The 111,286-nt window shown below is 65.1% G+C and carries 106 protein-coding genes, 1 pseudogene and 1 riboswitch (2 of these 108 only partly in view); of the genes and pseudogenes, 42 read left to right on the forward strand and 65 right to left on the reverse strand.

Translation table 11 applies throughout. The features are described from left to right. The 5 genes in view from ASD87_RS25145 to ASD87_RS25165 are tightly spaced (at most 12 nt apart) and all read left to right on the forward strand, a layout consistent with a single transcriptional unit that may run on beyond the window. Positions 1-811 carry the 3' portion of an FAD-binding oxidoreductase gene (locus ASD87_RS25145; protein WP_056327674.1) on the forward strand. The gene continues 347 nt to the left of window position 1, outside the view, so 811 of the gene's 1,158 nt are visible here — the last part of the coding sequence; its start codon lies beyond the left edge, outside the window; it ends in the stop codon at positions 809-811. Continuing rightward, positions 795-1,103, forward strand: a complete 309-nt coding sequence (locus ASD87_RS25150; protein WP_056327675.1) for a (2Fe-2S)-binding protein — start codon at positions 795-797, stop codon at positions 1,101-1,103. The genes ASD87_RS25145 and ASD87_RS25150 overlap by 17 nt, the downstream gene beginning before the upstream one ends. Further along, positions 1,100-2,542, forward strand: a complete 1,443-nt coding sequence (locus ASD87_RS25155) for an NAD(P)/FAD-dependent oxidoreductase (protein ID WP_056327676.1) — start codon at positions 1,100-1,102, stop codon at positions 2,540-2,542. Before ASD87_RS25150 ends, ASD87_RS25155 begins: the two co-directional genes overlap by 4 nt. Before the next feature lie 12 nt (positions 2,543-2,554). Next, positions 2,555-3,718 carry an FAD-binding oxidoreductase gene (locus ASD87_RS25160; protein ID WP_056327781.1) on the forward strand — a complete coding sequence of 388 codons (1,164 nt, stop codon included), beginning with the start codon at positions 2,555-2,557 and terminating at the stop codon, positions 3,716-3,718. Continuing rightward, positions 3,715-4,101 (forward strand): RidA family protein, encoded by a 387-nt coding sequence (locus ASD87_RS25165; RefSeq protein WP_056327677.1) that lies wholly within the window; start codon positions 3,715-3,717, stop codon positions 4,099-4,101. The genes ASD87_RS25160 and ASD87_RS25165 overlap by 4 nt, the downstream gene beginning before the upstream one ends. On the opposite strand, the gene ASD87_RS25170 is transcribed toward ASD87_RS25165, so the two are convergent. The 5 genes from ASD87_RS25170 to ASD87_RS25190 are packed head-to-tail and all read right to left on the reverse strand — an operon-like array spanning position 4,076 to position 10,037. Then, positions 4,076-5,356, reverse strand: a complete 1,281-nt coding sequence (locus ASD87_RS25170) for an amidohydrolase family protein (protein ID WP_056327678.1) — start codon at positions 5,354-5,356, stop codon at positions 4,076-4,078. The genes ASD87_RS25165 and ASD87_RS25170 overlap by 26 nt on opposite strands. Positions 5,357-5,399: 43 nt before the next feature. Continuing rightward, on the reverse strand, positions 5,400-6,350 hold the full coding sequence (locus tag ASD87_RS25175) for an ABC transporter permease (protein ID WP_056327679.1): 951 nt from the start codon (positions 6,348-6,350) through the stop codon (positions 5,400-5,402). 10 nt (positions 6,351-6,360) lie between these two features. Continuing rightward, complete coding sequence (locus ASD87_RS25180) at positions 6,361-7,434, reverse strand: ABC transporter permease (RefSeq protein WP_056327680.1); 1,074 nt, start codon at positions 7,432-7,434, stop codon at positions 6,361-6,363. Between the two features lie 45 nt (positions 7,435-7,479). After that, positions 7,480-9,009, reverse strand: coding sequence for an ABC transporter ATP-binding protein (locus tag ASD87_RS25185; RefSeq protein WP_056327681.1), 1,530 nt, complete (start codon positions 9,007-9,009; stop codon positions 7,480-7,482). Beyond that, positions 9,006-10,037: a BMP family protein gene (locus ASD87_RS25190; RefSeq protein WP_056327682.1), complete on the reverse strand. Its 1,032-nt coding sequence runs from the start codon at positions 10,035-10,037 to the stop codon at positions 9,006-9,008. Before ASD87_RS25190 ends, ASD87_RS25185 begins: the two co-directional genes overlap by 4 nt. 451 nt (positions 10,038-10,488) lie before the next feature. Here ASD87_RS25190 and ASD87_RS25195 point away from each other — a divergent pair, with 451 nt between their 5' ends. From ASD87_RS25195 to ASD87_RS25220, 6 genes are all read left to right on the forward strand, one after another. Further along, positions 10,489-11,403, forward strand: a complete 915-nt coding sequence (locus tag ASD87_RS25195; protein ID WP_056327683.1) for a DedA family protein/thiosulfate sulfurtransferase GlpE — start codon at positions 10,489-10,491, stop codon at positions 11,401-11,403. A gap of 113 nt (positions 11,404-11,516) precedes the next feature. Next, on the forward strand, positions 11,517-12,443 hold the full coding sequence (panE, locus tag ASD87_RS25200; RefSeq protein ID WP_056327684.1) for a 2-dehydropantoate 2-reductase: 927 nt from the start codon (positions 11,517-11,519) through the stop codon (positions 12,441-12,443). Between the two features lie 259 nt (positions 12,444-12,702). Next, positions 12,703-13,314 carry an NAD(P)-dependent oxidoreductase gene (locus ASD87_RS25205; RefSeq protein WP_056327685.1) on the forward strand — a complete coding sequence of 204 codons (612 nt, stop codon included), beginning with the start codon at positions 12,703-12,705 and terminating at the stop codon, positions 13,312-13,314. 63 nt (positions 13,315-13,377) lie between these two features. Continuing rightward, complete coding sequence (locus ASD87_RS25210) at positions 13,378-13,836, forward strand: nuclear transport factor 2 family protein (RefSeq protein ID WP_056327686.1); 459 nt, start codon at positions 13,378-13,380, stop codon at positions 13,834-13,836. Between the two features lie 7 nt (positions 13,837-13,843). Then, positions 13,844-14,407 carry a flavin reductase family protein gene (locus ASD87_RS25215; protein WP_056327687.1) on the forward strand — a complete coding sequence of 188 codons (564 nt, stop codon included), beginning with the start codon at positions 13,844-13,846 and terminating at the stop codon, positions 14,405-14,407. Positions 14,408-14,412: 5 nt separating this feature from the next. Beyond that, complete coding sequence (locus tag ASD87_RS25220; RefSeq protein WP_056327688.1) at positions 14,413-14,919, forward strand: nucleoside 2-deoxyribosyltransferase; 507 nt, start codon at positions 14,413-14,415, stop codon at positions 14,917-14,919. 23 nt (positions 14,920-14,942) lie between these two features. Here ASD87_RS25220 and ASD87_RS25225 read toward each other — a convergent pair whose 3' ends face one another. The 3 genes from ASD87_RS25225 to ASD87_RS25235 all read right to left on the reverse strand — a co-directional run bounded on the left by ASD87_RS25225 (position 14,943) and on the right by ASD87_RS25235 (position 17,405). Further along, positions 14,943-15,608 carry a TetR/AcrR family transcriptional regulator gene (locus ASD87_RS25225; RefSeq protein WP_056327689.1) on the reverse strand — a complete coding sequence of 222 codons (666 nt, stop codon included), beginning with the start codon at positions 15,606-15,608 and terminating at the stop codon, positions 14,943-14,945. Between the two features lie 84 nt (positions 15,609-15,692). Beyond that, complete coding sequence (gene ribB, locus ASD87_RS25230) at positions 15,693-16,412, reverse strand: 3,4-dihydroxy-2-butanone-4-phosphate synthase (protein ID WP_056327690.1); 720 nt, start codon at positions 16,410-16,412, stop codon at positions 15,693-15,695. A 112-nt stretch (positions 16,413-16,524) separates the two neighbouring features. Next, a riboswitch (FMN riboswitch) is annotated at positions 16,525-16,676 on the reverse strand. Between the two features lie 111 nt (positions 16,677-16,787). Beyond that, the gene (locus ASD87_RS25235; protein WP_056327691.1) at positions 16,788-17,405 is read right to left on the reverse strand and encodes an SET domain-containing protein; all 618 of its coding nucleotides are present in this window, start codon (positions 17,403-17,405) and stop codon (positions 16,788-16,790) included. A gap of 106 nt (positions 17,406-17,511) precedes the next feature. Here ASD87_RS25235 and ASD87_RS25240 point away from each other — a divergent pair, with 106 nt between their 5' ends. Next, on the forward strand, positions 17,512-18,432 hold the full coding sequence (locus tag ASD87_RS25240; protein WP_056327692.1) for a bestrophin family protein: 921 nt from the start codon (positions 17,512-17,514) through the stop codon (positions 18,430-18,432). A gap of 20 nt (positions 18,433-18,452) precedes the next feature. Here the strand turns inward: ASD87_RS25240 and ASD87_RS25245 are convergent, their stop codons facing one another. Next, positions 18,453-18,923 (reverse strand): Lrp/AsnC family transcriptional regulator, encoded by a 471-nt coding sequence (locus ASD87_RS25245; RefSeq protein ID WP_056327693.1) that lies wholly within the window; start codon positions 18,921-18,923, stop codon positions 18,453-18,455. 93 nt (positions 18,924-19,016) lie between these two features. Between ASD87_RS25245 and ilvB the strand changes: the two genes are divergently transcribed. Continuing rightward, positions 19,017-20,852 (forward strand): biosynthetic-type acetolactate synthase large subunit, encoded by a 1,836-nt coding sequence (gene ilvB, locus ASD87_RS25250; RefSeq protein ID WP_156403508.1) that lies wholly within the window; start codon positions 19,017-19,019, stop codon positions 20,850-20,852. Between the two features lie 12 nt (positions 20,853-20,864). Here the strand turns inward: ilvB and ASD87_RS25255 are convergent, their stop codons facing one another. The 5 genes from ASD87_RS25255 to ASD87_RS25275 form a co-directional block, all read right to left on the reverse strand. Beyond that, complete coding sequence (locus ASD87_RS25255) at positions 20,865-21,644, reverse strand: SDR family oxidoreductase (RefSeq protein ID WP_056327783.1); 780 nt, start codon at positions 21,642-21,644, stop codon at positions 20,865-20,867. Positions 21,645-21,658: 14 nt separating this feature from the next. Next, on the reverse strand, positions 21,659-22,504 hold the full coding sequence (locus tag ASD87_RS25260; protein WP_108006355.1) for an ABC transporter permease: 846 nt from the start codon (positions 22,502-22,504) through the stop codon (positions 21,659-21,661). A 19-nt stretch (positions 22,505-22,523) separates the two neighbouring features. Continuing rightward, the gene (locus ASD87_RS25265; protein ID WP_056327695.1) at positions 22,524-23,294 is read right to left on the reverse strand and encodes an ABC transporter ATP-binding protein; all 771 of its coding nucleotides are present in this window, start codon (positions 23,292-23,294) and stop codon (positions 22,524-22,526) included. Beyond that, positions 23,294-24,355, reverse strand: coding sequence for an ABC transporter substrate-binding protein (locus ASD87_RS25270; RefSeq protein WP_056327696.1), 1,062 nt, complete (start codon positions 24,353-24,355; stop codon positions 23,294-23,296). Before ASD87_RS25270 ends, ASD87_RS25265 begins: the two co-directional genes overlap by 1 nt. A gap of 119 nt (positions 24,356-24,474) precedes the next feature. Next, the gene (locus ASD87_RS25275) at positions 24,475-27,114 is read right to left on the reverse strand and encodes a DNA topoisomerase III (RefSeq protein WP_056327697.1); all 2,640 of its coding nucleotides are present in this window, start codon (positions 27,112-27,114) and stop codon (positions 24,475-24,477) included. A 62-nt stretch (positions 27,115-27,176) separates the two neighbouring features. On the opposite strand from ASD87_RS25275, the gene ASD87_RS25280 reads away from it, so the two are divergent. After that, complete coding sequence (locus ASD87_RS25280; RefSeq protein ID WP_056327698.1) at positions 27,177-29,801, forward strand: GDYXXLXY domain-containing protein; 2,625 nt, start codon at positions 27,177-27,179, stop codon at positions 29,799-29,801. Between the two features lie 61 nt (positions 29,802-29,862). Here ASD87_RS25280 and gluQRS read toward each other — a convergent pair whose 3' ends face one another. From gluQRS to ASD87_RS25300, 4 genes are all read right to left on the reverse strand, one after another. Beyond that, positions 29,863-30,741 (reverse strand): tRNA glutamyl-Q(34) synthetase GluQRS, encoded by an 879-nt coding sequence (gene gluQRS / locus ASD87_RS25285; RefSeq protein WP_056327699.1) that lies wholly within the window; start codon positions 30,739-30,741, stop codon positions 29,863-29,865. Positions 30,742-30,827: 86 nt separating this feature from the next. After that, positions 30,828-31,286: a DUF494 family protein gene (locus ASD87_RS25290; RefSeq protein WP_056327700.1), complete on the reverse strand. Its 459-nt coding sequence runs from the start codon at positions 31,284-31,286 to the stop codon at positions 30,828-30,830. A 236-nt stretch (positions 31,287-31,522) separates the two neighbouring features. Next, on the reverse strand, positions 31,523-33,547 hold the full coding sequence (locus ASD87_RS25295) for a TRAP transporter permease (RefSeq protein WP_056327701.1): 2,025 nt from the start codon (positions 33,545-33,547) through the stop codon (positions 31,523-31,525). Positions 33,548-33,783: 236 nt separating this feature from the next. Then, positions 33,784-34,743, reverse strand: coding sequence for a TAXI family TRAP transporter solute-binding subunit (locus ASD87_RS25300; protein WP_056327702.1), 960 nt, complete (start codon positions 34,741-34,743; stop codon positions 33,784-33,786). A 265-nt stretch (positions 34,744-35,008) separates the two neighbouring features. On the opposite strand from ASD87_RS25300, the gene ASD87_RS25305 reads away from it, so the two are divergent. Continuing rightward, entirely contained in the window at positions 35,009-36,148 is a 1,140-nt protein-coding gene (locus ASD87_RS25305; RefSeq protein ID WP_056327703.1) for a DSD1 family PLP-dependent enzyme, read from the forward strand. Positions 36,149-36,298: 150 nt separating this feature from the next. Here ASD87_RS25305 and ASD87_RS25310 read toward each other — a convergent pair whose 3' ends face one another. The 10 genes from ASD87_RS25310 to ASD87_RS25355 form a co-directional block, all read right to left on the reverse strand. After that, positions 36,299-36,427: an entericidin A/B family lipoprotein gene (locus ASD87_RS25310; protein WP_056327784.1), complete on the reverse strand. Its 129-nt coding sequence runs from the start codon at positions 36,425-36,427 to the stop codon at positions 36,299-36,301. 57 nt (positions 36,428-36,484) lie between these two features. Then, positions 36,485-36,667 carry a CsbD family protein gene (locus tag ASD87_RS25315; protein ID WP_056327704.1) on the reverse strand — a complete coding sequence of 61 codons (183 nt, stop codon included), beginning with the start codon at positions 36,665-36,667 and terminating at the stop codon, positions 36,485-36,487. A gap of 241 nt (positions 36,668-36,908) precedes the next feature. Beyond that, complete coding sequence (locus tag ASD87_RS25320) at positions 36,909-37,646, reverse strand: amino acid ABC transporter ATP-binding protein (RefSeq protein WP_056327705.1); 738 nt, start codon at positions 37,644-37,646, stop codon at positions 36,909-36,911. Continuing rightward, positions 37,627-38,283, reverse strand: a complete 657-nt coding sequence (locus ASD87_RS25325; RefSeq protein ID WP_056327706.1) for an amino acid ABC transporter permease — start codon at positions 38,281-38,283, stop codon at positions 37,627-37,629. Before ASD87_RS25325 ends, ASD87_RS25320 begins: the two co-directional genes overlap by 20 nt. Continuing rightward, positions 38,280-38,948, reverse strand: a complete 669-nt coding sequence (locus ASD87_RS25330; protein WP_056327707.1) for an amino acid ABC transporter permease — start codon at positions 38,946-38,948, stop codon at positions 38,280-38,282. Before ASD87_RS25330 ends, ASD87_RS25325 begins: the two co-directional genes overlap by 4 nt. Positions 38,949-38,964: 16 nt before the next feature. After that, positions 38,965-39,747 carry a transporter substrate-binding domain-containing protein gene (locus ASD87_RS25335; RefSeq protein WP_056327708.1) on the reverse strand — a complete coding sequence of 261 codons (783 nt, stop codon included), beginning with the start codon at positions 39,745-39,747 and terminating at the stop codon, positions 38,965-38,967. Positions 39,748-39,947: 200 nt separating this feature from the next. Continuing rightward, positions 39,948-40,853, reverse strand: coding sequence for a LysR family transcriptional regulator (locus ASD87_RS25340; protein WP_056327709.1), 906 nt, complete (start codon positions 40,851-40,853; stop codon positions 39,948-39,950). A gap of 118 nt (positions 40,854-40,971) precedes the next feature. Then, positions 40,972-41,235 carry a hypothetical protein gene (locus ASD87_RS25345; protein WP_056327710.1) on the reverse strand — a complete coding sequence of 88 codons (264 nt, stop codon included), beginning with the start codon at positions 41,233-41,235 and terminating at the stop codon, positions 40,972-40,974. 22 nt (positions 41,236-41,257) lie between these two features. Beyond that, positions 41,258-42,031, reverse strand: a complete 774-nt coding sequence (locus ASD87_RS25350) for an SDR family oxidoreductase (RefSeq protein WP_056327711.1) — start codon at positions 42,029-42,031, stop codon at positions 41,258-41,260. Between the two features lie 207 nt (positions 42,032-42,238). Then, positions 42,239-43,204: a tripartite tricarboxylate transporter substrate binding protein gene (locus ASD87_RS25355; protein WP_056327712.1), complete on the reverse strand. Its 966-nt coding sequence runs from the start codon at positions 43,202-43,204 to the stop codon at positions 42,239-42,241. A gap of 228 nt (positions 43,205-43,432) precedes the next feature. On the opposite strand from ASD87_RS25355, the gene ASD87_RS25360 reads away from it, so the two are divergent. From ASD87_RS25360 to ASD87_RS26785, 4 genes and pseudogenes are all read left to right on the forward strand, one after another. After that, entirely contained in the window at positions 43,433-44,626 is a 1,194-nt protein-coding gene (locus tag ASD87_RS25360) for an acetylornithine transaminase (RefSeq protein WP_056327713.1), read from the forward strand. Positions 44,627-44,748: 122 nt separating this feature from the next. Continuing rightward, complete coding sequence (locus ASD87_RS25365; RefSeq protein WP_056327714.1) at positions 44,749-45,075, forward strand: hypothetical protein; 327 nt, start codon at positions 44,749-44,751, stop codon at positions 45,073-45,075. Positions 45,076-45,126: 51 nt separating this feature from the next. Next, on the forward strand, positions 45,127-45,777 hold the full coding sequence (locus ASD87_RS25370) for a class I SAM-dependent methyltransferase (protein ID WP_056327715.1): 651 nt from the start codon (positions 45,127-45,129) through the stop codon (positions 45,775-45,777). 66 nt (positions 45,778-45,843) lie between these two features. Beyond that, positions 45,844-46,406: pseudogene (locus tag ASD87_RS26785) on the forward strand (transposase); the annotation flags it as partial. 289 nt (positions 46,407-46,695) lie between these two features. Here the strand turns inward: ASD87_RS26785 and ASD87_RS27045 are convergent. After that, a complete protein-coding gene (locus ASD87_RS27045) occupies positions 46,696-47,763 on the reverse strand; it encodes a hypothetical protein (RefSeq protein WP_156403510.1) in 1,068 nt (355 codons plus the stop codon). A gap of 275 nt (positions 47,764-48,038) precedes the next feature. Further along, positions 48,039-48,932 carry a hypothetical protein gene (locus ASD87_RS27050; protein WP_156403511.1) on the reverse strand — a complete coding sequence of 298 codons (894 nt, stop codon included), beginning with the start codon at positions 48,930-48,932 and terminating at the stop codon, positions 48,039-48,041. A 195-nt stretch (positions 48,933-49,127) separates the two neighbouring features. On the opposite strand from ASD87_RS27050, the gene ASD87_RS26790 reads away from it, so the two are divergent. From ASD87_RS26790 to ASD87_RS25385, 3 genes are all read left to right on the forward strand, one after another. Further along, complete coding sequence (locus ASD87_RS26790) at positions 49,128-50,255, forward strand: DUF262 domain-containing protein (protein ID WP_082586427.1); 1,128 nt, start codon at positions 49,128-49,130, stop codon at positions 50,253-50,255. 4 nt (positions 50,256-50,259) lie between these two features. Then, on the forward strand, positions 50,260-50,946 hold the full coding sequence (locus ASD87_RS27055) for an MAE_28990/MAE_18760 family HEPN-like nuclease (RefSeq protein WP_156403512.1): 687 nt from the start codon (positions 50,260-50,262) through the stop codon (positions 50,944-50,946). 744 nt (positions 50,947-51,690) lie between these two features. Beyond that, complete coding sequence (locus ASD87_RS25385; RefSeq protein WP_056327717.1) at positions 51,691-52,023, forward strand: hypothetical protein; 333 nt, start codon at positions 51,691-51,693, stop codon at positions 52,021-52,023. 101 nt (positions 52,024-52,124) lie between these two features. On the opposite strand, the gene ASD87_RS25390 is transcribed toward ASD87_RS25385, so the two are convergent. Next, complete coding sequence (locus ASD87_RS25390; RefSeq protein WP_056327718.1) at positions 52,125-52,862, reverse strand: anti-sigma factor; 738 nt, start codon at positions 52,860-52,862, stop codon at positions 52,125-52,127. Further along, positions 52,859-53,374 (reverse strand): sigma-70 family RNA polymerase sigma factor, encoded by a 516-nt coding sequence (locus ASD87_RS25395; RefSeq protein ID WP_056327785.1) that lies wholly within the window; start codon positions 53,372-53,374, stop codon positions 52,859-52,861. The genes ASD87_RS25390 and ASD87_RS25395 overlap by 4 nt, the downstream gene beginning before the upstream one ends. Positions 53,375-53,645: 271 nt before the next feature. Here ASD87_RS25395 and ASD87_RS25400 point away from each other — a divergent pair, with 271 nt between their 5' ends. Then, positions 53,646-54,797: a catalase family peroxidase gene (locus tag ASD87_RS25400; protein WP_369818601.1), complete on the forward strand. Its 1,152-nt coding sequence runs from the start codon at positions 53,646-53,648 to the stop codon at positions 54,795-54,797. Between the two features lie 2 nt (positions 54,798-54,799). Continuing rightward, positions 54,800-55,363 carry a cytochrome b gene (locus ASD87_RS25405; RefSeq protein ID WP_142055884.1) on the forward strand — a complete coding sequence of 188 codons (564 nt, stop codon included), beginning with the start codon at positions 54,800-54,802 and terminating at the stop codon, positions 55,361-55,363. 68 nt (positions 55,364-55,431) lie between these two features. Here the strand turns inward: ASD87_RS25405 and ASD87_RS25410 are convergent, their stop codons facing one another. Further along, positions 55,432-55,854, reverse strand: a complete 423-nt coding sequence (locus ASD87_RS25410) for a hypothetical protein (RefSeq protein WP_056327787.1) — start codon at positions 55,852-55,854, stop codon at positions 55,432-55,434. A gap of 17 nt (positions 55,855-55,871) precedes the next feature. Continuing rightward, a complete protein-coding gene (locus tag ASD87_RS25415) occupies positions 55,872-56,246 on the reverse strand; it encodes a glutaredoxin (RefSeq protein ID WP_056327720.1) in 375 nt (124 codons plus the stop codon). 276 nt (positions 56,247-56,522) lie between these two features. Here ASD87_RS25415 and ASD87_RS25420 point away from each other — a divergent pair, with 276 nt between their 5' ends. The 4 genes from ASD87_RS25420 (at position 56,523) to ASD87_RS25435 (ending at position 59,327) form a co-directional block, all read left to right on the forward strand. After that, positions 56,523-57,587: a hypothetical protein gene (locus ASD87_RS25420; protein ID WP_056327721.1), complete on the forward strand. Its 1,065-nt coding sequence runs from the start codon at positions 56,523-56,525 to the stop codon at positions 57,585-57,587. A 113-nt stretch (positions 57,588-57,700) separates the two neighbouring features. Then, complete coding sequence (locus ASD87_RS25425; protein ID WP_056327722.1) at positions 57,701-58,165, forward strand: GNAT family N-acetyltransferase; 465 nt, start codon at positions 57,701-57,703, stop codon at positions 58,163-58,165. Positions 58,166-58,266: 101 nt separating this feature from the next. Next, the gene (locus ASD87_RS25430; protein ID WP_082586430.1) at positions 58,267-58,695 is read left to right on the forward strand and encodes a VOC family protein; all 429 of its coding nucleotides are present in this window, start codon (positions 58,267-58,269) and stop codon (positions 58,693-58,695) included. Positions 58,696-58,784: 89 nt separating this feature from the next. Beyond that, the gene (locus tag ASD87_RS25435; protein WP_056327724.1) at positions 58,785-59,327 is read left to right on the forward strand and encodes a GNAT family N-acetyltransferase; all 543 of its coding nucleotides are present in this window, start codon (positions 58,785-58,787) and stop codon (positions 59,325-59,327) included. A gap of 112 nt (positions 59,328-59,439) precedes the next feature. Here the strand turns inward: ASD87_RS25435 and ASD87_RS25440 are convergent, their stop codons facing one another. The 6 genes from ASD87_RS25440 to ASD87_RS25465 form a co-directional block, all read right to left on the reverse strand. After that, positions 59,440-60,672, reverse strand: coding sequence for an MFS transporter (locus ASD87_RS25440; protein WP_056327725.1), 1,233 nt, complete (start codon positions 60,670-60,672; stop codon positions 59,440-59,442). Positions 60,673-60,804: 132 nt separating this feature from the next. Continuing rightward, positions 60,805-62,829 carry an acetyl/propionyl/methylcrotonyl-CoA carboxylase subunit alpha gene (locus ASD87_RS25445; protein WP_056327726.1) on the reverse strand — a complete coding sequence of 675 codons (2,025 nt, stop codon included), beginning with the start codon at positions 62,827-62,829 and terminating at the stop codon, positions 60,805-60,807. Positions 62,830-62,902: 73 nt separating this feature from the next. Then, a complete protein-coding gene (locus ASD87_RS25450; protein WP_056327727.1) occupies positions 62,903-64,510 on the reverse strand; it encodes a carboxyl transferase domain-containing protein in 1,608 nt (535 codons plus the stop codon). A 229-nt stretch (positions 64,511-64,739) separates the two neighbouring features. Further along, a complete protein-coding gene (locus ASD87_RS25455) occupies positions 64,740-65,921 on the reverse strand; it encodes an acetyl-CoA C-acetyltransferase (RefSeq protein WP_056327728.1) in 1,182 nt (393 codons plus the stop codon). A 35-nt stretch (positions 65,922-65,956) separates the two neighbouring features. After that, positions 65,957-67,837 carry a bifunctional isocitrate dehydrogenase kinase/phosphatase gene (gene aceK, locus ASD87_RS25460; RefSeq protein ID WP_056327729.1) on the reverse strand — a complete coding sequence of 627 codons (1,881 nt, stop codon included), beginning with the start codon at positions 67,835-67,837 and terminating at the stop codon, positions 65,957-65,959. A 22-nt stretch (positions 67,838-67,859) separates the two neighbouring features. Continuing rightward, positions 67,860-69,038, reverse strand: a complete 1,179-nt coding sequence (locus ASD87_RS25465; protein WP_056327730.1) for an isovaleryl-CoA dehydrogenase — start codon at positions 69,036-69,038, stop codon at positions 67,860-67,862. A 247-nt stretch (positions 69,039-69,285) separates the two neighbouring features. Between ASD87_RS25465 and ASD87_RS25470 the strand changes: the two genes are divergently transcribed. Both ASD87_RS25470 and ASD87_RS25475 read left to right on the forward strand, forming a co-directional pair. Further along, complete coding sequence (locus ASD87_RS25470; RefSeq protein WP_056327731.1) at positions 69,286-70,461, forward strand: M20 aminoacylase family protein; 1,176 nt, start codon at positions 69,286-69,288, stop codon at positions 70,459-70,461. A gap of 58 nt (positions 70,462-70,519) precedes the next feature. Further along, entirely contained in the window at positions 70,520-71,491 is a 972-nt protein-coding gene (locus ASD87_RS25475; protein ID WP_056327732.1) for a tripartite tricarboxylate transporter substrate binding protein, read from the forward strand. A gap of 154 nt (positions 71,492-71,645) precedes the next feature. Here the strand turns inward: ASD87_RS25475 and ASD87_RS25480 are convergent, their stop codons facing one another. Next, complete coding sequence (locus ASD87_RS25480) at positions 71,646-71,978, reverse strand: YnfA family protein (protein ID WP_056327733.1); 333 nt, start codon at positions 71,976-71,978, stop codon at positions 71,646-71,648. Positions 71,979-71,983: 5 nt separating this feature from the next. Further along, on the reverse strand, positions 71,984-72,364 hold the full coding sequence (locus ASD87_RS25485; protein WP_056327734.1) for a MerR family DNA-binding transcriptional regulator: 381 nt from the start codon (positions 72,362-72,364) through the stop codon (positions 71,984-71,986). 73 nt (positions 72,365-72,437) lie between these two features. Here ASD87_RS25485 and ASD87_RS25490 point away from each other — a divergent pair, with 73 nt between their 5' ends. Next, complete coding sequence (locus tag ASD87_RS25490; RefSeq protein ID WP_056327735.1) at positions 72,438-73,505, forward strand: MBL fold metallo-hydrolase; 1,068 nt, start codon at positions 72,438-72,440, stop codon at positions 73,503-73,505. Positions 73,506-73,620: 115 nt separating this feature from the next. On the opposite strand, the gene ASD87_RS25495 is transcribed toward ASD87_RS25490, so the two are convergent. Beyond that, a complete protein-coding gene (locus ASD87_RS25495; RefSeq protein ID WP_056327736.1) occupies positions 73,621-74,247 on the reverse strand; it encodes a LysE family translocator in 627 nt (208 codons plus the stop codon). 183 nt (positions 74,248-74,430) lie between these two features. Between ASD87_RS25495 and ASD87_RS25500 the strand changes: the two genes are divergently transcribed. Then, positions 74,431-75,150, forward strand: coding sequence for a nitroreductase (locus tag ASD87_RS25500; RefSeq protein WP_082586431.1), 720 nt, complete (start codon positions 74,431-74,433; stop codon positions 75,148-75,150). A gap of 58 nt (positions 75,151-75,208) precedes the next feature. Next, the gene (gene metC / locus ASD87_RS25505) at positions 75,209-76,402 is read left to right on the forward strand and encodes a cystathionine beta-lyase (protein ID WP_056327789.1); all 1,194 of its coding nucleotides are present in this window, start codon (positions 75,209-75,211) and stop codon (positions 76,400-76,402) included. A gap of 82 nt (positions 76,403-76,484) precedes the next feature. Here the strand turns inward: metC and ASD87_RS25510 are convergent, their stop codons facing one another. From ASD87_RS25510 to argS, 3 genes are all read right to left on the reverse strand, one after another. Continuing rightward, positions 76,485-77,117, reverse strand: coding sequence for a thiol:disulfide interchange protein DsbA/DsbL (locus ASD87_RS25510; RefSeq protein WP_056327737.1), 633 nt, complete (start codon positions 77,115-77,117; stop codon positions 76,485-76,487). Between the two features lie 79 nt (positions 77,118-77,196). After that, on the reverse strand, positions 77,197-77,913 hold the full coding sequence (locus ASD87_RS25515) for an SPOR domain-containing protein (protein WP_056327738.1): 717 nt from the start codon (positions 77,911-77,913) through the stop codon (positions 77,197-77,199). A 9-nt stretch (positions 77,914-77,922) separates the two neighbouring features. Beyond that, a complete protein-coding gene (gene argS, locus ASD87_RS25520) occupies positions 77,923-79,608 on the reverse strand; it encodes an arginine--tRNA ligase (protein WP_056327739.1) in 1,686 nt (561 codons plus the stop codon). A gap of 269 nt (positions 79,609-79,877) precedes the next feature. Between argS and ASD87_RS25525 the strand changes: the two genes are divergently transcribed. Both ASD87_RS25525 and ASD87_RS25530 read left to right on the forward strand, forming a co-directional pair. Beyond that, a complete protein-coding gene (locus ASD87_RS25525; RefSeq protein WP_056327740.1) occupies positions 79,878-80,225 on the forward strand; it encodes a DUF1840 domain-containing protein in 348 nt (115 codons plus the stop codon). 81 nt (positions 80,226-80,306) lie between these two features. Then, on the forward strand, positions 80,307-80,624 hold the full coding sequence (locus tag ASD87_RS25530; protein WP_056327741.1) for a hypothetical protein: 318 nt from the start codon (positions 80,307-80,309) through the stop codon (positions 80,622-80,624). A 70-nt stretch (positions 80,625-80,694) separates the two neighbouring features. Here the strand turns inward: ASD87_RS25530 and ASD87_RS25535 are convergent, their stop codons facing one another. The 6 genes from ASD87_RS25535 to ASD87_RS25560 all read right to left on the reverse strand — a co-directional run bounded on the left by ASD87_RS25535 (position 80,695) and on the right by ASD87_RS25560 (position 86,740). Next, positions 80,695-81,495: a carbohydrate ABC transporter permease gene (locus tag ASD87_RS25535; protein WP_056327742.1), complete on the reverse strand. Its 801-nt coding sequence runs from the start codon at positions 81,493-81,495 to the stop codon at positions 80,695-80,697. Then, complete coding sequence (locus ASD87_RS25540) at positions 81,492-82,367, reverse strand: carbohydrate ABC transporter permease (RefSeq protein WP_056327743.1); 876 nt, start codon at positions 82,365-82,367, stop codon at positions 81,492-81,494. The genes ASD87_RS25535 and ASD87_RS25540 overlap by 4 nt, the downstream gene beginning before the upstream one ends. A gap of 15 nt (positions 82,368-82,382) precedes the next feature. After that, complete coding sequence (locus tag ASD87_RS25545; protein WP_056327744.1) at positions 82,383-83,678, reverse strand: ABC transporter substrate-binding protein; 1,296 nt, start codon at positions 83,676-83,678, stop codon at positions 82,383-82,385. A gap of 33 nt (positions 83,679-83,711) precedes the next feature. Beyond that, on the reverse strand, positions 83,712-84,767 hold the full coding sequence (locus tag ASD87_RS25550) for an ABC transporter ATP-binding protein (protein ID WP_056327745.1): 1,056 nt from the start codon (positions 84,765-84,767) through the stop codon (positions 83,712-83,714). Between the two features lie 115 nt (positions 84,768-84,882). After that, the gene (locus ASD87_RS25555; RefSeq protein WP_056327746.1) at positions 84,883-85,680 is read right to left on the reverse strand and encodes a phosphodiesterase; all 798 of its coding nucleotides are present in this window, start codon (positions 85,678-85,680) and stop codon (positions 84,883-84,885) included. Between the two features lie 46 nt (positions 85,681-85,726). Then, complete coding sequence (locus ASD87_RS25560) at positions 85,727-86,740, reverse strand: LacI family DNA-binding transcriptional regulator (RefSeq protein WP_056327747.1); 1,014 nt, start codon at positions 86,738-86,740, stop codon at positions 85,727-85,729. 320 nt (positions 86,741-87,060) lie between these two features. Here ASD87_RS25560 and ASD87_RS25565 point away from each other — a divergent pair, with 320 nt between their 5' ends. Continuing rightward, positions 87,061-88,389 (forward strand): amidase, encoded by a 1,329-nt coding sequence (locus tag ASD87_RS25565; RefSeq protein WP_056327748.1) that lies wholly within the window; start codon positions 87,061-87,063, stop codon positions 88,387-88,389. 236 nt (positions 88,390-88,625) lie between these two features. Here ASD87_RS25565 and leuA read toward each other — a convergent pair whose 3' ends face one another. Together leuA and ASD87_RS25575 are read right to left on the reverse strand one after the other, a co-directional pair. Then, complete coding sequence (gene leuA, locus ASD87_RS25570) at positions 88,626-90,335, reverse strand: 2-isopropylmalate synthase (protein WP_056327749.1); 1,710 nt, start codon at positions 90,333-90,335, stop codon at positions 88,626-88,628. Positions 90,336-90,853: 518 nt separating this feature from the next. Continuing rightward, positions 90,854-91,516 carry a hypothetical protein gene (locus tag ASD87_RS25575; RefSeq protein ID WP_056327750.1) on the reverse strand — a complete coding sequence of 221 codons (663 nt, stop codon included), beginning with the start codon at positions 91,514-91,516 and terminating at the stop codon, positions 90,854-90,856. Between ASD87_RS25575 and rpoN the strand changes: the two genes are divergently transcribed. Together rpoN and ASD87_RS25585 are read left to right on the forward strand one after the other, a co-directional pair. After that, a complete protein-coding gene (gene rpoN, locus ASD87_RS25580; RefSeq protein ID WP_056327751.1) occupies positions 91,515-92,960 on the forward strand; it encodes an RNA polymerase factor sigma-54 in 1,446 nt (481 codons plus the stop codon). The two genes, ASD87_RS25575 and rpoN, sit on opposite strands and share 2 nt — an antisense overlap. Before the next feature lie 121 nt (positions 92,961-93,081). Beyond that, positions 93,082-93,360 (forward strand): bacterioferritin-associated ferredoxin, encoded by a 279-nt coding sequence (locus tag ASD87_RS25585; protein ID WP_056327752.1) that lies wholly within the window; start codon positions 93,082-93,084, stop codon positions 93,358-93,360. A 29-nt stretch (positions 93,361-93,389) separates the two neighbouring features. Here the strand turns inward: ASD87_RS25585 and ASD87_RS25590 are convergent, their stop codons facing one another. Then, positions 93,390-94,253 (reverse strand): LysR substrate-binding domain-containing protein, encoded by an 864-nt coding sequence (locus tag ASD87_RS25590; protein WP_056327753.1) that lies wholly within the window; start codon positions 94,251-94,253, stop codon positions 93,390-93,392. A gap of 132 nt (positions 94,254-94,385) precedes the next feature. Here ASD87_RS25590 and ASD87_RS25595 point away from each other — a divergent pair, with 132 nt between their 5' ends. Together ASD87_RS25595 and bfr are read left to right on the forward strand one after the other, a co-directional pair. Beyond that, positions 94,386-95,297, forward strand: a complete 912-nt coding sequence (locus ASD87_RS25595; protein WP_056327754.1) for a DMT family transporter — start codon at positions 94,386-94,388, stop codon at positions 95,295-95,297. A 392-nt stretch (positions 95,298-95,689) separates the two neighbouring features. Continuing rightward, on the forward strand, positions 95,690-96,166 hold the full coding sequence (gene bfr / locus ASD87_RS25600) for a bacterioferritin (protein ID WP_056327755.1): 477 nt from the start codon (positions 95,690-95,692) through the stop codon (positions 96,164-96,166). A gap of 93 nt (positions 96,167-96,259) precedes the next feature. Here the strand turns inward: bfr and ASD87_RS25605 are convergent, their stop codons facing one another. The 4 genes from ASD87_RS25605 to ASD87_RS25620 form a co-directional block, all read right to left on the reverse strand. Next, positions 96,260-96,934: a hypothetical protein gene (locus ASD87_RS25605; protein WP_056327756.1), complete on the reverse strand. Its 675-nt coding sequence runs from the start codon at positions 96,932-96,934 to the stop codon at positions 96,260-96,262. 37 nt (positions 96,935-96,971) lie between these two features. Then, positions 96,972-98,579 (reverse strand): peptide chain release factor 3, encoded by a 1,608-nt coding sequence (locus ASD87_RS25610; protein ID WP_056327757.1) that lies wholly within the window; start codon positions 98,577-98,579, stop codon positions 96,972-96,974. Positions 98,580-98,688: 109 nt separating this feature from the next. Continuing rightward, positions 98,689-99,318, reverse strand: coding sequence for a LysE family translocator (locus tag ASD87_RS25615; RefSeq protein ID WP_056327758.1), 630 nt, complete (start codon positions 99,316-99,318; stop codon positions 98,689-98,691). A 45-nt stretch (positions 99,319-99,363) separates the two neighbouring features. Then, positions 99,364-100,899: a DEAD/DEAH box helicase gene (locus tag ASD87_RS25620; protein WP_056327759.1), complete on the reverse strand. Its 1,536-nt coding sequence runs from the start codon at positions 100,897-100,899 to the stop codon at positions 99,364-99,366. A 305-nt stretch (positions 100,900-101,204) separates the two neighbouring features. Between ASD87_RS25620 and ASD87_RS25625 the strand changes: the two genes are divergently transcribed. Then, complete coding sequence (locus ASD87_RS25625; RefSeq protein ID WP_056327760.1) at positions 101,205-102,677, forward strand: YdgA family protein; 1,473 nt, start codon at positions 101,205-101,207, stop codon at positions 102,675-102,677. A gap of 131 nt (positions 102,678-102,808) precedes the next feature. Beyond that, on the forward strand, positions 102,809-104,260 hold the full coding sequence (locus ASD87_RS25630) for a YdgA family protein (protein ID WP_056327761.1): 1,452 nt from the start codon (positions 102,809-102,811) through the stop codon (positions 104,258-104,260). Positions 104,261-104,263: 3 nt separating this feature from the next. On the opposite strand, the gene ASD87_RS25635 is transcribed toward ASD87_RS25630, so the two are convergent. The 6 genes from ASD87_RS25635 to ASD87_RS25660 all read right to left on the reverse strand — a co-directional run. Then, the gene (locus ASD87_RS25635; protein WP_056327762.1) at positions 104,264-105,472 is read right to left on the reverse strand and encodes an amidohydrolase family protein; all 1,209 of its coding nucleotides are present in this window, start codon (positions 105,470-105,472) and stop codon (positions 104,264-104,266) included. 27 nt (positions 105,473-105,499) lie between these two features. Beyond that, positions 105,500-107,227 (reverse strand): ABC transporter ATP-binding protein, encoded by a 1,728-nt coding sequence (locus ASD87_RS25640; RefSeq protein ID WP_056327763.1) that lies wholly within the window; start codon positions 107,225-107,227, stop codon positions 105,500-105,502. A gap of 7 nt (positions 107,228-107,234) precedes the next feature. Then, positions 107,235-108,161 carry an ABC transporter permease gene (locus tag ASD87_RS25645; protein ID WP_056327764.1) on the reverse strand — a complete coding sequence of 309 codons (927 nt, stop codon included), beginning with the start codon at positions 108,159-108,161 and terminating at the stop codon, positions 107,235-107,237. 23 nt (positions 108,162-108,184) lie between these two features. Continuing rightward, on the reverse strand, positions 108,185-109,156 hold the full coding sequence (locus ASD87_RS25650; protein WP_056327765.1) for an ABC transporter permease: 972 nt from the start codon (positions 109,154-109,156) through the stop codon (positions 108,185-108,187). A 119-nt stretch (positions 109,157-109,275) separates the two neighbouring features. Beyond that, positions 109,276-110,883 carry an ABC transporter substrate-binding protein gene (locus ASD87_RS25655; protein ID WP_056327766.1) on the reverse strand — a complete coding sequence of 536 codons (1,608 nt, stop codon included), beginning with the start codon at positions 110,881-110,883 and terminating at the stop codon, positions 109,276-109,278. A 262-nt stretch (positions 110,884-111,145) separates the two neighbouring features. Continuing rightward, positions 111,146-111,286, reverse strand: the 3' end of a protein-coding gene (locus ASD87_RS25660; protein ID WP_056327767.1) for a GTPase/DUF3482 domain-containing protein. It continues 1,245 nt past the right edge of the window; 141 of the gene's 1,386 nt are visible here — the last part of the coding sequence; the start codon falls outside the window, past its right edge; the stop codon is at positions 111,146-111,148.

Raw genomic sequence — 111,286 nt, forward strand, 5'->3', positions numbered from 1 at the left:
AGAGGTCGAGGCGCGCACGCGCTTCATGAACACGCTGCTCGCGCAGCCGGGCATGGCGCAGTACGAGTGGAAGATGCTGGATCGCGCCGAGGTCGCGGACCTGGTGCCGGGCATCGGACCCGAGGTGCGCGGCGCGACGTGGACGCCGGTGGACGGCATTGCCAACCCGCTCAAGCTGCTGCGCGCGCTGCACATGAGTTTTGCACAGCGGGTTGTGGATTACCTGCCGCAGCGGCCGGCGCAGAGCATCCGCCTGCGTGACGGCGTGTTTGAAATCGCCACGCCCGGCGGCACGGTGCGCGCACACAAGGTGGTGCTGGCCTCGGGGCTGTCCAACAAGCAGCTTGGCGAGCAAGTCGGTCTTGACGTGCCGGTGCGGCCGCAGCGCGGCCAGATCGTCGTGCTGGAGCGCACGCGCCGCATGCTGGAGACGCCGTTGTCCACGCTGCGCCAGACCGACGAAGGCACGTGGCTCATCGGCGACTCGCAGGAAGAGGCCGGCTATGTGGACAACCTGGTTGGCCTGCCGATCCTGGGCACGCTTGCCGACCGCGCCGTGCGCACCCTGCCCGCGTTGCGGGACGTGCGCGTGGTCCGCAGCTGGGCGGCGCTGCGCGTCATGTCCAAGGACGGCTTTCCGATCTATCAGCAATCCGAAACGTGCCCGGGGGCGTTCGTCGCCACCTGTCACAGCGGCGTGACGCTCGCCGCCGCGCACGCGCTCAACTTGGCGCCCATGATCGCCGCCGGCAAGCTGGCCGACGACATGGCGCCTTTCTCGACCCGGAGGTTTCATGTTCAAGCGGCTTGACGAGGCGCAGCGGCAGGCGCAGGGCGCGCCGGTGCGGGTAACGGTCAATGGCGCCGAAATGCTGTGCCGCCAGGGCGATAGCGTGGCGGCGGCGCTCTTTGCGGGCGGCGTGCAGGCCTGCCGCGACACGGCCGTCAACGAGGTCCCGCGCGGCCCCTACTGCATGATGGGCGTCTGCTACGACTGCCTGGTCACCATCGACGGACAAGCGAACCAGCAGGGCTGCATGACGCCCGTGCGGGAAGGAATGAAGATCGAGCGCCAGTTGGGCGCGCGCAAGGTGCAGGCATGATCGACACGATGCAATGCGATTTGCTGGTGGTGGGCGCCGGCCCGGCCGGCCTGGCGGCCGCGACGCTGGCCGCGAACCTGGGCGTGGATACCATGCTGCTCGATGAGCAGCCCGCGCCCGGCGGCCAGATCTACCGCGCCATCACCACCACCCCGGTCACCAACCGCGGCATCCTGGGTGAAGACTACTGGCACGGCGCGACGCTGGTGCCGCCGTTCCAGCAGTCCGGTGCGCGCTACGTGCCGGGGGCGACCGTCTGGGCCGTGGCGCAGCGCACCGCGCCCGAGCCGGCCGACGGTTTCGAGGTGGCGTACTCGGTGGCGGGCGAGGCCCGCATCGTGCACGCGCGCCGCCTGCTGCTGGCCACCGGCGCACAGGAGCGGCCCTTCCCGATTCCGGGCTGGACGCTGCCGGGCGTCATCACTGCGGGCGCGGCGCAGATCCTCTTGAAATCATCCGGCGTCGTGCCGTCCGACCGCACCGTGCTGGCCGGTTGCGGGCCGCTGCTGTACCTGGTGGCCTGGCAGTACCTGAATGCGGGCGTGAAGGTCGACGCGCTGCTGGAAACCACGCCGCCGGGACGCATGGGGCAGGCGCTGCCCAAGGTTTGGGGCTTTCTGCGCTCGCCGTATCTGGGCAAGGGACTGAAACTGCTGCGCGCGGTCAAGGCAGCCGTGCCCATCGTCAAGGGCGTGACGGCGCTGGAAGCGCTGGGCGACGGCAAGCTGCAAAGCGTGCGTTACACGGCGGGCGGCGTCACCAAGACGTTGCCTGCGGATCAGCTGATGCTGCACCAGGGCGTGGTGCCCAACGTGAACCTGTCGCGCGCGGTGGGCGTGGCGCACCGCTGGAACGACGCACTGGACTGTTGGGAGCCAGACGTCGACGAATGGGGCACGACGGGGGTGGACGGCGTCGGCATGGCGGGTGACGGCGCGGGCATCGCCGGGGCGCTGGCGGCCGAGCATCGCGGCCGGCTGGCCGCTCTGCAGGCCGCGCATCTGCTGGGCCGCATCGATGCGGACAAGCGCGACAGCGAAGCCGCTGCGCCGCGCGCGGCGCTGGCGCAGGCCGTGCGCGGCCGCGAATTCTTCGACACGCTCTACAAGGCGCCGGAGGCGTTCCGGCGGCCCACGGGCGACACCATCGTGTGCCGCTGCGAGGAAGTGACCGCCGCGCAGGTGCGCGAGACCGTCAAGCTGGGCTGCAGCGGGCCGAACCAGATGAAGGCTTTCCTGCGCTGCGGCATGGGTCCGTGCCAGGGCCGCTTCTGCGGCCTGACGGTGTCGGAAATCATTGCCGAGGAACGCGGCGTGCCGACCGAGGAAGTGGGCTATTACCGGCTGCGCTTTCCGACCAAGCCGCTCACGCTGGGCGAACTGGCCTCGCTGCCCCAGACCGACGATTCGCGCCAGGCCGTCGTCCGCCTGAAGAAATGACGGGTGGACACCATGACCGTTCACCCGCGGGCGGCTGAAGTCATCATCATCGGCGGCGGGCTGCATGGCAGCTCGGCCGCGCTGCATCTGGCGCGCGCCGGCGTGCGCGCGCTGGTCATCGAAAAGAACTACGTGGGGCGTCACGCCTCCGGCGTCAATGCGGGCGGCGTGCGCACGCTGTCGCGCCATCTGGCCGAAGTGCCGCTGGCGCTGGCCTCGCGCGAGATCTGGTATCGCATCGGCGAACTGGTGGATGACGATTGCGGCTTTGAGCAGCACGGGCAGGTGCGCGTCGCCGAGAACGCGGCGGATGCCGAAACGCTGCGCGCACGGCTCAAGACCATGACGGACCACGGTTACACGCACGAGCAGTGGATAACGCGTGAAGACCTGCTGGATCTGATTCCCGCGATCGCGCCCACCGTGCAGGGCGGCCTGATCGCGCGCGAGGACGCGGCGGCCGATCCCTACCGCACCACCCTCGCCTTTCGCATGAAGGCCGCCAGCCTTGGCGCGCGCTTTCTGGAAGGCGTACGCGTGCAAAGCGTGATGCGGCAGGACGGGCAATGGCGCGTGGAGACGGATGACGGCGTGTACACCGCGCCGCAGGTGCTGAACTGCGCGGGCGCGTGGGCGGATCGCATCGCCGCGCAATGGGGCGAGCCGGTGCCGCTGCTACCCATCAGTCCGATGATGCTCGTCACGCTGCGCATGGATCACTTTCTGGATCCCGTGGTGCTGGGCACGGGCCGTGCGCTGTCGTTCAAGCAGCGCACCAACGGCACCGTGCTGATCGGCGGGGGCCGGCGTGCCTGGGTGGACCGGGATGCCGAATGGACCGAACTGGATTTCCGCTCGCTGGCCGAGGGCGCGCGCACGGTGGTGGACCTTTTCCCGCACATGCGCGACGCCATCGTGAACCGCGGCTGGGCGGGCATCGAGGCGGCCATGCCCGATGAGATCCCGGTGATCGGGCGCAGCAGCCGGCATGAGACCGCCTTTCACGCCTTCGGGTTTTCGGCGCACGGCTTCGAGCTCGGGCCCATCGTGGGCCGCATCATGGCCGACCTGATCACGACCGGCGCGACGGACCTGCCGATCGCGCCATTCCGGATTGAACGTTTTTCGGATGCCGGCATGGCATCCGCCCCATCGACCAAGGAGCAAGACGAATGAACGATATCGTGCGCAGGGAAACCAACGAGCGCCTCTCCCGCATCGTGATTCACGGCGACACCGTCTATATCGCGGGGGTGACGTCGACCGCGGAGGGCGGCATCGAGGCCCAGACGCGCGACGTGCTTGCCAAGATCGACGGCTATCTGAAGCAGGCGAACACCGACAAGTCGCGGCTGCTGTCCGTGCAGATCTGGCTCAAGGACATCGCGCGTGACTTTGCCGGCATGAACGCCGTGTGGGCCGAGTGGGCGCTGCCGCGCGCGATGCCCACCCGCGCCACCTGCGAGGCCAAGCTGGCCTCGCCCGACATGCTGGTGGAGATCATCGTGACGGCCGCGGCGCAGCCGGCTTACGTCAGCGGGCCGACGTCTGAAAGCTGACTTCGCCGGGGCGGCCCGGCAGATGCAGCGTGGCGGTGGCCGGCGGCGTGGTCGCCACCACCTTGCCCGCGCGCAGCACCATCAGGCGCGTGGCGCGCAGGCGCAATGCCTCCACCGCGTCGCGCGCCTGCAGCAGCACCAGGTCGGCGCGCTTGCCGATCGCCAAGCCCGTCTCGTCCAGGCCTAGGATCTTGGCGGGCGTGGTCGTCACCGCTTCAAAACAGGCGCGCATCGCGTCCTGTCCCGTCATCTGGCCCACGTGCAGGCCCATGTGCGCGACTTCCAGCATGTCGCCTGAACCCAGGCTGTACCACGGGTCCATCACGCAGTCGTGGCCGAAGGCGACTGGCACGCCGGCCGCCATCAGCTCGGGCACGCGCGTCATGCCGCGGCGCTTCGGATACGTGTCGTGGCGGCCCTGCAGCGTGATGTTGATGAGCGGATTGGCAATCGCGGACACGCCCGCTTCGCGGATCAACGGGATCAGCTTGGACACGTAGTAGTTGTCCATGGAATGCATGGACGTCAGGTGCGAGCCCGTCACCCGGCCGGAGAGGCCGAGCCGCTGCGTGTGATAGGCCAACGTTTCAATGTGGCGCGACAGCGGATCGTCGCTTTCGTCGCAGTGCATGTCCACGCGCAGGCCGCGTTCGGCCGCCAGTTCGCACAGGATGCGCACGGATTCGGCGCCGTCCTGCATGGTGCGTTCAAAGTGCGGAATGCCGCCCACCACGTCCACGCCCATGTCCAGCGCGCGCTTCAGGTTGTCCAGCGCCCCGGGCGCGCGCAGCACGCCGTCCTGCGGGAAGGCGACCAGTTGCAGGTCCAGGTAGGGTTTGACCTTCTCGCGCACGTGCAGCAGCGCTTCCGTTGCCAAGAGGCGCGGGTCGCAGACATCCACGTGCGAGCGGATGGCCAGCAGCCCGCGCGCCACGGCCCAGTCGCAATAGGCCAGCGCGCGTTCGACCAGCGCTTCCTGCGTGAGCAGCGGCTTGAGCTCGCCCCACAGCGCAATGCCTTCGAGCAGCGTGCCCGACTGGTTCACGCGCGGCAGGCCAAAGGACAGCGTGGAGTCCATGTGGAAATGCGCGTCGACGAAGGGCGAGGTGACCAGTTGACCGGCGGCGTCCACCGTCTGCGCGGCCTCGGCCTTCAGGGCCGGTTCCAGCGCGGCGATGCGGCCATCGGCCACGCCGATGTCGATGTTGGTGCGGCCGTCGGGCAGCGTGCAGTGCTTAAGAATCAGGTCAAGCATGCGTGTTCCTTGCGAAGAATGTCAGTGGCGTCATGTCGTCCCGTCACCGTTCGCCTTTGCGGTAAGGCTTCATCAAGGCCTGCGGGTAGGCGGCGCGGCGCGCCATGAACACCAGGGCCAGGATGGACAGGATGTAGGGCAGCATCAGATACACCTGATACGGCAGTTCGGGCATGCCCGGCAGCGCCGCGCCGCCCTGTTGCAGGCGCAGTTGCAGCGCGTCGAAGAACGCGAAGATCAGCGCGCCCAGCAGCGCCTTGCCGGGCCGCCACGACGCAAACACCACGAGCGCCACGCAGACCCAGCCGCGGCCGTTGACCATGTTGAAGAAGAACGCGTTGAACGCCGCCAGCGTCAGGAAACTGCCCGCCACGCCCATCAGCGCCGATCCCGCCACGATAGCGCCGATGCGCAGGCGCGTCACGGACAGGCCCTGGCCTTCGGCGGCGGCGGGGTTCTCGCCCACCATGCGCACGGCCAGCCCCACCGGCGTGCGGTTCAGCACCCAGGCCAGGATCGGCACGGCGGCCAGCGCGATCAGCGTCATGGGCGTCTGTCCGGCCAGGACGGGGCCGATCAGCGGAATTTCCGCCAGAAACTTCATCTCGGCAAAGGGGGTGATCGTCGGCGGCGCGGACACGCTGGGGAACGTGACGCGGTAGGCAAAGTAACTGAGGCTGGTGGCCAGCAGGGTCACGCCCAATCCCGAGACGTGCTGCGACAGGCCCAGCGGCACCGTCAGCACGGCGTGCAGCAGGCCGAACACGGCGCCGGCCAGCGCGGCGGCCAGCACGCCTACGTACAGCGGGGCGCCCAGGTAGACGACCAGCCAGCCGGTGAAGGCGCCGGCCACCATGATGCCCTCGATGCCCAGGTTCAAGACGCCGGCACGCTCGCACAGCAGCACGCCCAGCGTGCCCAGAATCAGCGGCGTGGCCAGGCGCAGCACGGCCACCCAGAACGCCGAGGAACTCATCAGATCCATCCATTCCATGGCGTGCTCCTCAAGCCTTGTTGCGGCGCAGGCGGTACTGCGCGAATAACGTCGCGACCAGCATGGCGAGCAGCGAAGTGGCGACGATGACGTCGGCGATGTAGTTCGGCACGGCGATGGCGCGGCTCATGCTGTCGGCGCCGACCAGCATGCCGGCCACGAAGATGCTGGCCAGGATCACGCCCAGCGGATGCAGGCCGGCCAGCATGGCGACGACCACGCCCGTGTAGCCGTACCCCGGCGACATATCCAGCGTGACGTAGCTGGTGCGCCCCGCGACCTCGATGGCGCCGGCCAAGCCGGCCAGCGCGCCGGACAGCATGGCGGTGCCCAGCATCACGCGGTTCACCGGCAGGCCCAGAAAGCGTGACGCATGGGCGTTGGCGCCCACCGCGCGCATCTGAAAACCGAAGACGGTGTAGCGGTTCAAGAGCCACAGGCCCAGCGCCAGGCCGGCGGCCCACAACAGGCCTGTGTGGGCGCGCGTGCGTTCGATGAGTTTGCCCAGTTCCAGGTCGCCGTTCAGCGCCACCGATTGCGGCCAGCCCATCGCCATCGGATCCTTCATCGGGCCGTCCAGCATCATCGACACGAACAGCAGCACGATGAAGTTGCCCAGCAGCGTGGTCACCACCTCGTCGACGCCCAGGCGGGTTTTCAGAAGGGCCGGAATCAGCAGCAGCAACGCGCCGGCCAGCGCCGCGGCCAGCATCATGCCGCCAAACAGCACCGGCACCGGCAGGTCAAAGCCCGTGCCGTCGTGCAGGCCGCCCACGGCCACCGCCGCCAGCGCGCCCAGATAGAGCTGCCCTTCCGCGCCGATGTTGTAGAAGCGCGCGCGAAAGGCCACGGCACAGGCAAGGCCCGTCAGCATCAGCGGCGTGGCGCGCGTCAGGGTTTCGGACAGCGCGAAGCGCGTGCCGAACGCGCCTTCGAACAGCAGCGCATAGGTGCGGCCGACGGGGGCGCCGGCCCAGGCCACCAGCAGCGTGCAGACCGCCAGCGTGAAGAGGATGGCCGCGATGGGCGCCAATGCCAGCGCAAGGCGGCTGGGCTCGGGGCGGCGTTCCAGGATCAGTTTCATGGGATGCTCAAAAGTGAAGAAAGCCAGGCGGCACGGTTTGCACCGTCACGCCCGGGTTCCCGTCATGGCCAGGCCGACGGTGGCCGGCGTCCATTCGGCCACCGGCTTGACCGCGACCAGCTTGCCGCCGCACAGCACGGCGATGCGGTCGGCCAGCGCAAAGATCTCTTCCAGGTCCTCGGACACCAGCAGCACGCCGGCGCCGCGGGCGCGGGCGGCCAGAAGCTGCTCGCGCACGTAGGCGACCGCGCCGATGTCCAGGCCCCAGGTGGGCTGATCGGCCACGATGAAGCGCGGCTCACGCGCCAGCGTGCGGCCCAGGATCAGCTTTTGCATGTTGCCGCCCGACAGGCTGCGCGTGCGCACGTCCAGCGAAGCGGCGCGCACGTCGAACTGCTTGGCCAGCGACGCCGCGTAGGCCTTGCCCGCGCGGGCGCGGATCAGGCCATGACGCGCGAAGCGCTTGTCCTTCAGGTCTTCGACGATGGCGTTTTCCCACAAGGGGCTGTCGCCAATCATGCCTTCGCCGTGGCGGTCTTCCGGGATGCGGCCCACGCGCGCGGCGGTCCAGCCGGCGGGCGTCGTCGGCGCCGCAGCGTGTTCCGGACCCAGCCGGATCGTGCCGTCCGAGGGCTGGCGCAGGCCGGTCAGCACCGACACCAGCGCCTGCTGGCCGTTGCCGGCCACGCCGGCGATGGCCACGATTTCATGCGTGTGGACCACGAGGTCCAGGCTGTCCAGGCGCGGCGCGCCATCGCGGCTGTCGCGCACGGTGACCTGGGACAGCGTCACCACGGGCGCGGCCTGCTCGGCGGCCGAAGCGGCCTCGGAGCGCGGCATGACCACCTTGCGGCCCACCATCAGTTCGGCCAGTTCCGCCGGATTGGTGCCCGCGGTGTCGCGCTCGGCGACCAGCTTGCCTTGCCGCAGCACGGCCACGCGGCGCGATACGGCCATCACTTCGTCCAGCTTGTGCGAAATGAAGATGACCGCCAGTCCTTCGTCGACGAAGCCGCGCAACGTGGCGAACAGATCCTGCACTTCCTGCGGCGTGAGCACGGCGGTGGGCTCGTCCAGGATGAGCACGCGGGCGCCGCGGTACAGCGCCTTCAGGATTTCGACGCGCTGTTTTTCACCGACCGACAGCGTGCCCACGCGCGCGTCCGGGTCCACGCCCAGGCCGAAGCGCTGGCCCAGTTCCACCAGGCGCTTGCGGGCCTGGCCGCGGCCCGAGGCCAGCTTCCAGAGCGATTCGGTGCCCACCATGATGTTGTCCAGCACGGTGAGGTTGTCGGCCAGCGTGAAATGCTGGTGCACCATGCCGACGCCCGCCGCCAGCGCGGCGTCGGGCCGGCCGGCGGGCAGGGGCTTGCCGAAGACTTCGATACTGCCGGCGTCGGCCACGTAGTGGCCGAACAGGATCGACACCAGGGTCGATTTGCCGGCGCCGTTCTCGCCCAGCAAGGCCAACACTTCGCCCTGGCGCAGCGTGAGCGAAACATCGTCGTTGGCCGTCAGGCTGCCGAAGCGTTTGGTGATCCCCGTCAGTTGCAGGGCGAGAGGCGCTTGATTCATCGTGCCGAGGACTTGGGTTCTTTGTCGTTGACCTTGACGGTGAAGCTGCCGTCCAGGATCGCCTTTTCCTTGGCCTGGACCTTGGCGATCAGGTCAGCCGGGATCTTCTGTTCGAAGGTGCCCAGCGGCGCGAGCGACGAGCCCTTGTGCTTCATCAGCGAGTACTGGCCGAAGTCTTCGGCCTTGAACGTGCCGGCCTTGACCTGCTTGAGCGCTTCGTCGATGGTCGGCTCCATGCTCCACAGCGCCGAGGCGACGACCGTCTCGGGGTATTGCGGCTGGGTGTCGATCACGTTGCCGATGGCCAGCTTGCCGCGTTCCTTGGCGGCGTCCGACACGCCGAAGCGTTCGGCGTACAGCACGTCCGCGCCCTTGTCGATCATCGCGAAGGCGGCTTCCTTGGCCTTCGGGGGATCGAACCACGAGCCGATGAAGGTCACGGTGAATTCAGCCTTCGGATTGATTTCCTTGGCGCCCTCGATGAAGGCCTGCATCAGGCGGTTCACTTCGGGGATGGGATAGCCGCCGACCAGGCCGATCTTGCCGGTCTTGCTCATGCCGCCCGCGATCATGCCGGTCAGGTAGGCCGGTTCCTGGATGTAGTTGTCGAACACCGAGAAGTTGGGCTGCTGGGGCTTGCCCGACGAACCCATCAGGAAGGCGGTCTGCGGATAGTCCTTGGCGACCTTGCGGGCGGCGGCTTCCACGGCGAAGGCCTCGCCCACGATCAGCTTGTTGCCTTGTTCCGCGTACTGGCGCAGCACGCGCTCGTAGTCGGCGTTGGTGACGTTTTCCGAGAACGTGTACTCGATGTCGCCACGGTCGCGCGCGGCCGACAGCGCCTTGTGGATGCGCGATACCCATTGTTGTTCGACCGGCACCGTGTACACGGCGGCGACCTTGGTCTTGGCGGGCGCCTGGGCCAGGGCCGCGCCCGAGAACAGCATTGCGCCGGCTGCAGCCAAGGCCAGCTTGAGCAGGCCGCGGCGGGCGATGCCGCTGGCGGTCGAAAGGGAAAGGGATTTCATGCAGGTGACTCCTACGCGGGGAAGGACAGGGAATGGAGATGAGGGGGGATGACGCCCGCAGCACGGAGGCCGCTGCGGCCGGCAGGCATGCCGGGCAGATCGTGCGTGAACGGGGGCGTGGGCTCGGTCATCGGATGGGAGCGCCAGGCGGCGCACCCGCCCGAATGGTCGAGTTCTCAGCCTGTCCTGGCGAAGCAATTTGTATGCCACGGGGCAGTCCCGCGACAAGGCGGGCAAACCTGATGGCCGGGCAGAATTATAGGCACCCTCGCGGGGAAGCGTGGCACCACATTGGTGCGCCGCTTTCGGGCGGGACGGCCATCGGGGCGCGGGGGGGCGCGAATGGAACAGACCGTTGCCGCGCGGCTGGCAGGGTCTATGGCCCCGGCGCGCCGCCGCGCGCCTAAAATCCGCGGATTAGCCGCGCCGCGCGCGGCAAGCTGGAAATCCCATGCAAGATATTCAATTGCTGCTCGAGCAGTACGGCGGGTGGCTGGTGTTCGGCAACGTCCTCATCGAGCAGGCCGGGCTGCCGGTGCCCGCCTATCCCATGATCATCGCGGCCGGCGCCCTGGCCGGCGCCGCCGGCTGGCTTGTGCCGCTCCTGGCCGCGACGGCCGCCTGCCTCATCGCCGACAGCCTGTGGTACTGGGCCGGGCGGCGTTACGGGTCGCGCCTCTTGGGCGTGGTCTGCAAGGTGTCGCTGTCGCAGGATTCGTGCATCCGCCAGACGCAGCGCCTGTATCTGCGCATCGGCGTGCGCGCGCTCTTGGTGTGCAAGTTCCTGCCGGGCGCGGGCGCTTTGTCCACCGTCATGGCGGGGCTGACCAACACGCCGTACCGGCGCTTCTTTCTCTACGACCTGGCCGGCGCGCTGATCTGGGTGGGCTCGGCCCTGCTGCTGGGCGGCCTTTTCCACAGCGTGGTCAACGACGTGCTGGACATCCTGGGCACCTACGGCCCGATGGGACTGGCGGTGCTGGCGGCCGTGCTGGGGCTGTACATCGTGGCGCGCTTTCTGCGGCGCAAGATCCTGCTGCGCAGCCTGCGCGTCATTCCGCGGCTGTCGGTGGACGAACTGATGCAGTGGCGCCAGAGCGGACGCGATGCGCTGGTTTTTGACGTGCGGCCAGAGGCCCAGCGCGACGCGGCGCGCATTCCGGGCGCCGTGGCCGTGGACCTGAAGCAGCCGCTGCCCGCGCTCGATCCCGGCGCGATCGATTCCGACATCGTGGTCTATTGCGCATGCCCCAATGAAGTGTCGGCCGCCCTGCTGGCTTCGCGGCTGCGCGCGGCCGGCTACCGCAAGATCTGGGCGCTGCGTGGTGGCTACGACGCCTGGGCCGAACGCGAACAGCAGGTCTGAAGCGTCCGGCGCATGGCCCCTCGGGAGGGCAGGCGCTGGGCGGCGCGCCAGCCCCGGGCGCATAATGCGCGCATCGGCCCGCGCCCGACGCGGGCAGCCAACAGGAGACAGGCATGCGGTTGTTGTTCTTGGGCGCCGGCGGCACCGGCGGATACTTTGGCGGACGCGCGGCGCAAGCCGGCGCGGACGTGACGTTCCTGGTGCGCGAGCCGCGCGCCGCGCGCATCCGCGAACACGGACTGCGGATCCAGAGTCCGCTGGGCGATGCCACGCTGCACCCCAAGCTGGTCACGCAGCAGACGCTGAAGGACAGCTACGACATCGTCGTCTTGTCGTGCAAGGCCTACGACCTGGACAGCGCCATCGAGGCCATCCGTCCGGCCGTGGGTCCCGACACCGCCGTGCTGCCCATCATGAACGGCGTGCTCCAGTACGACGTGCTGGACCGCGAGTTCGAGCCGCATCGCGTGCTGGGCGGCCTGTGCCAGATCAACGCCACCCTCGGTCCCGAAGGCGAAGTGGTCCACCTGGGCAAACACGCCAACCTGGTGTTCGGTGAACGCGCCGGTCCTGCCCGCAGCGAGCGCTGCGTGGCGCTGGAGCAGGCGCTGGCGGGCGGCGAATACGTCAGCCGCCTCAGCGAAAACATCTACCAGGACATCTGGGAAAAGTACGTCATGCTGACGACGCTGGCCGCCGCCACCTGCCTGATGCGCGGCTCGGTCGGCGAGATCGCGTCGACCGACGACGGCGTGGACTTCCTGCTCGGCCTGCTGCAGGAATCGCAGGCGGTCGCCGCGGCCTCCGGCCATACCGTGCGGCCCGAGGCGGACGCCACCGTGCGCAAGCTGCTGTCCGACCGCACCCAGCCCATGACTGCCTCCATGTTCCGCGACCTGCGCCAGGGCCTGCCCGTGGAAGCCGACCACATCGTCGGCGACATGGTCCGCCGCGCCCGCACGCTGGGCGTGGACGCCACCTACCTGCGCGTGGCCTATTCGCACCTGCAGGTCTACCAGGCGCAACGCGCCGCCCGCTGATCGCGGGAGCGGCCCCCTGTTCAAGCGGGGCCGCCGGGCGCACACTGATTGCGCGTGCCGCGGCGTGCGGCGCGCGTCCGGTCATCTCGCGCTGCCACCGGTTCGCACCCATTGGTGCACGGTTTGCAAAAAACTCTTCCTGGTTAGCGGGTTTTTCGTTCGGATTTGACCGAATAGTATGGCTTGGCCTGAGCCGAAGCCCGCGCCGCCGCAATCGTGCGGCGGCCGCTCCCGGCCCATCCCTCCCAGGAGCAAGACCATGAAAATCGCATTGATCGGCATTACCGGCCGCGTGGGGTCCCGCGTGGCGGACGAATTGTTGAAGCGCGGCCACCAGGTGACGGGCATCGCGCGCAACCCGGCCGAGGTCAACGAGCAGCCGGGCCTGACGGTCCGCCAGGGCGATGCCACCGATCCCGAAGGCCTGACCCCGATCCTGGCCGGCCACGACGCCGTCATCAGCGCCACGCGTTTTGTGTCCACCGATGCCAAGCCCCTTCTGGCCGCCGTGAAGAACGCCGGCGTGCCGCGTCTGTTGGTGGTGGGCGGCGCGGGCAGCCTGCTGGTCGCGCCCGGCAAGATGCTGATCGACACCCCCGAGTTCCCGGACGCCTATAAGCCCGAGGCGCGCGCAGGCGTCGTGTTCCTGGACACGCTGCGCCAGGAAAAGGTGCTGAACTGGACCTTCCTGTCGCCTTCGGCCATGTTCGAGCCCGGCGAGCGCACCGGATCCTTCCGCGTGGGCGACGACAACCTGCTGGCCGACGACGAGGGCAAGAGCTGGATTTCCATGGAAGACTACGCAATCGCCCTGGCCGACGAAGTCGAAACGCCGCGGCATTCGCGCCGCCGCTATACCGTCGGATACTGATCTTCCGCCGTGTTTGTTTGTAAACTGGCAGGCCGCCAGCCGGCGTCATTTGAGTAGTCCTGTATGCGTATGAAGTGGAAATCCTTGGCCGCCTGCCTGCTGGTCGCCGCCAGTTGCGTGGCGGCTGCGCCGGCGCTTGCGGCCGCGCCGCAGTCGAACAAGGAAATTGCCGTCGCGTTCTTCCGCATGATGTTCCAGGACCGCGATATCGACGAGGCGGTGCGCCTGTACGTCGGCCCGAACTACACCCAGCACAATCCGTACATGCAGGACGGTGTCGGGCCGATGGTCGACTTTTTCCCGCGCTACTTCGAGCAGCATCCGCAGGCCATCGTCGAGATCAAGCGCGTGATCGCCGAAGGCGACCTCGTCATGATCCACAACCTGTGGCGCGACTCGCCCGAAGACCGCGGCCAGGCCGTGGTCGACATCTTCCGCCTCGAAGGCGGCAAGATCGTCGAGCACTGGGACGTAAGCCAGGAAATCCCCGAGAACCCCGCCAACAAGAATGGCATGTTCTAGGCTGCCCATGATCGAACCCGTCGACCTGCCCCGCGCCTATCTGCTTTTGAACCACGGCCCGACCGTGCTGGTGACCAGCGCGCACGGCGGCGCCCGCAACGTGATGGCCGCGGCCTGGGCCATGCCGCTGGACTTCAGTCCGCCCAAGATGCTGGTGGTGGTGGACAAGAACACCTGGACGCGCGAGCTCATCGATGCCTCGGGCGAATTCGCGCTGTGCATTCCGTCGCGCGCGCAGGCGCATGCCACGCTGCAGGTGGGCTCGCACTCGGGGCGCGACGAAGACAAGTTCCAGGCCAGCGGCCTGACCACGTTTGCCGCCAGCAAGATCGGCGCGCCGCTTATCGAGGGCTGCCTCGGGTGGCTGGAATGCAAGGTCATCCCTGAACCCCACAATCAGCAGGCCTACGACCTTTTCATCGGCGAGGTCGTGGCCGCATGGGCGGCGCCGGACGTGTTCTCGGGCAACCGCTGGCACTTTCCGGCCGACGAGCGCCGTTCGGTGCATTACGTGGCCGGCGGCTCCTTCTTCGCCACCGGCGAAGCCTTCAACGTCGCCGATCCGGAGTAACGGCCATGCGCAGCGTGTATCTGGCGGGTTTCGACGTCTTTCTGCCCGACGCCGTGGCGCACGGCGAACGGCTCAAGACGCTGTGCGCCACCTACGGTTTCGAGGGCGTGTTTCCGCTGGACAACGCGGCGCCGCCGGAGCTGTCCGGACAGGCGCTGGCGCAGTGGATCTATCGCGCCAACGTCGCGCTGATCCGCCGCGCCGACATGGTGATGGCGAACCTGAATCCGTTTCGTGGCGCCGAGCCCGATTCGGGCACGGCCTTCGAGGTGGGTTACGCCATTGCCTGCGGCAAGCCCGTGTGGGGCTATACCGGCCAGTCGGGCAGCCTGATCGATCAGGTGGCGGTGGGGGCGGCAGCCGACGACGGTGTGTCGCGCATGGTCGACGCGCAGGGCCATACCGTCGAGGATTTCGGGCTGAGTCTTAACCTGATGCTGGCGTGCAGCGCGCGCATCGTGAATGGCGGCCCGGCGGACTGCCTGGCCAGCATGGCGCGCGAACGCGCCTAAGGCCGTGCGCTAGGGGCGGTGCGCTAGGCGCGCGCCGGCTTGGCTTTCTTCGCCGCCCTGCGCGGCGCGTCGCCGGCTGGCGCGCCCAGATACCCCATCACTGCATCCACCACCGCGGCCTCCAGCTGCTTGGGCGTGAAGCCCGCCGGCGGCTCCAGCGCGGCTGCGTGCACCAGCGATTCCATGATGCGCAGGACCACGTAGGTCGCCAGATCCCGGTCCGCCTGTGCGATCTCGGCGCGGTGCAGTTCCAAGAGATGCCGCATGCGGCGGTGAATGTCCTGATCCGCGCGGCTGTGCTCGTGCGGCTGGTCAAACAGCGGAAATTCCCGTTCCAGCACGCGATGCAGCGCCGGCTCCAGCAGATGCGCGTGCAGCATGGCTTGCACGATTGCGCCCACGCGTTCGCGCAGCGTGGCCGCCGGATTGCCGTTCAGCACGTCGTCGATCACATCCAGCATCTGGTTGTCGTGCCGGTCATGCAGCGCGGCGATCAGCGCGTTCTTGTTCGGAAAGTACTGATACAGCGAGCCCACGCTCACGCCGGCCGTTTCCGCAATCAGATTGGTGTTGGTGCCGGCATAGCCATGCGTGGCCAAAACGTGAGCCGTGGCTTGGAGGATGGTGTCGACGGTGTGCTGGGACCTGAGTTGGCGCGGCGATTTCCGGGGCTGGGGGATGACGGTCATGGGTGGGGCAAAAGGCGAGTATTCGCGCGGATTATGCCATCCGCATCGGGGCTGCGATGGCGCGGCCCCACCCATTGCGGCCGGTCAGACGGTGGCCGCCATCTCCAGGACCTCGTCGTCGATCGCTTCGGCCTGGCCGTCCTGCAGCTTTTGCAGGTGGTCGGCCAGTTCGGCGATGGTCAGCGCCACCAGGCCCTGTTCGGCGGCGTAGCGCTCCAGCGCCGCACCGCGCATCATCGTGCCGTCGGCGTTCATCAGTTCGCAAAGCACGCCTGCCGGACGCAGCCCGGCCAGCACGGCCAGGTCCACCGAGCCTTCGGTGTGGCCGCGGCGCGTCAGCACGCCGCCCGGTTGCGCGCGCAGCGGAAACACGTGGCCGGGGCTGACGATGTCGTCGGCCTGTGCCGACGGCGCAATGGCGGCGCGGATCGTGGTCACGCGGTCCACGGCGGACACGCCGGTGCTCACGCCTTCGCGCGCTTCGATCGACACGGTGAAGGCCGTGGCAAAACGGCTCTGGTTGCGCTGGACCATGGGCGGCAGTTCCAGGCGGTCAAGGGTTTCGCCGGGCAGGCACAGGCAGACGATGCCGCTGCCGTCGCGGATGAGTTGCGCCATGACGGGCACGGTCAGCCGGTCGGCGGCCACGATCAGGTCGGCTTCGTTCTCGCGGTCAAAGTCGTCCATCAGGATGACGGGACGGCCCAGACGCAGATGATGCAGCGCGCGCTGCAAGCGGGCGGCAAAGGGTTGGGATGCCAGGCTGGGGAGGGGGGACTGCTGGGTAAAGGCAACGTTGGACATTGAAACGCTCTCGCAAAAGGATTGGGCGAAAAACGTTTCAGGGCTAATCGACAGCCGAACGCAATACGGCCAGGCGGGCGCAAACGCGCCCGGCGCAGCCGAGTATGTGCCGGCACATCTTCTCTCATCCGGACTATGACCGTCGGCCCTGGCTTCTCACCAGGTCTGCTGACCCCGGCCAAAAAGCTGGCCGGGCGCTCGCGGGCTCGCCACATTGCATGGCATACCGCCGGTGGGGAATTGCACCCCGCCCTGAAGACGTACTGCATGTCGTGTTAACGACCGAATGATTGTACGCCTGTCCGCCGGACGGGATTGAATATGCTTATTGCAGTTGTGGTCTTCGGAAAGCGCGGGACTGGCCCCGTGTTGCCGTCAGGCGGCCTCGGCGGCGCCGGCCTTTCTGGCCGCGGGGCCCTTATTGGTCTTGGCGGTCTTTTCGGTCTTGGTGGTCTTTTCGGTCTTTTCGGCCTTGGCGGGCTTCTCCACCTTCTCCGCCTTGTCGGCTTTCTTCGCCTTCTTGGCGGGCAGCGCCAGCATCGTGCCCCGGCACGGCGGCGTGCCGCAGAGGCACTTGTAGCCTTCCTTCAGCGCCTTGGTGATGCGCCCATCCAGCACCAGCCCGTAGTCGTACGACAGCTCGGTGCCGCGCGCGATGTCCTCTAGCGCCACGATGTAGACGCGCTTGCCGTGCTTGCCTTCCTGCGCCTCGCAATTGGGCTGGCAGGAATGGTTGATCCAGCGCGCGTCGTTGCCCTCGTCGCCGCCGTCGATCACGCGGCCGGAGCTGAGCGCGAAGAAGAAGGTGTGGAAGGGATCGTCCGGATTGGTCGGGTGGCGGCGGTCGGCTTCCTTGGCGCTGATGCGCTTGCCGCCGTACTCGATGATGCGCGTGCCCGCGGGAATCTTGCGGGCGGCGAAGACGCCATTGCCGTGCAGCTTGGAGCGGCGGACGGCGTACCAGGGCTTGATCGGGGTGTCTTCGGTGGTCATTGAAGGTCGCGTGTGGCGTGAGACGAAACAGAATTATATCGGCGGCGTCTTTGCGCGATCACAGGCGTATAGTGAGCGCCGGCTTGTCCCTTGTTTGATATTCATCATGATCGTCCGTCCGCGGCCCTCCGCGCTGGCTCTGTTCTTTGTACTGCGCGGTTCCATCATCCCGCGCATCCTCAGCAGGATCATCGTCATCACGGTGCTCTCCTGCGTGGTGGTGTGGATGTACCACCGCCAGTTCTTCTCGCCCGCGCATCTGACCGCGGTGCCGTTCTCGCTCTTCGGGCTGGCCCTGTCCGTCTTCATGGGCTTTCGCAACAACGTCTGCTATGACCGCTGGTGGGAAGCCCGCAAGCAATGGGGCGACCTCGTCGTGCAGGCGCGCAGCCTGGCGCGCGAGAGCGCCGTGCTGCTGGCGGCCAGCACCGCCAATCCCTTGCAGGAGCGCCTGGTGCGGCGCTGCATCGGATTCGGCTACGGACTGGCGGCGAGGCTTCGCGGGCAGGACATGGTCGAGGCGGTGCGGCCGTGGGTGCAGCAGGACGAGCTGGATTCGCTGGCCGGCTGCCGCAACGTGCCCGATGCCCTGCTCCTGGCCATCAACCGGGATCTCGCGGCTTGCCTGCGGCGCGGTGAGCTGACCGACATCCTGTACCAGGGCCTGACTCAGCGCGTGGCGCAGTGCGCGGCCATCCAGGCGGCCTGCGAGCGCATCAAGTTCACGCCCTGTCCGTTCGCCTATTCGCTGCTCCTGCATCGCACGGCGTGGCTGTTCTGCCTGCTGCTGCCCTTCGGGCTGGTGGGCACGCTGGAGTTCCTGACGCCGCTTGCGGTGACCATTGTCGCCTACACCTTCTTCGGCCTGGACGCGCTGGGCGACGAGCTGGAAGACCCCTTCGGCGCGGACGAGAACGACCTGCCGCTGTCCGCGCTGGCCCGCGTCATCGAGATCGACCTGCTCGAAGGCCTGGGCGTGCGCCCCTTGCCCGAGCCGGCGGTGCCGGTGGACTACGTGCTGCGCTGAAACAACTGGGGGGCGGCGGCTTACGACGCCGGCCCGGTCAGCGGCAGCTTGGTTTCCTTCAGCCGGCGCAGCACAAAGCAGGACTTGCTGTGCCGGATGCCCGGGATGCGGTAGAGCTGTTCTCGCAAGAGGCGCTCGTAGTCGCGGGTGTCGCGCACGGCGATGCGGATGTAATAGTCGTAGTCGCCCGACACCAGGAAGGCCTCCAGCACCTCGGGGATCTGCGCCAGCGCGCGGCCGAATTCATACAGCGTCTCTTCGCTATGGCTTTCCAGAGTCACGTGGACGATGACCGTGTCCATGAAACCCAGGCTGGCCGGATCGATGTCCACGGTGTAGCCGCGGATGACCCCGGCGCTCTCCATGCGCTTGATGCGGTTCCAGCACGGGGTGGACGACAGGCCGACCGCCGCGCCGATGTCGTTCAGGCTGGCGCGCGCGTTGTCCTGCAGCACCTTCAAAATGGCCAAGTCGAACTTGTCGAGGTTCATTTTCTTTGATTCCTCCAAATCAAAGATGAATTTACTCCGTTCGCCCGTTATCCGTGGAAAAGAAGATAAAAATTCTTCGGTTCTACCAATAAGATGGATAGCATGAACGATCGCCTGCACCCCACCGCCGCCGCCGCACTTGCCGCCACGGAAACCGCCACCGAAACCGCCCCTGAAAACGGGGCGAAGATTCTGCTCGACACGCTGATTGCGCACGGCGTCGACACGGTCTTCGGCTATCCGGGCGGGGCCGTCCTGCCCCTGTACGACGCCCTGTACGCCGAGCCGCGCCTGCGGCACGTGCTGGTGCGCCACGAGCAGGCCGCCGTGCACGCGGCCGAGGGCTACGCCCGCACCACCGGCCGCACGGGCGTGGTGTTCGTGACCTCCGGCCCCGGCATGGCGAACACGACCTCGGGCCTGTTGGACGCCATGTGCGATTCGATCCCGGTGCTGTGCATCAGCGGTCAGGTGGCCACGGCGGCCATCGGCACCGACGCTTTCCAGGAATGCGACGCCATCGGCATTTCGCGTTCCGTCACCAAGTGGAACACCCAGATCCGCGCGGTGGACGACGTGGCTGGCGTGACCGCCCGTGCGTTTGAACTGACGCGCCAGGGCCGTCCCGGTCCGGTGCTGGTGGATTTTCCCAAGGACGTGCAGCTGGCGGTGCCGCGCGACAGCGGCGATGGCCTGGATGCGCCGTCGCAGCACAAGCTGGCCGCACTGCGCGCGCGCCGCCAGTCGGGCAAGCTGGCGGCCAAGCTGCCGCAGTCGGCCGTGCGCCGCGCCGCCGCGCTGATCGCGCAGGCCAAGCGTCCCATCTTCTACGGCGGCGGCGGACTGGTGAACGCCGGTCCCGAGGCCTGCGAAGCGTTCACCGACCTGGTGCGCCACACCGGCGCGCCCTGCACGCTGACGTTGATGGGCCTGGGCGCGTTTCCCGCGTCCGACCCGCAATTCGTGGGCATGCTGGGCATGCACGGCACGGTCGAAGCCAACCTCGCCATGCACAACTCGGATCTCGTCGTCTGCATCGGCGCCCGCTTTGACGACCGCATCACCGGCAAGCTGTCCGAGTTCTGCCCGCACGCCCGCAAGATCCATATCGATATCGATCCCGCCTCGATCAACAAGGTCGTGCGCGTGGACGTGGCGCTGGTGGGCGACTGCCTGCCGCTGGTGCGGGCGCTGCGCGCCGAACTGGGCGACACCCCGCTGGAGCCCGCGCGCCTGGCGCCCTGGTTCAAGCGCATCGACGCCTGGCGCGCGCAGGACTGCCTGGGCTTCACGCCCGCGCCCGACGCCATCCTGCCGCAGCACCTGATGTCGCGCCTGAACGCCGCGCTGGCGGACCGCGATGCCATCGTCTCCACCGACGTGGGCCAGCATCAGATGTGGGCCGCGCAGTATCTGCGCTTTGACCGCCCGAACCGCTGGTTGACGTCTGGCGGCGCGGGCACGATGGGCTACGGCGTGCCGGCCGCCATCGGCGCGCAGGTCGCGCACCCGGACAAGACCGTGGTCTGCGTCAGCGGCGACGCGTCGGTGCTGATGAACATCCAGGAACTGTCCACCGCCATGCAGCACGAGACGCCCGTCAAGGTCGTGCTGTGCAACAACGGCTACATGGGCATGGTGCGCCAGTGGCAGGAACTGATCCACGGCGGGCGCTACAGCCACAGCTACAACGCGTCGCTGCCGGATTTCGTGGCGCTGGCGCGCGCCTTCGGCTGGGGCGCGGCGCGCGTGGATGACCCGGCCAAGCTGGACGCCGCACTGGCCGAATGCCTGGCGCACGATGGCCCGTACTTCCTGGACGTGGCGGTCACCGCGCAGGAAAACTGCTTCCCGATGATGCCGGCGGGGCATGGCCACCAGAAGATGATGCTGGCCGAAGGCGTCTGGTATCAGGACGGGACGACTTGAGCAGGGCCGTCTTCAAAACTGAATAGACAGCCCGCCGTCCACCACCAGCACGTGACCGTTCACGTACGACGCCGCGGGTGACGCCAGGAACACGGCCGCCCCGGCGATTTCTTCCGGTTCGCCCCACCGGCCCGTCGGGTTGCGCGCCGCGATGCGCGGGCCGAATTGCGGGTCGGCCACCATCTCCGCATTGGTCTCCGTGGCAAACGTCCCCGGCGCGATGGCGTTGCTGGTGATGTAATGCCCGCCGAATTCCGCCGCCAGCGCCCGCACCATCCCCGTCAGCCCCTGCTTGGCCGCCGGATACACGGCGTCGCCCGCCCGCGCCAGCTCCCCCACTACCGACGTAATCGCGATCAGCCGGCCGCCGCCCTGGCGCATCATGCGCTCGGCCGCGAACTTGGCCAGCAGCATGCCGGCCACCAGATCGGTGTCGATCAGTTCGCGGATTTCAGCGGGGCTGGTGTCCTGCAGCGTCTTGCGGTTGCGCGCGCCGACGTTGTTGACCAGGATGTCCAGCCGCTCGTGCTCGCGGTCGATGCGTTCGAAGGCCGCGGCCATTGCCGCGTCGTCGGCCACGTCGAACGGCAGCGGATGCGCGTCCAGGCCTGCCGCGGTCTGTTCAGCCACTGCCGCATTGACCGCGTCGGCATTGCGGCCGTTGATCAGCACGCGCGCGCCGCAACCGGCCAGCGCCCGCGCGATGCAAAAGCCCAGCCCGCGGGCCGAGCCGGTCACCAGCGCCACCTGTCCCGTCAGGTCGAAATTGCGCAGATACGGAAGGGTCTTCATCTTTCGGGCCTCGCTCATTCCCGGAACTCCGGCGCCCAGTGCAAGAGCCGCCGTTCGATCCACGTCACACAATAGACCAGCGCGATGCCGACGATGGACAGCAGCGTCACGGCCGCAAACATGTCGGTGGCGTTCAGCGTCGCCAGCGCGGTGATCATCAGATATCCCATGCCCGTGGTCGAGCCCACGAACTCGGCCAGCACCACGCCGATCAGCGCAAAACTGATGGCGTTGGGCAGCGCGGCAAAGGTCCAGGCCGCGGCCGTGGGGATGCGCACCCGCCACAGGATCTGGCGCGGCGAGCCGCCCAGCGTGCGGCAGAAATCGACAAGCTCGCGCTCCACGCTGCGCCCGCCCTTGTAGGTGTTGAAGAACACCAAAAAGAACACGACGAACCACGACGTGACCACCTTGGACGCCAGCCCCAGCCCGAAGAACATGGTGATGAGCGGCACGAACGCGATCCGCGGCATGGAATTGAACGCCACGATGAACGGATTGAACACGTCGGCCAGAAAGCGGCTGCGGCTGAGCGTCATGCCCACCACGAAGCCGCTGCCCACGCCCACCACCAGGCCGACAAGTGTGGCCTGCAGCGTCAGCCACAGGTGCGGCCAGACCGAGCGCGGCCCGGGTTGCAGCCATTCCCACAATCGCACGGCGACGCGCGAGGGCTGGCTGATGAAAAAGGGATCGAAAAGCGTGTTCTGGGTGAACCACGGTATGCGCGTGAGAATTTCCCACGAGCCCAGGATGACGGCAAGAATCAGCACCTGCCACAAGGTGATGCGCACGCGGCGCGCGGCGTTGGCGCGGCGGTCCAGCCGCAACTGGTCCTGCAGGGTGTCGGCGGTATCCATCGAATTCATGACTATCGGTTCAGGCGGCGGCGCGGAACTGCTGGCCCAGCACGCTCCAGAGGCTTTGCACGTGGGAGACGAACTGCGGCGTTTCGCGCAGCGTGAAGACGTCGCGCGGATGCGGGATCTGGATGCGCTCGTCCAGCAGCACGCGGCTGGGCGGGCCGGACAGCACCACCACGCGGTCGGACAGCAGGATGGCTTCGTCCAGGTCGTGCGTGACCATCACGATGGTCTGGCCCAGCTTGCGCCAGATCTCCATCAGCTCGCGGTGCAGGTGGGTCTTGGTGTGCGTGTCCAGCGCCCCGAAGGGCTCGTCCAGCAGCAGGATGCGCGGCTCGACCGCCAGGCTCATCAACAGCGCCACGCGCCGCCGCATGCCGCCGGAAAGCTGATGCGGAAAGGCGTCCGCGAAGGCGCTCAGGTGACCCAGTTCCAGCAGTTCGGCGACACGCGTTGCGATCCGGTCGGCCGGCACGCCCTGAAACTTCAATCCCAGCGCCACGTTCTTTCTGACGCTGAACCACGGCAGCAGCGTGTCTTTCTGAAAGATGTAGCCCAGCGCGGGCGGCACCTGCCCGTCCACCACGCGCCCGTCCACCAGGATGGTCCCGGTGGTGGGCTGCAGAAAGCCCGCGATCATGTTCAGAAGCGTGCTCTTGCCGCAGCCCGACGGCCCGACGATCGACACGAATTCGCCTTCGTTGATCGTCAGGCTGACCTCGCCGACGGCGTGCGTCGTGCCCTGGCGCGACTGGTACGCCTTGCCCACCTTGTCCAGCGTGATCATCAAAGGCCCCGGGCTTTGCGCACGAAGCTCATGTTCGCGCATTTGGCATAAGGCACGGTCTTGATCTCTTCATTGGAGAACTGGCGCCCGTCGCCCATGATGGCCGTCATGCGGTTGTACGCGTCCTCGGTGATGATGTTGTCCTTCAGGAACACCGTCTCCTTGTAGACGCCCAGCGTCTTCTCGATGGCGGCGCGCGGGAAGGCGCTCAGGTAATCGTCGTAGATGACGTCGGTGATGGCGGCCGCGCTGTTGGCGGTGATGAAGTCCTGCGCCTTGACCATGGCGGTCACAAACGCCTGCACGACCTCGGGACGCTTCTGGATGGTGTCTTGCAGCGTCAGCGCCGCGATGCCCGGCACGTCGCCGCCCATGAACTCGTTCCACGACGCTTCGGTGGTGGCGTCGAAGATGGGAACGCCCCAACCTTCCTGGCGGGCCTGTTCCATCATGGACATGGTGGCCATGCTGGCCGCAACCGAGCCCGTCTTGAGCGCGCCCAGCATCGTCGCCAGATCGCCCAGGGGGCGGATGTCGACCTTGTCGGCCACGCCAGCCTTCTGCATCAGGTACAGCGCCATCAGCCACGTGCTGGACTGCGGCTGGGTCGCGCCCACGCGCTTGCCCGCCAGGTCCTTCAGCGACTTGATCTTGCCGCTGTCGAAGTCCTCGCGGCGCACGATGACGTTGGCGTACGTCAGCTTGCGGTCAAAGCCGAACACCAGCGCGGCGGGCTTGCCCGCGATGGTCAGCGCGGGCGCGGCCGTGGCCGCGGTGGCGCCAAAGGCGATCTGGCCTGCCGCCAGCAGCTGGTTGGTGCGCGGGCCGCTTTGCGAATTCAGATACTCGACCTCCAGGCCGCCTTCTCCGAAGAAGCCCTTTTTCAGCGCCACGTAGCCGGCCGCGAAAAAAGGGTCGATGCTGCCCTGGCCATAAACGACCTTGCCCAGCTTGGGCTGCGCGAAGACGACGCGCCCATTGAGCAGGCCGAAGCTGGCCAAAGCGCAAGCGCTCGCCGCCAGCACGCGGCGGCGGGTGGTGAAGTCGGAGCTACGGGTCATGTCGTCCTCGGAAGTGTCTGGGTTGCAGCTGTTTGGCGTCAACAATACCCCAGCGATTGCTGCCCAACAATGGAAAACGCCCGGTCTCCCGGGCGTTTGGTCGTGCGGCGCAGGCTGGATTACGCCGTGGTCTTCTTGGGCGCCGCCTTTTTCACGGCTTTCTTGGCCGCGGTTTTGGTGGCGGTCTTGGTGGCGGTTTTGGTTGCCGTCTTGGTGGCAGCCTTCTTGGCCGGCGCCTTCTTTGCAGCCGTCTTGGTCGCAGTCTTCGTTGCCGTCTTGGCCGGCGCGCGGGCGCGGCCGGGCTTCTCGGGACGGGGCTCGAACTCGAACCCGATCTTGCCGTCAGGCTGGCGCACCAGGAACGCCTTGAACTTGCGGTTCGTGCGGCTGGAGACAAAGCCGTCGAGCAGGTCGGTGCGGCCGTTGGTCAACAGCTTTTCCATCTGCTCGCGCGAGATCTCCTGCTGCAGGATGACCTTGCCCGACCGGAAATCGCACGACTTCTCGGGGCCCACCGATTTTTCGCAGACGTAGCTCATGCCGTGCTCGAAGACGCGCGACTGGCACTTCGGGCAGGAGCCCACCGGCGTGTGGCCGGAGAAGTCCACGGCTTCGTTGTCGTCCTCGTCGTTCTGGCCGAAGTCGAATTCCAGCTTGTATTCGTCGCTGATCCGCAGGATGGCCGCGAACGGCCGTCCCATCTTGCTGATGAAGCCTTGCAGCGGACCGATCTCGCGCTTGGCCAGAAGCTCTTCGACTTCCGGCAGCTCGAACGTGCGGCCGCCCGGGTGCTTGCCGATCGAAAAATCGCAAGCCGTGCAGGCGTAGCGGCGGTAGTTTTCCTTGACCACCGCGCCGCACTTGGGACACGGCGTTGTCAGCGTGGCGTAGTCGCCCGGCACCGTGTCGCGCTCGTATTCCTTGGCGCGCTTGACGATCACCTGCGTCATCTGCGCGATCTCGCGCATGAAGGCCTCGCGGCCCAGTCCGCCCTGCTCGATCTGCTTGAGCTTGTGCTCCCATTCGCCGGTGAGTTCGGGCGAGGTCAGTTCGGCCACGTCCAGGCCCGACAGCAGCGTCATGAGCTGGCGCGCCTTGGCGGTGGGCACCAGGTCGCGGCCTTCGCGGCGCAGGTAGCTTTCGTTGAGCAGGCCTTCGATGATGGCCGCGCGCGTGGCCGGCGTGCCCAGGCCGCGCTCGGACATGGCTTCGCGCAGTTCCTCGTCGTCCACCAGCTTGCCGGCGCCTTCCATGGCCGACAGCAGCGTGCCTTCGTTAAAGCGCGCGGGCGGCTTGGTCGACAGGCCGACGGCCTCGATTTCCTCGGTACGCACGGTCTCGCCGTCGCCCACGGGCACCAGGTTGGCGTCTTCGCCCTGCGCTTCCTTGCCGTACACGGCAAGCCAGCCGGGGTTGACCAGCACCTTGCCGTCCGTGCGGAAGCGATGCCCCTGCACTTCGGTCAGGCGCGTGGTGACTCGGTATTCTGCCGCCGGGAAGAACACGGCCAGAAAGCGTTTGAGCACCAGGTCGTAGAGCTTGGCCTCGGCTTCGCTCAGGTCATGTGGGATCTGCAGCGTGGGGATGATCGCAAAGTGATCAGACACCTTCTTGTTGTCGAAGATGCGGCGGTTGGGCTTGACCCACTGCTGGCTGACGACAGTCTCGGCGTGGCGCGACAGGCCGCCCACGGCGTTCGAGCCGCCCTTGGCCAGCGCGCGCATGGTTTCCTGCACCGTGCTGATGTAGTCCTCGGGCAGGTAGCGCGAGTCGGTACGCGGATACGTCAGGGCCTTGTGGCGTTCGTACAGCGTCTGCGCCAGCGCCAGCGTCGTCTTGGCCGAAAAACCGAAACGTCCGTTGGCCTCGCGCTGCAGCGACGTCAGGTCGTACAGGGCCGGCGACATCTGGCTGGACGGCTTGGATTCCTCGGTCACGCTGCCCGGCTGCTCGCGGCAGGCGGCGACCACGCTTTGCGCGGCGGCGGCCGACCACAGGCGCGATTCGCGCTTTTCGGGATCTTTGTCGTCTTTCTTGAATTGCGGGTCGATCCAGCGGCCTTCGTACAGGCCGGCGGCCGCCACGAAGGTGGCGCGCACTTCCCAGTAGTCGCGCGGCACGAAGCGGCGGATGCGCTCTTCGCGTTCGGCCACGATAGCCAGCGTGGGCGTCTGCACCCGGCCGACCGGCGTCTTGAAAAAGCCCCCGTCCTTGCTGTTGAATGCGGTCATGGCGCGCGTGCCGTTGATGCCGACCAGCCAGTCGGCCTCGGCGCGCGAACGCGCCGCGGCTTCCAGCGGCTTCATCTGCGTGTCGTCGCGCAGGCTGGCAAAGGCCTCGCGGATGGCGGCCTGCGTCATCGACTGCAGCCACAGGCGCTGGATGGGCTTGTTCACGCCGGCGTACTGAATGATGTAGCGGAAGATCAGTTCGCCTTCACGTCCCGCGTCACAGGCGTTGATGATGGCGTCCACGTCCTTGCGCTTGGCAAGCCGGACCAGCAGCTTGAGGCGTTCGGCGGACTTCTTGTCGGTCGGGCCCAATTCGAAGGCCGGCGGAATCACGGGCAGGTGCGTGAAGCTCCACTTCCCCTTGACCGGATCGTTGGGCGCGACCAAGCTGAGCAAATGGCCGATGCTTGAAGCGAGAACGTAACGTTCGCTTTCAAAATAGTCGCCCTCGCGCGCGAAGCCTCCCAAGGCGCGTGATATATCAAGGGCCACCGAGGGCTTCTCGGCAATAATCAGCGTTTTATTCATGTGTTTCCAGTGGCGGTAGTCCCGCCGTATCAGCGCGGATAATAAGATCGGAGATTCGCCAGATGCAAGTCGGCACTGAAAGGCAAGCGGGATCCGAACTGCACGCTTGGCGTCAATTTTTGGCGCGAAGCACCTTGTGGCTAGGCGTTTTGCTGCTGGGCAGCGCTGCCGTCTGCTGGGTTGCCGCCAACTGGCAGGACATGACAAAAATGCAGCGCTTTGCCGGGTTGCAGGGCCTGTTGGCCGTCTGCGCGCTGGCCGCCGCGTGGTCCGGCTTGCGCTTGCGCGCCCGGCCCGGCGTGCGGCGCAGCATCCCTGGCGCGCTGCTGACATTGGCCGGCATTTTGCTGGGCGCCCTGCTCGCCCTATTAGGACAAACTTACCAGACGGGCGCCGATACCTGGGAACTGTTCGCGTGGTGGGCAGTGTTGCTCTTGCCTTGGGCGCTTGCCGCGGGTAGCCAGGCCGTGTGGTTGTTGTGGGTGCTGGTGCTCAATCTTGCGGTCGCACTGTGGCTGGGCGAACGCGTCTTCACGTGGATGATGATCTTCGGCGGTCCGGGCCTGCCCAGCCTGGTCATGGCCGCACTGAACTTCGTCTTGCTGTTCGGCTGGGAAATGGCCGCGCGACGCTGGCGCGCCAGCACGGTCTTCGGGCCGCGCATCCTGGCCGCCATCGCGATCAGCGTGCTGGTCTTGGCCCTCATGTTCGGCGATTTCATCGTCGACGGCCTGGGTACCTACAACGGCGTCGCCTGGGTCGCCGCCACGCTGGGGCTCGGTCTTTACTATCAGCGCGGCCGGCGCGACCTCGTCATCCTGGCCATGCTGGCCGCCGGCGTCATCTGCGTGTCGCTGCGCGTAGTGGGCGAATGGCTGTGGCGGCTTGAGCCCGGCGCGTGGGCGGCGCTGCCGCTGGCCGCCTTGCTCATGGCCGAGGCCGTCGTGGCCGCCCGCTGGCTGCGCGGCATGAGCAACGAAGCGCCTGTCCCCGTGCCGGCCGCGGACGCGGAACCGGCCGGCGCCTCGGCAGGCAATGCCGTCGATCCCGCCGAATCCAGCGCGCCCGTGGCGCAGTTGGCGCCCGCTGCCGTGCCGCGCGCCGAACCGCCCTGGTACGTGCAATGCCTGCTGGGCCTGTCCGCGTGGCTGGCCACCCTGCTCCTCTTGCTGTTCGTCGCCTTCTCCAACCTGATCACCACCGAAAGCGGCGCGCTGGTCGCCGGCCTCGTGCTCTGCGCCGTGGGCGTGGCGGTGCTGCGCAGCGATGCCGGTCCGTTCTGGCGTCAGTGCGGCACGGCCATGGCCTTCACGGGGCAGATCCTCATCATTTTCGGACTGTCCAGTTCGACCTCGTTCGCCAGCGCAAGCTTCTTCGTGCTGCTGATGGCGGCCGCGGTCTATGCGCTGGGTCCCGACGTGATCCTGCGCTTTCTGAGCGGCCTGTTGATCGCGCTGGCCAGCGCCGGCCTGATCTGGCGCGGCCTGTCGCCCGAACTCATGCGGGAAGACCTGATGGACGCCTGGATCCGCTTCGACGCGACCCGGGCCACCTTCCTGTGGCTGCCCATCGGCGTCATCGGCGCATGGGCCACCGCCGTCATCTTCACCGTCAGCCACCGCGTGGGCGCGCGGCGCGGCCATGCGCTGCAGCCGCTGGCGTGGGCGTTCCTGCTGTCCGTGCAGGGCATGGTCTGGCTGGCAAGCGGCATTGCCGTCACCGAACTGCCCGCGATCTGGCAGCTTGCGCCGCGCACCGCCGCCCTGGTCGTCGCGGGCGCGCTCTTGCCGGTGGCCGCCGCGCTGGCCGTGCTGTGGCCGCGACGCCGCCTCCTGACCGGCGGCGTCACCTGGGGCGTGCCGATCGGCCTGTTGCTGCTGGCGCTGTTCTGGCTGCCCAGCCCGGGCGTCGGCTTCGCGCTGGCGTGGCTGCTGCTGGGATTCGGCCTGAACCAGCCGCGCGTCATGATCTTCGGCGCCGCCAGCCTGTTGGCGTACCTGGGCGTCTATTACTACCAATTGGAGCTGCCGCTGCTGCAAAAGGCGCTGTGGCTGAGCGGCGCGGCGGTGGTGCTGTTCGTGCTGCGCGCCGCGGTCTGGCTGGTGCCGCGCCTGATGCGCACGCAGGCCCCGGTTCAAGCGCGTCCCCTGCCGCCGGTATCCCCGGCCCTGCGCTGGCGCACAGCGGGCATCCTGGGCGGCCTGGCGCTGGTGCTGGTCGCGGCCAACGTCGGCATCTGGGAGCGCGAAAAACTCCTGTCGTCGGGCAAGGTCGTCATCCTGGAGCTGGTGCCGGTCGATCCGCGCTCCCTCATGCAGGGCGACTACATGGCCTTGAATTTTGCGGCCGGACGCGAGGTGACGCGCCTGCGGCTGGGCGGCAACCAGAACGACGCCGAAAGCGTCATGGGCTACGAGCCTGACGGCTACGTGATGCTGACGCCGGATTCGCGCGGTGTGGCGCAGGCGGTGCGGATCCAGCCTGACGCGCGTCCGCATGCCGAAACCGAAGTGCCGCTGCGCTATCGCATCCGCGGCAATGGCGTGCGCATCGTGACCAACGCGTTCTTCTTCCCGGAAGGCGAAGCGGCGCGGTATGAGGTCGCGCGCTATGGCGAACTGCGCGTGGCCGACGATGGCGAAGCGTTGCTGGTGCGGATGCTGGGGGCGGACTTGCAGCCGCTGTGAGCGGTTGCAGGGCCTTCAAGGATCAGCCGGCTGGCAACGCGCGCGGCGGCTGCGGTCGGCGTCAGCCCGGAAACCGTGCTGCCCAGCGCGCCGTGGCTTCCTGCAGGAATGACGGCACGTCCTTGGCGGCCACCGGCGCAAAGCCCAACGCCGCCCACGCCGCCTGCAAGGCCGGCAGCGGCGCGCGCGTATCCACCGCGGGGGCGCCATTCTGTTTGGACAGCTTCAGCCCGCTGGCCGGGTCCAGAATCAACGGCACGTGCAGGTAGCGCAGCGGCGGCAGGCCCAACAGGCGGCCCAGCACGCGCTGGCGCGCCGTGGAACTGAGCAGGTCGGCCCCGCGCACCACGTCCGTCACGCCCTGCGCGGCGTCGTCCACCACCACCGCCAATTGGTACGCCCATAGCCCGTCCGCCCGCCGCAGCGCGAAATCTCCCACCGCCTGCGCCACATCCTGCTCCTGCGGGCCAAGCCAACGGTCCTCGAAGCGTTCCACGCCGTCCGGCACGCGCAGCCGCCAGGCGCGGGCTTCGCGCCCCGCTGGCAAGCCGTGACGGCACGTGCCGGGGTAGGGTCTTTCGCCGTCGGCGCCGGGCGCGGTCTGGCCCCGCAGCGCCGAATCCGCGATTTCTCGGCGCGTGCAGCCGCACCCATAGATCAGGCCCTGAGCGGCAAGCGCGTCAAACGCCGCCCGGTAGGCCGCATTGCGGCGCGACTGCCAGACGATGTCGCCGTCCCAGACCAGTCCCAGCGCCTGCAACTGGCCCATGATGACGTCCGCCGCGCCCGCCACCGTGCGGGGCGTGTCCACGTCCTCGATGCGCAGCAGCCAGCGTCCGCCCTGCGCGCGCGCGTCCAGCCAGCTGGCCAGCGCGGTCGCCAGCGAGCCCGCATGCAGCGGGCCGCTGGGGCTGGGGGCAAAGCGGCCGACGTAGGTCACGGGGACGGAATAAATGACTCAAGCCCGCGCGGCCAGGCGCGCGGGCTGAAGGGTTGAATCAGGGTGTGCGGGACGGGGACGCGCGCTCAATGCAGCAAGCGGCCGCCTTCTTCGTCGAGCAGCTCTTCGAGGACCAGATTGTCAATCTCGGCTTCCTGGCTCCAGAGAACCATGAGGGCGATGATCTTGATCTTGGAGAGCGGCACGGGCGTTTCCGGCGAGGCCAGGCCCCGGTCGATCACGATTTCGCGCAGGGGCGCGGGCAACACGCCGGCCGATTCCAGGAAGGCGATGAAGCCAATGGACTCGGTGCCGAGCTGTTGGTATTCGTTCTCGGTGTAGATCCGGGTGCCCGACGAGGGCGCCTGTGCCAGATCGACGCACCGTTCAGTGGTCTCGGCCAGGCCGTACAGCCACCCGAGCGCGTCGTCGATGTCCTCGTGCTCGAAACCGGCAGCGGCAAGCCGCTTGGCGAGCACATCGGCAGCAGGACAGGCCTGAGGCGTGTAGTAATTCTCGAACAGATAGACCAGGATATCGAACATATGGCGCAGTTTGTGCCTGTTTGCACAGTCGGCCCGCATATCGGCAGACCAGCAAACATGAATTTTACTTTACGCCGATTTAATTTGCCGGGCAACCGGGGAAAAGGCGGATGTTGTAGGGCGTCACCATGCGCCCAAGACCGCCCATTTTGCGCCCAAATGCTGACAAAATGGCTGATTCAGCAAAAAGGGGCGGGCCCGATTGGGTCCGCCCCTTTTTTGATTGGGCCCGGGCGCTACACCGCCTTGGGCGCGTTCTCCAGTTTCAGACCCGCCAGCTGGCGGATGAACACCGGGATGCAGATCGCCACCCCGATGATGCCGCTGGTCAGGCCCGGGATGATCGTCAGCAGCGCGCCAAGGGTGCACAGCCAACGCTCCCAGCTCTTCATGCCCACCAGCATGTAACGCGAGAAGGCGGCCGACAGCAGCACCAGCCCGACCATGCAGCCGATCAGCGTCACGAAGAAGTCGTACCAGGTGAACCCCTGCACCGAGATCAGCAGCGACGGCGAGAACACAAACACGAAGGGCACAATGAGCTTGGTGATGCCCAGCCTGAACGCCGTGTTGCCGGTCTTGAATGGATCGCTGCCCGCCATACCCGCCGCCGCATACGCGGCCAGCGCCACCGGGGGCGTGATGTCCGCCAGGATGCCGAAATAGAACACGAAGAAGTGCGCCGCGATGGGTTGCACGCCCAGCTGCACCAGCGTGGGGGCCGCGACGGCCACCATGATGAGGTAGTTGGCGGTGGTGGGCACGCCGCAGCCCATCAGGATGCAGACGATACCGGTCATGACCAGCGCGGCGACCAGCGTCAGCGACTGCATGTCGGTCAACGCCTCGGGCAGGAAGAATGCAGCCCCGGAGGCCAGCACCTGCGAGGCGGCGATCACGATGTACGAGATCTTGAAGCCCACGCCGGTCAGTGTCACCACGCCGATCACGATGCCCACGGTGCCGGCGGCCGCGCCGACTGCCAGCGCGTACTTCGCGCCGGTCTCGAAGGCTTCGTAGAGGTCGCGCCAGTGCAGGCGCTGGAACGGATTCAGCATGCCCACCACGATGCAGCCCGTGATGCCCGCGAAGGCCGCCAGATACGGCGTGCGGCCGCTGGCCAGAACGCCGACCAGCAGCACCAGCGGAATCAGCGTCGGCCAGCGCATCTTGAACGACTGCTTGAGCTTGGGCATTTCCTCGGGGGTCAGTCCGCGCAGGCCTTCACGCTTGGCCTCGAAGTGGACCTGCATGAACATGCCGAAGAAATACAGGAAGGCCGGGAATATGCCCGCGATCGCAATCTGCTGGTACGGAATCCCCAGGAACTCGATCATCAGGAAAGCCGCCGCGCCCATGATGGGCGGCGTGATCTGCCCGCCCGTGCTGCTGGCGGCCTCCACGCCTGCCGCGAAATGCCGCGGATAGCCCACGCGGATCATCGCCGGAATGGTCAGGGACCCCACCGTCACGGCGTTGGCCACCGACGATCCGGACAGCATGCCGAACATCGCCGAGCCAAACACCGACACCTTGGCCGGCCCGCCCGCGTAGCGGCCCGCCACGGTCGAGGCCACGTCCAGGAACAGCTGGCCCAGCCCGATGCGCGTGGCCAGCACGCCGAACAGCACGAAGTGGAACACGTAGGTCGCCACCACCCCGACCGCCACGCCGTAGACGCCCTGGCTGGTCAGATACATGTGGTTCACGACCTGGGACCATGTATTGCCCGCGTGCTTGAGCAGCCCGGGGAAGTACGGCCCAAACATCGCGTAGGCCATGAACACGATCGCGATGATCGGCAGCGGCCAGCCCATGGCGCGCCGCGTGGCTTCCAACAGGCCGATCAGCAGGATCGAGCCCATCAGCACGTCCTGCGGCAGCGGATTGCCCACGCGGAACGCCAGGTCTTCGAAGATGTACGGGATGTACAGCACCGAAAGCGCCAGTGCGATGGCGATGATCCAGTCGTACAGCGGAATGCCGCCCGGCGAATACCAGGTGGACTTGGGTTGGCGCTGGTAGTGCGACTTCGAAAAGCCGAAGACCAGGAAAATCAGGCTCAGCACGAAGGCCAGGTGCACGCCGCGGTGCGTCGCCTCGCGCAGCAGGCCGAAGCCTGCGGTGTAGTAGTGAAAGATCGAGAGCGTGACCAGCAGGCCCGAGACGATCCACGTAGCAGTCTTGTCCAGCGGCCGGAAGCGGATTTCCGAATCGTACTTTTCCGCCAGCTTCTGGGTTTTTTCGTGATCGATTTCCATCGCGGTAATTCTCAAGGTGATCCAGCAAGCAGGGCCGCACAACGGCGGCCCTGCTCAGATGCGGCGCGAAAGTCATCGCCGCCGACATAAAGACCTACGCGTCCCGCCAACCTCTACAAAGGCAAGCCACACGCAAAAAGAACCGGAGCCGCCCAAGCGGGGCCGCGCGGATCCGGCTCTGCCGGTCCGCCACCGGCGCCCCTGGGGGAAGCGCCGCAGGCGCTCGGGGGGGCCTACTACTTCAGCAGACCAATCTCTTTGTAGAACTTTTCGGCGCCCGGATGGAACGGGATGCCTGCACCCTTGGTCGCGTTTTCACGGGTGATCAGCTTGCCCTTGGCGTGGCCGGCGTCCAGCGTCTTGCGCGTGGCGTCGCTGTACAGCGCCTTGGTCACGTCGTACACCGTCTGCTCGGGGATCTTGGCCGACGTCACCATCTGCGCGTTCACCGAGATGGTCTTGACCTCGGGGATGTTCTGGTACGTGTTGGCGGCAATCACGTCGGGCGTGAAGAATTCCTGCTTGGCGCGCAGTGCGTCGATTTCAGGACCCACCAGCGACACCAGTTCGATGTTGCCCGTGGACGCCAGTTCGGCGATGGCGCCGGCCGGCGCGCCGCCCACAAAGAAGAACGCGTCCAGGCCGCCGTCCTTGAGCTTGTCGCCCGCCTGGTTGGGCTTGAGGTATTCGGCCTTCACGTCCTTGTCGGTCATGCCGTACGCGCCCAGGATCAGCCGCACGTCGACCAGCGTGCCGGAGCCCGGCTCATCCATCGACACGCGTTTGCCCTTCAGATCGGCCACGCCCTTGATGCCGGAGCCCTTGCGCGTGACAAGGTGGATGCTTTCCGGATACAGCGTGGAGATCAGACGCAGGTCCTGCGCCTTGGGCTTGCCTTCGAACGTGCCGGTGCCGCTGTAGGCCCAGAACGCCACGTCGGACTGCGTGAAACCGGCTTCGAACGACCCGCCGATGATGCCATTGATGTTGGCGACCGACCCGTTGGAGGCGACCGCCGTGGCGATCAGCTTGCCCGGCTGCGACACGGCGTTGGCGATGATGCCGCCGATCGGGTAGTACGTGCCCGCCGTGCCGCCCGTGCCGATGCGGAAGAATTGCTGGGCCTGCGCGGTGCCGGTGGCGCCCACGGCGGCGACCGCGACGGTCAGGGCGGTGATCCAATGCTTGAGTTTCATGCGAGCTTCTCCGATACGGATTTGACAGGTCTGTCGAGTGACGAGGTTCGTCTTGTCATCGCCGGCGCGGCGTGGCCGCCTGCCGGAAATGGGCCTCCCCTTGGGGGCCGTTTTCATGATGAAATTCTGTCATGCCGCCCTCTGGTAGCCAATGGTTACGGGGCTATCGTTTACCTGGGGGTGCATTGCCCCTTTGGTTATGGGTGGTCCCGCTTTGGTTATGCGTGCGCAACCCCTCAAGCAGTCAGACTACGGAGTCATCAGGATGTCCCAGGAAGTCATACGCGGCATTGCGCTGCCCCCGCCCGCACAGCCAGGCGATCCGCTGGCCCGCGTCGACACGCCCAGCCTGGTGCTGGACCTGGCGCCTTTTGAAGCCAACCTGCGCGCGATGCAGGCCTGGGCCGACCGCCACGACGTCGCCCTGCGCCCGCATGCCAAGGCGCATAAATGCCCTGAAATCGCATTGCGGCAGCTGGCGCTGGGCGCGCGCGGCATTTGCTGCCAGAAGGTCAGCGAAGCCCTGCCCTTCGTGGCCGCCGGCATCCAGGACATCCACATCAGCAACGAGGTCGTCGGCCCGGCCAAGCTGGCGCTGCTGGGCCAGTTGGCGCGCGTGGCAAAGATCAGCGTGTGCGTGGACAACGCGCACAACCTGTTGCAGGTCTCGCAGGCCATGGTGCAGGCGGGCGCCCAGATCGACGTGCTGGTGGAAGTCGACGTCGGCCAGGGCCGCTGCGGGGTTTCCGACGACGCCCTCGTGCTGGCGCTGGCGCAGCAGGCGCGCGACCTGCCCGGCGTGAATTTTGCCGGCCTGCAGGCCTATCACGGGTCGGTGCAGCATTACCGCACGCGCGAGGAGCGCGCCGAGGTCTGCCGCCAGGCGGCGCGCATCGCGGCGTCGTACGCGCAACTGCTGCGCGAGAGCGGCATCGCCTGCGACACCATCACCGGTGGCGGCACGGGCAGCGCCGAGTTCGATGCGGCTAGTGGCGTCTATACGGAATTGCAGGCCGGTTCCTACGCCTTCATGGACGGCGACTACGGCGCCAATGAATGGGACGGCCCCCTGGCGTTCGAGAACAGCCTGTTCGTGCTGGCCACGGTCATGAGTAAGCCGGCGCCCGACCGGGTGATCCTGGACGCGGGGCTAAAGTCCACCACTGCGGAATGCGGCCCGCCCGCCATCTTCGGCGAACCCGGGCTGACGTACACCGCCATCAACGACGAGCACGGCGTCGTGCGCGTGGAACCGGGGGCGCAGGCGCCCGACCTGGGCGCGGTGCTGCGCCTGGTGCCCTCGCACGTGGACCCCACGTTCAACTTGCATGACGGGCTGGTGGTGGTGCGCGACGGCGTGGTCGAGGATATCTGGGAAATCTCGGCGCGCGGCTTTTCGCGCTAATAAGTCCTTCTGAGGGCCGGCCAGCTGGCGCGGTGCACGGTCACGATCGACCGTTCACCCGTCATGCCCCGCCCATCCCGCGTTTCGCAAGAACGAAAAAAGGCCGGCGCGCCGTCAACGCGCCGACCTTTGGATGCAGCCCGCAAGCGCTTACTTGGCCTGCTGCTGGATCTTTTCCCCGCCCCTTTCAATGTCTTTGCCGGCACCTTCCATCGTGTTGCAACCGGCGGTCACGGCGGTAATCGCGAGCATCAGTGCAAGCCAAATACGGTGGGTCATCTTCTTCTCCTTCGGGCGATCATTGGACATTGCGGTCATGCCGATCGGCAGCCGCAATTACTTGTCCAGCAAGTCCCGTGCCTGATCCTTCGCTTCGCCTACATTGCGCTGCACTTTACCCTCGGTTTTTTCCACTTTCCCTTCGGCTTCGGTGCGGGTGTTGCCCGTCACCTTGCCAGCTGTTTCCTTGATCGCGCCCTTCACTTCCTTGGCGGCGCCCTTGATGCGGTCCTTGTCCATGTCATCGATCCTCAGGTTTCAGGTGGGGTGAAACCGCGCCGGGGAAACCCGGAGTCCGGCGGCGGACAGGTCCAATATAGGAACCGCGCCGCACCCGCGATAGAGGCATGCGCACCAGGACAAGTGGTGCATTTTTACTTTCGGGTGGGCGCAAAAGGGAGTGCGTGAAGGGCCCGACGCGCCTTTCAAACGGGGGCGGAACATCCCGGTCAGCCCGCCGTCCTGATTGATACGGCCAAGCTCACGCCGCCAGATTCGTCATCCCCAGGAACTGCCGCAATTCCGGCGTTGCCGGCGCCGTGAAAAGTTGCTCCGGCGGACCGATCTCGTGCACGCGCCCCTGGTGCATGAACACCACGCGATCACAGACCTCGCGCGCAAAGCGCATTTCGTGCGTCACCATCAGCAGCGTCATGCCGTCGGCAGCCAGCTCGCGCACGACCGCCAGCACCTCATTGACCAGCTCCGGGTCCAGCGCCGACGTGATTTCGTCGCACAACAGCGCCAGCGGCTGCATCGCCAGCGCGCGGGCAATCGCCACGCGCTGCTGCTGGCCGCCGGACAGTTCGTCCGGCCAGGCGTCGAACTTGTGGGCCAGGCCCACGCGGGTCAGCATGGCCCGGGCCATGTCCTCGGCCTCGCGCTCGGACACGCGCTTGGCCACCATGGGCGACAGCATCACGTTGCGCCCCACGGTCAGGTGCGGAAACAGGTTGAACTGCTGAAAAATCATCCCGACCTTCAGCCGCAACGCGCGCAGGCGCAGCTCGTCATCGCCCAACTGTGCATCGGCCACCATGATCGCGCCGCCGTCGATCTGCTCCAGCCCGTTGATGCAACGCAGCAGCGTGCTCTTGCCCGAGCCGCTCTTGCCGATGATGGCAATGACCTCGCCGGGTTCGACGCGCAAGGTCACGCCTTTCAGGACTTCGTTGTCGCCGAACCGTTTGCGGACGTCTTCAAGGGCGATGAGGGGCATGCAACTTCCTTTCCAGCCGGAGGCTAAGGCGCGACAGGGGCCAGCACAGCGCAAAGTAGATCAGCGCGGCGCAGGCATAGACAGTGAAGGGACTGAAGGTGGCGTTGGTGATCACGGTGGCCGCCTTCGACAGTTCCGTGAAGCCGATGATGGAGGTCAGTGCCGTGCTCTTGACGATCTGCACCGCAAAGCCCACGGTCGGCGCGACCGCAATGCGCAGCGCCTGCGGCAGCACCACATAGCGCATCTGCTGCACGTAGCCCAGCGCCAGGCTGGCCGACGCCTCCCACTGTCCCTTCGGCACGGCTTCCACGCAGCCGCGCCAGATTTCCGCCAGAAACGCGCCCGCCCACAGCGTCAGCGCCGCGCCGGCGGCCAGCCACGGCGGCACCTCCACGCCGATCAGCGACAGCCCGAAAAACGCCAGGAACAGCTGCATCAGCAGCGGCGTGCCCTGAAAGAGTTCGATGTACGCCCAGCTGATGCGGCGCATCGCCGCCACGCGCGACGTGCGCATCATCAGCGCCAGCAACCCCATCAGCGCCCCGCCTGCAAAGGCCGCCAGCGACAGCACGATGGTCCAGCGCGCCGCCAGCAGCAGGTTGCGCACGATGTCCCAGGTCGAGAACTCGATCATCTTGCCGCCTTGCGAAAAAGCCGCCGTCCGGTCAGGCGCAGAATCTGGCGCAGCAGCACCGCCAGCACCAGATAGATCCCGGTCGTCACGAAATACACCTCGAACGCGCGAAAGTTGCGCGACTGGATGAAGTTGGCGGCAAAGGTCAGGTCCTCGGCCGCGATCTGCGAACACACCGCCGACCCCAGCATCACAATCACGATCTGCGAAGACAGCGCCGGCCAGATGCGCATCAGCGCCGGCTTGAGCACCACGTGCCGGAACACCTGCAGGCGCGACAGCGCCAGGCTGGCGCCGGCTTCGTACTGCCCGCGCGGCGTGGCGTCGATCCCCGCGCGGATGATCTCGGCGCTATAGGCGCCCAGGTTCAGTGCCATCGCCAGGCACGCCGCCTGCATCTCGCCCAACTGGATGCCCAGCGACGGCAGGCCAAAAAACACGAAAAACAGCTGGATCAGGAACGGCGTGTTCCGGATCAGCTCGATATAGGCGGTGACCGGCGCACGCAGCCACGCCGGGCCCTGCGTGCGCACCCAGGCGCAGACGATGCCCAGGGCCACGCCCGCCACCGCGCCGAACGCGATCAGTTCGATCGTGACGCCGATGCCCTTGATCAGCACCGGCGTGTACTCGAACACCGAGGAAAAGTCGTACTGGTAAGCCATGGCGGCCTCGCGCAGCCTACAGATCCTTGGGCAGTTCGGCGCCCAGCCACTTCTGCGAAATCGCCGACAGCGACCCGTCACGCTTGGCCGCGGCCAGAATGTCGTTCACGCGGGCGCGCAGCTTCGGCTCGTCCTTGTTCAGGCCGATGTAGCACGGCGAATTCTTGATCAGGAACTTCGTTTCCGGCTTCTTGGGCGGATTGCGCGCCAGGATCGCGGCGGCCACCACGTTGCCCGTCGCGATCATCGGCACCTGACCCGACAGAAAGGCCGTGATCGTGCCGTTGTTGTCCTCATACCGTTTGAGCGTCGCGGACGCCGGCGCAATCTTGGTCAGCTCGATGTCTTCCACCGCGCCGCGCGTCACGCCAATGGTCTTGCCCGCCAGGTCGGCGGCCGACGACACCTTCAGGTCCGCCGGGCCAAACACCCCATTGAAGAACGGCGCATAGGCGTCCGAGAAATCGATGGCCTTCTCGCGCTCGGCGTTCTTGCCCAGGCTGGAGATCACCAGGTCCACTTTCTTGGTCTGCAGGTAGGGCACGCGGTTGGCGCTCGTCACCGGCACCAGCTCCAGCTTCACGCCCAGCTGCTTGGCGATCAGCTGCGCGGTATCGATGTCATAGCCCAGCGGCTTCATGTCGGCGCCCACCGACCCGAACGGCGGAAAGTCCTGCGGCACCGCAATCTTGATGACGCCCGCCTTGACGATATCGTCCAGCGCGTCGGCGTGCGACAGGGGCGCGGCCAGGATGCTGGCGGCGGCGCAAAGGGACAGCAACAGGGTTCTGCGTTTCATAAGGAACTCTCCAGGGCCCGCACTGCCCGGTCGGGTCAGCGCGTTGCACACCAAGTCGGTATACAAAGCGAGAAGATGCAAGTTCTGTGCCATGTGGGCGTCCCGGGAAGAGGGCGCGCAAGGTTCGTGCAAACGCCCCGCAATGGTGCGGCGGATGCGCCGCAGACGGGCGTATCCGCACCGCTTTGGATCGCGCGGCCTCAGGCGTCCACGTAACCTGCCATCAAACCTTCAAACCACTCCTGAAACACGGTAAGCCGCCGCGTGCGCTGGCGGCGGTGCGGATACAGCAGCGATACCGGCATCGGCGCCGCGCGCGCGGCCGGCATCACTTCCACCAGTTCGCCCGCTTCAAGCAGATGCTGCACGTCAAAACGGGGTATCTGGATCAGGCCCAGCCCCGCCAGGCAGCAGGCGATGTAGCTTTCTGCGTTGTTCACCACCACCCGGCTGCGAACCGTATCCTGGCGCACGCCGCCATCGGCGGACACGGATTCCCAGGGCAGCTCGCGGCCGGTCTTCGGTGACGCATACCCCACGGCCCAGTGGCCGCCCAGTTCCTCGGGGTGCATTGGCGCGCCGTGCTCGCGCAGGTAAGCCGGACTGGCACAGTTGATCAGCGCAATGCTGCCCAGCGGCCGCACGACCAGACTGCTGTCGTGCAGCGTACCGATGCGCACCGCACAGTCCACGCCCTCCTGCACCAGGTCAATGGCGCGGTCAGTGGAACTCAACACCACCTGCAATCGCGGATGGCGGCGCAACAGGCCGGGCAATTGCGGCGCGATCAGCCGGCGCGCCACGCGGCTGGGCACATCAATGCTTAGGCGGCCCGACACCTGCCGCTCGCTCGCCTGGAACAGTTGGTCGATGTCTTCGACTTCCGTCAGCAGCGGCAACACGCGTTCCAGCAGTTGCTCGCCGTCGGCCGTCAGCCGCACCTGCCGGGTCGTGCGATGCAGCAGCCGCACGCCAAGCTGCGCTTCCAATTGCTGGATGGCGGCCGAGACGGAGGCCCGGGGCGCGTCCAGGGCATGAGCCGCCTTGATGAAACTGCCCATCTCGGCAACGTGCGCGAACACGCGATACTGGTCGAATCGGTCCATGAGCGGCCTGTGGCGATGCGGTGAGACGGGACAACGGAATTGCGCGCGCCCTCCCGTTGCCCGGGGGCGCGCGCAAGGCACCAAAAGCATAGCCGCAATCGGGGGGCGCCCAGCCGCGTCAGGCGCTGCGCCAGATCGCCAGGGCAGCCAGCGCCGCCGGCACCAGGAATACGATCGCCAGAATCGGCAGTTCCTCGCGCACGCTGTACCCGGCATGGGTGACGCCCACCCACATGTTCACCAGCGACACCACCAGCCAGACGGGAATGAAAGCCTTGGCCGCCACCGCCAGCGCTGCCGCATCGCCGCCCCACAGCTTGCCAAAGAGCAGAAACACCCCCAGCAGTACCGCGCCGCCTCCGATCACCATTGCCATATGCATGCCGCGCTCCCTGTCCTGACGCCTACTTGGTCGTGTAACCGCCGTTGATAAGGATGGTCTGTCCCGTGATCCACCAGCCGTCGCTGACCAGATGGCGGATGAAGGGCACCACGTCCTCGATATCCGTCAGTCCAGTCTTGCTGAACGGCGACAGCGCCGCCGCGGTCTTGTGATACGCCACGGCGTCGTCGCCCTCGGCCGGGTAGAAGAACGGCGTATCCATCGGCCCCGGTCCCACCGCCGTCACCGAAATCCCCCGCGCGCCAAACTCCTTGGCCGCCGCACGCGTGAAATGCTCCACCGGCGCCTTCGTGCCCGCATAGGCCGCATAGAACGGCGTGAAGGCGCCCAGCAGCGACGTCACCAGCGTGCACACCTTGCCGTTGTCATTGACGTGCCGGCCCGCCTCGCGCAGAAAGAAAAACGCCGTCTTGGAATTTACCGCCGTCATCTCGTCGTATTCAGCTTCGCTGATCTCGGTGAAGGGCTTCTTGAGCACCTTGCCCACCGTATTGATCGCGATATCCGGCCGGCCCACCGCCGCCACCGCATCGGCAAACAGCTTCTCCACCGCCGCCGCCGTCGTCAGGTCGCCCTGCAACGCCACGGCCTTCGCGCCCGCCGCCTGAACCGCGGCCACGGTCGCCTCGGCCTCTGCCTGGGATGCCGCGCTGTTGTAGTGGATCGCTACTGCGCGGGCGCCCTGCTCGGCCAGGTCGCGCGCAATCAGCCCGCCCAGATTCTTCGCCCCGCCCGCAATGATCGCGACCTTGCCCTTGATCGAATGGTCCGCCATGGAAATCTCCTTCAGGTGTTTCGGATGTCGATGGAGCTTCGAGCTTAGGCAAGCGCCCGCGCCCGATAAACCACCTGAAGCTGGATGGATCATCCAGAAAAACCACCCAATCGCGGCGCGCGGTGTGTGCGGTGTCCAGCAACCGGCAACAAAAAAGCCGCCCCTGATTCAAGGGCGGCTTGTATCGACGGCTGTCGCCAATCGCGCTCAATCCACCTGCGCGCCCGACTGCTTGACCGCCTTGCCCCACTTATCCACTTCCGAGGCAATAAACGTCCCCGTCGCCTCAGGCGTCAGCGGCATCGGTTCGGCCCCGCGATCCCGGAAGAACTTCTGCATCTCCGGCGTATTCAACACCTGCCCGATCTGCTTGCTGAGCGCGTTGGTGATCTCCGCAGGCGTGTCCTTCGGCGCCAACACCGCCGCCCAGCCAATCGCCTCAAACCCCGGGTAACCCGACTCCGCCACCGTCGGCACATTTGGCAACTGCGGCAACCGCTTGGCCGTCGTCACCGCCAACGCCACGGCCTTCTTGCTTTGCACGTGCGGCAGACCCGCCGTCACTGAGTCCACCATCAGCGGCACCTGGTGCCCCAGAAAATCCGCCTGCGCCGGGCCACTGCCCTTGTACGGAATGTGGCGAATGTCGATATTCGCCGCCGCCTTGAACATCTCGGCCGACAAATGCTGCGTGCCGCCAATACCTGCGCTGGCATACGCCAGTTCGCCGGGATTGGCGCGCGCCTGCGTCACCAGTTGCTGCAGCGACGTAATGCCCGACGCCGGCGTCGCCAGGAACATCAGCGGCACCGAGAACACGCCCGACACCGGCGCGAAATCCTTGGTCAGGCTGTAGTTGATGTTCTTATAGAGCGTCTGGTTCACCGCCGCCGCGCTACCCGCGATCACCAGCGTGTAGCCGTCCGGCGCCGCGCGCGTGGCCTGCTCCATGCCGATATTGCTGCCCGCGCCCGCGCGGTTCTCCACCACGATCGGCTGCTTGACCGCAGCGCCCAGCTTCTCGGCCAGCGCGCGCGCAAAGATGTCCGTCGCCTGCCCCGGCGGGAACGGCACGATCAGACGGATGGGACGGTCGGGAAATTCCGCGTGAGCGGGCGTTATGGCGGCGGCCAACGCCAGGCCGGCGGCAAGACTGGAAAGAATACGTTTCATGATTGGTCAGTAAAAAGCGACGGCGGACGGCGCGCGAGGAGCGCATCGCCTGCATAAAATAGAGTGCCCGCGCTGGCAGCCCTTATGAGGCCGGCCCGGGGCAGATCGGAGGGGTAGCGTCACGATAGCATCCCCCCGTCGGTGCTACATTTGCCTTTTCGCGCGTCCCCCGGGGAAGTTCCCCGAAATTCCCTTCATCCCCTGTCCTTACATCCCGCAGGAACCGCCATGGAATTCAGCCAGTTCAACGTCAACACCCTCATGGAGATCACCTCCCGCCCGGACCTCGTGTTCGTCAGCGGCAAGGGATCCTGGCTGGAGGATCACGCGGGCAAGCGATATCTGGACTTCGTGCAGGGCTGGGCGGTGAACACCCTGGGCCACTCCGCGCCCGAAATGCAGCGCGCGCTGGTCGAACAGTCGCAAAAGCTGATGAACCCGTCGCCGGCGTTCTACAACATCCCCTCGATCGAGCTGGCCCAGCGCCTGACCGGCGCGTCCGACTTTGACCGCGTCTTCTTCGCCAACAGCGGCGGCGAAGCCAACGAAGGCGCCATCAAGCTCGCGCGCAAGTGGGGCCAGGTCAAGAAGAACGGCGCCTACAAGATCATCACCATGAACCACGGCTTCCACGGCCGCACCCTGGCCACCATGTCCGCATCGGGCAAGCCGGGCTGGGACAAGATGTTCGCCCCGCAGGTCGAAGGCTTCCCCAAGGCCGAACTGAACGACCTGGAATCCGTGCGCAAGCTGATCGACGACAAGACCGTCGCCATCATGCTGGAACCCGTCCAAGGCGAAGGCGGCGTGCTGCCCGCCACCAAGGAATTCATGCAAGGCCTGCGCAAGCTGGCCGATGAAAACCAACTGCTGCTGATCGTCGACGAAGTCCAGACCGGCATGGGCCGCACCGGCAAGATGTTCGCCTACCAGCACTTTGACGTCGTCCCCGACATCATGACGCTGGCCAAGGGCATCGGCGGCGGCGTGCCGCTGGCCGCCCTGCTGGCCCGTCAGGAAGTCAGCGTGTTCCAGCACGGCGACCAAGGCGGCACCTACAACGGCAACCCCCTGACCACCGCCGTCGGCGTCGCCGTCTTCGACGCGCTGGTCGCGCCGGGCTTCATGGACGCGGTCAACGCCCGCGCCAAGCAACTGTCCGAAGGCCTGCTGGCCATCTCGGCCAAGTACGGCATGAAGGGCGAACGCGGCATGGGCCTGCTGCGCGCGCTGGTGATGGATCGCGATGATGGTCCGGCGATTGTCGAGGCCGCGCGTAATCAGGCGCCGGAAGGGTTGCTGCTGAATGCCCCGCGTCCGAATTTGCTGCGCTTCATGCCCGCGCTGAATGTGACGGCCGAGGAAGTGGATTCGATGCTGAAGCAACTGGATGCGCTGATTGCGCAGGTGCGTAAGGCTTGATGAGGTTTTAAAAAGTAGTGAATGCAGGGGCCGCGATTATGCGGCCCCTGTTTTTTGGGTTGATCGGATCGCGGTTGGGATTGGGTATGCGGCCGCGGGTTGGGACACATCAAGGGAATCGAATGAACGCGAAGGAATTTGTCGGCAACTGGAATGCGCTGCGCGGTGAGCTGTTGGAGACGTTCATGGCGGCGGACGGCGGGAGTGCAGTCGCGGCCAAGGTGCGGGGGTTGGGGTTGACAGCGGCGCAGCTTGAGGGCGTGCGTGGCGTTTTGGATCTGGCGCTGCGGGACACGATGTATTCGCTGCTGCTGGGGTTGGATGGGGCGGCGAGTATTGGAGATAGCCAGGAGCAGTTCACCATCGCGGGTGAGGATGGGGTGGTGATCGAGGATATTGAGGCGGAGGCTTGGGAGTGCTTCCATGGGGACTCGGGCGTTTGCGGTTGATTCGCTCGCCAAGGGTCTGGGTTTTCTGGTCGCGGTTACGGGAGTTTGAAGATGTCCAAGTCGCCTGCTGATGACGTGGTGTCGATCTATCGGGATCATGCCGACGCGTTTGTGCGGCTGCGTGGGACTGGGCTGATCGAGCGCGCGTGGTTGGATGCGTTTCTGGCGCTGCTGTCTGGGGCGAATCCGCGCGTGTTGGATATTGGGTGTGGGTTTGGGGTGCCGATTGCTCAGTATCTGATTGAGCGTGGGTGTCGGGTTACGGGTGTGGATACGTCGGTGCCGTTATTGAATCGGGCGAAGGCGGCGTTTCCGGAGCATCAGTGGGTTGCTGGGGATATGCGCAAGATGCCGGTTGCGGGGCCGTTTGATGGGTTGATCGCTTGGCATAGCTTTTTTCATTTGTCGCCAGAGGATCAGCGGGGGATGGTTGGGGAGTTTGGGCGGTTGGCTGCGCCGGGGGCGGTGTTGATGTTTACAAGCGGGCCGGGGTTGGGTGAGGCGATTGGGGAGTTTGAAGGCAGGCCGCTGTATCACGGGAGTTTGGAGGGGGCGGAGTATCGGGAGTTGTTGAGGGGGAGTGGGTTTGAGGTGGTGCGGCATGTGGTGGAGGATGCCGGGTGTGGGGGGGCGACGGTGTGGGTGGCTAGGCGGGTCGGGGATGCCAAGCCTGTCCGTATTATTGTGTGCGAGGCGTTTTAAAGGGAGTGTCCGGGAGTGTCCGGATTTTTGTGTGGAGGCCTATGATGGTTTTCAAGGAGACCGACCATGGCACGCAACCCGAAGTCCGCGAAGCAGTCCAGCAAGCCGGCGCTGCCGGCCAGTGCTGAGCAGTTGCAGGATGAACTTGTAACTGGGCCGATGACGGCTGAGGCGGTCCAGGACACATTCATGCTGTGGAATAAGGCGCTGATCAAACGCGCGCTGGGCGCCGAGCTGGGTTAGCACCTGGGATATGGGCTGGACAGGCCCGTCCTCAGGCGTCCAGCAACCAGCGCAAAGGCAAGAGCAGCAAGACGGTACTGACCGATGACGGACCGTTAAAGCTCGATATCCCGCGTGATCGGGACGGCAGCTTTGCCCCGATCCTAATCCCCAAGCACGCCCGGCCTTTTACGGGGTTCGATGACAAGATCATCGCGATATACACCCGAGGCATGAGCGTGCGCGAGATCCGGGCATTTCTGAACGAGCAATACGGCGCCGATGTGTCGCCGGAGTTCATCAGCTCGGTGACCGATGAAGTCATGGAAGAGGTGCGGGCTTGGCAGAACCGGCCGCTGGATCCGATGCTGCCGGTGGTGTACTTTGGAGCCCGCCTACGCGCGAAAAATGCTGGTCGCGCTGGATGCGGCGCCAAATTCCTATCCCTCTTGTCGTTGCGCGTTTCTGGACCCCTGTTACCACATTGCCAATCCGGCAGCACATCGCGAGCGCTCTTCCAATTTGGCGCTCCGTGCGTGCTCAATTGATATTTCTTAGCCGCTAAACGTGTAATGGACAGTCTGGGCCCTCACTAGTTTGGCCACGTTTTCTTGCGTAGCAGCTCACGAGGCTGCCGGCTTGCAGTAGTTTAGAACTCGGCCGCCCAGACTTTCTTCGAAATTTATGTTGAACCAATCATGTCTTAGAAAAATGCACAAAATCTTCGTAATAAATTTTGTTCTTCACGTAAACGCTTGACTTGGTGTTTACGTGTGCCATGTGACCTTTAACGCTCTCTCGAAAAACTATCTCCGAATTGAAGCCTTTCATTCCTCCCATCTCTCTATATATTTCACCGAGTGGGATTTCCACATCTTTAAAGTAGGAGCTCTGAACCACAATTAGTGCCTGTCCTCCCGGCTTCAGCACACGTTTAAGTTCATCCAGCGCCAAATCCATATCCATGAAATATTGAATTATGTTCTTCCAGTAATAGGATCGCGCTGCCTTAGTAGGATGCTCAGAGATCAGGTTGAGAACTCGGTTGCACATATCCCCCCATTCTTCGCGTTGTTGCTTCGGCGCTTTTGTTATAACTGGAGCGCCCATGGTATTGTGTCGAAGATAATGCAATAGCTGGGGGTTACCAAATAGACTGAGTTCGGGATTGGTTGATACCGCGTAATCAATTCTGGTCAAGTAGGGCGGGGAGGTAATTATTAAATCAACAGAATTATCATTTAGAGGAAGGTTGCGGGTGTCAGCAGAAAGTGACAGATTGGTTGCTGGTGCTGGGTGGTGTCTAAAAAAGTCCCGCAGGTCAGCCAACATATTTTGCGCCGTGCGACTAAGGTCCCTAAGAAACGAATCGGCTTGCAGTTCGATTCCCTTTCGGCCAGATTTCAACCATGTGGGATTTGCGGCGCTTTGCGCGCCAGAAATTTGCCTTAACGCGACAAAGAGCACCGCCAAGGTGAACCCATAAATTGGATCGATTAGATTGTCAGGGTATCGTACAGCGGAGCGAAAACGGGCGAAGTCGCTCTTATCCGAATTTGTATGCGCAGGGAAGGGGATCGCTTCGATAACGCCGTGGATAATTCGTACACTCTCTCGGGAAAAAACTTCACCTAATGGATCGCCTTCATGATAATCAACCCCCATGGGGGCAACTATTCCTTGCGCCATGTCGTTAAAGAATTCCAGTACTTCCGCCTCGTGCAGCAAAACAAGGTGCGATTTCGACGCGGCGAAGGTCGCCATCGCGGGATTTATATCCAAACACAAAGATGGAACGCCAACCTTAGAGGCTACCAAGCCGGTCGTTCCGCTTCCCCCCCAAGGGTCAAGTACTAGAGAATCGGCAGTCGCACCCAAGTAGGTCAGTGCGCTCTCCACAAATGCTTCAGAGTAGCCCGCATAGTAGGCGTGCCAATTGTGAACGCCCTTGCGCTCTCTCGTCGTTCGCTTTGCGCTCTTCAGAATCTTTTGGTTATATTCTGAAGGCAGGTCTTGAGGAATAATCTCAATTGATTTAGTCAGCTTTTTTTTTTTAGGCCTAGTTTTCCCAGTAGCAAGTCGATAGCGTTTGCAACTGAAGACGCAGTTTCTCCAGCAAAAAACATCTCATCTATGTTTTCGCTTTGTAACCTGCTTTGAACATTTAAATGTTGATTTGGAAACGGGAAATAAACTATCGCGATGAACTTCCCTTCGGGGTAAGCTTTCTTGAATTTTGATGCTTTGTTAATTATTTCGTCTGCCCTTTTGTGGACATCGCGCTGAGACTCAATACGCTTTACATCTATAGCGATTTCAATATGGGCGCCCGATGTAGGGTGAGCCGCATCTATTTCAAATTCTTGCCCGTCGCAAACGAATTTTCTTTTGCGAAATGATTTGATCGAAATTTCGTTGATCGCATCGGTGATAATTTTTTCCCAATTCCCCTTGCGCGCCCGCATTTCTTTGTCCGTCCAGAAATACCGGTCAAGTTCCACGAGAGCGGGAATTGCAATAGACGGAGGCAAAAGGGGCTTTATATATCCAGCAATAAGCAGGGCGTACTTTTGCGAGATTTTTGTGGAGTAAGTGTCGAAATCGAACCCCAGGTCTCGCTTTATCGCTCTCTGCGCGACGTTCACGCAAGACAACGTTGGCTTAATAATAACGGGGTACTGCACGAATGCGGTTGCTAGTTCTTCCGCAGTTAGATCGCCGAAAACGATGAACGGAACTTCCCGATAGATGATGGCCTTAGCGAATGCGTTTAGCAACGACGAGTTCAGACCATCGACTCTCTCTGCGGGAGGCGCGCTTTCAAGAACTTGCTCTGCATGGCTGCTGTACTCGCGCTCTTCAACTATTTCTTCAACGACGTCTATCGTCGCCTCATCCGCACTTGTCGCAGAGTTATTACCAGTTTGCTTCACATCAAATCCTCAATTTGCCCGTACCCGCGTGCCGAAGCTAAACGCCACGCGCGAGAATAGCATAGACGCGGTTAGGTTGCGATCCTGATATGCCATGGGTGCGCCCACTCGTAGACGCTTTACCGGTATGCGGTTGTAAGATATTGTATTGTGTAGCGTTGCCGCCCTTGTAATTCACAACTACCTGATCCGACCATGACAACTCTTCTCAAACGCGTTGAGCACGAACGCCACAACGTTGTAGCGGACAGTTTTACGCCTACGTGGAATGAACTGCTCAATCAATATAAAAGTAAGCAGGTAAGAATCGATCCTGACTACCAGCGCGGATTCCGATGGGCGGCAGAACAGCAGACCGAATACATTGAAAGTTTGCTTTTGAATATCCCTACACCTCCATTGTTTATGTCGGAATTAAAGGATGGGACTTTCGAAGTAATCGATGGTTTGCAAAGATTTAGTACGATAATTCGCTTTTTCTCGGCCGAAATATTTGATGGAACGGCTGAAGATATGTCTTCTGAGGAGGAGGGGTTTCCTCCAGAGGAGACGGTCAATAACTTGCGAGTAGCGTCTGTGCTTACTGCTGGACCGATATTGCCGGATCTTGACGGTTATAGTGCAGATACGTTGCCGGAGTTGTTGGTCCGAACCATTCGTTACGCGCGAATTAACGTCATATTGTTAAAGCGAGAATCGAGCGAAGTCGCACGCTTTAATGTTTTTATGCGCCTGAATAGGGCCGGCTCTATTCTGTCCGACCAAGAAATGCGAAATTGCTCTGCTCGGTTGACCGACTCGACATTTGCGAATTGGCTTAAGGCGGTAGCGAATACGGATCCTGTGCTTAAGGCAATGAGCCTTTCCGTCAATGACAAGAAAGAGATGCGGGGGCAGGAGAATGTGCTTCGGCTGTTAGCATTTTCCTTAACCAGTCCTTCGACAAACAGAATCGATGCGTTTTTGGATAGGTTTATGTATTCCGCCGCGGTGGGAGATGTGGTTGTTGACGAAAAAGTGAAGAGGCGCGTGGTTGATACGTTTGATTTAATTTACGCGGCGTATCCAAAAGGGGAGGCCTTCCGCTTTTTCAAGAACGGAAAATTTTCAGGGGCCTTCAGCTCTAATTTGTTCGATATCATTGGCTGCGGGGTGTATAAAAATATATCGACTTTAAAAAAGGGAGGCGTACAGAATCTTCAAAAGAGAATTGTGGCTATGCACAAGAGTCCTCTGATGGAGGAGTTCGTAGGTGCAGGATCCAACACTCGGAGAAAGATGTTGGGGCGAGTGGCCCTAGGTGCCAAATGGTTTAAAGCCTAGTTTTATGGAAAAAAGAACGCTAACTAAGGCCGCCGCACGTGCCGAGCTGGTAGATGCAAAGCAACGCTACACAGATATGTTGGCAGAGTTTGAGGGGCGGTGTGTCGTTAACAATGCGGCGAAAGACGGGTTTTTATATTTGATGGCAATTCCTGTCATTTATTCCGCCTGGGAAGCGTACTTTAAGATGACGATGTCTATTTGTCTAAAGCGCCTGCATAGTCAAAGCAGAAAAGCGAATAGATGTGACGCTTCCTATGTTGCCCTCTGGCTGCAAAAAGAGGGCTTTGTGACGGGGTTTCTTCAAAACCTTCTAAATGCAATGAATCCCGGAACTGATATTAGCAAGAAGCTAAATATGGGAAAATTCAAGGCGTTGGCCGATTTTTCCAGGGATATGGCTATATGGCATTCCAAACCTGTCCCAGCTCAGAGGTTTGAAGATCTTGTCATGACGCATTCCAACATAAATCGCGCAGTCGTAGAAGCAAATGCTGAGATTATCGGACTCGACCTGAATTCGTTAAATTTTGGCCGGTTGGATGAATTGCTCAGTCGCCGTAATGATATTTCGCACGGTGGGCTAGTTGCCCTTCCTCAAGAGGCTACTGTGCAAGCTTTGTTCGGGTATGTTAAGAATCTAATTTCGGATTTCCACTGTGCGGTTCTTCGCTGGTTGTCGTGCAATTAACTTTGCTAGAATGACTTAATCAATCGGGTGGCTTTTTTTAGCGACTTGTCCCCTGTTATTGAAGCCGAGTGACCAAACGAGTGGGCGAGGAGAACTTCACCGTTCCAGAGAACAATATCAAATTATGTTGCGGTGTTCACACCGGACAATAAAGAAATGAAGGGTTATTTCGATCGCGCGTTACTTGCATTGTGCGACACTGCCACACAAATGCGTCGTACGTTGGCGTTACGGCCATCATTGGATATAAGTGAAACGTCGCTGTGCCACCTTCTAAGCGGGGAGTAGACCTTTTCCTTTATCGACGTTTACCCGTTTTCTACCACGCCTCGCGGATTGTCAGGATGGACGGCACCTGCACCTTGTTCGCCGTTGGGCGTTTAGTTCTCAGACGCGCCAAGAAGACACTGATGTGGCTGAAATTCAGGAATTGCTATGAGAGTAGTAGGATGCTTACAGGCGTTTCCTGCGTGATCAATTTGGCCCCAGATGACCGATACCGCCGCCGCTAACCGTATACTCCCCCGACTACCGCCACGAACGGTAGCCCGGGTTGGAAGCCGGTAGATTCGTCGGTGTTGACTTCCAAGTCAGCACGCCTTCGCACGCCCAATGGGCGGGCCTTGGCAGGGGTGCGCTAGTCGTACGCCGGTTCCGACGATCCGGTCTTCCAACCTTGTCCTGTGCCCGCCCGCCCCATTTGGAAGTGGAGCAGCGGGATTCCCGCATCGTCGGAGGAAATCCATGCAATCTCATCCCCTCACTGAAAACCCCTGGTCCGTTGACTCTAATCCCGATCTAGGCTCGGTGCGTCTATCCCACGTCTACAACATCGACCGCGCCCGCTGCGCCATCGCGTCAATTGCTCGTCTCGTAGGCAACAGCGCCTCCGAACCAGACGCGACCGGAGCGGAGCCGCTGGATGCGTGGACCGTGACCGCATTGTTGGGCGGCGTGGAAGGCTTGTGTGAGCACATGGGCGTTATGACCGAAGCCATGCTGGAAACTGCACGAGCGTGCGCACAAGACGCCGATTACGCCGACCCCACGCACGACGCGCCGGCGTCAATTCAATAAGCGCGAGAAACGGCTCGGACCTGCCGTGATGTGCGACAGGCCCGAGCCGTTAGATTTCGAGGAAGACGTGCGCGATCTGGCGCGTCAATATCTCCCAGGCGTCACGATTCACCTACTTGCATGTTCTGACCGCGCCCATCCCCCGCCGTCACCAACGCATAGTTGTACCCCTGCCCCGACCAATACCGCGCCAGCAGCTCCCCATCCCTCCGGCTCCCCCGCGCCAGAAACTGTCCCCCCGGCCCAGGCGGCCGGATATAAAACGTAGCGCGCTGCCCCGCGTTCTCATAAATAACAAGCGCCGCCGGCCCCTGATCAGTAGCCAACAAACGCGCAGCAACAGGCCTAAACCCGCTATCGCTCAAATTAGGCAACCGCTCCGCATGAGCAAAATACGCATCCAACCACCCCTGCAAATCACCCGCATCGGCCCGAACATCCGGCTGCGGCGCATCCGCTGACGCGAACAACCGATAAGCCTGCATCGCGTCCTGCATCGGCAACACCCGATTCGCCAAGGCCGTATCCCGAACACTCCATCCCGTAACGCCGCCAATCGCCACCGCCACAACGAGACTAGCCGCCATCACCATCCGCCGCCGCGTGCGAACTCTTAACCCCGCACGCACCGCAGCAGGATCCAACGCAGGATTACCCGGCAAACTGTCCCCGCCAGCCCCTTCCCGCAGCCGCTGCGCATCCCGTCGCCAAGCCTCCAACTCCTGCGCCTCATCAGGATGTGCCCGCAAATACGCCTGCAACTCCTGCAACTGTGACGGATCCAACTGCCCATCCACATACGCATTACGCGTCAGATCATCGATAGAGCGTTCTTTCATTTCAATATCCTCAGACGAGCCTCGCCGGCCTGCCCCTCATGCAATTCGCGCAAGGCACTCCGCGCGCGGGACAGGCGCGACATGACGGTGCCTAGCGGCACGTCTAAAACATCGGCGACGGCCTTGTAGCTCATGCCTTCCACGCTGACGAGCCACAGCAGCGTGCGCTGCGCCTCGGGCAGGCGTTCGAAGACATCCAGGGAAGATCGCGCGATGACCTCGCGTTCGGCCGACGGCGCGGCGGCGTCGGACGCGGCAAACCATGACAGCAGCCGCGCATAGCGGCGCGAGCGGCGTTGGGCGTCCAGGAATTGGCGGTACAGGATGGTGAAGAGCCACGCGCGCACGTCGCCTTGCGGACGGCGGCCGCGCCAGCGGGTGAGCGCTCTTTCCAAGGTGGATTGCACCAGGTCGTCGGCCGCGACCGCATCGCGCGTGAGGCGCAGCGCAAAACGCCGCAGGCGCGGCAGTAGTTGGCGCAGCACGGCGTCGGAGAGTTCTTCCGCTGGCATCTCGTCGTCGGGGGATGCCGGCGCGTCGGGTGGCACGTGGACCGGTTGAATCATGGCGGGTTCCTGGGACAGGCCTGCGCAACCAGCTTACAGGTCAATGCAGTAAGACGCCGCTCCGGCGGGTTTATTCCATCGGGGAATAACTTTTTTTGCGTGGCGTCCTACAGGGGTATTCATCGCCCCATGGGCAAGGAGCCTTATGCAACAAGGATCTGACCGTAACGGCCCGCCGCCGGGTCAAACGCCACCGGGAAGCCAGCCGCCGGGCCGCCTGCCGCCGAATCGTCAACCGTCGGGTGCCCGCCAACAAGGCGGCCAGTCGCCGGAAAAACGGCCCCAGAAGCCCCGGCCGCTCACCACCCCGCAAACCCTTCTTCGCCTCACCGCCATCGGCGCCATCGTGCTCGCCTCCGGCGCCGCGTTCGCCTACGTGGGTGGCTGGCTCGACCCGCACCGGTTGACCCCCGACCGCATCGTGAACGCCCTGGAAGCCAACAGCGGCATCCACGAGGGCTTTCGCCGCAATCACGCCAAAGGCGTCTGTGTGATCGGCCGCTTTGAAAGCAGCGGCGCGGCGCACGATTTATCCACGGCTGCGGTGTTCGCCTCGGGCAGCACGCCGGTAATCGGACGATTGGCGCTGCCCGGCGGTAACCCTTATGCGTCGGACTCAAGCGTCCCGATCCGTAGCTTTGCCTTGATGTTCACGTCCGCCAACGGCGAGCAATGGCGAACCGGCATGAACAGCATGCCGGTGTTTCCGCTGTCGACGCCGCAGGCGTTCTACGATCAGCAGCTGGCCGGTCGGCCCGACCCCAAGACGGGCAAGCCCGATCCGCAGCGCATGCAGGCGTTTTTCGCGGCGCATCCGGAAACGGGCGCATTCCGCGCGTGGGCCAAGACCGCCAATCCGTCGGCCAGCTACGCGACCGAAGACTATTACGGCCTGAATGCGTTCTACCTGGTCGATGGCAACGGAAAGCGGCAGCCGGTGCGCTGGCAGTTGGCGCCGGTGGACGCGGCGGCGGCGCCTGTGGCGCAGCCGGGACACGATGCGGACTACCTGCAAACCGACCTGCAACAGCGCCTGACGCAAGGGCCGTTGCGCTGGCGTCTGCTGCTTACGCTGGGCCAGCCCGGCGATCCCACCAGCGACGCAACCCGCCAGTGGCCGGCGGACCGGCCGACCATTGATGCCGGCACCGTGGTGATCACCAGCAGCGCCCCGCAAAGCGACGGCCCTTGCCGCGACGTGAACTACGACCCGACCGTGTTGCCGCAAGGCATCGCCGTGTCCGACGACCCGCTGCTGGCGGCGCGTTCCGCGGCCTATGCGGCCTCTTATGAACGCCGCACGGGCGAAGGACCGCCTCAGGCCGCCGCTGCGTCATCCCATTCGACCCAACCGGAGCGCGCCCAATGAACATGCAGTCCTATCAAACCCGACGCCTGCCCGCCACGTTCAGCCTATTCGCACGCGCGCTGCATTGGTCGATGGCGGCCGGCATACTCGCGATGCTGTTCATCGGCGTGGGCATGGTGGCGTCGGTGTCCGAGCGGCATCAGTGGCTGGTGCAGATTCATAAGCCGTTGGGCCTGGCGCTGCTGGCGCTGGTGTGCATCCGTCTGGCCAGGCGTGTGTTCAAGGGCGCGCCTGCGTTGCCAGCGGATCTGCCGGCCTGGCAACGTCATGCGGCGCTGGCCTCGCACGTGCTGCTGTACGCGCTGATGTTCGCGATGCCGCTGATTGGCTGGGCGATGCTGTCGGCGGGGGGTTATCCGGTCGTGGCGGCCGGTTGGCAGTTGCCGCCGATTGCGCCTGCGGATGCGGGGTTGTTCAGTTGGCTACGGGGTGCGCATCGCTATCTGGCCTTTCTGCTGTTCGCGACGGTGCTGCTGCATCTGGCCGCAGCGTTGTTTCATGGCTGGGTGCGGCGGGATGGCGTGTTGGAGTCGATGACGCGGGGGCGTTCGGTGTCAGCACGCTGAATCGGGAAAGGGGCCATGCGATGCAATCTTCATGGCCCATGTGACCCAAGCGCCGGGGTGACACGGATTCAATTCGGATTCCACGTCACCCCATCCTTCGTCCGATACTCCGGCGTGCCCGTGCAGCATCCCCCCGCCCCAAGCGCCTGCCGGCCAATGAACGCCGTGACGCCGCCCTTCTCTTCCGTAAGCGACTGACGCAAGCAAGACGTCGGCAACGGATAGAAATCGCCCTCCAGCACCAACGTCCAGCTCACGTTCTCGCCTTCAGCGGGATCGACCCGATACACCTTGCAGTTATGCGCAAGCAGATGAATGGGCTTTCCCGCAAGCACGCCCTTGAACTGATGTTCGGGCGGCGCTTCACGCGTGGCGATGGTTTCGGCAGTGAGTTTGGATCCGGCCGGCGGGGGCGGCAGCGACGGTTCGCATGCGGCGAGCAGGCTGGTGGCGCATAGCGCAATGGTCATCCGAATCACGGCAGGCATCATGATCGTGCGGCTCAATCTCAGGCGACGTTGGCAAACCGCTTTTCCAGGTACGCGATGATGTCGTTGGACTCGTACATCCAGCGCGTGCCCTCGGCGTCTTCGATGCGCAGGCACGGCACCTTCACCTTGCCGCCGCCCGCCTGCAATGCGGCGCGCGCGTCGGGATCATGCTTGGCATCCTTTAGCGCGACCGGCACGTTGAGCCGGTGCATGGCGCGGCGTGTCTTCACGCAGAAGGGGCAGGCCTGGAATTGATACAGCGAGAGCGCGGCCGCGTCCGCGTTGACGGCGGCCTGGCCTTGCGGCGAGCGCTTCTGCGGACGCGGACGGGTCAGTGCGTCGCCCAGGACAATGATTTGACCCAGGCCGACACGCAGGGCTTTGACGAGCATGGATGTGGACTCGGAATGTTGAAGAAGGCTGCCAGTCTACTCTGAGCGGTGCCGCCGAGGCGGGCGGGCCGTCTACGAGGCAGGTACATGGCCCGCCACCGGCGAGTGACGGGGGTATCCCGCGACGTGATCAGGAAGCAGATGCCGCTCGTCCCATCGCGTGAATGTTCGCCGCGATATCATGCCCTGGTGTCTTCGCCCCGGGGCCTTGTTCAGCCGCAGGGGCGGCAGACGCCGATAGGCTCAACAACCAAACTCATAAAGGAACGAAGACCGATGATGCTGTCTCGCCGCGTGCTTGCCCTTGTATGCGTGTCCGCCCTGTCCGCCCCGGTCGCCGCCTGGGCACAGTCGCCAAACGATGAAGCAAACCAAGCCGAGGCGGCAGCCATGTGGAAGCGGCATCTTGAGAACACCGACAAGCTGTTCGACCAAGCCCGCAAGGACATGGCGATCGTGGTGATCCCGACCGTCAATTTCGATGCGGGACCACCGCGCAACTTCGACGATGCGGACACGCGGGATCAATTCACTCGTCAGCGCAGCACGCTCCTGCATTGGCAGCACAAGACCGAGAAGGGCTTCGCGATGACCGTGGGGCAAGGCAAGCACAAGTTTGATTTCTCGGACACGGGCCCGCTGTTCCAGACGACGCGCGGCGCATTGGCGTATCAAGTGATCCCGGTGTGGCCCGGCGAGTACCGGCTCAGTCGCATTACCTACCACCAGCCGCGTACGGCGTTGCCGGACTCGGACGCGCGTGCAAAGTCGATGGACTATCAGAAAGACCTCGGCATGGCGACGCTGACCGAGACGCCGGATATCGACTTCAAGAAGGATGGGCCTTGGACGCCGATCACGCCAAGCGAGGACGGGCTGGGCGCAGGCTGCGAGGTCACGTTGCGCATCGGGGACGGCTGCAATGAGGCGGCGCGGGAGTATCGGTGGGTGGAAGGGGCCAAGCGCGCGTTCCACAACCGCGAGGCAGAGATGTTGCCCGTCGCCGGCGTTGACACGGAACTGCTCTTTACGCCGTTGGCCACGATCACGCTGAAAGCGGGCGATGTGGTGCTGATGGATGGGTACAAGATGCCGGACGATCAGCCGGTCATGGTCAAGGATTCTTGCGGAGTGTTGGCGCGGGAATGGGTGTGTTTGCTGGCGTCGTTGACGCTGGAGCGGCTGCCTGCCAGCATCGAGGATTTTCGGAAGGCGCCTAGTGCTGCCAGTTTCCAGCTGCCGAAGCTGGATGCCGCGTTGAAGGAGCTGGTTTATCGGGAGCCCAAGTATTACTTCGAACCGGCGGCTGGGGCGGCGAATCGGTTTGAGATGAGGAAGTAGGAAGTCGGCGCCGGCATGACGCCCAATGACGAAGGGGGGCGTTACTGAGCGCGGGCCGATTTGCATCGACCTGCGCTATCCTGCGAAACACTGTCGGCAAAAGGATTTCACAGATGATATTGCGGAGATTGGTCGCAATTGACGTGGACGTTATTTTGGCGCTGGAAGCGGACGCCGAAGTGATGCAGCACAGTACGGGCCTGATCCTGCCGACTGCAGAACGACGCGAAGCGTTGCTCGCGTACATTGCGGCAGACCAAGGAGAGCTAGGTCATTGGGCCATCACATGCGCCGGCAGCGCGGCCGGTTGGATCAGCCTCACGCCTCTGGCCGAGACCACGCGCATACAGGTGGCCTACCGATTGGCACGCGCGCACTGGGGTAAGGGGCTAGCGCTGGACGCGCTCCGGGAAGTCTGCCGCTATGCGAAACGCCATCTGCTCCTGGAAGAGTTAGTCGCCGTCGTATGGCCGTCCAACCTCCGGTCGCAGCGACTTCTGGAAAGATCTGGATTTAACTTCGAGTGCGAAGCGCATCACTACGACCGAAATGTGATGCTATACGTTCGTCAGCTTTGAATACTGGTTTGGGACTGCTTCGCGATGATCCGCAATCGCGGACTTCCATGGTCTATCGGAATCAACGGCGATATCACGGCACTAATAAAAAAGGAGAGACGATGGAAGATAAATCGTACCGAGCACGCATGGTCCCTGAGCTGATGGTTAAAGACCTCGCGCGTAGTCGGCAATTCTGGATCGACTTGTGCGGCTTCGAGGTCGTCTATCAGCGCGAAGAAGAGGGGTTTGTTTTCCTTGACCGCGAGGGTGCACAGTTCATGCTCGAAGAGGTCCGCGGCGACGACGGCTGGATCACGGCACCGCTTGAAGCACCGCTGGGTCGTGGTGTGAATTTCGAGATCAAGGTGAAGTCGATCGACGCTCTGAGCAGGACGTTACGGGATGCCGCTTGGCCTTTCTACCGGGAGCCCGAGGAGCGATGGTACAGAAGCGGAGAAGTCGAGATCGGCGTGCAGCAGTTTTTAGTGCAAGACCCTGATGGCTACCTCTTGCGCTTTTCCGCTTGGATTGGAAATCGCCCTTTGTAGGTCGCAAGGCGCTCCATCTAAGGCTCTATCGTTGCATTAAATCTTCTGGTGTTAATTACAGGCGGTAAGACTCAACAAGGGAGCGATTGATGCGAATCACGGAGGCCCCAAACGCTGGCCACCCGGCGGTCGTGCTACGGCAGCTAGATCGATCCGACGCGGACGAGTGGTATTCATATCTTTCCTTGCCGGAGGTGTTCCAGCATACGAGCTGGAATCTGGATTCGGTCAGAGACCTTTCCCGCTTGTTCGACTTGTTCGATTCGACCTCTGCCGATTCGGACCGACGGCTAGCTATCGTCGACAGGCTTGATGATCGGCTAGTCGGGACAATCGGCTTTCACACGATATCAAGCGCCAACAAAACTGCCGAGATCGCTTACGACGTCGCCCCGTCACATTGGGGCTTAGGCGTCGCGAGCGCCGTATGTGACGCGGTTACCCGATGGGCCTTCTCAACATACGGCTTTAACCGTGTACAGGCTACGGTCCTGCACACCAACGCGCGGTCCGAGAGCGTTCTCAAGCGTTGTCACTTTCGCCGCGAGGGACTTCTGCGCTCTTACCGGATGGTTCGAGGAGCGCCAGGTGACTTCGTGCTGTATTCGAAGCTGTCTACTGATGAGATGTGAAAGCTGAACGACCGCTTGGCGTCGGCAGCGACCGTTGCATCTCAGCGGGGAAGTTCTCCGGCCTAAGATTCGCCCAGGGCGGTCGGCTGTATGCACAGCACTGCCGTGAATCTCAGCCCTGCGCCACCTCATTCCCATTCAACGTCCGAAGCCGCCTCAGTTCCGGAAACCACCGCATCCACAGCGCCGCCACGGCAATCGTCCCCACCCCGCCAATCACCACGGCGGGCACCGCACCGAACAATTGCGCGGTGAGCCCGGACTCAAATTCCCCAAGCTGGTTCGACGCACCGACAAACAAGGTGTTCACCGCGCTGACTCGCCCCAGCATGTGATCCGGCGTATTCAACTGCACCAGCGATGACCGCACGACAACGCTGACCGCGTCCGCTGCGCCCAGCACGACCAGCGCGGCGATCGACACAGGAATTGAGGTCGACAGCCCGAACGCCGTGGTCGCCAGGCCGAATACGATGAGCGAGCCGAACAACAGCCGGCCAACGTTCTCACCGAGGCTCAGGCGCGCCAGCGTCAACGACATCAATGCCGCACCGCAAGCCGGCGCAGCGCGCAATGCGCCAAGTGCCCAAGGCCCCGCATTGAGAATGTCCTTCGCAAAGATCGGCAGCAGCGCCGTCGCCCCGCCCAGCAGCACTGCAAACAGATCCAGCGACAGCGTGCCCAGCAGCAACCGGCGCTGGAAGATGAAGGTGATGCCGCCGAACAGCGTGCGCCAGGTGGTCGGTTCCTTGCGCGGCGGCGCGCGTTCGATGACGAGCGTGGCTATGGCGATGAAGGCCGTCAGATACAACGCGGCGGCGACGCAGTAGATCCACCCTGCCCCGAGGCTGTATCCAACGCCGCCGAGCGCGGGGCCGGCTATCTGCGCGATCTGGCCGCCGGATGAGGACAGCGCGGTGGCGCGTGGGAGCCATTCGCGCGGGACGACGGCGGGGATGAGCGTGGAAAGCGTCGGCGCTTCGAAGGCGCGGGCCGAGCTCATGATGATGATGGTGGCGTAGATGAGCGTCTTGCCGCCGACGCCGTGCAGCGCGGCGATGGCGAGGACCAGCGTGGCCAGGGCTTCGAGCGCCATGCAGAGGGCGACGATCTTGCGGCGGTCGTAGCGGTCGGCGACGTGGCCGACGACGAGCGTGAGCGCGGCCATGGGCAGGAATTGGGCAAGGCCGATGAGGCCCAGGTCGAGCGCGCTGCCGGAGAGCGCATAGATCTGCCAGCCCACGGCGACGGAGACGATCTGGAACGCCAGTGACGCGGCGACGCGGCCGCAGAGGAAATGCAGGAACGGCGGACGGGAAAGCGGACTGGGCGTGTCGGCGGACATGGTGGGCGTGGCGCGGGGGAAGAGCCGATTCTAGGCGCGGGGCGCTGACGGATAGCTAAACCGGCGTGCCCCCAAAAACAAAGCGGCTCCGAGCGAAACCGCCGGGAGCCGCCAGCCAAACCCAAACCGCCGTTACTCGATCGACACCAGCTCGGCGCCTTCCGTCACCTGATCCCCCACCCCGTAGAACACTTCGCCCACCGTACCGTCGGCGGTGGCAGAAATGGTGTGCTCCATCTTCATCGCTTCCATCACAAGCAGCGGCTGGCCCTTCTCGACCTTGTCGCCGGCCTTGACCGAGATCGAGATGATCTTGCCCGGCATGGGCGCGGCCAGACCCGCGCCGTGTTCCCCCTGCGTGTCCTGCGAGTGCGTCAGCGCGTCATACAGCTCCAGGACGTGCGAGCCGTCTTCGCGGAAGACGTAGGCGCGGTCGCCGTGCAGGACGACCGTGCCGGCGCTCTCGTGGCCTTGCAGGGTGATGCGCAGGCCGTAGGCCAGGTTGGGATTGGCGCTGGCGTGCGAGCGCCACAGGAAGGGGCGTGCGCCGTCGCCGGTGTCCAGCGTCCAGGCACCGCCTTGACGGGCGACGGTGACGTGACGGGCTTCGCCGTTGTCGGTCCATTGCAGTGGGCGCCGGTATTGACCGCCCAAGCGCCAGCCGTCGCGCGCGTCCCACGGGTCGGCGGGGCCTTTGCCCGCGCCTTGCGCGCCCGGCTGTGCGAGGCCTTGGCGCACCAGCACGGCAGCGGTGGCCAGCGCCAGTGCGTCGGCGTCGGCGGGTTGCGGGTCGGGCAGCAGCGTGGCGCGTTGGCGTTCGATGAGGCCTGTGTCCAGGTCGGCGGCGGCGAACGCGCTGTCCTTCATCAAACGGGACAGGAACGCGACGTTGGTCTGCACGCCCACGGCCTGCGTCTGCGCCAAGGCTTGCAGCATGCGGGCACGGGCCTGGTCGCGGTCGGCGCCGTGCACGATGAGCTTGGCGATCATCGGGTCGTAGAACGGGGTGATGGTGTCGCCCATGCGCACGCCGCCGTCGACGCGGATGTCGCCGTTGGCAAAGGCGGTGTGCGGCGGCAGGCCCAGGTAGGCGAGCGTGCCGATGGACGGCAGAAAGCCCTTCTCGGGGTTCTCGGCGTAGATGCGGGCTTCGATGGCGTGGCCATTGATGCGCAGGTCTTCCTGGCGTGCAGGAAGCGGCTGGCCGGCGGCGACGCGCAGTTGCCATTCGACGAGGTCGTGGCCGGTGATCATTTCGGTGACCGGGTGCTCGACCTGCAGGCGCGTGTTCATTTCCATGAAGTAGAAGCGGCCGTCGGGCTCGGCGATGAATTCCACCGTGCCGGCGCCCACGTAGCCGACGGCGCGCGCGGCGGCGACGGCGGCTTCGCCCATGGCGCGGCGGCGTTCTTCGGTCATGCCGGGGGCGGGCGCTTCTTCGATGACTTTCTGGTGGCGGCGCTGCACGGAGCAGTCGCGCTCGAAGAGGTAGACGCAGTTGCCGTGCGTGTCGGCGAACACCTGGATTTCGATGTGGCGCGGCTTTTGCAGGTAGCGTTCGATCAGTACGCGGTCATCGCCGAAGCTGGAGGCGGCTTCGCGCTGGCACGAGGCCAGTGCATCAAGGAATGCGCCGGACGATTCGACGATGCGCATGCCCTTGCCGCCGCCGCCCGCGCTGGCCTTGATGAGCACGGGATAGCCGATGCCGTCGGCCTGCGATTTGAGGAACTGCGGATCCTGGTTGTCGCCGTGGTAGCCGGGCACGAGCGGCACGCCGGCTTTTTCCATGAGGGTCTTGGCGGCGGACTTGCTGCCCATGGCGGCGATGGCCGATGCCGGCGGGCCGACGAAGGCGATGCCGGCGTCCTGCGCGGCCTGGGCGAAGGCTTCGTTTTCCGACAGGAAGCCGTAGCCGGGGTGGATGGCGCCGGCGCCGGTATCGCGCGCGGCTTGCAGGATGGCGTCGGCGCGCAGGTAGCTGGCGCGCGGCTCGGAGCCGCCGATGTAGACGGCCTGGTCGCACGCGGCGACGTGGCGGGCGTTGGCGTCCGCGTCGGAATAGACGGCGACGGTGCGCAGTCCCATGCGGCGCGCGGTGGCGGCGACGCGGCAGGCGATTTCGCCGCGGTTGGCAATCAGCACAGTATCGAACATTGCGTTATCCAAGCTGAAGTGTTCGGAAAGGGCGCGAAGCGCGTAGAAGTGGGGTTCGGTCTAAGCGTGCGACCTACATTCGGAACACGCCGAACTTGGTGTCTTCAATAGGCGCGTTCAACGCCGCAGACAACGCCAGTCCCAACACGCGGCGCGTGTCGGCCGGGGCGATGATGCCGTCGTCCCACAATCTTGCGGTGGCGTAGTACGGATGGCCTTCACGCTCGTACTGTTCGCGGATCGGGGCCTTGAACGCATTTTCTTCGTCCGCCGACCATTGCCCGCCGCGCGCTTCGATGCCGTCGCGCTTCACAGTCGCCAGCACGCTGGCGGCCTGCTCGCCGCCCATGACCGAGATGCGGGCGTTGGGCCACATGAAGAGCATGCGCGGCGAATAGGCGCGGCCGCACATGCCATAGTTGCCGGCGCCGAACGAACCTCCGATCAGGACGGTGAACTTGGGCACATTGGCGGTGGCCACGGCCGTCACCATCTTGGCGCCGTGGCGCGCGATGCCTTCGTTTTCGTATTTGCGGCCAACCATGAAGCCGGTGATGTTCTGCAGGAACACCAGCGGGATCTTGCGCTGCGCGCACAGTTCGATGAAGTGCGCGCCTTTTTGCGCGGACTCGGAGAACAGGATGCCGTTGTTGGCGACGATGCCGACGGGCATGCCGTGGATGTGCGCAAAGCCGGTGACCAGCGTGGGGCCGAAGCGCGCTTTGAATTCGTCGAACTCGGATCCGTCGACGATGCGCGCGATGACTTCGCGCACGTCGTAGGGCTTGCGGGTGTCGGCGGGAATGATGCCGTTCAGTTCGCTGGGATCGAAGCGCGGCTCGCGCACGGGGATGGTGGCCAGCGGCTGGGGCTTCTTGCGGTTCAGGCGCGCAACCGCATTGCGCGCCAGTTGCAGCGCGTGCATGTCGTTGGCGGCCAGGTGGTCGACCACGCCCGACAGGCGCGTGTGCACGTCGCCGCCGCCCAGGTCTTCGGCGCTGACTTCTTCGCCGGTGGCGGCCTTGACCAGCGGCGGGCCGCCCAGAAAGATGGTGCCCTGGTTGCGCACGATGATGGATTCGTCGCTCATGGCGGGCACGTACGCGCCGCCGGCGGTGCAAGAGCCCATCACCACCGCGATCTGCGCGATGCCCTGCGCCGACATCTGCGCCTGGTTGTAGAAGATGCGGCCGAAGTGTTCGCGGTCGGGAAAGACCTCGTCTTGTTGCGGCAGGTTGGCGCCGCCCGAATCCACCAGATACACGCAGGGCAGATGGTTCTGCGCGGCGATCTCCTGCGCGCGCAGGTGCTTTTTGACGGTCATCGGATAGTAGGTGCCGCCCTTGACCGTGGCGTCGTTGCAGACGATGACGCACTCGGTGCCGGACACGCGGCCGATGCCGGTGATGACGCCCGCGCCGGGCGCGTCGCCGTCGTACATGCCATGCGCCGCCATCGGCGACAGTTCCAGGAACGGGGTGCCCGGATCGATCAGGTTCTCCACGCGGTCACGCGGCAAGAGCTTGCCGCGCGCGGTGTGCTTGGCGCGGGCGGATTCGCTGCCGCCCAAGGCCGTCTGCGCCAGCTGCTGGTTCAGATCGTCCAGTTGCGCCTGCATGGCGCTGGCGTTGTCGATGTAGTCCTGCGACCGCGGATTGATGCGGGATTCGATGATGGGCATGGGGTACCACCCGTCCTGCTTGATTGGAATTTGAAGGCGCTCGAAAAAGAGCGGGTTGTCTCGCTGCCCGGTGGGCCGGGCATTCTTGTCGATTTGGAAAATCAGGATTTCGTTGCGCCTTTCCTGCCTGGCCCGCGACCGACCCGTCGCGGTGATTGCCCTGCCAGAAAGGCGCAGCGGAATCCTGCTTGAGGGACGGACAAAGCCTGCGCCCCAAGCAGGCAGCCGCTTAGACCATTTCGATGGCCATCGCGACGGCTTCGCCGCCGCCGATGCACAGCGTGGCCACGCCGCGCTTGCCGCCGGTCTTGCGCAGTGCGCCGATAAGGGTGGCCATCAGGCGCGCGCCCGAAGCGCCGATCGGGTGGCCCAGCGCGGTGGCGCCGCCGTGGATGTTGACCTTGTCATGCGGGAGCTTGAAGTCGGTCATGGCGGCCATGGTGACCACCGCGAAGGCTTCGTTGATTTCGTACAGGTCCACGTCCTCGGCCGTCCAGCCGGTCTTCTTGAACAGGTTCTTCAGCGCGCCGACGGGGGCGGTGGTGAACCAGTTGGGTTCCTGCGAATGCTGCGAGTGCGCGACGATGCGGGCCAGCGGTTTGACGCCGAGCTTTTCGGCGGTGGACGCGCGCATCAGCACCATGGCGGCGGCGCCGTCGGAGATCGACGACGAGTTCGCGGCGGTGACGGTGCCGTCTTTCTTGAAAGCGGGCTTGAGCGTCGGGATCTTTTCCGGCATGGCCTTGGTGGGCGCTTCGTCGGTATCGATCACGGTGTCGCCCTTGCGGCCGGCGACGGTGACGGGGGCGATTTCCCACTTGAAGCTGCCATCTTCAGAAGCGGCGCGCGCGCGGCGCAGCGATTCCAGCGAGAATTCGTCCTGCTGTTCGCGCGTGAACGAATACTTGGAGGCGCAATCTTCGGCGAAGACGCCCATGGCCTTGCCCTTGTCGTACGCGTCTTCCAGGCCGTCCAGCGCCATGTGGTCGTACACGGTGTTGTGGCCGTAGCGGTAGCCCTGGCGGCCCTTGAGCAGCAGGTAGGGCGCGTTGCTCATGCTTTCCTGGCCGCCGGCCACGACGATCTCGGCGCTGCCCGAAGCCAGCAGGTCATGGCCGAACATCGCGGCCTTCAGGCCGGAGCCGCAAACCTTGTGGATGGTGGTGCACGCGACGCCCAACGGCAGCCCGGCGCCCAGCGCCGCCTGGCGGGCGGGCGCCTGGCCTTGGCCAGCTTGCAGCACGTTGCCCATGATGACTTCGTCGACCTGCTCCGGCTTGATGCCGGCGCGTTCGACCGCGGCCTTGATGGCGACCGAGCCCAGCTCGTGCGCGGCCAGGCCGGACAGGTTGCCCAGCATGCCGCCCATGGGCGTGCGGGCGACGGAAACGATGACGATGGGATCTGACATGACTTGCTCCTGTGAGGGTCGGGACAGCGATTGGGTTACAACACCGCGTTGCCGTTTGACGGGCGGTCTGTGCGCAGGCGTCTGTCCTTATCGTAAGGGAAAAATTCTTCGATCCGGCCTTGCGCTACGTGGGCGCGGCAGGCCTGCCACCAGTCCGGTTCCAGGAGGTCGGCATGGTGACGCATGAAGGCGCCGCGCACCCGCGCATCGCCCAGCAGGAAGCGGCCGAATTCCTCGGGGAAGACGTCGTTCGGACCGATGGCGTACCAGGGTTCGGCGGCCATCTCCGCTTCTTCATTCGGGGCCGGCGGGATGCGCCGGAAGTTCATCTCGGTCATGCGCTGGATTTCGTCGTAGTCATAAAAGACGACCCGGCCCAGGCGCGTGACGCCGAAATTCTTGTAAAGCATGTCGCCGGGGAAGATATTGGCCGCGGCCAGTTGCCGGATGGCGTCCCCGTATTCGCGCACCGCGTGGTCCAGCAACGCGTCCGGCGCCTGCTGCAGATACAGATTCAGCGGCGTCATCCGGCGTTCGATGTAGACGTGGCGGATGACGACGGTGTCGCCGGTTTCCTCGATGAGGCTGGGCACCAGCCGGCGCAGTTCATCGAGCAGCGCGGGCGCAAAGCGGGCGCGCGGCAAGGCGACCTGTGAATATTCCCAGGTGTCGGCCATGCGGCCGACGCGATCGTGCAGTTTGACCATCTGGTACTTGCGCCGCACGGTGGCGTGATCCATGCCGTCCTTGTCGATGCGGTCCTTGATGAGCTTGAACACGTACGGATAGGACGGCAGCGTGAACACGCACATCACCATGCCCTTGATGCCGGGGGCGATGTCGAAGGCGTCGCGCGAATGGGCCAGGTGGTGCAGGAAGTCGCGGTAGAACAGCGTCTTGCCCTGCTTTTGCAGGCCGATCATGGTGTAGAGCTCGGCCTTGGGCTTGCGCGGCAAGAGGCTCGACAGGAAGTTGACCACGGCCGCGGGCGTTTCCATGTCCACCAGAAAATACGCGCGGGTAAAACTGAACAGCGTGCTCAGGTCGTCCGCGCCCAAGAGCAGCGCGTCCAGCGTCACCTGTCCCGCCGGATTGCGCGTCAGTGCGATGGCAAAGGGATAGACGGTGGTCTGGTTGATCAGGCGGCCGACGATGTAGGCGCCCTTGTTGCGAAAGAAAAGCGAGCCCAGCGCGTGGATCTGGCAGTCGGTGGCGATGCGCCGGCCGACGTGGCGTGGCAGCACGGCGCGCAGCTTGGACACGGCGGCACGCGCCAGCAATCGCGTGTCGCGCGGCAGGTCTTCAAAAGGCAGCGCCAGGCCGAAGTCGGCCACCATGCGGATCAGGCTTTTTTCCAGGCCGTCGGTCACCGGGTAGTACACGCGGTAGGACGGGATGCTGCTGTCCAGGTAGTCGGTGGCGACGGCCGGCCGGACGAACAGGAAGTCGTTATGGAAGTAGTCGCGGTGCAGCAGCCGGCACGACACCGAGTTGAAGAAGGTCTCGGCGCACTCGGGCTGGCGGTGTTCGCCCAAGAGGCCGACGAACTCCTGCTTGATGTCTTGCCAGTAGGCGGTCTGCGCGTCGGTCAGGGACGGGGCGTCGGCGCCATTGCCGCCACCGTTGCCCGCGCCGTTTCCACCCACCGCGCCTTCCGGCCGCCCGCGCAGCACGCCTTCCAGTTGCGTGGCGCATTCGCGCACGCGCATGTCGTAGTACTCGATGCGTTCGCGCGACAGGTGCTGGATGCCATGCCAGTCGCCGGATTCGAACAGCGCCTTGGCGCGCTGCGCGCTGTAGCGAAACAGCGCGTAGTGCCGGTCAAAACCCGCCAGGATCAGCCGCGCGACGTCCAGCGGCGAGGGGCCCGGGGCGGGCGCCTGCTCAATGTGCTGGATGTCGGACGTGCGGATCATGGCGCGGGCTGTGGATAAGGCGTCAGGCGGTTTCGTTGAAGAGTTCGCGGCCGATCAGCATGCGGCGGATTTCGCTGGTGCCGGCGCCAATTTCGTACAGCTTGGCATCGCGCCACAGGCGCCCGACCGGGTATTCGTTGATGTAGCCGTTGCCGCCCAGGATCTGCACGCCCTCGCCCGCCATCCAGGTGGCCTTTTCGGCGGTGTACAGGATGAGCGCGGCGCAGTCCTTGCGCACCTGGCGCACGTGGTCAGACCCCAGTTTGTCCAGGTTCTTGCCGACCTGATAGCAGAAGGCACGGCTGGCTTGCAGCGTGGTGTACAGGTCGGCGACCTTGCCCTGGATGAGCTGGAATTCGCCGATGGCCTGACCGAACTGCTTGCGATCGTGAATGTAGGGCACCACCACGTCCATCACGGCCTGCATGATGCCCAGCGGCCCGCCGGACAGCACGGCGCGTTCGTAGTCCAGGCCGCTCATCAGCACCTTCACGCCGCCGTTGACCTGGCCCAGCACGTTTTCTTCGGGGATTTCGCAGTCTTGAAACACCAGCTCGCCGGTGTGGCTGCCGCGCATGCCCAGCTTGTCCAGCTTCTGCGCCACGGAAAAGCCCTTGAAGCCCTTTTCGACCAGGAACGCGGTGATGCCGCGCTGGTGGGCCTCGGGGTCGGTCTTGGCGTAGACGACGAGGGTGTCGGCGTCCGGGCCATTGGTGATCCACATCTTGGTGCCGTTCAGCACGTAGCGGTCGCCCTTCTTGTCGGCGCGCAGCTTCATGCTGACGACGTCGGAGCCGGCGCCCGGTTCGCTCATGGCCAGCGCGCCCACGTGCTCGCCGGAGATGAGCTTGGGCAGGTACTTGGCCTTCTGGGCGGCGGTGCCGTTGCGGTTGATCTGGTTCACGCACAGGTTGGAGTGCGCGCCGTACGACAGGCCGATGGAGGCGCTGGCGCGGGAGATTTCCTCCATGACGACCATGTGGGCCAGGTAACCCATGTTGGCGCCGCCGTATTCCTCGTCGGCGGTCATGCCCAGCACGCCAAGGTCACCGAATTTGCGCCACAGGTCCATGGGGAACTGGTCGCTGCGATCGACTTCCGCGGCGCGCGGCGCGATCTCGGCCTGCGCGAAGTTGCGTACGGCGTCGCGCAGCATGTCCAGGTCTTCGCCCAGGTCGAAGTTCAGGCCGGGAAGATTCATCAATGTCTCCGTGATAGTAGGTGCTTACATTCATGGGCCTGCGCGCGCGTGTCTTGGCCGCCGTCGCGGGAGTGATCCATGATGCGCCGTTCGTCCGGCGCCGCGCAATGATGCAGTGCAAATATTACGTTTACGTAAACGTAAATTGGATGAGGGTTATCCCTAGCGTGTTGTGGACGCGCCGGAAGGGACGATGGGCAATACTTGATGCGACCCTTTAATCCTGAAACATCCGACGGAGTCAGCTGTGCTTGAACTATCCAACCTGGACGACATCGTGGCGCTGCGCCGTGACATCCACATGCACCCGGAGCTTTGCTATGAAGAGCACCGCACGGCCAAGGTGGTGGCCGACACGCTGCAGGGCTGGGGCATCGAAACACACACGGGCATTGCCAAGACGGGCGTGGTGGGTGTGATCAAGCGGGGCACGTCGGACCGGGCGATCATGCTGCGCGCCGACATGGACGCGCTGCCCATGCAGGAAGAGAACCAGTTCGAGCATCGCTCGCGTCACGACGGCAAGATGCACGGCTGCGGCCATGACGGCCATACCGCGATGCTGCTGGCTGCGGCGCAGCATTTGCAGACGGCGGGCGGCTTCGACGGCACCGTGTACCTGTGCTTTCAGCCGGCCGAGGAAGGCGGCGCGGGCGGCCGGGCGATGATCCAGGATGGCCTCTTCACGCGGTTTCCGTGCGAGGCCGTGTTCGGCATGCACAACTGGCCAGGCTTGCCGGCTGGCGCGTTCGGCGTCTGTGCAGGTCCCATGATGGCGGCAGCGAACGGCTTCAAGATCACGGTCAAGGGCAAGGGCGGCCACGCCGCCGCGCCGCAGGACTGCAGTGATCCGGTGCCGGCGCTCTTTGCCATCGGCCAGTCGCTCCAGACGATCCTGACGCGCAGCAAGCGTCCGCTGGATGCCGCGGTGCTGTCGATCACGCAAGTGCAGGCGGGCGGCAGCGTCATCAACGTGATTCCTAATACCGCGTGGCTCGGCGGCTCGGTGCGCGCCTACAGCACCGGCGTGGTCGATTTGATCGAGCGGCGCATGCAGGAGATCGCGCCCAGCATCGCCGCGGCGCATGGCTGCGAGGCCGAGGTGTACTTCGAGCGCCGCTACCCGGCGCTGGTCAACACCGTGGCCGAAACGGAATTCTGCATGGGCGTAATGCGCGAGGTCGTGGGCGAGGACCGCGCGCTGACCATCGAACCGGCCATGGCGTCGGAAGACTTTGCCTTCCTGCTGCAGGAAAAGCCGGGGTGCTACGTGTTCCTGGGCAACGGCGATGGCGAGCACCGCATGGCGGGCCACGGCCTGGGCCCGTGCATGCTGCACAACGCCAGCTATGACTTCAATGATTCCTTGATTCCGGCGGGGGCGTCGTACTGGGTTCGCCTGGCGCAACGCTACCTTGCCTGATGGGCTTTACCGCAATCCGTTTCACCCACGCAGTGCTACGCAACATCACCAGGACGATATGAAAAAGAAGACGTTGTTCATCAAGGCCGCGGGGGCGGCCCTGGCAATCATGGCAAGCGGCGCGATGGCGCAGACCTGGCCGGCCAAGCCGGTCACCGTGGTCGTGCCGTACACGGCCGGCGGCAGCGCCGATGCGATCGCGCGGCGTCTGGGCGACGCGCTGCGCAAGGAAGCGAACATCACGGTTATCGTCGAGAACAAGCCCGGCGCGGGCGCGTCCGTGGGCACGGACTACGTGGCGCGCGCGCAGCCGGACGGCACCACGCTGCTCTTGGCCTCGACCAGCCCGCTGACGATCTTTCCGCATCTGGCCAAGACCAACTACGACCCGATGAAGGACCTGACGCCGGTGGCCAGCGTGGCCGTCGCGCCGGTGGCCATCGTGGCGACCAAGGCGCTGCCCGTGAAGGATTTTGCGGGACTCGTGGAATACGCCAAGGCGCATCCCGAAGGCGTGCGCTATGGCACGCCCGGTCAGGGCACGGTTGCGCACATCGGCATGGCGGCGGTCACCGCGCAGACGGGGACCAAGATGCTGCATGTTCCCTACCGCGGCAACAGCCAGGCGCTGACCGACGGCCTGGGCGGCGTGGTGGAACTGCTGGTGGTCAACAGCGACGTGGTGTTGCCGCACGTGGCCAACGGCGCGCTCAAGCCGCTGGCGGTGATGGCGCCGCAACGCCTGGCCGCGTGGCCCGACGTGCCGACGATGGCCGAGCTGAAGCTGCCGCAGGCGCAGTACTACTCGAACTTCGGCATCTTCGCGCCGGCCAACCTGCCGCCCACGGTGTCGCAGCCGTTGCAGGCCGCGTTGAACAAGGCCGTGGCCAGCGCCGAGTTCCAGGAGCTTCTGGCCAAGTCGTTCCTGCAGCCGGGCACGGCGTCGGGCGAGGCGTTTGCCAAGCAGGTGCAGGCCGAGTTCACGAACAACGCCCGCCTCATCAAGGAAGGCAATATCAAGGCGGAGTGATCGGCGGTTTGCGGTGGCACTTCGGCGCGGCGGCGGTCGATCCGCCGCGCGGAGATGCGCCGAGACGCAGCTTGCGCCAAAGACGAGCACCCATGCAAAGCGCGCGGCCCTTTACAGGTACGCGCGCTTTTTCTTGCCCGTTTGGCGGCCCGGATCAGCTCCCGCGCGGCCCGAACATGATCACGAGCATCCCGGCGATGCACAGGCCCACGCCGATCCAGTCGCTGGCGCTGGGCCGCACGCCGTCCACCGCCCACAGCCACAGCAGCGCCATGCCGATGTAGACGCCGCCGTACGCGGCATAGACGCGGCCGGACGCCGTCGGGTGCAAGGTCAGCAACCAGGCAAACAACGCCAGACTCAGCGAGGCGGGCGCCAGCAGCCAGATGGAGTGTCCTTTACGCAGCCAAAGGTAAGGCAGGTAGCAGCCGATGATTTCGGCCAGGGCGGTCAGAACGAACAGGCCCAGCGTTTGAAGTGCTGCCATGCGGACTACGGCTTCTGCGCCAGCAGGGCGCGGCACTGGCGCTCCTGTTCGCTGATTTCTTGCAGCGTATCGTCGATGTCGCGGCGCTGCTGCTCCAGCGTGGCGCGGTGCTGTTCCAGCACGGACAGGTATTGGCGCAGCTGGACTTCGGTGTCGCCGGGTCCGTCGTACATGTCGATCAGCGTCAGGATCTCGGACAACTGCAGGCCCAGCCGCTTGCCGCGCAGGGCCAGTTTCAGGCGCGTGCGGTCGCGCGGTCCGAAAATGCGGTTGCGGCCCTCGCGCGCCGGGCTGACGATTCCCTGGTCTTCGTAGAAGCGGATCGTGCGGGGCGTGACGTCGAACTCGCGGGCGAGCTCGGAGATGGTCCAGGTTGACGAGGGCATGCGACGTGTGGCAGTTTACGTAAACGTAAATTATGATGACTTGACGTGATCGTCAAGCGTGGAGCGAGAGGCAATGAACCCCAACGAGCAGAAGCTTCAGTATCCCTGGGCCGATTTCCAGCCCGAGGCCGGCCGCGCGCATGCGGTGGCGGAGGGCGTCAAATGGATCCGGATGCCGCTGCCGTTCGCGCTGGATCATATCAACCTCTGGCTGCTGCGCGACAACATCGACGGCCAGGACGGCTGGACCATCGTCGACTGCGGCATTTCACGCGACGAGGTGAAGACGCTGTGGGAAGACGTGTTCAAGAATGAGCTGGACGGCCTTCCCGTGCTGCGCGTGCTGGTCACGCACATGCACCCGGACCACATCGGCCTTGCCCACTGGCTGTGCGAACGCTGGAACGCGCGGCTGTGGATGACGATGACGGACTACATGGTGGCGTCGCTGTGGTCGTCGCGCCGCACCGACGCGGGGGCGGGCCCTGGTGGCCAATCCGCGGTCGAGCATTTCGCGCGCCACGGCCTGACCGACCCAGACTCGCAGGAGCAGATCCGCCAGCGCGCAAGCTACTACCCCAACCTGGTGCCCGCCGTGCCGTCGCGGTACACCCGCATCATGGACGGCGACCAGGTTCGCATCGGCGGGCGCGATTGGCGCGTGATCGTGGGCTATGGCCATGCGCCGGAACACGCATCGCTGTTTTCGCCTGATCTTGGCGTGCTGATCTCCGGCGACATGGTGCTGCCGCGCATTTCCACCAACGTCAGCGTCTTCGATTACGAACCCGACGCCAACCCGCTGCCCTTGTATCTGCGGTCGCTGCACGGCTATGACGGCCTGCCCCGCGACACGCTGGTACTGCCGTCGCACGGCCGCCCGTTCAAGGGCCTGCATGAACGCATCACGCAGCAGCACGAGCATCATCGCGACCGGCTGGCCGAGGTGCTGGAAGCCTGTGCGGTGCAGCCGCAATCGACGTCGGACATCGTGCCCGTGCTGTTCAAGCGCAAGCTGGACCTGCACCAGCTGACTTTCGCGATGGGCGAGGCATTGGCGCATCTGCATGCCCTGTACTTCGATGGAAAGCTCACGCGGGCGCAGGATGCCGATGGCATCGTGCGGTTCAAGGCGGTTTGATTGGCATGATGGGCGGCCGGGGGATGCGAGCATCGCTGCTCGTGTCCGGCTGCCGGTGTCCCGCTGATCGCGTGCCGCCGCTGGGAATCAGCACCAGCGCGACGATTAGCGGTGTCTAGCGGGAAGCCGTCGCCAGCCTGACGGCCAGCCCGACGAACACCAGCGCGGCAATGCGATTCAACCAGCGCTTGGCCGTCACCGAACGCTGCAGCAATTCCCCGAACGCACCCGAGAAGAACGCGATCGCCCCGAACACCAGCAGCGTCGACACGATAAACACCGCACCCAGTTGCATCGTCTGCAAACCCACCGGCCCGAGCCGCGGCGACGTGAATTGCGGCAGGAAGGCGAAGAAGAACAGCAGCACCTTGGGGTTGGTCAGGTTCATGACGATGCCGCGGCGGTACAACGCGCCGGGCCGCATGGGTTCGGGACGTTTTCCGTCTTCGGATTCGAGGGGGGCGCGCAGGATCTGCCAGGCCAGATACGCCAGATAGGCCGCGCCCGCCAGCTTGAGCACGGTGAACGCGATGGGCGAGGCGGCGAACACCGCGGCCAGCCCGACTGCGACAGCCGCAGTGTGACCCAGCAAGCCGGTGCACAACCCCAGCACCACGAACATGCCCGCCTTGCGTCCCCAGATGGCGGACTGCATCAGCACGAAAAGGTTGTCCGGCCCCGGCGTCAGCGCCAGCAGCACGGCAATGCCAAAGAATGCGATGAGGGTGTCTAGGGGCAGCATGGAGTCTCTTCGGTATCGGAGCAGCGGATGCGACGGGGCGGTGGAAGCGACAAGTCCATTCGGTCAGCGGCGTAGCGTTGAAGCCACCGCGCCATTGGCGCGAGGACAGCGTCGCCCGGACAGCGCCGGACAGCAAGTGGCATGATAAGGGCAAAGCCGACCACGACAGGAGACAGACTGATCATGACCGTTGCCGCTCATCACGCTAAAAGCGCCCATAACGCCGACGACGCCCCGCCTGATGCGGCGCTCGAAGAATGGCTGCTGGCCCGCCACAGTTGCCGCGCCTTTCTGCCAGAACCCGTGCCCCGCGCCACCATCGAACGCATCCTGACCTTGGCGCAGCGCACGGCGTCCTGGTGCAACTGCCAGCCGTGGCAGGTGGCGATCACTGAAGGCGATGGCACGCGGCGGCTGCGCGATGCGCTCGAACGCCGCGCGCAGGTCGAAGGCTTCAAGCCTGATTTCCCGTTCCCGCGTGAATACCGCGACGAATACCTGGCCCGCCGCCGCGAATCCGGCTTTCAGCTGTACGGCGCAGTGGGCGTGCCGCGCGGCGATCGCGAGGCCTACCGGCGGCAAGAGATGCGCAACTTCGCCCTCTTTGACGCGCCGCATGTCGCCATCATCACGACCGACGAGGCGCTGGGCGAATACGGCGCCATGGATTGCGGCGGCTATGTCGCCAATTTCTTGCTGGCCGCGCAAGCCAACGGCGTGGCAACCGTGGCCCAGGCGTCGCTGGCGATGTATCCCGAGGTCCTGCGCGAAGTGCTGGGCATCGGACCCGGCCGGCGCGTGGTCTGCGGCATCTCGTTCGGGTTTGAGGACACGGCGCATCCGGCCAACAGCTACCGCACCCGCCGTGCGGATTTGTCCGAGACGATTCAATGGATCGGCTGAAATTCCCGCCGTGTCCTGATATGGTTTGGTTTTCCCGGCTTTGACGCACCTCTACAAGATGCCTACCAAACACATCGATACGGTTCTCCAGCACGCGGGCACCGCCCCGTTCAATCCCGAGACCGGCACGGCGCCGGTGCCATTGCCGCCCATGCGGGCCAGCACGGTGCGCTTTGCCAATCTCGCCGCGCTGGAAACCGCGCAGCGCAGCAAGGCGGCCGGGGGGCGCGCGTCGACGTACGGGCGCATGGGCATGGACACGCATGCCGCGCTGGAAGAGGTGTTCACGCAGCTCGAAGGCGGCACGCATTGCTACTTGGCGTCGTCGGGTCTGTCGGCCATGACGATGGTGATGATGGCGCTGTGCTCGGCCGGCGACCATGCATTGATCTCGGACAGCGTGTACGGCCCGATGCGCGAGCTGGACGACGCGGTGCTCAAGCGCATGAACATCGACATCACCTACTTTGCGGCGGGTGAGGACATCGATGCGCTGGTGCGGCCCAACACCACGCTGCTGTACGTGGAGTCGCCGGGTTCCCTGCTTTTCGAGATGCTGGACATGGGCGCGATGGCCGCCATCGCGCAGCGGCACGGGCTGGTGCTGGCCACCGACAACACCTGGGGGTCGGGCTATATCTACCGGCCGCTGACGCTGGGCGCGCAGGTCTCGGTCATCGCGGGCACCAAGTATGTGGGCGGGCATTCCGACCTGATGCTGGGCGCGGTGGTCACCAACGACGAAGGCATCGCCCGCAAGCTGAACCGCACGCAGTATGCGATGGGCTACTCCATCAGCGCGGACGACGCCTGGCTGGCATTGCGCGGCGTGCGCACCATGCCCATCCGCATGGCTCAGCATGCGCGCCACGCGATGCAGGTGTGCGAATTCCTGAACGCCCGTCCCGAGACCGTGCGCCTCTTCCATCCGGCCTGGCCGAAGGATCCCGGCCACGATTTGTGGAAGCGCGATTGCACGGGGTCGAACGGCATGCTGTCGGCTGAACTGGCCCTGTCCCCGGCCGCGGCGCGCCGTTTTGTCGATGCGTTGACGCTATTTGGCATCGGCTTCTCGTGGGGCGGCTATGAAAGCCTGGTGCAGCTGGTTTCGCCGAAGGACCTGTCCAAGCACCGCTATTGGGGCGAAGGCGAAAATCCCGTCGTGCGCCTGCACATCGGGCTGGAATCGCCGGAAGACATCATTGCCGACCTGACGCAGGCCTTCGAGCAGGCCGCGTCCGTCAAGGAATAGCCGCGCGGCTGCGAGACGGCTGAAGAAAAACGCCCCGGCCTGGAAAGGCTCGGGGCGTTTGCATTGCAGCGTTTGCCGCGGATTACTTGGCGCGCGCCATCGGGATCAGCGCGTTCACCTGCTTCAAGGCGCCTTCGTAGCTGTTGCCCGCCATGACCGGCGAGGTCATGAACTTGCCGCCCACGGCGAACGACGGGGTGCCTTCGATGCGGTAGGCGTCGGCGAGCTGGTTGGCGCGCTGCACCTGGGTCTGCACGCTGAACGAATCGAACACCGAGTCGAACTTGGCGCGGTCCACGCCCTGGGTCGCAATCCACTCGCCCATGGCCTTCTTGTCGAACAGGCGCTTGTGCTCGCCGTGGATGGCCGTGAAGACCTTGGCGTGCAGGTCGGGACGGTCCAGGGCCTGCAGCGTGTAGTACAGCTGTTGCAGCGGCTTCATGCCGGCGTTGAAGGCGATCGGCACTTGCTTGAGGACGACGTCGGACGGCGCGGTCTTGACCCAGTCTTCAACCATGGGTTCCATTGCGGCGCAGTGCGGGCACGAATAGGCAAAGAATTCCAGGACCTCGACCTTGCCCGGGGTGTCCGACGGCAGCGGCGGGTTGATGGGCACGTACTGCTGGGCGCCTTGCGCGTGGCTGGCCGGGCTGAAGAACGCGGTGGCGGTCAGCGCGGCGGCTGCCAGGATGCGGATGAGCTTGGGGGACAGCATGGGTGAGGTTCCTGAATAAAAGGCTACAGACAGGCCCGGGGCCGGATTAGTTCAATGCAAAACGATCCGCCGCGTGGTGCTACTGGCGCACCACGGCGGTTTCGATCTTGTTCTCGCCCAGGCGGCCACGTGCCCGGTTCATGTCGTCCAGGCGGGCAAACGGGCCGACGCGGACGCGATTGATGGGCTTGCCGTTCAGTTCCGCCTTCTGCACCGCGACCGGCAGGCCCAGCAGAATGATGCGCGCCTTGAGCGATTCGGCGTCGTTTTCGCCGCGGAAGGCGCCCGCTTGCAGGTAGTACGTGCCCGTGGCAGCGGGGGCGGCAGGCTTGGCCGAGGCCGTGGCCGCGGGGGCGGCCTTGGAGATGGGCGTGGGCGCGGACGCGGTGGCGGCGGGGGCCGCCGGGGCGGCCGCGGGGGGCCGGGACGTGGGCAGCGTGGCAATCAGCGCACCCAGGTCGTCCAGCTTGGCGGGCGTCTCGTCGCCCTTGCCCGGCGCGCCTGCGCCCGGCAGCGGGGCCGGGGCGGTGGCGGTGGGACCGGTGGGCGGGGCGCCCGCCGCCCCGTCGCGGCCATAGAGGCCCGCGTTGGGGTCCGGCGCCGAGCGCGGATCGGGCAGCTTGCCGGTTTCGCCCTGGCGGCTGGCCCGGTCCACGAAGGGAACGGGCGCCTTGGTGACATAGAACGCGACGACGGCGGCGACGATCAGCCCGATCAGCAGACCGGCCAGCGCCCCGTACAGGGTGCTGCCGCTTTCGCCGGAGGAACGGCGGGTGGATTTGCGCTTGGTGGCCATGAACCGATGTTACATCCGCTCGGGCGCGGAAACGCCCAAGAGCGCCAGGCCGTTTGCCAGCACCTGGCGGGTGGTGGCGGCCAGGCGCAGGCGGGCCAGCTTCACGGCGGTGTCGTCGACCAGCACACGCTCGGCGTTGTACCAGGCGTGGAAGTCGGACGCGCAGTCGCGCAGCCAGAACGCAATGTGGTGCGGCGACAGGTCCTGGGCGGCCAGCGCCACCACCTGCGGGAATTCGGCCAGGCGCTGCATCAGCGCGAATTCGGTCGGCGCGGTCAGCAGCGCGGCGTCGGCCTGGGCCACGTCGGCGGCTGGCATGCCGGCGTTGTTGATGACCGAGCAGATGCGCGCGTGGGCGTACTGGATGTAATAGACCGGATTCTCGTCGCTCTTGGACAGGGCCAGGTCCACGTCGAACACGAATTCCGTGTCGGCGCGGCGCTGGATCAGGAAGTAGCGCACCGCGTCGCGGCCGACCCAGTCGATCAGGTCGCGCATGGTCACGTAGCTGCCGGCGCGCTTGGAGATCTTGACCTCTTCGCCGCCGCGCATGACCTTGACCATCTTGTGCAGGACGTACGACGGGTAATCCTTCGGGATGCCCTCTTCCAGCGCCTGCAGGCCGGCGCGCACGCGGGCCACGGTGCCGTGGTGGTCGCTGCCCTGGATGTTCACGGCGCGGTGAAAGCCGCGCTCCCATTTGGCCTTGTGATAGGCCACGTCCGGGACGAAATAGGTGTAGCCGCCCTCGCTTTTACGCATGACGCGGTCTTTGTCGTCGCCCGTGCCCAGTTCGGTGGTGCGCAGCCACAGCGCGCCGCCTTCCTCGTAGGTGTGGCCGCCGGCAATCAGCGCCTTGACCGTCGCTTCGACGCGGCCGGACGTGTAGAGCGAGCTTTCCAGGTAGTAGTTGTCGAACGCCAGGCCGAACGCCTGCAGGTCCAGGTCCTGTTCGCGGCGCAGGTAGGCCACGGCGAAGGCGCGGATGTCGTCCAGGTTGTCGATGTTGCCCGTGGCGGTGACGGGCTCGCCGTCGGACGCCTGGATGGTCTTGCCGTCCTGGAAGTCGCGGGCGATATCGGCGATGTAGTCGCCCTTGTAGCCGTCTTCGGGCCAGTCGGGGGAATCGGTGGTCAGGCCGCGGGCGCGGGCCTGCACGCTGATCGCCAGGTTCTGGATCTGGTTGCCGGCGTCGTTGTAGTAGAACTCGCGGGTGACGTCCCAGCCGACGGCGTCGTACAGGCGGCACAGCGCGTCGCCCAGCGCGGCCTGGCGGGCATGGCCCACGTGCAGCGGTCCGGTGGGGTTGGCCGACACGAATTCGACCAGGATCTTTTCGCCCAGGCGCGGGGCGCGCCCGTAGGCCTCGCCCTGCTGGGCCACCGCGGCGATCACGGCCTGGCGCGCGGCCGGGGTGATGCGCAGGTTGATGAAGCCGGGACCGGCTACTTCGGCGCTCTCGACCAGCGCGGCGGCGTCGGGATTGGCCATCACGGCGTCCACGATGCCCTGGGCCAGTTCGCGGGGATTGCGTCGGGCAGGCTTGGCAAGCTGCATGGCCACGTTGGTGGCGACGTCGCCGTGGGCGGCAACCTTGGGGCGCTCCAGCAGCACGTTGGGCTGGGCGTCGGGCAGGCTTTGCGCGACGGCGGCCTGGATCAGGGAGATTAGCTGTTTCTGTTGCTCGAGGAGCATGGGCGTCTGGCGTGGTTCTGGGTGAGTGACGATGGCGGCACGGCGCTTGCGGCCTGCCGGCGATCCGCGTCGCGCCGACGGGCGCGGGGCACGGTGCCGTCCGGCGGGTGGCCGGCAAGCCGGCGCGCGCATGCCGGAATCAGGGCCGGCGCGGCGCCTGCTGTCACGGGAAACCCCTGAATCATAGTTGATTTGGGGGCGCCAGTTGGCATCATGGGGACGTTGCGGTAGTGTACGTAGCTAAGGTAATCATTGTGGGAGACCAGAATATGCTGATCACTTTTCACTCCAAGGTCGTGGCCGAAGTCCTGATGCTGACCGACCACGCCGGGCCCCTGCTTCAGGCTGCCGGCAAGTCCGTCGGCGACAAGATCCCCGAACGCGGCGTCTTCACCGTCGAGCAACTGGGACCGGCCATCAGCGGCATCGAACGCGCGATCGACGAGTACCAGCACGCCCACGAAGGCCAGGACGAGGAAGACGACGACAAGCCCGCCGTCGCTCCGATGGCGCGCATGGTGGGCCTGAAGGAACGCGCCTTTCCGCTGCTGGACATGATGCGCCAGTCGCAAGCCGCGGGCGCCGAAGTCACCTGGGAAGTGTCGCGGGGCTGGTAAGGATATGTCGCCGGACGGACAATCTGTCCGGCGTTTTTTGCCTACCCTGTTGGCCTGACGCCTTCTGACGGAGTTTTTCCCATGCGCAGCGACATCACCATCGTTTTCGACCCCCGCCGTTCGCTGGACCTGTCCGCGAACGTCGAGCCCTCCCCGCAACGCCAGGCCGATGCACGCGACTGGTTCGACAGCGCCTGGGAAACCCTGGGCTGCGAGCCGCTGCGCCCCAGCGGCAAGGTCCTGTTGCTGGACAAGGTGCTGGGTGTGGCCGACGCGCTGGGCTACGACACGCTGTCCACCGACGAAAAGGAAGCTCGCGAATTTGCCGAGCACCTGGCGCTGGCGCTGGAGCGTCCGCGTATCACGGTGGACCTGCCGGGCCTGACTGTGGGGTACTGAAACGCCACCCCATCCAACGAGAAACCCCGCCTGAGCGGGGTTTTTTTGCGGCGCATCCGGCTGGCGGTCCTTAGCGGATCCCCGCCCGCATGAACGACTGCACGAACTGGCGCTGGAACAGCAGGAACGCGATCAGCAGCGGCGCGGCCGACATCAGGGTCGCGGCGGTGATCACGGACCAGTCGATGCCCTGGTCCGTGGACGAGAACACCTGCAGGCCGACCGTCAGCGGCCGGGACTCGACCGAGTTGGTGATGATCAGCGGCCACAGGAAGTTGTTCCAGTGATGGCTGACCGACACCAGCCCGTAGGCCACATAGATCGGCTTGGCGAGCGGCACGTACACCTTCCAGAGCACCTGCAGCGGGTTCGCGCCTTCCATGCGCGCCGCTTCCTCGAGTTCGCGCGGAACCGTCTTGAAGGTCTGGCGCAACAGGAAGATGCCGAAGGCCGACGCGAAGTACGGCAGGCCGATGGCAAACACCGTGTCGCGCACGCCCAGCAAGCTCATCGACCGGTAGTTCTCCACCAGCAGCACGTCCGGCATGATCATCAGCTGCAGCAGCACCAGCATGAAGACGAAGTCGCGGCCGCGGAACTCGAAGCGCGCAAACGCGTAGCCGGCCAGCGTCGACAGCACGAGCTGCGCGGCCAGCACCATCGTGACCAGCACGAACGTGTTCAGGAAGTAGCGCGGAAACGGCGCCGCATTCCAGGCCCGCACGAAGTTGTCCAGCGTCAGCGGCGCAAAGAGGTCAAAACGCGTCGCGTAGGCGGGCGGATGGAAGGCCGCCCACATGGCGTACGCCAGCGGCAGGATCCACAACAGGCCCAGCGCCCAGGCGCCCAGGGTATCGAGCTTGTCTTTCATTGGTAGTGCGTCCTGCGGTCCAGCCAGCGGAACTTGATCAGCGCGGTCAGCGCCAGCACCACCAGCAACACGACGGTCAGGGTCGCGGCATAGGCCGTGTCCCAGAAGCTGAATCCCACCTGGTAGATGTAGTAGAGAAGCAGCGTGCTGGCGTTGTCGGGCCCGCCGCGCGTCATCACCACCACATGGTCGACCAGCCGGAACGCGTTGATCAGCGCGTTGATCAGCACGAAAAGCGTCGTCGGCATCAAGAGCGGCCACAGCACGCGCCGGAAGTACTGCCAACGCGATGCGCCTTCCAGCATGGCCGCTTCACGCAGCGACGGCGACACCGTCTGCAACGCCGCCAGATAGAAGATCATGAAAAAGCCGGACTCCTTCCACACGGTCACCAGCATCAGCGCGGGCAGCGCGGTCTCGCGGTTGCCCAGCCAGTTGGGACCGGGCGATCCGAACCAGCCCATCACCTGCGCGATCAGCCCGTATTGCGGCGTGTAGAAGAACAGCCAGATGTTGGCCACCGCCACCATGGGCAGCACCGTCGGCGTGAAATACGCCATGCGCAGAAAGCCGCGGCCGGCAAGGTTGCGGTTCACCCACAGCGCCATGATCAGCGCGATGCCGATCGAGGTGGGAATGGTGCCCAGCGCGAACCACAGGTTGTTCCACAGCGACTGCCAGAACACCGGATCGTCGCGCATGACGGCGTAGTTCTCCAGCCCGACGAAGCGGGCCGGACGCGCGCCCTTCGGCGTGGAGAAAAAGCTGTGCCAGAGCGTCGCCACCGCCGGGTAATGCGTGAAGGCGGCGAGCAGCACGATGGCTGGCAGCAGAAGCAGCCAGCCATAAAGCGCATTCAAAGAGCGGCTCATCGTGCTTGGGGTCGTTTACTTGTAGGAACGCAGTATGCGATCGGACTCGCGCTGCGCGTCGGTCAGGGCCTGCTGCGGCGTCTTCGAACCCGTCAGCGCCGCCTGCAGGGCGTCGTTCAGGGTCTTGGTGACGCGCTGGTTCTCATGCGTGGAGAATTCGGCCGCGCTGACTTCCAGCTGGTCGCGCGCGACCGTGGCGGCCGGCACTTCCTGCGCGTACTTCTTCATCTTCTCGGTTTCCCAGGCGGCCGGCGTCACGGCCACGTAGCCCGTGGCGATGCTCCAGTCGGCCGCGCGCTCGGGCGTGGTGGCCCACTGCGCGAACTTCAGCGCCGCTGCCTGCTGCTCCGGCGTGCCGCTCTTGAAGATGTAGAAGTTACCGCCGCCCGTGGGGCTGCCGCCGCGCTTTTGCTGCGGCATCATCGCCACGCCAAACGGGAAGTCGGCGTTCTTGCGGATGTTGGTCAGGTTGCCGGTGGTGGTCCACACCATGGCGGCCTTCTTTTCCAGGAAGTCCTTGGGCGTGGTGCCCCAGTCGATCGTGCCGGTCGGCATGATCTTGTGCTTGGCCGACAGGTCGCGCCAGAACTGGGCCGCTTCGACCACGGCCGGCTTGTCCAGGTAGACCTCGTTGCCGGCTTCGTTCATCAGGATCGCGCCGTTGGGCGTGGTCAGCGCCTGGAACAGCCAGTACGCGAACGCGCCGCCCGACGGAATCTCGATGCCCCACTGCGTGGTGTTGCCCGAGGCGTCCTGCTTGGTCAGCTTCTTGCCGTATTCGACCAGCTCGGCCCAGGTCTTGGGCGGCTTTTCGGGATCCAGGCCGGCGGCCTTGAAGAGATCCTTGTTGTAGTACATGACGATCGTCGAACGCTGGAACGGCACGCCCCAGGTGTGGCCGCCGGTGCGGCTGTTCTGCATGAAGGCGTCGTAGAAGCCGCCCAGCCACTTCTTGTCGGCGTCGGTCTTGGCCAGGCCGTCGATCGGGACGATGGCGTCCTCGTCGATCAGCGTGAACATGTCGGTGGACAGCAGCACCGCGAGCTGCGGCGGGGTGCCGCCCTTGAGCGCGGTCAGCGCCTTGGCGATGGAGTCCTGGTACGAACCGGCATAGATCGGCTTGATCTTGATGTTGGGGTTTTCCTTCTGGAAGTCCGTCACCATGTCATCAACGATTTTGGTGATCGGGCCGCCGACGGCAACCGGGTAGTAGAACTCGACCTCGACGGGCTTGTTCTGCGCCTGCACAGGCAGAGACAGGCAGGCGGCGGCCAGGCTGGCGGCCAGGGTCTTGAGTACGATGCATCGCATGGTGTGTTTCCTTTCCTGTGTGGGCTATTTGTTCTAGTGCCCGTCGGTGTTGATGACCGCCGAATCGGCGGCAAAGAAATGCTGTTGCCCGTCCGGCCAGGACAGGCGCAGCGGCTCGCCGGCGCTGGCGCGCAGGTGGCCGCCGACCCGCACGGCCACGCCGCTCGTGTCGCCGATGCGGCACACCACGATGGAGTCCGCGCCGAAGTACTCCACGCTTTCCACGGTGGTGGCGATGCCGTCGCCGTCGATGCGGATATGTTCCGGACGCACGCCAAGCTTCACGGCGCCAGCCGGGGCGTTTGCGATGACCGGGCCTTGCGTGCCGGCGATCACCGTGCCGCCTGCTTGCTGCGCCAGGTTGATCAGGTTCATGGGCGGCGTGCCGATGAAGCGCGCCGCGAACTCGCTGGCGGGCCGCGCATACAGGCCGTCGGGCGTGTCGTGCTGTTCGATCTGGCCGCCGCGCAGCAGCACCACCTGGTCGGCCATGCTCATGGCTTCGGTCTGGTCGTGCGTCACGTAGACCATGGTGATGCCCAGACTCTGCTGCAGCGCGCGGATCTCGCGGCGCATTTCGTGGCGCAGCTGCGCATCCAGGTTGGAAAGGGGTTCGTCCATCAGGCAGACCGGCGCCTCGGAGATCACGGCGCGGCCCAGCGCCACGCGCTGCTGCTGCCCGCCCGACAATTGCGACGGCTTGCGGTCCAGGAGGTGGGTCAGGCCCAGCAGACTGGCCACGCGCTGCAGGCGGCGGTCGAAGTCCTTGGCGGGCTCCTTGCGCACCTTCAGGCCGAACAGGATGTTCTCACGCACCGTCAGGTGCGGAAACAACGCGTACGACTGGAACACCATGGAAATGCGCCGCTTGGCCGGCGGCAATTGCGTGACGTCGCGGTCGCCGATGCGGATGCTGCCCGATGTGGGCGTATCCAGGCCGGCGATCATGCGCAGCGTCGTCGACTTGCCGCAACCGGACGGACCGAGCAGGACGGTGAAGCTGCCGGCCGGAACCGTGAAGCTCACGCCTTGAATCGCCGCCGCGCCGGCGTACTGTTTGGTGAGGTTATCCAGAACGATGGATGACATGCTGTCTCGTAGATCTAATTGTTAGATCCGCATTGTTGCCTGTTATGAAAACCTTTTCATTGTGCAGCGCAAACATGACGGATATGTGGCAATGCGAGTTTCCTGGTCCCGGACGTCAGCCGAAGGGATAGGGCCCGGGGTATTCCCCCAGAACGGCGTGGTGCGTGACCAGATTGCCGCCCTGCCACCAATGCAGCTGGTAGCCGGGCGGTTCCATGATGTATTGCAGCGTGGGGCGCGGACCCAGCTCCAGCGCAAGCTGATGCGCCGTGCCCGGACAGGTCGAGGCGATGGTGCCGCCAAAGCGCTGGAATATCGTGCGGTGCAGGTGGCCGCAAAGCACGCGCTCCACGTTGGGGTAGCGGGCAACGATGCGCTCCAGCTCGGGCGCGCCGGCCAACAGGCCGATGTCGTCCATATGTTCGATGCCGGTCAAGAACGGCGGGTGGTGCATCAGCACCAGCGTGGGCCGGCCGGGCTGCTCGGCCAAGCGGTCGGCCAGCCAGTCCAGGCGCGTCTGGCACAGTTCACCGTGACTCTTCATCGGCACGACGGTGTCCAGCGCCAAGAGGCGCAGCGGATAGGTCTCGATGGCGTACTGGACGAACGGTCCGCCGTCCTGCAGGTATGCGTGGCCGGGAAACGCGGCGCGCAACTGCGCGCGATCGTCGTGATTGCCGGGCATCAGGAAATACGGAATCTCCAGCGCCTGCAGGTGTTCGCGCAGCGTCTGGTATTCGATGGGCTTGCCCAGGTCCGTCAGGTCGCCGGTGATCAGCACGCAGTCGGGCCGCGGCGTCAGGGCATTGAGGGCGCGAACCGCCGGCGCCAGGAACGCCTCGGGGTCGATGACGCCGTAGGCCTTGTCTCCCGGGGTGCGCATGTGAAGGTCGGTGATCTGAGCGATGAGCATGGCGCGTGGAAATCTGGAAATGGTTGGATTGGTGAGCAGGCTGCGCCTAGCGGCGCACGGACGCCGCGGTGCCGCCCACGACGATGCAGTGCGGCAGGCGGTTCGATTGCGGCGGCTGGCCATGAATCTGCGCCAGCAGGTTGGAGCAGGCCGTCTGCCCGATGCCGTCGCTGGGCTGCGCGACGGTGGTCAGCGGCGGCGTCAGCAGGGCGCCAAAGCGCATGCCGTCAAAGCCGCACACCGAGATGTCGGCCGGCACGGACAGCCCCAGCCCCACCAGATCGGCGATGACGGCGGTGGCCAGCAGGTCGTTCGAGCAGAAAAGCGCCGTGGGCGCCTGCTTGCCGCGCAACGCGGCCTTCAGCGCGTCCACGTCGCTGCCGGTGTGCGAACTCATGGAGATATGCTGGATCGCGTCCAGGCCCAGTTTCTTGGCGCTGGCGCGTGCGCCCATCAAACGGCGGCGGGCGCGGTCCGATGCCGTCAGCGGGCCGGTCACCAGCGCGATGCGCTTGTGCCCCATCGCCGCCAGATGCGCGACCATGTCGCTTGCCGCGGCGCGATTGTCGACGGAAGCAAAGGGATGGTCGTTCGATTCGTTGTAGACCAGCACATAGGGAATGCCGCTGCGGTCCAGATCGTCCAGGGTGGCGCTTTTTCCCACGTCGGCCACGGTCAGGATGAGGCCATCGACCTGATGATCGATCAGGCCCTGCACCGCGGCCGATTCCACGGCGGGGTCGTAGCCGGTGGCGGTCAGCATGACGCTGTAGCCCGATTCGCGAGCGCGCCGCTCCGCCCCTTCAAAGCACTCCGCAAACACGGGATTGGACAGCGTGGGCAGGATCAGCCCGATGGTGCGGGTGCTGCCCGAACGCAGACTGCGGCCGACGCGGTTGGGACGGAAGCCCGCGCGCTTGGCGATGTTGCGGATGTGCGCCAGCGTGTCGGGATGCACGATCTCGGGCTGGTTGAACGCGCGCGACACCGTCGCCGGCGAGACGCCTGCCTTGCGAGCCACTTCGATGATGGAAAAGCGGGGCGACGGGCGCGTGGCCATGAATGAATCGCTGCAAGTTTGCTGAAAACGATTTCATCTTACTTGAGGAATATGACCTTTGTATTGCACGGGTTTGCGCTATGCTGGTGCGAACGCAACAACACAAAGCCATGGCGCGGCGCGTGTTTTCGCGGAAAACCCGGCGTTTTCGGTGTTTTTCCCAATTGACTGACGCGAAGCGCACAATGGCAGGGTCGGTGTGTGCGGGCATGGCGCTGGCTTGAATGGGCGGTGGGCATGTCCGGCATACCCTCGGTCAAGGGGACCGGGTGCGAAGGATCATCCGCGCTTGTCGCGGCACCGGCAAAGAGGAAAGAATCATGTCTATTGCCTTGAACAGACTGGGCGCGGTCCAAGCCGCGCACAAGCTGCAACGGCGCGAATTGACCGCAGTGCAATTGGTGCGCGCCTGCTTTGCGCGCATCGAACAGCGCGAAAGCACCGTCCATGCCTGGACGGCTCTGCAAAAACAGGCTGCGCTCGACCAGGCCGAAGCGCTGGACAAAGGCGCGTTGCGCGGCCCGCTGCACGGCCTGCCCATCGGCGTGAAAGACCTGTTCGACACCGTCGATCTGCCTACCCGCTACGGGTCCCCCATTTACGACCGGCACCGTCCGGGCCTGGACGCCGCCTCGGTGGCGCTGTGCCGCGGCGCCGGCGCCCTCGTCATCGGCAAGACCGTCACCACCGAATTCGCGACCTACCAGGCCGGTCCCACGCGCAATCCGCGCAACGAGGCCTACACGCCCGGCGGCTCGTCCAGCGGCTCGGCGGCTGCCGTGGCGGACGACATGGTGCCCTTCGCACTGGGGTCGCAGACGGCCGGTTCCATCATCCGGCCGGCCTCCTACTGCGGCGTCGTCGGCTTCAAGCCCACCTTCGGCCGGATCCCCCGCGCGGGCGTGAAGAGCCTGGCCGAATCGCTGGACACCCTGGGTGGCTTTGCGCGGTCCGTGGAAGACGTGGCGCTGTTCTCGTCGGTCCTGATGCGCGATCCCCGCGTGCTGGACCTGTCCTATCACGACGCGCCGCGCGTGGGCATGTACCGCAGCTTGCAGTGGCGTCACGCGCAGCCCGAAACCAAGGAGGCGTTCGCGCAGGCCGCGGCGATCCTGTCGCGCGCTGGCGCCAAGGTCGAGGAAGTGCCGCTGCCGCCGGAGCATTGCGTGCTGGTGCAACTGCATTCGGACATCATGGCGTTCGAGGCCTCGCAGGCGCTTGCCTATGAACGGCTGGAGCATGCCGCGCAGCTGAGTTCCAAACTGCAGGCGATCCTGGAGTCCGGCGCGCAGATCAGCGCCGAACAGCACATCAAGAACCTGGCGCGCGCAGCCGAATCGCGTGCGCGGGTCGATTCGTGGTTCCAGCAATACGACGTGCTGCTTGCGCCCAGCGCCAGCGGCGAGGCGCCCTTCGCCGACCTCGGCACGGGTGATCCGCAGTTCTCGCGCGCGTGGACGCTGTTTGGCCTGCCTTGCCTGAACCTGCCGTTCGCCACCGGCCCGCAGGGTCTGCCCGTCGGACTGCAATTGGTCGGCGCGCGTCATGAAGACCATCGCCTGCTCGCCATCGGCGCGTGGATCCACGCGCGCCTGCTGGCCGCCACGGCGCCGGACATCGGCGCGTCGGACATGTGGCCGCGCGGCTGAATTCTGCGGATGGGTGTCTGACACCCTGGCGAAATCGTCGTCATGCCAAGCCGACCTCCCAAGGGTGTCAGACACCGCGCTACACCGAAGCCGGCCTCCCAAGGGTGTCAGACACCTTGCCACACCGTGCTTCACCTTGCCCTTCAAAGACGAATCACACGCAATGAAAAAGCCCGCCGGATAAGGCGGGCTTCATTTTGTGCCCCGTTGTCGGGGGCTTCAGGCCTGGTCGTGGATCACACGGTTTCGGCGGTTTCCTGTTCGGCGGTGACGGCGCCCGAATTGATGTGGCGGTTCACGGCGCTCAGCACGGCCTGGAACGACGCCGTCACGATGTCGCGGTCGATGCCCACGCCAAAGCCCGTGGCGGATTCGCCGACGCGCAGTTCGACGTAGGACGCGGCGCGCGTGCCGGTGCCGGTGCCGATGGCGTGCTCGTGGTAGTCCATGATGCGAACCGGCACGTCCAGCGCGGCCACGAAGGCGGAAATCGCGCCGTCGCCCTTGCCGCGCACCACACGGCGTTCGCCGTTGAATTCAAGTTCGGCTTCGATGCTGAAGTGCTGGCCTTCGCCGGCCGACGGATCGCCGTCGATGCGATGGCGGATCAGCTTCCACGGTGCCTTTTGCTCAAGGTATTCGCGGTTGAAGATCGTGTGCACGTCGTCGGCGGTGACTTCGCGGCCGGTCTCGTCCGTGACGCGCTGGATGGCGCGGCTGAATTCGATCTGCAGGCGGCGCGGCAACACCAGGCCATGTTCCTGCTCGAGCAGGTACGACACACCGCCCTTGCCCGACTGGCTGTTCACGCGGATCACGGCGTCGTAGCTGCGGCCGAGGTCGGCGGGGTCGATCGGCAAGTAAGGCACTTCCCAGACCGCGTCCGGCTTCTGCAATGCAAAGCCCTTCTTGATGGCGTCCTGGTGCGAGCCCGAGAATGCGGTAAAGACGAGGTCGCCCGCGTACGGATGGCGCGGATGGACGGGCAACTGGTTGCAGTATTCGGCGCAGCGGCGCACTTCGTCGATGTCCGAGAAGTCCAGGCCGGGATGCACGCCTTGCGTGTAGAGGTTCAGGGCCAGCGTAACGAGGTCGACGTTGCCGGTGCGCTCGCCGCTGCCAAAGAGGCAACCCTCGATGCGGTCGGCGCCAGCCATCACCGCGAATTCGGCGGCGGCAACAGCGGTGCCGCGGTCATTGTGCGGGTGGACGCTGAGCACGATGCTGTCGCGGCGGGCCAGGTTCTTGTGCATCCACTCGATCTGGTCGGCGTACAGGTTGGGCGTGGTGGCTTCGATCGTGGCGGGCAGGTTCAGCACCATCTTGGCGTCGGGCGTGGGCTGCCAGACGTCGGCCACGGCGTTGGACACTTCCAGCGCGAATTCGGGTTCGGTCGTGCTGAAAACCTCGGGCGAGTATTCGTAGCCCCACTTCGTTTCGGGGCGTTGCGATGTGTACTGCTTGATGAGGCGCGTGCCGGTCGTGGCGATGTTCTTGATCTCGTCCTTGGACATGTTGAACACCACCTTGCGGAAGGCGGGCGCGCAGGCGTTGTACATGTGGACGATGGCCTGCTTGGCGCCGGCGGCGGCTTCCACGGTGCGGCTGATCAGGTCTTCGCGCGACTGGGTCAGCACGATGATGGTCACGTCGTCGGGAATGCGCTTTTCATCGATGAGCTTGCGCACGAAATCGAAGTCGGTCTGCGACGCGGACGGAAAGCCCACTTCGATTTCCTTGAAGCCGATCTTCACGAGCTGCTCGAAGAAGCGGACCTTGCGTTCCACGCTCATCGGCTCGATCAGCGCCTGATTGCCGTCGCGCAGGTCCGTGCTCATCCAGATCGGCGCCTTGGTGATGCGGCGGCTGGGCCAGGTGCGTTCGGAAAAATCGCGGGCAAAGGGCGCGAAGGGGACGTATTTGGTGGCGGGGTTGGCAAGCATCATCACTACACCTCGATCGGTTTCTTGTGAATCCCGGCGCGCTTGGCGCTCGACGGCATCGCGACCGGATGACGGTCTTGTGCCAGGGTTTGCCGTGGTGGACGGCAGGATTCAGAGATAAAAGGGGAAAATCGCGTGTGGCAAGCGTGGCTGCCGAGCTACCACGGGGACACTAGGCCCGGCAACCGATCGGTAGCAATAGCGATAGCGCGATGAAGGAGGTACGAGCGCGCAGGCCGGCGACCGGAGCGGCGGAGCGTCCGGTGGCAATCGCGAAGGGGGTGCGGTGAGCGGCCATAGGGTGCTAGTCAAACACACTTTTTCGGGAAGCGCAAACGGAAAAAGCGAGGGACGGATCGCGTTGCGGGCGTTTGCGCGGGATCGCAGGCAGCTCGGTAAGGGCGCTTGATCCGGGAGCTTGTGGCTGTTTTATCGGTCGATCGCGGACGTTGGCGGGGATTGGCGGCGCAAACAGCAAGGCCGCCTTGCGGCGGCCTCGTGTCGGATTTGGATAAGTGAAATTAACGGGCAGGGCCGATGCGAGGTTCGACGTAACGATCGCCACGCGGTTCGCGCGGACCGTCAACCCGGGGATCAACGCGGCGGTCGTCACTGCGTCGGCCGTCATCCCGAGGATCGCGGGTCGGCCGGTTGGCGCCGCCTTCAAGAATCCGGGCCTGGTCGGCCACCATGTCGATCTTGCCGACGCGGTTGTGGCGCAGCTCGTACAGGGAGCGGCGCAGGTCGCCGACGGTGAAGGGTTCCTGGCGGTCGCCCCACGTCCAGCGCAGCACGCCCAGCGATTCCTCGGACAGGTTTGGCGCCAGTTCGGCCAGCGTATCCGTGCCGACGGGCGTTGCGGCGCCGGAAGCCAGGCTGGCGTAGAACCACGCGCGCACCGAGAAGAAGACGATCAGCGTCCAGATGCCGGCAACCACCCACCAGAGATAGGGGTTAATCCGCTGCGCCATGTCCATGGTCGGCTGGCCCAGCGTGTGCAGAAAGTCATAGTTCATGCGCTTGCCGAAATCCAGTATCCACGTGGCAACGAGATACCAGACAACCAGGGCGACGGCGATGACGATCGCGCGCAGAACGAGTCGGGGAAGCGCCAGTTTGAGCAGGGTCTGACCGATCAATCGGCAGTCCTGGCGAACGCTTGCGGGCGAAGTCAGATTCATCATGCAAAATATTGTACCTATGACCCGTCCAATTTTAGAACTGCGGCCTGGCCAGCACCTGACGCTGACCCCCCAACTTCAGCAATCGATCCGATTGTTGCAGTTGTCCACGCTCGACCTTGAAGCGGAAATCTCGCAAGTGCTGGCCGAGAATCCCCTGCTGGATCGCGAGGACGAGCCGGCGACGGCGGAGGATCGGGCCGAATCCGAGCGCGAATCTTCGGTTCAGGACGACGAACCGGCGGCCGAGCGCGAGACCGCCATCGACGAGATGCCTGGCTCGGGCGGGGTGTATCCCGACGACGACGCCAGCCTGCCCGAGGCGGCGCGGCCGGACACGCTGCGCGAACATCTGCTGGGTCAGCTTGCCCTGACGCGCGCCGCGCCGCGCGATGCCGCGCTGGCGTCCCTGCTGATCGACGAACTGGACGAAAACGGCTACCTGGGTTCGCCGCTGGATGAAATCCTGGGTTGGCTCCCTGCCGAAATGGAGCCCGACATGGACGAGCTGCGCGCCGCCCTGTCGCTTCTGCAATCGTTCGACCCGGTGGGCATCGGCGCGCGCGACATGGCCGAGTGCCTGCAACTGCAGCTGCGCAATCCCGACCTCACCTTGCTGCCGGAGGCGGCTGACCCCGTCGTGCTGGCCTGTGCGCGCCGGATCTGCGCCGAGCACCTGCCGCTGTTGGCAACCGGCAACGCCGCGCGCCTGTGCGCGGCGGTCGGCTGCGACGAGACCACGTTCCGCGCGGCGCATTCGCTGATCCTGCGCCTGGAACCCCGGCCGGGCCGGGCCTGGACCGTGCCGGCGGCCGAGTACGCAGTGCCGGACGTCATCGTCCGCAAGACGCGACGTGGCTGGCAGGCCACGCTGAATAGCGCTGCGGTGCCGCGGCTGCAGATCAATGGGCTGTACGCCCAGATGCTGGGCAACCAGAAGGAATCTGCCCACGCCGGCTTGCAGGCCCAGCTGCAGCAGGCCAAATGGATGATCCGCAATGTGGAGCAGCGCTTTGACACCATCCTGCGCGTGTCGCAGGCCATTGTCGAGCGTCAGACGGCTTTCTTCAGCCAGGGGCCGGCGGCGATGCGACCGCTCATCCTGAAGGACATCGCCGGCGAGCTTGGTTTGCATGAATCGACCATTTCGCGGGCCACAACACAGAAGTACATGCTCACTCCATTCGGCACGCTGGAGCTCAAGCGCTTCTTTGGAACGGGCGTGTCGACAGAGGGCGGCGACGCCACGTCGGCCACCGCGGTGCAGACCTACATCCGCCAGATGGTGGCCGACGAGAACCGCGCCAAACCGTTGTCGGATAGCCAGATCATGCAAAAACTGGCCGATCAGGGGATAGTGATTGCGCGCCGGACGGTGGCAAAGTACCGCGAAGCGCTGCGGATTGCCCCCGCCGCGCTGCGCAAGGCGCAAGCCTCCGCACGCTGAAATAAGGGACGCGCTTCGGCAAATTCGTCCCTGTTTTCAACGGCTTGCGTGACAGTTCGGTTGCAAATTTATTTGCGCGAAGGGCTTGTCAGGGCGTGAATATTTTTCGATAATCATTCGCATGTACATTTGCGTATGTAATGCCATCACCGAACGCCAAGTCCGCGCCAGCGTGGACGCTGGCGCGACGACGCTTTCCGACCTGCAGTTCGAGCTGGGCGTAGCCACGTGCTGCGGCTGCTGCGCGGCAACCGCCGCCGAATACCTGCCGGGCGGCCGCTGCTCCAGCGTGTGCGACGTGCGCTCCATCGCGGTTCCGGTCAATGCTCCCGCCCTTGTCGAATCGGACACGCCGGCTGCCAACAGCAGCTTCCCGATTCCGCTGGTCGCCATCGCCTGAGCATTGGTGTCCTTACCGGCTCGCTGCCTTCATGCGGCGAGCCGCGTCATTTCCTTCTCGCAAAAATCCCTGATATCCATCGCCAGCTGACGCGCGGGTTCACGTGCGGGGCCGGCCACGCATAACGCCAGTTCCGAAGGCGGTACCGCGGGCAGGCCCACGTCCAGGATCCGGTGGCCGGCGCCGATGCAGCGGCGTTCCAGCAGCGCAATGCCCAGGCCGCCGGCCAGAGCGGCCTGCACCCCCGACAGGTTCGGGCTTTCATAGGCGATGCGCCAACGCCGCCCGGCCGATTCCAGCGCGTGGATCGCACGGTTGCGGTAGATGCAGCCCTGCGGAAAGGCGACCAGGGGCACCGGCGCCTCCGCGCCCAGGGCAAGCTGCACCGAATCGCTACCGATCCAGTGCAGCCGTTCCGGCCATGCCGCCAACGCCGCGCCCGCACCGGGCTCCCGCTTGAGCAACGCCACGTCCAGATCCCCGCGCTCCAGGCTGCGGGTCAGGACGGCGGTCAGATCGCAACGCACCGACAACTGCACCCCCGGCCGTGTCCGCGCGAACTGGGCGACGACAGCCGTCAACGCGTCAACCGCAAAATCATCCGGAATACCCAGGCGGATCACGTCCACGCGCTTGCGGCCGCTGACGGCTTCGCGGACCTCAGTGGATAACGCCAGCATTCGGCGCGCGTAACCCAACAGGCGTTCGCCTTCCTCGGTTAGCTGAACCTGGCGGCCCTCGCGCAGAAACAGCGGGCATCCAAGCGAGTCTTCAAGCTTGCGGATCTGCTGGCTGACGGTGGACTGGCTGCGGTGCACGCGTTCGCCGGCGGCTGTGAAGCCGCCGGCATCCACCACCGACACAAAGCTGTGCAACAGATCGAGATCGAGCATGGGGCACCCCGGGCCATTTGATTTTCAAATACTTTCGATCCGAATAAAGGGTTTGTCAATGGATGGGGCCGCGAGGAGAATGCCTGCATCCCGCCGCCGCCGCGGCCGCAGTCCCACATTGCCGGACCCGCCATGAAGGCTCTCTCCACCCCTGCTTGCGCCTTGCCCGCGAACGACCGCCCTGGCATCAGCCTGGCGCCGATCGCCGCGTTCTGCTTTCTGTGGAGTTCGGCCTTTGCCGCCGCGAAGATCGCGGTGCGCGATTGTCCGCCGCTCACGCTGCTGACGATCCGATTCCTGATTGCGGGCGCGCTGATGCTGGGACTGGCGGCGGCCAGCGGTCGCTGGAAGCTGCCTTCCGGCCGCGACCTGGCGGCGCTGGTGCTGCTGGGGGTGCTCAACAACGCGCTGTATCTGGGCCTGAGCTGGTCGGGGATGACCACGGTGTCGTCCGCGTTCACGGCGGTGCTCATCAGCACGAATCCGCTGCTCATCGGCGTGCTGGCCGGGCCGATGCTGGGCGAGCGGCTGAGCTGGCGCAAAATGCTCGGGCTGTGCCTGGGCCTGGCGGGCGTCGCCCTGGTGTTGCGGTCGCGTTTGACCGGCATGCAGGAAGACCTGCACGGAACGCTGCTCGTCACGGGTGGCCTGGTGGCGCTGGTGGCCGGCACGCTGCTCTACAAGCGGCTCAAGCCCACTTCCGGCCTGTGGACGTCGACCGGCATTCAGTCGCTGGCCGGCGCCGCGGCGCTGCTGCCATTTGCGCTGGCCACCGAGAGCCTGGGCGATGCGCGCCTGACCACGAGCCTGATCTGGAGCATGGCCTACATGATCGTGGCGGTGTCGATGGGCGGCTATTACCTGTGGTTCATGATCCTGGGCCGCGCCAGCGCCACGTCGGCGAGCGCGCTGCATTTCCTGATGCCGCCATTGGGCCTGCTCTTTGGATGGGTAGTGCTGCGCGAGCCCGTTTCGTGGCTGGACCTGCTGGGCATCGTTCCCATCGCGTTCGGCATCTGGCTCGCGACGCGGCGCACCGCATAAGTTGAGAGCGGCCAATATTGAGGGCGGTCAATACGACCAGCTGCGGTTGCTGATATGCAACGAGCGCGCGCATTGCGCTGGCAGGGCAGGATCGGGCACCATCAATGCGCATCCGGCACACAAAGCCCGGCATGTGCGCGTCCGATTCGGCGTGACGCGCATCGCAAAGCCGCGCCAATCCGTCCCCGAGCGTGCAAGGCCTCACGAACGCATACTCATTCTCATTAGCCTGTCGCTTTCTTGTTGCGCTCCTAAAGCCGTTTACCAAATGCAGCGCAAGGCTAGGCGCGGCCCTGCGCCGAATGGTAGTCTGCACGGGTTGCGTACGCGCGGCATCGTGCGCTCCTTTGTCGCGATGCGCTCGCGTCGCGCCTGACTGCAAGGAGTCCATCATGAAAGGCGACAAAACCGTCATCCAGTTTCTCAACAAGCAACTGACCAATGAGCTGACGGCCATCAACCAATACTTCCTGCATGCCCGCATGCTGAACCATTGGGGCTTCGACAAGCTGGGCAAGCACGAGTACGAGGAATCGATCGGCGAAATGAAGCATGCCGATCGTCTGATCGCCCGCATCTTCATGCTGGACGGCCTGCCCAATCTGCAAGACCTGCACAAGCTGCTGATCGGTGAAGACGTGCCGGAACTGCTGGCCTGTGACCTGAAGCTCGAGACGGCTGCCCAGGCAACCGTCAAGGAAGCCATTGCGTATTGCGAATCGGTGCGGGACTACGTGTCGCGCGATCTGTTCCAGGACATTCTGGACGACACCGAAGAGCACATCGACTACCTGGAAACCCAGATCGACCTGATCGACAAGGTCGGTATCCAGAACTACCTGCAAAGCCAGATGTCCGTGCCCGAATAAGGCACTTGGCTGCAAAAGAAATGGCGCCCCGCGGGGCGCCATTTTTTATGCTGGAAAGCTGTACAGGCAGGCTGATATGTCGCTGCAGAGACCTTACTGCGGACGGGCCGGGCATTCGGCCATCGTGCCCCAGGCGCGGTTCGGCGCGCAGTACTTGTTGCGCGCGTTCCAGGAACACGAGGGACGCTCGAAGAAGCCTTGCGTGGCGCATTGGGCCAGTTCGCGCCGCAGCGCATCCTGCCAGCCCTGGGCGCCGGGTGCCGGCGCCGTGTTGGGCGGCGGCGGGGGCGCCTGCACCATTTGCGGCGTGCCGTAGCTGCCGCCGGCGGCCACGCCGCCATTGATGGCGGTCGACGTGCCGGGAACCAGCAGGTCCATGGTGCTGACGTCCGACGTGCCCGAGGGCAGCGGCACGTGCGACGAGGCAGCGATTTCGCGCGCCTGTTCGGGGCTGATGCGTTCGCGCGAGATCTGGACAGCGGGGTCGCTGACCGTGTCGAACAGCGACACGGTATTGACCTGCCATTCGCGGTCGGCCGGCTTGTCGGGCACGCCCAGCGTGCCATCGATGCGCGGTTGCGGCGGCTGCGCCACGTACGGACGGCCATTGGCGTCCAGCACGGGCTGCTGGGACGCGGCGGCGTCCTGCCCAGGAGCGGGCGCGGCCGCGGGCGCGTGCGCCACCAGCCAGTCACCCAGTTGAATACCGCCCCAAGCCGACGCGCCGAGCGCGATCAGGAGCGTTGCGATCAAAAAACGCCAAGACATTGCTACCCTCAATCTGCCGTGCGGAACCCGAACGGGTCTACGCTTTGTCTCCGAAAACCTTGCCGCCGTGCTCCCGCATGGCATGGAATTTCACATCGGGATACAGTTCCTCGGCGACGCGCAACTGCGCGGGAGAACCGATCAAAAACGCCGCAGCATCGACCACATCATAGGCGATATGGGCGGCATTGGCATCCATGAACTTGCGCAGCGCCTTGGGGTTTTCAGACGTAATCCAACGTGCCATTGTGTAGCGCGACGGCAGCATCCGGGCATCGACGCCATACTCGGTCTTCAGGCGGTGCGCGACCACTTCGAACTGCAGTTGGCCGACCGCGCCCAAGAGCAGCGAGCCGCCGGCGACATCGGGACGGAAGACCTGAATGGCGCCTTCCTCGCCCAATTGGGTGAGGCCGGTGCGCAGCTGCTTCGTGCGCAGCGGGTCTTTCACTTCGACCGCCTGGAACAGTTCCGGCGCAAAGAACGGCAGCCCGGTGAACTGCAGGGTCTCGCCTTCGGTCAGCACGTCGCCCAGTTGCAGCACGCCGTGGTTGGGGATGCCGATGACGTCGCCGGCATAGGCCTCGTCCAGGAGTTCGCGGCGCTGCGACAGGAACGACACCACGTTGTTCGGGCGCATTTCCTTGTTGGTGCGCGCCACTTTCAGGCGCATGCCGCGTTCAAAGCGGCCGGAGCTCACGCGCACGAATGCAACGCGGTCGCGGTGCGCCGGGTCCATGTTGGCCTGCACCTTGAAGACGACGCCGGTGAACTTGGGTTCTTCGGGCTGCACTTCGCGTTGCAGGGCCGTGCGCGGGCCCGGGGGCGGCGCCTGGTCGACCAGGGCGTCCAGCACTTCCTGCACGCCGAAGTTGTTGATGGCGGAACCGAAGAACACGGGCGTCTGCTTGCCGGCCAGGAACTGGTCGCGGTCGAACGCCGGCGCTGCTTCGTTGATGAGTTCGATCTCGCCGCTGGCCTGATCGAACGCGCCGCCAAAGCGCTTGGCGATCTCGGGGTTGGTCAGGCCTTCGATGAAGTCGTCGTTGTCGGAGCGGCGCTCCTGGCCAGGACGGAACACGCGCATGCGGTCGCGGCGGATGTCGAACACCCCGCCGAACGACTTACCCATGCCCACCGGCCAAGAGAACGGCACGGCGTCCATGCCCAGGTGCCCTTCGATTTCCGACAGCAGTTCCAGTGGCTCGCGCACTTCGCGGTCCATCTTGTTGATGAACGTGATGATCGGCGTGTTGCGCGCCCGGCAGACCTGCAGGAGGCGGATGGTCTGCGGCTCGACGCCGTTGGCTGCGTCGATCACCATCAGCGCGGCGTCCACCGCCGTCAGCACGCGGTACGTGTCTTCGGAGAAGTCCTGGTGGCCCGGGGTGTCGAGCAGGTTGATGACGCAGTCGCGGTATTCCATCTGCATCACCGAGGACGCCACGGAAATGCCGCGCTGCTTTTCGATTTCCATCCAGTCGGACGAGGCATGGCGCGACGCCTTGCGCGCCTTGACGCTGCCGGCGATCTGGATCGCGCCTGCGAACAGCAGCAGCTTTTCCGTCAGCGTGGTCTTGCCCGCGTCAGGGTGGGAAATGATGGCGAACGTACGGCGCCGTGCGACTTCGTTGGAAATGCTCATATCGGAGGTTTCTGCTTGGCGCCGTCAATCAGGCCGGCGCGGTCCGGTGTCGTGCACGAAAACATGTGGGGCACGCGCCGTTGCCGGCACGTGCCCCACGCTTTTTGATTCAGTTGTGGCGGCGGAAGGTCGCCAGGAACACGCCCGCCAGGATAAACAGCGACCCGAAGGTCCGGTTCATCCAGCGGATGTGCTTGGCATCGCGCAAGAGGCGCAACACGCGCGCCGCCAGCAGCGTATACACGCCCATCGCCACCAGGTCGGTGAACGCCAGCGTTGCCGCAAGCGCCGCGTACTGCGGCGTCAAGGAGAGCGCGGGGTCCACGAATTGCGGCACCACGGCCAACAGGAACACGGTGCCCTTGGGGTTCATGGTGTTGATCAGGAAACCGCGCATCACCAGATCGCGGATGGACGCCTTGCGGGGATCGCCCGCGTCCACCGCAACGGGTGCGGCATCTGTGCGGATCTGGCGCACCCCGAGGTAGATCAGGTAGGCCACCCCCAGATACTTGACGACGTTGAACGCCATTTCCGAGGTGGCCAGCACGGCGCCCAGGCCCACGGCCACCACGACGAACTGGAACAGGATGCCCAGGATCAGGCCTGCCGTGTTCCAGTAGCCGCGCGCAAAGCCGTATTTCAGGCCTGACGACATGGCCGAGATCGCGCCGGCGCCCGGTGAGAACGAAATGGCCCAGGAGGCCAGGAAGAACGTCAACCAGGTGGATAAAGGCATGATGGCGCGGGTCCGTGGGTCGCAGTGTCGGGGTTGCCAGTGATATTACTTGCTCAGCAGCGCGGCGCGGGGCGTACCGCCCGGACGGCCTTGACCCGAGCGTCCTTCGGCCGGGCGGCCGGCGGGCGCATTGCCTGCCGGGCGCGACGAACCTTCAGGACGGCGGTTCTGCTGCGGACGGCCCTCGGCGCGGCCGGCGTGAGCCGGACGGTCGGCGGGCTTGCCCTCGCGCGAACCGGCATTGCCACGGCCTTCACCGGCGCGGGCCGGCGCGGGCGCGCGGCCGCCTGCCGCCGCGCGCGGCTGGCCCTGGGCGGGACGCGAGCGGCCCGAGCCGCCGTTACCGCCACGGCCGCCATTGCGATGGCCGCCGCGCATGTTGCGCGTGTCTTCGTCACGCTCCTGGCGCTCGAACGACGCTGCGCTGGTGGCCGGCGGCGTCCAGCCTTCCACCGGCTTGCGCTCGATGGTCTTCTTGATCAGGCGCTCGATGTCCTTGAGCAGCTTGATCTCGCTGTTGTCGACCAGCGAGACCGCGGCGCCGGTGGCGCCCGCGCGGCCCGTGCGGCCGATGCGGTGGACGTAGTCTTCCGGCACGTTGGGCAGCTCGAAGTTCACGACCTGGGGCAGCTGGTCGATGTCCAGGCCACGGGCTGCGATGTCGGTGGCGACCAGCACGGTCACGGTGCTGTCCTTGAAGCCGGCCAGCGCGCGCGTGCGGGCCGATTGGCTCTTGTTGCCGTGGATGGCCGCGGCGGTCAGGCCGTCCTTGACGAGCTTTTCGGCCAGGCGGTTGGCGCCGTGCTTGGTGCGCGTGAAGACCAGCACCTGGTGCCAGCCGCTTTCACGGATGATGTGGCTGATCAGGTCGCGCTTGTGGTGCTGCTCGACCATGTGCACGGTCTGCGTGACGAGTTCGGTGGCGGTGTTGCGCGGGGTGACCGAGACTTCGCCCGGATTGTTCAGCACGCCGCGCGCCAGGGTGCGGATCTCGTCGGAGAACGTGGCCGAGAAGAGCAGGTTCTGGCGCTGCTTGGGCAGCAGGGCGAGAATCTTGCGGATGTCGCGGATGAAGCCCATGTCCAGCATGCGGTCGGCTTCGTCCAGCACCAGGATTTCCACGCCCGACAGGTCCACCGTCTTCTGGCCGCAGTGGTCCAAGAGGCGGCCCGGGGTGGCGACCAGGATGTCCAGCGGCTTGCGCAGCGCGGAGATCTGGGGGTTGATATTGACGCCGCCGAACATCACCATGGACGTCAGCGAGGTGTACTTGCCATAGGTCTGCACCGATTCGGCCACCTGCGCGGTCAGTTCACGCGTCGGGGTCAGGATCAGGCAACGGGGGCGGCCGGGCTTGCGAGCCTCGGGCTTTTTCTGCGACAACAGGTGCAGGATCGGCAGCGTGAAACCGGCGGTCTTGCCGGTGCCGGTCTGGGCGGCTGCAAGCAGGTCGCCGCCTTTCAGCACTTGGGGAATGGCCTGGGCTTGAATGGGCGTGGGCGCGGTGTAGCCGGTATCGGCAATGGCGCGCAACAGCGAATCAGCCAGCCCGAGGTCGGCGAAAGGGGAAGTGGTAGTCAAAACAGCTCCAGCGGCAGCCTGTCGCTCTATTTGAGAGACTCCAATCCAGGCGGTCGGTATAAGGAGAAAAGGGAAGCGCCCATCAGGGGCGAAGCTTGGCAGCGAAGGGCCTAGCGGACGTGCGCAGATTGGCTTGGCGCACGAAGCGGATTGTAGCTGATGTGGCGGCGCAGCAAGTGGTCAAAAGGTCCCTATAGAATCAAACAGCAATATTTTGTATTAACTTCGAACAAAATAAGTGTTTTCCCTAGTCGGCCCTCCCTATAATCCGTCGGCTTTCATCTATTCAAAATAAAAGGGATGCAATGAAGAAATCGGCAATAGTTGGCATCGTCGTCGCGCTGGGCGCGGTCTGGACCGGCACGGCCTGGTACACGGGCCAAAAGGCCGAGGAATTCGTCAAGCAGGCCATCGAGGACTCGAACGTCGAGCTCAAGAAGGTCGCCGACAAATGGGGCATCAACGCCGTCGCCGAACTGGTCTCGTTCGACCGCGGCGTCTTCACCTCGGTGTCGCGCTACCGCATCAAGTTCACCACGCCCGCCGCTGACGGCAAGCCCGCGCAAGAGCGCGACGTGGTGTTCGTCGAACACCTGAGCCACGGTCCCCTGCCGTTCTCCAACCTGAAGTCGGGCAAGTTCATGCCGGCCATGGTGGCCAGCGATTTCGCGCTGGAAGAGACGGACACGGTCAAGGACTGGTTCGCCGCCGCCAAGGGCGCCGTGCCGCTCTCGGGCCACTACAGCGTCAGCTACGGCAAGGACATTTCCGGCAAGTTCAACATGGCGCCGGTCGAAGTCGCCAAGGACGCCACCAAGCTCGTCTTCTCGGGCATGAAGGGCGACTTTGAATACGCCACCTCCACCAAGCGCGGCGTCTTCGACGTGGCTGCCGACAGCCTGGAGCTCTCGGGCCCGTCCGAAAACAGCGACATCACCGCCATGGCGGTCAAGGGCATCAGCCTGACCAGCGACCTGAAGCCGGCCGCCAACGAGATGTACGTCGGCAGCCAGAAGCTGACGTTCAAGGACTGGACGATCACGTCCCGCGAAAAGCCGCCCGTCCAGTTCAAGGACACGTCCATCGCCGTGGACATGACCGAGAACGGCCCGGCCATGGGCGCCAAGATGGCCGTGGACTTCGGCATGATCAACGTGCAGGCCAAGGACGTGGCCGGCATGAAGCTGGTCGTCGACGCGCAGAACCTGGACTCCAAGGCCCTGAAGTCGCTGAACGACGTCTATGAAGCCGCCTCGCGCCGCATGCTGCAAAGCCAGGGCGAAGAGCAGACGCCGCAGTTCACGGAAGAAGAAAAGGCCGTGCTCAAGACCAACTTCGAGCAGCTCTTGGCCGGCAACCCGACGCTGGCCGTGTCCCCGCTGGAAGTGCGCACCGCCAACGGCACGTCGACCTTCAACCTGAACCTGGCGCTGGTCAAGCCGGCCGCGCTGGAAGGTGAGGCCTCCGACATGGCGTTGCAGGCCCTGAAGAAGCTGGATGCCAAACTGGTGCTGTCCAAGGGCAACTTGGCGGACCTGATGGCCATCGAACCGCAAATGCGCGGCGTGGCCCCCGAGCAGGCCGCGCAGACCGCCAAGGGCCAGGTGGAAATGGTCGGCACCATGGCCACCGCGATGGGTCTGGGCAAGGTCGAGAACAACAACATCGTCACCTACCTGACTTACGCCGACGGCCAGGTGGACTTCAACGGCAAGAAGATGCCGCTGCAGCAGTTCCTGATGATGGCAATGGGCGGCGTGATGGGCGGCATGCGCTAAGCTGCCGCAAAACGAATGGCGCGCCGCAGTCGTCTCGGCGCGCCTGACACGGGCTGTCTTGCGACAGCCCGTTTTTCTTTGACGCGACCGATCGCGGCAATCCCGGAGTTTCACAAACGGACAGGGGCAACATGAACAAGCGGATCGTGGCGGGTGGCGCGTTGGTGGCGGTGGTGGCCGCGGCGTGGGTCGGCACCGCGTGGTACACCGGCAAAGAGATCGAATCCCGGCTGGCGCAGGACGTGCAGGGGTTGAATGCGCAGGCGCAGCGCCTGGGTGCGAAGGTGGGCGTGCCCGTGACGCTGGAACTGCTGTCGTTCGAACGCGGCGTGTTTTCTTCCGAAGCGCGGTTCGGTGCGAAGGTCACCGTGCAGTCTGGCCGCAAACCCGCCGAGAAGGCGTTCGCGTTCACGAGCAACATTGAACACGGTCCGTTTCCCGCCTCTCGGCTTGCGTCAGGCGACGTCGCGCCCGTGATGGCGGGGGGGCGGCTGCACATGACGGAGACGCCCGATGCGGCCGCCTGGTTCGCGGCCGCAGGCGGATCGGCGCCGGTGACGGCGAACTTTCTAGTCGCGTATGACCGCGACTTTTCCGGCGATCTGGCGCTGGCGCCCGTCAAGTATGCCAACGCTCCGATCACGTTCGACTTCTCGGGTTTGCAGGCGCAGGTCGAACATGCCGGTGACGGCACGCGCGACGCGGTGTCATTGGCCATCGGCAAGGCCTCGCTGACCGAAGTGATCAAGGGCAACCCTTACTCGCTGACCCTCAATGATCTGGCGTTATCGCATGAACTGACGGGCGCACCCGAGTCCACCGCAAGCACCACGACGCTGACGGTAAAGCAATGGGCTTCCGATCTGGACAAGCTGCCACTGGGCCTGAAGGACATTGCGCTGACGCTGGGTTCGGACGGAACCCCCGAGCGCATGACCGGCAAGATGACGCTCGATGTCGGCAGCATCAGCGTGCGCCACCTGCATGTGGCCAAGCTGCAGATGGCGGCGAGCGGCAAGGACTTGGATGTTGCGTCGCTCAAGGCGTTTCAGGACGCCACCGCAAGCTCGCCGTTGCAAGCGAAAAAGGCCGATCCGCTTTCGGGCGACGGAATGCTTGCCGCTTCTCATATGTTGAAGTTTCTTCTGGCCCGCCCCAGCTTCACGCTGTCGACGCTGCAGGTCGACACGGCGCGTGGCACGTCGACGCTCAGCCTGGATATCGGCCTGGACGCGCCGTCGTTCTGGAAGCGCGACCCCATCGCCGTCGCCAAGGAGGTCGTGCGGAACCTGAGCGTGCGATTGAAGCTGTCGCCGGAGAACATGGCCGATGTGATCGCGGCGCGGGCCGAACTCAAGGGCGCGACGCGTGAGGCGGCCCGGTCGGCGGCAGAGCGGGAAGCCGCGGGGCTGCGCGGCCTGGTCGCTGCCACGCCTTGGGCCCGTATCGAGGACGGCGTAATCCAGTTCGAGGCAGACTACCGGGATGGCCAAGTGGACATCAACGGCAAGCGCATGCCCATCGAGGTGTTCGTAAGCCAGTTGTTCATGCGCGGCTCGCCGGGCGCCGACCCGGCTCGGTGAAATTCAGAACGGCAAGGCTCCCGCCGCAAGTTCGCCGTTGCGCAGCACGGCCACGTGAAAGCGCTTGTCGGCGGCCTTCATGATGTCTTCGGCGGGGTCGCCCTGCACCAGCAGCAGGTCGGCCACCTTGCCCTCAGCAATCACGCCGTGATCGGTCATGCCCATCAGGTCATGGCCGCGTGACGTGCCGGCGATCAACGCGTCCACCGGCGTCATGCCAAACTCCACCATGTACGCCAACTCCATCGCGTTCTCGCCGTGCAGGTTGAACGGCGTGCCCGCGTCGGTGCCCAGCGCGATGCGTCCGCCCGCCTTGTAGTACATCTGGAACGACTCGCGATGCCGCTGTTCCACCGCGCGGGCCTTTTCCACCGCGTAGGCGGGAATGCCGTTGTCGGCATTGGCGATGATGTTGCGCACGGCGGCGATGGTCGGCACCAGGTAGGTTTCGGCTTCCAGCATCTCGCGCAGGCAGTCGTCGTCCATGAAGATGCCGTGCTCGATCGAATCGATGCCCGCGCGCACCGCATTCAGGATGCCCTGCGTGCCCTGCGCGTGACTGGCGGTGCTTTTGCGAAAGCGCTTGGCCTCGTGCACGCCCGCTTTCATCTCGTCGAAGCTGTAGTGTGCGTCCATGGGGCTGACGCCCGGCGTCATGACGCCGCCCGTGGCCATGATCTTCACGAGGTCGCAGCCCGCGTGGACCTGTTCGCGCACCGCCTTGACGACTTCCTCGCAGCCGTCGGCCACGCGGCCGATGCGGTTGCCGTGGCCGCCCGTCATGCAGATGATGCGGCCCGAGGCCTTGATGGTGGGACCGGGGAACACGCCACGCGCAATGGCGTCGCGCACGCCGAATTCCAGATAATCCTTGCCGCCGCAGTCGCGTAGCGCCGTGACGCCGCCGCGCAGGCTGGCCTGCGCGTTCTCCAGCGCGGTCAGCGTGATCTGCGCGGGGCCCTGCTTGCTCAATTGGGCGTTGGGGTCGGCGCCGCCCGTGTAGACCAGATGCACATGGCAATCGGCCAGGCTGGGCATGAGCGTCATGCCGGTGGTGTCCACGCGGGCGCCTGCGTAGCCTGAGAATTCCGCAGCCGGCGCCACGCGGGCCACGCGCGCGCCTTCGACCAGCACACCGTGTCCGGGCAGCGTCTGCCCTTCTCCGTCGAATACCTTGCCGCCGATGAAGAGGGTCTGCCGTGTCGCGGTCATGTCAGTGGGCTCCGGGGGCGCGCGGTGTCAGCTCACCACGTCCAGCCCCTCGCGGGACATGGACTGCAGGCGGGGCATCAGGCCGAGCAGATGTTGGCTATAGGGATGCTGCGGATGTTCGAACAGGGATTCGGTGTCGGCCACTTCCAGCAGTTCGCCGTGGCGCATCACACCGACGCGGTCGCACATCTGACGGATCACCGGCAGGTCGTGGCTGATGAACAGCATGGTCAGCCCCAGCTCTTCCTGCAGGTCCTTGAGCAGGTTCAGGATCTGCGCCTGGATGGACACGTCCAGCGCCGAGGTGGGTTCATCGCAGATCAAAAAGCGCGGCCGCGTGGCCAGCGCGCGCGCGATGCAGATGCGCTGGCGTTGCCCGCCCGAGAACTCGTGCGGAAAGCGTTCGGCGGCGCGGCTGCCCAACCCCACCACGTCCAGCAGGTCGGCCACGATGCGGCGCGTTTCGGCTTCGCTGGCGGCCAGCTTGTGAAAGCGGATCGGCTCGGCCACGATGTCCAGCACGCGCATGCGCGGGTTCAGCGACGAGAACGGATCCTGGAAGATCATCTGGATCTGCCGCCGGAACGGGTTCAGTTCCTTCTCGCCCTTGAGCGCGGTGAGATCGGTGCCGCCAAACGTGACCGAACCTTCGCTGGGCGTGTAAAGCCCCGAGATCAACCGCGCCACCGTCGATTTGCCGGAGCCCGATTCGCCGACCAGGCCAAAGACCTCGCCTTCGCCGATCGACAGGTTCACGCGTTTGACCGCGTCCAGCGTGCGCTGGTTGCGCTTGAAGAAGGCGCTCTTGAGCACGAACCGCATCGACAGGTCGCGCGCCTGGACCAGCGGACCGTCCGTGCGCTTGCCGAAGTCGCGGCGCTGGCCCAACCAATGCGTGGCCAGGTCCAGCGGTTGCGCGGGCGTCTTCACGTCCTCGATGTAGGTCACCAGCGGAAAGCGCCGGAGCTTGATGTCCGGACGCGGCACGGCCGAGATGAGGCTGCGGGTGTAGGGATGATCGGGGTCGCCCAGGATCTTGGCCGTGGGGCCTTGCTCGACCAGCTTGCCGTGATACAGCACGGCCACGCGGTCGGTCACGTCGGCGATCACGCCCATGTCGTGCGTGATGATGATCATCCCGACCTGTTCTTCGCGGCACAGCTTTCTGAGCAGATCCAGGATCTGCGCCTGGATGGATACGTCCAGCGCGGTGGTAGGCTCGTCGGCAATGATGACTTCGGGTTCGCAGCACAACGCCAGCGCGATCACCACGCGTTGGCGCATGCCGCCCGAGAACTGATGGGGATACTGCTGCACGCGCAGGTCAGGCTGGTCGATGCCGACCTGCGCAAGAAGCTGCACGGCGCGTTTTTTTGCCGCGTCGTGCGTCAGGTCCAGATGCACCAGCATGGTTTCCACCAGCTGGCTTTCGACGGTCTGCAAGGGGTCGAGCGAAGTCAGCGGATCCTGGAAGATCATGCCGATGCGCCGGCCTCGAACTTTGCGCTTCTGCGCGGGCGTCAGCGTGTCGATGCGTTCGCCGTTCAGCAGGACCGCGCCGCCCGCCAGGCGGCCGGGCGCTTCGAGCAGGCCGATGACGGCGTTGCCGATCGTGGATTTGCCCGCGCCGGATTCGCCGACCACGCCCAGGATCTCGCCTTTCTCAAGCGCGAGCGATACGCCGTCCACCGCCACCAGCGTGCCGCGGCGGCTGGGGAATTCGATGCGGATGTCTTCGATGTTCAGAAGGGCCATGACGTCCTCAGCGCAGCTTGGGGTTGAGCGCGTCGCGCAGCCAGTCGCCCAGCAGGTTGACTGACAGCACCAGCGCCACCAGCGCGATGCCGGGGAAGATGGAGATCCACCACATGCCCGAGAAAAGATAGCTGTTGCCGATGCGGATCAGCGTGCCGAGCGACGGCGCGGTGGGCGGCACGCCCACGCCCAGGAACGACAGCGTGGCCTCGGTGATGATGGCCACCGCCAGGTGGATGGTGGCAATGACCAGCACCGGCCCCATGACGTTGGGCAGGATGTGGCGGCGCAGGATGGTGATGGGGCCGATGCCGATCAGCTTGGCCGCCTGCACGTATTCCTTGTTGCGCTCGACGAGCGTGGAGCCGCGCACCGTGCGCGCGTACTGCACCCAGCCGGAAATGCCGATGGCGAAGATCAGCACATACAGCGCCAGCTGGTCGTGCATGTCGCGCGGCAGCAGTCCGCGCGCCACGCCGTCGATCAGCAGCGCCACCAGAATGGCCGGGAACGAAAGCTGCACGTCGGCGATGCGCATGATGAAGCTGTCCACGCGTCCGCCCGCGTAGCCGCTGATGAGGCCGAGGGTCACGCCCAGCACCATCGAGAACAGCACCGAGGCAAAGCCGACCAGCAGCGACACGCGCGAGCCATACATCACGGCCGACAGGATGTCGCGGCCCTGATCGTCCGTGCCCAACAGGAAGTCGGGGCTGCCGCCCTCTTCCCAGGCCGGCGGCGTGTTGGCGTCCATGATGCTGAGCGACGCGAGATCGAAGGGGTTGTGCGGCGCCACTACCGGCGCGAACAACGCGCCCAGCACGATGACCAGCGTGACGATCGCGGCGACGATGGCGCCGGGCGAACGCTTGAAGCTATGCCACAGGTCGCTGTCGGCGGCGCGCGTGAAGAAAGGGGCGATGCGAGCAATCATGCGATTTCCTTTTTTACCGCTATTTATTTGCTCTGCACGCGCAGACGCGGGTCCACGGCGAAGTAAAGCAGGTCGACGACCAGGTTGATGACCACGAACATGAAGGCGATCAGCACCAGATACGCGGCCATGACGGGGATGTCCACCATGCTGATGGCCTGGATGAACAACAGCCCCATGCCGGGCCACTGGAACACCGTCTCGGTGATGATGGCGAACGCAATGATGGAGCCGAGCTGAAGCCCGGTGATGGTGATGACGGGCACCATCGTGTTCTTGAGCGCGTGGCGGAAATTGATCAGCCGTTCCGGCAGTCCGCGCGCCCGCGCGAACTTGATGAAATCGGCGCGCAGCACTTCCAGCATCTCGGCGCGCACCAGACGCATGATGAGGGTCATCTGAAAGAGCGCCAGCGTGATGGCGGGCATGATGAGCGCGAGCCACCCGGACTTGGTCAGAAAGCCCGTGGTCCACCATCCCAGGCTGACGACGTCGCCGCGCCCGAAGCTGGGCAGCCATCTCAGCTGCACGCCGAAGAACAGGATGAGCAGGATGCCGATAAGAAAGGTGGGCAGCGAAATGCCGGCCAGCGAAATCGCCATGAATGCCTTGGACAGCACGCCGTGCCGCTTGAGCGCGGTGTAGATGCCCATCGGAATGCCCAGCGCCAGCGCCATGACGGCGGACACGAACGACAGTTCCAGCGTGGCCGGCATGCGCTCTTCAAGCAGCTCGCTGACCGGGCGGCGGTGCCGGTACGACATGCCGAAATCGCCCTGCACCGCGTTGGCGACGAAGTGGGCGTACTGCACGATGAACGGATCATCCAGGCCGAGCTGTTCGCGCAGCTGCGCGCGTTGTTCGGGCGTGGTGTCCTGGCCGACCATGCTGGCGACCGGGTCGCCCACGTAGCGGAACATGGAGAACGCAATCAGCGCCACCGTCAACATCACGAGCACCGACTGCACCAGCCGCTGCGCAATAAAGGAAAGCATGTCTGAAAGCCCTTTGGTTCGGACGGCGCCGGGCCGCGTTCCGCGCGCGAGGCGGGAGTGGGGGCTGGGCCGGGCGCGTCCGGGCGGCGCGCGCCGCCCGGGGTTGCATCACGCGGCGTTTACGGCAGCACGACGTTGCGCAGGTCGAGCACGTCGTCGGCGCGCTGGATGACGGTGACGTTTTCTTTCACGCCCCACGACATGGGCTGCTGGTGCAGCGGCAGGTAGCCGAAGTCGCTGCGCACGATGCCAAAGGCTTCCTTGATCATCGCGTTGCGCTTGGCCTGATCGGTTTCGACGCCGATCTTGTTGGTCAGCTCATCGACCTTCTTGTTGCAGTAGCCGCCCAGGTTGAACTGGCCCGCGGCCGTCTTGGCGTCGCGGCACGAGGTCAGGTTCAGGAGCGTGTTGTGCGCGTCGGTGGAGCTGGGCGTCCAGCCCAGCATGTACATGCTGGTCTGGTTGCCGGCCTGCAGCAGGATCTTGCCGAAGTACTTGGATTTGGTCTGCGCCAGCAGGTTGATCTTGATGCCCACGCGCGCCAGCATGCCGGCCACGGCCTGGCAGACCTTCTCGTCGTTGACGTAGCGGTCGTTCGGGCAGTCCATCGTCACGGTGAAGCCCTTGGGATAGCCGGCTTCGGCAAGCAGCTTCTTGGCGCGCTCGGGATCGGGCTTGTACGGCGCGCCGAACGATTCGTCGTAGCCGTTGATGGACGTGGCGATCAGGGTGCCCAGCGGCTTGGCCGCGTTGCGCATGATCTTCTCGTTGATGGCCTTGGTGTCCACGGCCAGCACGACGGCCTCGCGCACACGCGCGTCCTTGAACGGGTTCTTGCCCTTTACGTCGGAGAACAGCAGCTCGTCGCGGTCCTGGTCCATGCCGATGAAGATGGCGCGGGCTTCGGGCGCCGTCAGCGGCTTGACGCCCTTGGCGTCTTCCAGGCGCTTCCAGTCCTGCACGGGAACCGGCTGCACGACGTCCATCTCGCCCGAGATCAACGCGGCCACACGCGTGGCTTCCTGCGTGATGGGCTGGAAGACGACCTCGTCGATGTTGGTCTTGATGTCCTTGTTCCAGTAGCCGTCGTAGCGCTTGAGCACCGTCTTCACGTCGGGCTGGCGTTCGGTCAGCATGAACGGGCCGGTGCCGTTGGCGTGCAGGTTGGCGTAGTTGCCCTGGTTGTCGCCCTTGACGTTGGTGGCCTCGGTGGTCTTGTTCTTTTCCGCCCAGTTCTTGCTCATGATGTACAAGAACACCCATTCGCGCGGCAGGATGGGGTTGGGCGTGGGCGTGGTGACTTCGATGGTGTAGTCGTCCACCTTCTTGATGTCGCTGGCCTTGGCGCCATAGCCCTTCATGTCCGAGCCCGGCGTCAGGCTGCGCTTCCACGAGAAGATCACGTCGTCAGCGGTAAAGGGCGAGCCGTCGTGGAACTTGACGCCTTTGCGCAGCTTGAAGACCCATTTGGTGGGCTCGGGATTTTCCCAGCTCTCGGCGAGCAGCGGCGTGAGCTTCAGGTTGCCGTCGTAGCCTGCCAGCGTTTCGTAGATGTTGCCCTGGAACCCCAGCGTGAAGGTTTCGTTCAGGGCCATGGGGTCCATCGACGTGGCGTCGCCTTGATACGACCAGTGCAGCGTTTTGGCGGCCGCGCCGGCGCTGAAGGCCAGCGAGGCGGCCACGGCAACGGCAAGCGCCGCCTGCTTGAAGTGGGGAAAAGTACGCATAGCCCTCATGCTCCGTGTGGTGCGCGGATTGCGCGACAGAAGTGACAGGGCCCCGGCCCCAAAGGGCATCCGGGGCATGGCGTTGCTGCTGGAGTCGATAGACCCAACCCCTTGTGATTGGCATGACGGGGACGGACCCGCGCCGATGCAGATCGAATCTTATCGACGCATTCGTTTAAGCGTCAATTGGTTTGGATTGGGGTAATCACGCGCTTGCCGGATGTCGTGAATGGTGCGTGCTGCGAGGCGCGCGGGCCGCCGGTCAATCGGCCGGGAGCGGCGCGGATGCTAGGGTTTTCGCCAATTCGAGCAGCATGCGCTTGCGCCGGTCGCTGTCTTCATGGTGTTTACCCAGGGCCGACCATTCCGGCCGGCTGCGCGCTTCTTTCAGCGCGTCGGGCAA

The sequence above is a fragment of the Achromobacter sp. Root170 genome (assembly GCF_001428165.1).
GTDB lineage: Bacteria > Pseudomonadota > Gammaproteobacteria > Burkholderiales > Burkholderiaceae_B > Achromobacter > Achromobacter mucicolens.

Excerpts from the sequence above, each read along its gene's own strand:
- ASD87_RS25340 (WP_056327709.1), bottom strand. The coding sequence starts at position 40,853 with ATGGACCGATTCGACCAGTATCGCGTGTTCGCGCACGTTGCCGAGATG.
- ASD87_RS25390 (WP_056327718.1), bottom strand. The coding sequence starts at position 52,862 with ATGAAAGAACGCTCTATCGATGATCTGACGCGTAATGCGTATGTGGAT.
- ASD87_RS25225 (WP_056327689.1), bottom strand. The coding sequence starts at position 15,608 with ATGACCGTCATCCCCCAGCCCCGGAAATCGCCGCGCCAACTCAGGTCC.
- ASD87_RS25645 (WP_056327764.1), bottom strand. The coding sequence starts at position 108,161 with ATGATTGCTCGCATCGCCCCTTTCTTCACGCGCGCCGCCGACAGCGAC.
- ASD87_RS25500 (WP_082586431.1), top strand. The coding sequence starts at position 74,431 with ATGACCGTTGCCGCTCATCACGCTAAAAGCGCCCATAACGCCGACGAC.
- ASD87_RS25300 (WP_056327702.1), bottom strand. The coding sequence starts at position 34,743 with ATGAAACTCAAGCATTGGATCACCGCCCTGACCGTCGCGGTCGCCGCC.
- ASD87_RS25535 (WP_056327742.1), bottom strand. The coding sequence starts at position 81,495 with ATGAAAGACAAGCTCGATACCCTGGGCGCCTGGGCGCTGGGCCTGTTG.
- ASD87_RS25420 (WP_056327721.1), top strand. The coding sequence starts at position 56,523 with ATGATGCTGTCTCGCCGCGTGCTTGCCCTTGTATGCGTGTCCGCCCTG.
- ASD87_RS25605 (WP_056327756.1), bottom strand. The coding sequence starts at position 96,934 with ATGTCTTGGCGTTTTTTGATCGCAACGCTCCTGATCGCGCTCGGCGCG.
- ASD87_RS25515 (WP_056327738.1), bottom strand. The coding sequence starts at position 77,913 with ATGGCCACCAAGCGCAAATCCACCCGCCGTTCCTCCGGCGAAAGCGGC.
- ASD87_RS25395 (WP_056327785.1), bottom strand. The coding sequence starts at position 53,374 with ATGCCAGCGGAAGAACTCTCCGACGCCGTGCTGCGCCAACTACTGCCG.
- bfr (WP_056327755.1), top strand. The coding sequence starts at position 95,690 with ATGAAAGGCGACAAAACCGTCATCCAGTTTCTCAACAAGCAACTGACC.
- ASD87_RS25310 (WP_056327784.1), bottom strand. The coding sequence starts at position 36,427 with ATGACCCACCGTATTTGGCTTGCACTGATGCTCGCGATTACCGCCGTG.
- ASD87_RS25540 (WP_056327743.1), bottom strand. The coding sequence starts at position 82,367 with ATGAGCCGCTCTTTGAATGCGCTTTATGGCTGGCTGCTTCTGCTGCCA.
- ASD87_RS25240 (WP_056327692.1), top strand. The coding sequence starts at position 17,512 with ATGATCGTCCGTCCGCGGCCCTCCGCGCTGGCTCTGTTCTTTGTACTG.
- ASD87_RS25610 (WP_056327757.1), bottom strand. The coding sequence starts at position 98,579 with ATGAGCATTTCCAACGAAGTCGCACGGCGCCGTACGTTCGCCATCATT.
- ASD87_RS25510 (WP_056327737.1), bottom strand. The coding sequence starts at position 77,117 with ATGCTGTCCCCCAAGCTCATCCGCATCCTGGCAGCCGCCGCGCTGACC.
- ASD87_RS25185 (WP_056327681.1), bottom strand. The coding sequence starts at position 9,009 with ATGAATCAAGCGCCTCTCGCCCTGCAACTGACGGGGATCACCAAACGC.
- ASD87_RS25640 (WP_056327763.1), bottom strand. The coding sequence starts at position 107,227 with ATGGCCCTTCTGAACATCGAAGACATCCGCATCGAATTCCCCAGCCGC.
- leuA (WP_056327749.1), bottom strand. The coding sequence starts at position 90,335 with ATGATGCTTGCCAACCCCGCCACCAAATACGTCCCCTTCGCGCCCTTT.
- ASD87_RS25650 (WP_056327765.1), bottom strand. The coding sequence starts at position 109,156 with ATGCTTTCCTTTATTGCGCAGCGGCTGGTGCAGTCGGTGCTCGTGATG.
- ASD87_RS25265 (WP_056327695.1), bottom strand. The coding sequence starts at position 23,294 with ATGATCACGCTGGACAAGGTGGGCAAGGCGTACCAGTCGCGCCAGGGC.
- ASD87_RS25330 (WP_056327707.1), bottom strand. The coding sequence starts at position 38,948 with ATGGCTTACCAGTACGACTTTTCCTCGGTGTTCGAGTACACGCCGGTG.
- ASD87_RS25410 (WP_056327787.1), bottom strand. The coding sequence starts at position 55,854 with ATGATGCCTGCCGTGATTCGGATGACCATTGCGCTATGCGCCACCAGC.
- ASD87_RS25245 (WP_056327693.1), bottom strand. The coding sequence starts at position 18,923 with ATGAACCTCGACAAGTTCGACTTGGCCATTTTGAAGGTGCTGCAGGAC.
- ASD87_RS25385 (WP_056327717.1), top strand. The coding sequence starts at position 51,691 with ATGCAATCTCATCCCCTCACTGAAAACCCCTGGTCCGTTGACTCTAAT.
- ASD87_RS25430 (WP_082586430.1), top strand. The coding sequence starts at position 58,267 with ATGGAAGATAAATCGTACCGAGCACGCATGGTCCCTGAGCTGATGGTT.
- ASD87_RS25325 (WP_056327706.1), bottom strand. The coding sequence starts at position 38,283 with ATGATCGAGTTCTCGACCTGGGACATCGTGCGCAACCTGCTGCTGGCG.
- metC (WP_056327789.1), top strand. The coding sequence starts at position 75,209 with ATGCCTACCAAACACATCGATACGGTTCTCCAGCACGCGGGCACCGCC.
- ASD87_RS25465 (WP_056327730.1), bottom strand. The coding sequence starts at position 69,038 with ATGAATCTTCCCGGCCTGAACTTCGACCTGGGCGAAGACCTGGACATG.
- ASD87_RS25435 (WP_056327724.1), top strand. The coding sequence starts at position 58,785 with ATGCGAATCACGGAGGCCCCAAACGCTGGCCACCCGGCGGTCGTGCTA.
- ASD87_RS25490 (WP_056327735.1), top strand. The coding sequence starts at position 72,438 with ATGAACCCCAACGAGCAGAAGCTTCAGTATCCCTGGGCCGATTTCCAG.
- ASD87_RS25525 (WP_056327740.1), top strand. The coding sequence starts at position 79,878 with ATGCTGATCACTTTTCACTCCAAGGTCGTGGCCGAAGTCCTGATGCTG.
- ASD87_RS25475 (WP_056327732.1), top strand. The coding sequence starts at position 70,520 with ATGAAAAAGAAGACGTTGTTCATCAAGGCCGCGGGGGCGGCCCTGGCA.
- ASD87_RS25195 (WP_056327683.1), top strand. The coding sequence starts at position 10,489 with ATGCAAGATATTCAATTGCTGCTCGAGCAGTACGGCGGGTGGCTGGTG.
- ASD87_RS25210 (WP_056327686.1), top strand. The coding sequence starts at position 13,378 with ATGCGTATGAAGTGGAAATCCTTGGCCGCCTGCCTGCTGGTCGCCGCC.
- ASD87_RS25625 (WP_056327760.1), top strand. The coding sequence starts at position 101,205 with ATGAAGAAATCGGCAATAGTTGGCATCGTCGTCGCGCTGGGCGCGGTC.
- ASD87_RS25370 (WP_056327715.1), top strand. The coding sequence starts at position 45,127 with ATGTCCAAGTCGCCTGCTGATGACGTGGTGTCGATCTATCGGGATCAT.
- ASD87_RS25155 (WP_056327676.1), top strand. The coding sequence starts at position 1,100 with ATGATCGACACGATGCAATGCGATTTGCTGGTGGTGGGCGCCGGCCCG.
- ASD87_RS25175 (WP_056327679.1), bottom strand. The coding sequence starts at position 6,350 with ATGGAATGGATGGATCTGATGAGTTCCTCGGCGTTCTGGGTGGCCGTG.
- ASD87_RS25595 (WP_056327754.1), top strand. The coding sequence starts at position 94,386 with ATGAAGGCTCTCTCCACCCCTGCTTGCGCCTTGCCCGCGAACGACCGC.
- ASD87_RS25655 (WP_056327766.1), bottom strand. The coding sequence starts at position 110,883 with ATGCGTACTTTTCCCCACTTCAAGCAGGCGGCGCTTGCCGTTGCCGTG.
- ASD87_RS25530 (WP_056327741.1), top strand. The coding sequence starts at position 80,307 with ATGCGCAGCGACATCACCATCGTTTTCGACCCCCGCCGTTCGCTGGAC.
- ASD87_RS27045 (WP_156403510.1), bottom strand. The coding sequence starts at position 47,763 with ATGGCGACCTTCGCCGCGTCGAAATCGCACCTTGTTTTGCTGCACGAG.
- ASD87_RS25335 (WP_056327708.1), bottom strand. The coding sequence starts at position 39,747 with ATGAAACGCAGAACCCTGTTGCTGTCCCTTTGCGCCGCCGCCAGCATC.
- ASD87_RS25255 (WP_056327783.1), bottom strand. The coding sequence starts at position 21,644 with ATGAAGACCCTTCCGTATCTGCGCAATTTCGACCTGACGGGACAGGTG.
- ASD87_RS25260 (WP_108006355.1), bottom strand. The coding sequence starts at position 22,504 with ATGGATACCGCCGACACCCTGCAGGACCAGTTGCGGCTGGACCGCCGC.
- ASD87_RS25495 (WP_056327736.1), bottom strand. The coding sequence starts at position 74,247 with ATGCTGCCCCTAGACACCCTCATCGCATTCTTTGGCATTGCCGTGCTG.
- ASD87_RS25415 (WP_056327720.1), bottom strand. The coding sequence starts at position 56,246 with ATGCTCGTCAAAGCCCTGCGTGTCGGCCTGGGTCAAATCATTGTCCTG.
- ASD87_RS25630 (WP_056327761.1), top strand. The coding sequence starts at position 102,809 with ATGAACAAGCGGATCGTGGCGGGTGGCGCGTTGGTGGCGGTGGTGGCC.
- ASD87_RS25440 (WP_056327725.1), bottom strand. The coding sequence starts at position 60,672 with ATGTCCGCCGACACGCCCAGTCCGCTTTCCCGTCCGCCGTTCCTGCAT.
- ASD87_RS25635 (WP_056327762.1), bottom strand. The coding sequence starts at position 105,472 with ATGACCGCGACACGGCAGACCCTCTTCATCGGCGGCAAGGTATTCGAC.
- ASD87_RS25615 (WP_056327758.1), bottom strand. The coding sequence starts at position 99,318 with ATGCCTTTATCCACCTGGTTGACGTTCTTCCTGGCCTCCTGGGCCATT.
- ASD87_RS25485 (WP_056327734.1), bottom strand. The coding sequence starts at position 72,364 with ATGCCCTCGTCAACCTGGACCATCTCCGAGCTCGCCCGCGAGTTCGAC.
- ASD87_RS25350 (WP_056327711.1), bottom strand. The coding sequence starts at position 42,031 with ATGGCGGACCATTCGATCAAGGGCAAGGTCGCGATCATTGCGGGCGGG.
- ASD87_RS25220 (WP_056327688.1), top strand. The coding sequence starts at position 14,413 with ATGCGCAGCGTGTATCTGGCGGGTTTCGACGTCTTTCTGCCCGACGCC.
- ASD87_RS25280 (WP_056327698.1), top strand. The coding sequence starts at position 27,177 with ATGCAAGTCGGCACTGAAAGGCAAGCGGGATCCGAACTGCACGCTTGG.
- ASD87_RS25215 (WP_056327687.1), top strand. The coding sequence starts at position 13,844 with ATGATCGAACCCGTCGACCTGCCCCGCGCCTATCTGCTTTTGAACCAC.
- ASD87_RS25360 (WP_056327713.1), top strand. The coding sequence starts at position 43,433 with ATGGAATTCAGCCAGTTCAACGTCAACACCCTCATGGAGATCACCTCC.
- ASD87_RS25445 (WP_056327726.1), bottom strand. The coding sequence starts at position 62,829 with ATGTTCGATACTGTGCTGATTGCCAACCGCGGCGAAATCGCCTGCCGC.
- ASD87_RS25480 (WP_056327733.1), bottom strand. The coding sequence starts at position 71,978 with ATGGCAGCACTTCAAACGCTGGGCCTGTTCGTTCTGACCGCCCTGGCC.
- ASD87_RS25545 (WP_056327744.1), bottom strand. The coding sequence starts at position 83,678 with ATGCGATGCATCGTACTCAAGACCCTGGCCGCCAGCCTGGCCGCCGCC.
- ASD87_RS25405 (WP_142055884.1), top strand. The coding sequence starts at position 54,800 with ATGCAGTCCTATCAAACCCGACGCCTGCCCGCCACGTTCAGCCTATTC.
- ASD87_RS25150 (WP_056327675.1), top strand. The coding sequence starts at position 795 with ATGTTCAAGCGGCTTGACGAGGCGCAGCGGCAGGCGCAGGGCGCGCCG.
- ASD87_RS25455 (WP_056327728.1), bottom strand. The coding sequence starts at position 65,921 with ATGTCAGATCCCATCGTCATCGTTTCCGTCGCCCGCACGCCCATGGGC.
- ASD87_RS25365 (WP_056327714.1), top strand. The coding sequence starts at position 44,749 with ATGAACGCGAAGGAATTTGTCGGCAACTGGAATGCGCTGCGCGGTGAG.
- argS (WP_056327739.1), bottom strand. The coding sequence starts at position 79,608 with ATGCTCCTCGAGCAACAGAAACAGCTAATCTCCCTGATCCAGGCCGCC.
- ASD87_RS25425 (WP_056327722.1), top strand. The coding sequence starts at position 57,701 with ATGATATTGCGGAGATTGGTCGCAATTGACGTGGACGTTATTTTGGCG.
- ASD87_RS25180 (WP_056327680.1), bottom strand. The coding sequence starts at position 7,434 with ATGAAACTGATCCTGGAACGCCGCCCCGAGCCCAGCCGCCTTGCGCTG.
- ASD87_RS25295 (WP_056327701.1), bottom strand. The coding sequence starts at position 33,547 with ATGGAAATCGATCACGAAAAAACCCAGAAGCTGGCGGAAAAGTACGAT.
- ASD87_RS25585 (WP_056327752.1), top strand. The coding sequence starts at position 93,082 with ATGTACATTTGCGTATGTAATGCCATCACCGAACGCCAAGTCCGCGCC.
- ASD87_RS25305 (WP_056327703.1), top strand. The coding sequence starts at position 35,009 with ATGTCCCAGGAAGTCATACGCGGCATTGCGCTGCCCCCGCCCGCACAG.
- ASD87_RS25190 (WP_056327682.1), bottom strand. The coding sequence starts at position 10,037 with ATGAAATCCCTTTCCCTTTCGACCGCCAGCGGCATCGCCCGCCGCGGC.
- ASD87_RS25320 (WP_056327705.1), bottom strand. The coding sequence starts at position 37,646 with ATGCCCCTCATCGCCCTTGAAGACGTCCGCAAACGGTTCGGCGACAAC.
- rpoN (WP_056327751.1), top strand. The coding sequence starts at position 91,515 with ATGCAAAATATTGTACCTATGACCCGTCCAATTTTAGAACTGCGGCCT.
- ASD87_RS25170 (WP_056327678.1), bottom strand. The coding sequence starts at position 5,356 with ATGCTTGACCTGATTCTTAAGCACTGCACGCTGCCCGACGGCCGCACC.
- ASD87_RS25550 (WP_056327745.1), bottom strand. The coding sequence starts at position 84,767 with ATGTCATCCATCGTTCTGGATAACCTCACCAAACAGTACGCCGGCGCG.
- ASD87_RS25205 (WP_056327685.1), top strand. The coding sequence starts at position 12,703 with ATGAAAATCGCATTGATCGGCATTACCGGCCGCGTGGGGTCCCGCGTG.
- aceK (WP_056327729.1), bottom strand. The coding sequence starts at position 67,837 with ATGATCCGCACGTCCGACATCCAGCACATTGAGCAGGCGCCCGCCCCG.
- ASD87_RS26790 (WP_082586427.1), top strand. The coding sequence starts at position 49,128 with ATGACAACTCTTCTCAAACGCGTTGAGCACGAACGCCACAACGTTGTA.
- ASD87_RS27055 (WP_156403512.1), top strand. The coding sequence starts at position 50,260 with ATGGAAAAAAGAACGCTAACTAAGGCCGCCGCACGTGCCGAGCTGGTA.
- ASD87_RS25575 (WP_056327750.1), bottom strand. The coding sequence starts at position 91,516 with ATGATGAATCTGACTTCGCCCGCAAGCGTTCGCCAGGACTGCCGATTG.
- ilvB (WP_156403508.1), top strand. The coding sequence starts at position 19,017 with ATGGATAGCATGAACGATCGCCTGCACCCCACCGCCGCCGCCGCACTT.
- ASD87_RS25555 (WP_056327746.1), bottom strand. The coding sequence starts at position 85,680 with ATGCTCATCGCTCAGATCACCGACCTTCACATGCGCACCCCGGGAGAC.
- ASD87_RS25235 (WP_056327691.1), bottom strand. The coding sequence starts at position 17,405 with ATGACCACCGAAGACACCCCGATCAAGCCCTGGTACGCCGTCCGCCGC.
- ASD87_RS25560 (WP_056327747.1), bottom strand. The coding sequence starts at position 86,740 with ATGGCCACGCGCCCGTCGCCCCGCTTTTCCATCATCGAAGTGGCTCGC.
- ASD87_RS25590 (WP_056327753.1), bottom strand. The coding sequence starts at position 94,253 with ATGCTCGATCTCGATCTGTTGCACAGCTTTGTGTCGGTGGTGGATGCC.
- panE (WP_056327684.1), top strand. The coding sequence starts at position 11,517 with ATGCGGTTGTTGTTCTTGGGCGCCGGCGGCACCGGCGGATACTTTGGC.
- ASD87_RS25565 (WP_056327748.1), top strand. The coding sequence starts at position 87,061 with ATGTCTATTGCCTTGAACAGACTGGGCGCGGTCCAAGCCGCGCACAAG.
- ASD87_RS25290 (WP_056327700.1), bottom strand. The coding sequence starts at position 31,286 with ATGTTCGATATCCTGGTCTATCTGTTCGAGAATTACTACACGCCTCAG.
- ribB (WP_056327690.1), bottom strand. The coding sequence starts at position 16,412 with ATGTCCAACGTTGCCTTTACCCAGCAGTCCCCCCTCCCCAGCCTGGCA.
- ASD87_RS25450 (WP_056327727.1), bottom strand. The coding sequence starts at position 64,510 with ATGCCCATCATCGAATCCCGCATCAATCCGCGGTCGCAGGACTACATC.
- ASD87_RS25165 (WP_056327677.1), top strand. The coding sequence starts at position 3,715 with ATGAACGATATCGTGCGCAGGGAAACCAACGAGCGCCTCTCCCGCATC.
- ASD87_RS25355 (WP_056327712.1), bottom strand. The coding sequence starts at position 43,204 with ATGAAACGTATTCTTTCCAGTCTTGCCGCCGGCCTGGCGTTGGCCGCC.
- ASD87_RS25270 (WP_056327696.1), bottom strand. The coding sequence starts at position 24,355 with ATGACCCGTAGCTCCGACTTCACCACCCGCCGCCGCGTGCTGGCGGCG.
- ASD87_RS25315 (WP_056327704.1), bottom strand. The coding sequence starts at position 36,667 with ATGGACAAGGACCGCATCAAGGGCGCCGCCAAGGAAGTGAAGGGCGCG.
- ASD87_RS25275 (WP_056327697.1), bottom strand. The coding sequence starts at position 27,114 with ATGAATAAAACGCTGATTATTGCCGAGAAGCCCTCGGTGGCCCTTGAT.
- ASD87_RS25160 (WP_056327781.1), top strand. The coding sequence starts at position 2,555 with ATGACCGTTCACCCGCGGGCGGCTGAAGTCATCATCATCGGCGGCGGG.
- ASD87_RS25345 (WP_056327710.1), bottom strand. The coding sequence starts at position 41,235 with ATGCATATGGCAATGGTGATCGGAGGCGGCGCGGTACTGCTGGGGGTG.